Raw genomic sequence first — 115343 nt, forward strand, 5'->3', positions numbered from 1 at the left:
CCACGGCCTCGACCGCGTCGGTGAAGAAGTGCAAGCCCCTGATGTATACCTCGTCCGCATCGATCGCCATGCCGCCCAGGGTTCCACTGTGGTGCCCGGCGGGCAGGCGGAATCGGCAACACGGAACCGGGAAAACGGGCGTCTGCCCTCTTCCTCCGGCGCGCCGACGGTTCCCCTACACCTCGGCGAGCGTGCGCAGGATGGGCACCAGCTGCGCCAGCGCCCGCGCGCGGTGCGAGTCCGCGTCCTTCTCCTCCGCGCTCATCTGCGCGGCGGTCCGGTCCTCCCCCGCCGGGACGAACACCGGGTCGTAGCCGAAGCCGTTCTCTCCGCGCGGCGCACGGGCGATGGCGCCGTGCCATTCACCGTGCACCGCGGTCTCGTTGACCTCCGGCCCCTCCTCGCCGTCCACGTACTCGTCCGTGGGCACCACCAGCACACAGCATGAGACGAAGGCCGCCTGACGCCTCTCCTCCGGCACGTCGGACATCTGCGCCAGCAGCAGCGCCGTGTTGGCGGCGTCGTCACCGTGCACTCCGCTCCACCGGGCGGAGAGCACCCCGGGCATGCCGTTCAGCGCGGCCACGGTGAGCCCCGAATCGTCGGCGATGCACGGCAGCCCCGTGGCGCGGGCGCCGTCTTGCGCCTTGACGAGCGCGTTCTCCTCGAACGTCGCGCCGGTCTCGGGCGTCTCCGGATACTCGGCGACCTCGTCGAGGCCCACGACCTCCAGCCCGGTGACATGCGCGGCCGCCAGCACCCGACGCAGCTCCACCAGCTTCTTGGGGTTGCGGCTGGCGACCAGGATCCGGCGCATCAGTTGCCGAACGCCTTCTTCTTCGCCGGTGCGGCAGGCTGCGGGAGCGTCCCCGGATACGGCGCGGCGAGCGCCTCCCGCTGGATGGCGAACAGCTGCTCGCATCCGGCCGTGGCCGAGTCGAGCATCGCGTCGAGCGTGGAGCGGGCGAAGGTGGCGCCCTCGCCGGTGCCCTGCACCTCGACGAGCGTCCCGACGTCGGTGGCCACCACGTTCATGTCCACCTCGGCGCGCGAGTCCTCCTCGTAGGGCAGGTCCAGGCGCACCCGGCCGTCCACCACGCCCACCGAGACCGCGGCGATCCCACACGACAACGGCTGCGGGTCGGCGAGCCGGCCCGCAGCGTCGAGGTAGGTGATCGCGTCGGCCAACGCCACGTAGGCGCCGGTGATCGACGCGGTGCGTGTGCCGCCGTCGGCCTGCAGCACGTCGCAGTCGATGGCGATGGTGTTCTCGCCCAGCGCGGACAGGTCGATGCACGCGCGCAGCGCCCGGCCCACCAGGCGGCTGATCTCGTGCGTGCGGCCGCCCACCTTGCCGCGCACCGACTCGCGCCCGCTGCGCGTGTGCGTGGACGAGGGAAGCATCGCGTACTCGGCGGTGAGCCAGCCCAGCCCGGAGCCGCGGCGCCACCGCGGCACGCCCTCCTCCACGCTGGCGGTGCACATCACCCGCGTGCGGCCGAACTCCACCAGCACCGAGCCCGCGGGGTGGTCGGTGAAGCCCCGGGTGATGCTGATGGGGCGCAGCTCGTCGTCGGCCCTGCCGTCCGTTCGCGTAGTCACAGTCACCCCCCGAGCCTAACTCCCGCACAGCGGACTTCCCCGACGACGGGGCGCTCTCCCTCGGCGCCGTACCGCGTGTCACGCATGGCGGCGACCGTGCGCGGCGGGGCTATCCAGGCGCAGCGGGGCTATCCGTGCGAGGCGAGCCGGTCCGACGACGTCGTCGGGACGACGTCCGCCACGAAATCGGGCGCGACCACGTCCACCAGGCCGTCGTACTCGGCGCGGGCCTCCGCGAGGACCTCGCCGCGCGGCGTCCACGGCGGGATGTGCGTGAGCAGCAGGCGCCCCACGCCCGCGCGCTGCGCGATCCGGCCGGCCTCCGTGCCGGAAAGGTGCAGACCCGGGGGCCGCAGCTCCGGCGCGTGCGTCCACGAGGCTTCGCACAGGAAGACGTCGGCGCCGCGGGCGAGCTCGACGACCTCGTCGCACATCGCGGTGTCCCCGCTGTAGGCGAAGACGGCTCCGTCGGGCGCGGTGATCCGCAGCCCGAAGGACTCCGGAGGGTGGCACACGCGGCGCGGCTCCACGGTGAGGCGGCCGACGGTGATCGCGACACCGTGCTCCCACGAGTGCAGGTCGATGGTGTCGGACATGTCGTCCACCTCGCCCGCGATCTCCGCGGACGCGACCCCGATCCGATGGGCGGTGTCCGCGGGGCCGTACATCCGCGCACGGCCCGCCGCGCTCCCCGGGCCGTACCGCCGCCACACCAGCAGCCCCGGGACGTCGAGGCAGTGATCGGCATGCAGGTGGGTGAGCAGCACGACGGCCTCACGCGGGTCCGCGTGCCGCTGCAGCGCGCCCAGTACGCCGCCGCCGAAGTCGAGGACCACTGGCGGCGTGCCCTCGGCCGTGAGGAGGTACCCGGACGCCGGGGAATCCGGTCCGGTCACGCTGCCGGAGCAGCCCAAGACGGTCAACCGCATGGCGGTCATAGTGCCATGACCTCCTGCCGCACACTCATCGACCTCGTGACGATGACATCTTCGTCACCGTCGCCGCCGCATCTGCGCACGACGTTACACGTGTGCCACGGGGGTGAGAGCCGGTCCGAGGAAGCGTCCCGCGAGCCGCGCGAACTGCACCGGATCGCCGGTGGCCAGGAACTCGCGGCGCGGCGGTTCGCCGCCGTGCGGTCGCAGCAGATCGTTCTCGGTCAGGACGCGCAGGACGTCCTTGGCGGTCTCCTCCGCGCTGGAGACCAGGGCGACCTCGTCGCCCATCGTCAGCTGGACGATCCCCGAGAGCAGCGGGTAGTGCGTGCACCCGAGCACCAGCGTGTCCACGTCGGCCTCCTGCAGCGGCGCCAGGTAGGACTGCGCCAGCCCCAGCACCTGGCGCCCGCTGGTGATGCCGCGTTCGACGAAGTCCACGAAGCGGGGGCAGGCCACCGAGGTGATGACCGCGTCGCGCGCGGCGGCGAAGCTGTCCTCGTAGGCGCGCGAGGAGATGGTGGCCGCCGTGCCGATCACGCCGATCCGGCCGGTGCGCGTGGTGGCCACCGCGCGACGGACCGCGGGCAGTACCACCTCCACCACCGGCACCGGATAACGTTCGCGGGCATCGCGAAGGCAGGCCGCCGAGGCGGTGTTGCACGCGATCACGAGCGCCTTGACGCCGCGGTCCACGAGGTCGTCGGCCACCGCCAGGGCATGCCTGCGCACCTCGGGGATCGTCAGCGGCCCGTACGGCCCGTTGGCGGTGTCGCCGACGTAGCGGATGTGCTCGTCGGGAAGCTGGTCGATGATCGCCCGCGCCACGGTGAGTCCACCGACGCCGGAGTCGAAGACCCCGATCGCCCCCTCGACCCCTCCTGTCGCGTCGCCTGCCCCGAGGTATCCGCCTGTGCTCACGCCCTGATCTTCCCCTGTCCCGCCGGCGCAGCGCCGCGCGGGTCGCGGCCCAGCAGCCACGCCGCGACGAACCCTCCGACGGCCCCCGACAGGTGGCCCAGCCACGACACGTGCGGCGACGACGGCAGCACGCCCCACAGAAGCGAACCGTAGGCCACGAGAATGAGGACGCCGACGACGATGTCGGCCCAGTGGCGGGTGAACGCCCCGCGCGCCAGCAGGTATACGAGCCAGCCGAACACGATCACCGAAGCGCCCGCGACCTCGGTGCCCGAGGCGCCGAACAGCCACACCCCGGCGCCGCCGATCACCCACACGATCGCGGTGGCGGCCGCCGCGCGCCCCACCCCGGACAGCGCCAGCACGTAGCCGAGGACCAGCAGCGGCAGCGTGTTGGCGAGCAGGTGCTGCCAGCCGAAGTGCAGCAGCGGGGCGAAGACGATCCCCCAGAGCCCGTCCACGGTGCGCGGTTCGATGCCCAGGCTGTCGAGGCGACCGCCCATGATCGTGTCGAGCAGCTCCACTATGTAGAGCACCGCGACGAAGCCTCCCGCGGCGACGCCCGCCGACTTCCACCGCGGCATCGGCGCCGGTGTCCGCCCGCCTGCGCCCGTCGCCGCGGGCGGCCTGGCGCTCACCCGATCACCGCACGGTAGGAGGGGATGTCCGCCACCGATTCGGCGGCGAGCACCGCGTGCACCACGGCGCGCTCCACGCAGTCCGCCGCCGGACCGCACAGGGCCGTCAACAACGCCAGGTCCCCGGGCATCTCGGCGGGGGCGGGCATCTCCGCGGGTGCGGGCGGACCGCCGCCACGCGGCTCGTGCAGGCCGGTGGCGAGCGCGAAGAGCGTGTCGCCGTCCAGCGGCGAGTGCGCCGGGCGGATCGCCCGCGCCAGCCCGTCGTGCGCCACGGTGGCGAGCCTGCGGCACCCGGCCGGCGTGAGCGCCGCGTCCGTGGCGACGACGCCGATGGTCGTGTTCAATACCGTCCCCTTGGCGGCCAGCCCGGCGATGCGGGCGCGGGCGTCCGCCCCGGGGTCGCGACGCAGCCCGGTGAACTCCCCGGCCAGCTCGGCGCCCGCGCCCCACGGCACGCCGCCGTCCGGGTCGACGACGCTGCCGACGGGGTTGGCCACCACGATCGCACCCACGCTCACGCCGTGGGCCGGGCCGCCGTCGATCACCGTGCTGGCCGACCCGATGCCGCCTTTGAGCCCGCCCGCCCGGGCTCCGACGCCCGCCCCCACGCAGCCTGCGGCGTCTCCCCCCGCGGTGGCGATCGCCGCGTCGGCGGGACCGCCCGCCGCACTCCCCCCGTCCGTCCCGGCCGCCGCCGCGGCCGCGTAGCCGAAGGCGGCGTCCGGGCGGTTGCGCCAGCCGCCCACGGGCAGGTCGAAGATCACCGCGCCGGGGACGATCGGCACGACCTTGCCGTCGCCGCCCATCGGGATGCCCACGCCCTCGTCCTCCAGCCGGCGCATCACGCCGTCTGCGGCGGCCAGACCGAAGGCGCTTCCGCCCGTCAGCAGGATCGCGTGCGCCCGCTGCACGGTGTGCGCCGGGTCCAGCAGGTCGGTCTCGCGGGTGCCGGGCCCCCCGCCGCGCACGTCCACCGCCGCCACCGCGCCCCCGCCGGGCGCGCGCACCACCGTGCACCCGGTGGCCCAGCCGCTGCCGTCGGACGACCCGTCCGCGGCGCCCACCGTGACGCCGGCGTCCAGCCGATGGGCGTGGCCCACGCGGATCCCCGGGACGTCGATGATCGAGTTGCGCGCGCCGGGCCGACCGCGCACCTCACCCACCGCCGCCCACCGTTCCGGACGCGGTGCTCATGATCCGGTTCCCGTCACTGCATCATCACCTGCACCAGGCTGTCCTGGACCCACGTGGCCCAGTGGTAGATATCCATCTCGCCGGCGCGCGGGTCGTCGTCGGGAAGCTGCTCCGGGGTGTCGGCGTCGATCCCCAGCGCCGCGCCCAGCGCCAGCCGCACGTCGTTGATCGCGGTCACCCAGGAATCGGCCTGCTCCGGGGTCAGAGTGACCCTTCCACCGCCCTCCGGCAGCGACGCGAGCATTTCGCGCGCCACCCGCCGCTTCTCCGCGATGATGTCCAGCTCGTGCAGGCTGCGCAGCGCGCCGTTGAGGTCGGCGCCCTCCGCCGGGTCGGCGCCCTTGTCGTGTTCGGGCCGGTGGAAGTCCGGCAGCAGTCGCGCCAGGATCGGGTCGCTCGGCGCCTCGTTGCTGCCCGAGCGCATGCCGGTGAGCGCGGCGAGATCGTCCTGCGGCGTCTCCTGCTCCCGCGCTTCGAGCATCCCCGCCACCGATGTCACCATCGAACGGAGCACCGCCGACTCGTGGTCGCTGATGTCCGAGCGGAACCGCACGCCCCCCAGCGAATGCTTCCTCGTCCACTCACGCACTTGGGTTCCCGACTCCGATCAGTTGTGTCCGGCAGGACCTCGCCGCCCGGCCCGCCGCAGCCCGGCCAGCTTATTCGCCCCGCTGCATCGTCGCCCACAATCCCGCGGCATGCAGGCGGCGGACATCGTTCTCCATCGTGTCCCGGCCGCCTGAGCTGACCACCGCCTTGCCCTCATTGTGCACCTTCATCATCAGCTCGTTCGCCTTCTCCTTGCTGTATCCGAACAGCTTCTGGAACACGAACGCCACGTAATGCATGAGGTTCACCGGATCGTCCCACACGATGGTCACCCAGGGTTGGTCGATCTCCTCGAGCTCGTCGAGTTCCTCGTCCACCTGCGGTTCCGCGACGGGTGCGCTCGGCATCGGTGCAGCCATGCCCCAAGGGTACGGCGAGGCACCGCGCCCGGCTACGGCCCCGCCGAACCCGCGGGACCGGCGCCGTCGGCCTTCCGGCGGCCCGATCTGGCGGACCGTGCGCCGGGGCATTTAGGTTGAAGGTGTGAACCGGCCTTCCGAACGCGCCGAGCAGGCGTACAGCACCGCACTGCTGACGGACATGTACGAGTTGACGATGCTGCGCGCCGCGCTCGCGGACGGGACGGCGCACCGGCGCTGCGGCTTCGAGGTGTTCGGCCGGCGGCTTCCCGACGGCCGGCGATACGGAATCGTCGGCGGCACCGGGCGCCTGCTCGACGCGCTGGCACGCTTCCGCTTCGGCGACGCCGAGCTGGAGCCGCTGCGCGGCGTCCTGGACGCCCGCACCCTGGCGTGGCTGGAGGACTTCCGGTTCTCCGGCGACATCGACGGGTACCGGGAGGGCGAGCTGTACTTTCCGGGTTCCCCGATCCTGTCGGTGCGCGGCACGTTCGCCGAGTGCGTCGTGCTGGAGACGCTGGTGCTGTCGATACTCAACCACGACTCCGCGATCGCCTCGGCGGCCGCCCGCATGGCCCACGCGGCGGGATCGCGCAGGCTGATAGAGATGGGATCGCGGCGCACGCACGAGGAGGCCGCGGTGGCCGCAGCGCGCGCCGCCTACGTGGGCGGCTTCGACGCCACCTCCAACCTCGAGGCCGTGCGGCGCCACGGCATTCCCGGAACCGGGACCAGCGCGCACGCGTTCACCCTGCTGCACACCACGCCGGACGGGCCGGACGAGTCTGCCGCGTTCCGGGCGCAGGTCGACGCACTGGGCACCGGGACCACGCTGCTGGTGGACACCTACGACATCGCGGAAGGCGTGCGGCGGGCGGTCGAGGTGGCGGGCACCGGGCTGGGGGCCGTGCGCATCGACTCGGGCGACCTCGGCGAGATGGCCCGGCAGGTGCGCGCCCAGCTCGACGGGCTCGGCGCCGCCGGGACGCGGATCGTGGTCTCCGGCGACCTCGACGAGTACGGGATCGCGGCGCTGCGCGCGGAACCCGTCGACGCGTACGGGGTGGGCACCTCGCTGGTCACCGGCTCGGGCGCCCCCACCGCCGGAATGGTCTACAAGCTCGTCGAGGTCGAGGGCGTTCCCGTGGCCAAGCGCAGCACCGACAAGTCCTCGCGCGGCGGCGTCAAGCGGGCGGTGCGCACCGTGCGCGCCACCGGCACGATCGTCGAGGAGATCGTCTACCGGGCCGCGGGCGGCTTCACCGATCCGGGCGGTGTCGATGCGCTCGCGGGGCCGGGCCTGCACACCGAGCAGCTGATGCGTCCGCTGGTGCGCGGCGGCGAGCCCGCGCCGGGGCTCGGCGGGATCGACGGCGCACGCGCGCTGGCGGCGGACGGGCTCACCGGCCTGCCGTGGGAGGGGCTGCGGCTCACGCACGGGCTCCCCGCGGTGACGCCGCGGTTCCTCCCCTGACCACGCGCGCGCCGGTACCCGGCCGGTGGACTGTCCGCCGCCACGGGAGCACAGTGGTGGCACACCCGCCGTCGATGGAGCCCGCGCCATGACCGTCAACGCCCCTTCCCCCGGCACCCCCGCACCGGACGGGACGGCCGTACGACCCCGGGCGCTCATCGTCGTCGACGTGCAGAACGACTTCTGCGAGGGCGGCGCGCTCGCGGTCACGGGCGGAGCGGCCGCCGCAGCATCGATCCGCCGGCTCCTCGACGAGCATCGCTCGAAATACCGGGTGGTCGTGGCCACCCGCGACCACCACATCGATCCGGGCGCGCACTTCGCCGCCCCCGGCACCGCACCGGACTTCGTCACCAGCTGGCCCGTCCACTGCCGCGCGCACACCCCCGGCGCGGACCTGCATCCGGCGCTGGGGTCGCCGCAGTTCGACGCCGTGTTCTACAAGGGCCAGTACGACGACGGATACTCCGGCTTCCTCGGCACCCCGGACGCCGACCTGGAAACACGGGACGACGTGCGTCTGGGCGGCTGGCTGCGGGACCACGGCGTCGGCGCCGTCGACGTCGTCGGAATAGCCACGGACCATTGCGTGCGCGCGACGGCCCTGGACGCCGCGGCCGCCGGCTTCCCCACGCGCGTGCTGCTGGAGCACACCGCGGGCGTCGCGCCGGACACCGTGGCGACTGCGCTCGACCGATTGCGTGCAGCCGGCGTGGAACTGGTGGGCACGGTTCCACGCCCGTGACGAGCGGACCCGCGCCCGTGCCGGGCTGCCGAATCCGCCGTGCGGGGCGTCCGGCGGGAGCGGATAGGCTCGTGTGATGCCGCAGCCCGCCGCCGACGTCCCCGCCACCGAGGCTCACGCCACCGCGAACTCCGGCACCCCGGAGGCGGACCCCGCGGAGTCCGCCTCGGCGACGGTCGCCGGGCTGCTCGACCTCGCGGTCGCGTCGGTCGGCGGCACGCAGCGGCCGGGACAGATCCGGATGGCCTCGGCCGTGGAGCACGCCATCGACACCGGTGAACACCTGGCCGTCCAGGCCGGGACCGGCACCGGCAAGTCGCTGGCCTACCTGGTTCCGGCCGTGGAGCACGCGGTGCGCACCGGCCGCACCGTGGTGGTCTCCACTGCCACGATCGCACTGCAGCGCCAGCTGGTGGAGCGCGACCTGCCCAGGCTCGCCGATGCGCTGGCGCCCGCCCTCCCCCGGCGGCCGGAGTTCGCGATCCTCAAGGGGCGCGGCAACTACCTGTGCCTCAACAAGCTGTCGTCGGGCGCGGCGGACGAGCAGCCGGACGAGGAGCTGTTCGACCCGTTCGCGGTCTCCCGCCTGGGCCGCGAGGTCAAGCGCCTGCGGGAATGGTCCGACGAGACCGACACGGGCGACCGCGACGACCTGGCCCCCGGCGTCACCGACATGGCGTGGCGGCAGGCCAGCGTCAGCGCCCGCGAGTGCCTGGGCGCGTCGCGCTGCCCGCACGGCACCGACTGCTTCGCCGAACGCGCGCGTGCCGCCGCGGGCGCGGCCGACGTCGTCGTCACCAACCACGCCCTGCTCGCGATCGACGCCATCACCGGCGTACCGGTGCTGCCCGAACACGATGTGGTCGTCATCGACGAGGCGCACGAGCTGGTGGACCGCGTCACGGGGGTCGCCACCGCAGAGCTCACCGCTCCCGCCGTGTCGGCGGCGGTCAAGAGGTGCGCGCGTCTGATCGAGGAACAGGACTCCGATCGTCTGCAGGAGGCCGGGGAGAACCTGGACGCAGCCCTGGCCGACTGCCCCGAAGGCGCGTGGCAACGCGTGCCGGACGCCGCGGGCGCCGCCCTCGCCGCGCTGCGGGACGCCGCATGGGCCGCGCGCACCGCCATCGGCCCCGTCAAGCAGGGGATGGCGGCGGCCGACCCCGAGGCGGCCGCGGCACGAGGCGCGGCCCTCAACCAACTGGACGAGCTGCACGACACCGCCGTGCGCGTACTCACCGCGTTCGACGAGCCGGACCCCGCCCGGCGACGGGACGTCGTGTGGATGGCCGACGAGGATCGCCGCGGGCACGTGGTGCGGGTGGCACCGCTGTCGGTGGCCGGGATGCTGCGCGCCCGGTTGTTCGGGGAGGCGACGACCATCCTCACCTCTGCCACGCTGACGGTGGGCGGATCGTTCGACGGCCTGGCCATCGACTGGGGTCTGCCGCCGGCCTCGCAGTCCCCCGCCGTCCGCACGATCGACCCCGATCTGGCCTCCGGCAAGGAGGTCCCGGCCGACCGGCCCGGTTCCGAGCGGCCCGCAGTCCGGTGGAGCTCTCTTGACGTCGGATCGCCGTTCGATCATGCGCGGGCCGGCATCCTCTACGTGGCCGCACACCTGCCGCCGCCGGGGCGCGACGGGCAGTCGCCGGCGTTGCTCGACGAGATCGCCGGCCTGGTCTCCTCGGCAGGAGGCCGCACACTCGGGCTGTTTTCGTCCATGCGCGCAGCCCGCGCCGCGGCGGACGCGATGCGGGAACGGCTCGACACGCCGGTGCTGTGCCAGGGCGAGGACTCCACCGGGCAGCTTGTGCGCAAGTTCGCCGACGACCCGGCCACGTCGCTGTTCGGCACGCTCTCGCTGTGGCAGGGGGTGGACGTGCCCGGGCCGTCCCTGTCACTGGTGCTCATCGACCGCATCCCGTTCCCCCGGCCCGACGACCCGCTGCTGGGCGCCCGGCAGCGCGCCGTCGAATCGCGCGGCGGCAACGGCTTCATGGCCGTCGCGGCCAACCATGCGGCCCTGCTGCTGGCCCAGGGCGTGGGCCGGCTGCTGCGCAGCACCACCGACCGCGGTGTGGTCGCGGTGCTCGACTCGCGACTGGCCACCGCGCGCTACGGCGGCTACCTGCGGGCGTCGCTACCGCCGTTCTGGGAGACGTCCGACGGTGCAGCGGCGCGCGGCGCACTCGCTCGTCTCGGCGCGGGCTGACCCCACGGATTCTGCCCGCCCGGCGCTACGGCAGGCCGTGCGGCTCGGCGATCACCGTCGTCGACCCCGGGGCCACTTCGGTGAAGCCCGCGTCGCGCACCGCCACCGCATCGCCCGAGCGCACGGCCTCCTGCAGGCGTGCCCACTGCTCCGGCGACGCGTCGCGCACGCTGCACGCGAAGTCGTGGCGCGCCCAGTTCCGCACCTGCTCGAAGGTCATCGCCCCCGCCAGGATCATGGCCGCATGTCCCACTTGTGCGGCCGCCTTGCCCGTGGACATCGCCAGTGCGGCATCGATCCAGATGACGGGCAGCTTGGGCGCGGGCTCCCCCGGCTCGTCGTCGGGCAGGTCGGTGCCGCTGATCTGCAGCTTCTTCACCCGGGGGTCCAGGTTCCCCACTGCCCCGGGGACCAGTGCGCGCGCCTCGGCGCCCCCGCTCGCGACAGTGACCCCCGGCAGCTCCTGCACGTCCTCCCACTGCTTGCCGCGGGCGCGCCGGGTGACCTTGCGGATCCGGGCATTCACCCAGGCGTGCAGGGCGGGACCCCACTCACCGCCCGGACCGCTCCGCTCGTCGAGGCACAGGGCCACCGCGGCGGTGGCGGCAGCCGCAAGCAGTGCGCTGCGTGCCGGCGGATCGCGCTTCTCGATGCGCAGCACCACCTGCATCGCCAGCACGTCCGCGGGATCCGCCGGGTCCGGCGCCGAGCCGTAGCCGCGCGCCAGCACCCCGTGCCGGGCCTCGAAAGTGTTGGTGAGGACGGCCTGGTGCGCCTCCTGCGGTGCGCGCACGTCGCCGCGCAGCCAATGCCACACCTTCTGCGCCGCCGAGCGCCCGTCGCCGGTGTCCGTGCCCGTCACTCGCCGTCCATCCCGTCAGCCCCTGCCCGTCCTGGTCATACCCTGCACGTCGGAAAAGCGCCTGCTCGTCCGGTCAGTCTTCGATGGGGACCCGGCGGACCAAACCGTCCACCGCGTCCGCCGCCTCGACCTCGTCCCTCGTGACGCCCAGGATGAACAGCACCGCGTCGAGGAACGGGTAGTTCAGCGAGGCGTCCGCGACCTCCTGCAGCGCCGGCTTCCCGTTGAAGGCGATGCCAAGCCCCGCCGTCGTGAGCATGTCGATGTCGTTCGCCCCGTCCCCGACGGCCACGGTCTGCTCCAGCGACACTCCCGCACCCTCCGCGAAGCGGCGGAGCGCCACGGCCTTCTCGGCACGATCCACCACCGTTCCCACCACGCGGCCGGTGAGCCTGCCGTCGACGATCTCCAGCTCGTTGGCCAGCGCGAAATCCAGCTCGAGCTCCCGTGCCAGGCCCGCGATCACCTGTGTGAATCCCCCCGAGACCACGCCGCAGCGGTAACCGATGCGTTTGAGAGTGCGGATGGTCGTACGCGCGCCCGGCGTGAGCTGGATGGCCGCGCCCACCTCTTCCACCACCGAGGCCGGCAGCCCCTCCAACACGGCGACCCGCCGGTGCAGCGACTCGGCGAAGTCGATCTCGCCGCGCATCGCGGACTCGGTGACCGCCCGCACTTCCGCTTCTTTGCCGGCATGGGCGGCGAGCATCTCGATCACCTCGCCCTGGATCAGCGTGGAATCGACGTCGAACACGATGAGCCGCTTGGAACGCCGGGCCAGCCCGCCCCGGTCCACGGCGACGTCGACATCCTGGGTGGCCGCCGCCTCCGCGACCGACGCGCGCAGTGCCGCGTCCTCGCGGACGCTCCTGCCCGGCGTCGAGACCTGCATCTCCAGCCCCGTCACGGGGTAGTCGGCGATGCCCCGGATGGCGTCGATGTTCGCGCCGCAGTCGGCGATGGCGTGGGCGATGGCCTGGAATGCGCTGGCCGAGACCGGGCGCCCCAGCACCACGATGGCGTGGGTGGAGACCTCGTGGCCGTGCGCAGGGTCCACCCCCAACGCGACGTGGACGGACATGCCGATATCGCGCACCGCCCGTTCCAGGTCATGACGCAGCGGACCGGGCTCGGGCGGCGAGGCCACGAGCACGCCCAGCGTGAGCCGGCCCCGGATGACGACCTGTTCTACGTCGAGAAGGCTCACATCATGGGCGGACAACACCGAGAACACCGAGGACGAGACCCCCGGCTTGTCCGGGCCGGTCACCGTGACCAGCAGAGTGGCATCTGTTTCGGTCACCGACCGGAACCTCCTTACGCGCTCACGTGCCGGGAAGAGGCACCGGTGGCAATCTCATCACGGCCCGCGCGGCCGCGGGGCGGCAACCCTCCCCGCTCGTGCCGCAGAATACATCCGGCGGCTCCGCCGCCGCTCCGGTCGCGGCACGGGACAGCGAAGGCGGCCTCTCCCCGTATTCCGGGGAGAGGCCGCCTTCGATGGTCAGGACCCGCGGTTCACTGCGCTCCGGCGAAGAACCATGGAACGGTCACTTGTCGCGTTCCAGCGTGGCGGTACCGCCGCCGTGGCTCGCGCCGACCAGCTCGTCGCCGTGGTCGCCGGAGCCCGGGCCCACATGCGCCTCTGCGCGCATGCGTTCGACCATGTGCGGGTAGTGCAGCTCGAACGCCGGGCGCTCCGAGCGGATCCGCGGCAGCTCGGTGAAGTTGTGCCGCGGCGGCGGGCAGGACGTGGCCCACTCGAGGGAGTTGCCGTAGCCCCACGGGTCGTCGACGGTGACGACCTCGCCGTACCGGTAACTCTTGAACACGTTCCACAGGAACGGCAGCGTCGAGGCGCCGAGCACGAACGCGAAGATCGTCGACACCGTGTTCAGCGTGGTGAACCCGTCGCTGGCCAGGTAGTCCACGTAGCGGCGCGGCATGCCCTCGTTGCCCAGGTAGTGCTGCACCAGGAACGTGCCGTGGAAGCCGACGAACGTCGCCCAGAAGTGCCACTTGCCCAGGCGTTCATCGAGCATGCGGCCGGTCATCTTGGGGAACCAGAAGTAGATGCCCGCGTAGGTGGCGAACACGATGGTGCCGAACAGCACGTAGTGGAAGTGCGCCACGACGAAGTAGGTGTCGGTCACGTGGAAGTCCAGCGGCGGGCTCGCCAGGATGACGCCGGTCAGGCCGCCGAACAGGAACGTGATGATGAAGCCCACCGAGAACAGCATGGGTGTCTCGAACGTCAACTGTCCTCGCCACATCGTGCCGATCCAGTTGAAGAACTTGATGCCCGTGGGCACGGCGATCATGAAGCTGAGCAGCGAGAAGAACGGCAGCAGCACCGAGCCGGTGGCGAACATGTGGTGCGCCCACACGGCCATCGACAGGCCGCCGATGGAGATCGTGGCGTAGATCAGGCCGACGTAGCCGAAGCAGGGCTTGCGGGAGAACACCGGGAAGATCTCCGAGACGATGCCGAAGAACGGTAGCGCCACGACGTAGACCTCCGGGTGACCGAAGAACCAGAACAAGTGCTGGTACAGGATCACGCCGCCGTTGGCCGGGTCGTAGATGTTGGCGTTGAAGTGCCGGTCGATGATCAGGCCCAGCAGCGCCGCCGCGAGCAGCGGGAAGATCAGCAGCACGAGGATGGAGGTGACCAGGATGTTCCACGTGAAGATGGGCATCCGGAACATCGTCATGCCCGGGGCGCGCAGCGTGACCACGGTGGTGATCATGTTGACGCCGCCGAGGATGGTGCCCAGGCCGGAGAGCACCAGGCCCATGATCCACAGGTCCGCGCCGGCACCCGGGGAGTACATCGAGTCCGACAGCGGCGTGTAGGCGAACCAGCCGAAGTCCGCGGCGCCGCCGGGGGTGATGAACCCGCCCAGGGTGATCAGGCCGCCGAACAGGTACATCCAGTACGCCATGGCGTTCAGGCGCGGGAAGGCGACGTCCGGCGCGCCGATCTGCAGCGGCAGGATGTAATTGGCGAAGCCGAACACGATCGGCGTCGCGTACAGCAGCAGCATGATCGTGCCGTGCATGGTGAACAGCTGGTTGAACTGCTCGTTGGACAGGAACTGCTGCTCCGGCCGTGCCAGTTCGCCACGCATCAGCAGGGCCATCAGGCCGCCGACCATGAAGAAGGAGAAAGACGTGACCATGTAGAGGATGCCGATCGTCTTGTGATCGGTGGTGGTCACCATCTTGTAGATGAAGGAGCCCTTCAGCCCCTTGCTCGGCGGATAAGGCCGAGAAAGGGTTGGCTTAGGCGCTACGGCTGTCAACTGCTCCTCCTGACTAGGCATCCCGGTCACGGCTAGGAGTGCCCCGGGAACGTCAAACGGCTTGCGCTTGCACTGATCCTAAACCCTAAACCACCCCACTCTCGACCGGGTCCTACAGATCGTCGTATTCACGCGTCCCCGTGCAGGTCACCGCTCGATGAAGGACAGTGGAAAACCGCTTCGCGAACCTCCCCGACCCCGGCCCACGGGCCGCACCGGGCGGGCACGCGGACGCGCGGCCGGCGCGCCGCCGCCGAGGGCACGCGGTGTTACTGTCGGTCGTCATGGTTCCAGCCCCGCGCCGCGCCGCGTCCCGTCACCGCACCCGTGGCGGAGCCGCCTCCCCTGCCCGCGCACAGTCCGCCCGCACGCTCCCCGGCCGCGCGTTCTCCGCCCGCACGCTGCGCGGGATGGTGGCCTTCGCCGCCGTCGGTCTCGTGTCCGCCGGCTGCGCCAGCATGCCGACGACGCCGGTGGACGGCGACGGCATCCCCCGGAGCACCACGCGCATAGTCGGCGCCCCGGTCCTCGGCGTGGAGCGCGAGCCCGGGCAGGCCTGCGGCCCGGAGGCGCCGCTGGATCCCGGGGCCTCCCCCGCACTCGACGCCCGGCGCATCGTCGCGGTCGGATACTCCGCGCTGGACACGCTGTGCGCACTGGGCCTGCAGGAGCGGGTGGTCGCCGTCGCGGCACCGGCGGACGTCGCACCGCTCCGTTACCTGGGCGGATGGGCATCGCACGCCCAGGCCGCCGGATCCGCGGAGAATCCGGACGGCTCCGCGATCCAGGCGGCCGGCGCCGATCTGATCCTGATCGACCAGCAGGACGCCGCCGACGCGGCCCTCGGTTCCGCGCGCACGGTCGTCGTTCCGACCGACGGCCCGTGGACGCGCACGGTCGAGGCGGTCGCCGAGTCGGTCGGCCGCGGGGCGGCCGCCCGCGCCATGATCGGCGGATTCACGGACTCGGCCGCCACCACCGGGCACGACATCGCAGCCGCGCAGGCGCAGGCGTCGATCGCCCGGTTCACAGCCGACTCGCTGGAGATCCTCGGCCCGGCGTCCTTCGCCGGGCAGGTGCTGCAGCAGATCGGCGTGCACCGCCCCCCCTCGCAGCGGTTCGGCTCACCGGCCGTGCGCACGTTGGACCCCGGCGACGTCGCGGCACTGGAGGGCGATGTGCTGTTCCTGTCGTTCGCCGGGAAGGACAGCGGCGAGGACGACGCCGGCGGCGACACTGCCGCGCTGCGCCACGGCGAAGAGGTGATGGACTCGGACGCATGGGCGTCGATCGCGGTGACCGAGAACAGGACGTTCACCGTCGACGACGGAGTGTGGTCCCGGGGCCGGGGCCTGGTCGCGGCCCGCGAGATCCTGGACGATGTCCGCGGGTCGCTCAACGCCTACGGCTGACCTCGCCGGCCCCCGCCGACCGACGACACCGAGGCGGACGTCACACCGGATTAATTAGGCCTGGCTAACCTTGGTCATGCGTTCAATGCAATGATGCTGCCATGGTGTTGTCAACGCACGCTTTGAACCCGGCCGCCGCGGACCCCGGTTCGCGCATGCGCTTCGCGCGCCGCTCCGTCGGCGCCCTCGCGGGGCTCGCGCTCGCTCTCTCGCCTGCACTCGTTCCCGCGACCGTCGGCGCGGCGCCCACGGGGTCCGTCGCGGCGGACGCGCGGCCGCCGTCCACGGAGATACCGCGGATCGAGGTGTTCGCGGCCGACGGGGCCACCCCGCTGGCCGATACTCCGGTCCGGTCCGGCGACACCATCGTCGTCAAGGGCCACGGCTTCGACCCGCTGGCGAACACCGACGGCCTCCCCCTGCCCGTGCTGCCCGGCACCCCGCACGGCGTGTTCGTCGCGTTCGGCGCCTTCGCGCCGCAGTGGCGCCCGTCGCAGGGCGCGCCGTCCGAATCGCGCGACGGGCAGGACCGTTCGGCCACCGCGTGGGTGATGACCGACGAGGCGCTCGGCGCCGTGCCCGACGTCCCGTTCGACCTTCGCCGCACCATCCGGCAGCAGTGGGTGCCGATGGACGACGACGGCACGTTCACCGCCCGCCTGACCGTCGCCCCGCCCGCCGCGGCCCCGGACGGCGCCCGGTACGGCGTCTACAGCTACGCCGCGGCCGGCGCCGTGAACGCCGAGGAGGAGCTCTTCGTGCCGGTCCGCTTCGACCCGGCGCCCGGCCCGAACACCCCCGTGCCGCCGGAGCCGGACCTCGTGTGGGGCTTCGCACCCGGATTCGACGGCCTCGTCACGGACACCCTGATGGGCGCGGCCGGCGGGGACGACGGCGCGGCCGTGCGCGACGACGGCCGCTGGACGTTCCGATCCGCGGGCGTCGACATCGACCCAGCCACCGGGCTCGGCACGGCACGCTATGAGGGCACCGTGGTGTTGTCGACCAAGTTCCACCTGCTCGAGATCGCCGTGTCCGACCCGTGGATCGAGTTCACGCCGGACGGCACCTGGCTGACCGCCGAGACCTCGACGGGTGCGATGGTGGGCACCGACTCCATGAGCAGGGTCCGGCTCGCTCGGCTGGACCTGCCCGCCGACGCCGACCGGCGTTCCGCTTCGGGCGTGACCGGCACCTTCATCGTGCCGATGGGACAGCCGGACGTCCTGCTCCCCTACTCGGGGCAGCCGATCGCGCCGCTGGATTTCACTTACTGAAGCCTGAGGCCCGCGCTCCGGCCCGCGCTCCGGCCCGCGGGCTCATGACTCGACGGGCCGGAGCGGGTGCAGCGCGGGCGCCCCGGCCAGATGTTCGCGCAGCGCCGACGCGGCGAACTTGAGGTTCAGACCGCGCATGTGCGCCTCCAGCGCGCCCTCGTCCGCCCACGTCTCGATGGTGACGAAGGTGCCCGGCGCGGCAGCCGAGGCGAACACCTCGTACGACACGCAGCCGTTCTCCGCCCGGCTCTTGCCGGCGAGATCGGTGAGCACGCGCTCCACCTCCGCCCCCGCGCCGTCCTTCGCCTCCATCGTGGCCACGACCTTCACCTGCGGCATGCGCCGTCCTCTTTCGTCGTCAGTGGATTCCGTGCATCTACGGTGGTTCCCGAAGTCCGGCGGGACATCGTCGGCCGTCCCCCCTCTTCAGCCGCCGTCCGCCATCAGGCCGAAGTCGCGGGCATGCTCGAGCAGTGACTTCGCGCGCGCCAGTCGCGGGCGGTCGCTGCCGTCGGAAATGCCGCTGCCGTCCTCCCCCAGCCGCGCGATGAGCTCCTGCGCCCGGGCGATCTCGTCGGAACCGGGGCTCAGGTGGGCGTTGATCGCCTCGGTCTGCTCGGGATGCAGCGCCAGCTTTCCAGTCATGCCCATCTCCGCGGTGACTGCGGATTCCCGCGCCAGCACGTCCGGGTCGCCGTCCATCGTGGGACCGTCGATGGGCGGCGCGCAGCCGGCGAGGTGACTGGCCAGCACCAGCTGCGATCGTACGTACGCCAACGCGAGCGCCCCGGCGCCGATCCCGGTGTCACGACGGAAGTCGTTGAGCCCGAAGGCGAGCCGGACCACGGCCGGGACTGCGGCGATCTGCCTGGCCGAGTCCAGCCCGGCGGCCGATTCGATGAGCGGAACGACGGGCACGTCGGCGCCCAGCTGTGCGGCAGTGCGGTCCACGTCGTGCGGCGTCGTGCTCTCCGCCAGCATCACGCCCGCCAGCCCGGGCTGCCCGCGCAATGCGTCGACGTCGTCGCGCCAATGCCTCGTGGTGACGGCATTGATCCGTACCCACGCGGAACGCGACTGCAGCCGGCGGACCACGTCCTCACGCGCGGAGCCCTTGTCACGCTCCGGCGTGCCGTCCTCGAGATCGAGGATCACCGCGTCCGCCGCCGACGCGTCCGCCGCCGCGATCCTGTCGGCCTCGTACGCCGGCACCAGCAGCCACGAGCGCGCGAGGGCCGACGGTATCGCGTCGCGCCCGCCCACCGCTCCGGTCATGCGTCGAACGCTATCCGACTCCGCCGGGCCGGGGGCCGATTCGCCCGGGACCATCACCGCATCTAGAAATCCCAGTCCTCGTCCTCGGTGTTGACCGCCTTGCCGATGACGTAGCTCGAGCCGGAGCCGGAGAAGAAGTCGTGGTTCTCGTCGGCGTTCGGCGACAGCGCCGAGAGGATCGCCGGGTTCACGTCGGTCTCGTCCTTGGGGAAGAGTCCCTCGTAGCCCAGGTTCATCAGCGCCTTGTTGGCGTTGTAGCGCAGGAACTTCTTGACGTCCTCGGTGAGCCCCACCTCGTCGTAGAGGTCCTGCGTGTACTCGACCTCGTTCTCGTAGAGCTCGAAGAGCAGCTCGAAGGTGTAGTTCTTCAGGTCCTCACGCTCCGCCCCGGAGAGCTTCTCGAGACCCTTCTGGTACTTGTAGCCGATGTAGTAGCCGTGCACCGCCTCGTCGCGGATGATCAGCCGGATCACGTCGGCGGTGTTGGTGAGCTTGGCGTGGCTCGACCAGTACATGGGCAGGTAGAAGCCCGAGTAGAACAGGAACGACTCGAGCAGCGTGGACGCGACCTTGCGCTTGAGCGGATCGTCACCCCGGTAGTAGTCGAGGACGATGCGCGCCTTGTTCTGCAGGTTCTCGTTCTCCTCCGACCAGCGGAACGCCTCGTCGATCTGCGGGGTGGAGCACAGCGTGGAGAAGATCGTCGAGTAGCTCTTCGCGTGCACCGACTCCATGAATGCGATGTTGGTGTACACCGCCTCCTCGTGCGGGGTGATCGCGTCGGGGATCAGGCTCACCGCGCCCACCGTGCCCTGGATTGTGTCCAGCAGCGTCAGCCCCGTGAACACCCGCGTGGTGAGCCGCTGCTCGTACTCGGTCAGCGTGGCCCACGACGGGATGTCGTTGGACACCGGCACCTTCTCCGGAAGCCAGAAATTGCCGGTGAGGCGGTCCCACACCTCTGCGTCCTTCTCGTCGGGCACGCGGTTCCAGTTGATCGCCGAGACGCGGTCGATCAGCTTGACGCGCTGCCCCTCCGCCGGGCTGTGCGCTGCGGGTGCGGACATGTCGGTTCCTCGATTCCTCTCGTATCCGGGCACCGGATGCCGATACTGTCGAATATCCTGCTTCTCACGCCGGCGGACAAGGATCGCCGCGTCTTCGTCGTCCGGGCCCGAGGTGTCCACCTCGGGCCCGGGTCGCCTTCATACCTGCAGCATCACAACATGCAGCTGACGCAACCTTCCACCTCGGTACCCTCGAGGGCCATCTGCCGCACGCGGATGTAGTAGAGCGTCTTGATGCCCTTGCGCCAGGCGTAGATCTGCGCCCGGTTGACGTCGCGCGTGGTGGCGGTGTCCTTGAAGAACAGGGTCAGCGACAGGCCCTGGTCCACGTGCTGCGACGCGGCCGCGTAGGTGTCGATGATCTTCTCGTAGCCGATCTCGTACGCGTCCTGGAAGTACTCCAGGTTGTCGTTGTCCATGTAGGGCGCCGGGTAGTAGACGCGCCCGATCTTGCCCTCCTTGCGGATCTCGATGCCCGAGGCCACCGGGTGGATCGAGCTGGTCGAGTTGTTGATGTAGGAGATCGACCCCGTGGGCGGCACGGCCTGCAGGTTCTGGTTGTAGATGCCGTGCGCCATCACCGACGCTTTGAGCTCGCGCCAGTCGTCCTGGGTGGGGATGGCGATGCCGGCGCCGTCGAAGAGTTCCCGCACCCGCTCGGTCGCGGGCTCCCACGCGCGCTCGGTGTACTTGTCGAAGAACTCGCCGCTGGCGTACTTGGACTCCGGGAATCCGGCGAAGTGGCTGCCCCGCTCGATCGCCAGCCGGTTCGACGCGCGCAGCGCGTGGTACAGCACCGTGTAGAAGTACATGTCGGTGAAGTCCACGCCCTCGTCGGACCCGTAGTGGATCCGCTCGCGGGCCAGGTACCCGTGCAGGTTCATCTGGCCGAGCCCGATGGCGTGCGACTCGCTGTTGCCGCGCTCGATCGACGGCACCGAGTCGATGTGCGTCTGGTCGGACACCGCGGTGAGCGCGCGGATGGACACTTCGATGGTGCTCGCGAAGTCCGGCGAGTCCATGGCCTTGGCGATGTTCAGCGAGCCGAGGTTGCAGGAGATGTCCTTGCCCACCTGCCCGTAGGTGAGGTCTTCGTTGAGCCGCGACGGCGTGGACACCTGCAGGATCTCCGAGCACAGGTTGGAGTGCGTGACCTTGCCGGCGATCGGGTTCGCCCGGTTCACCGTGTCCTCGAACATGATGTAGGGGTAGCCGGACTCGAACTGCAGCTCGGCGAGCGTCTGGAAGAACTCGCGCGCCTTGATCTTGGTCTTGCGGATGCGCTGGTCGTCCACCATCTCGTAGTACGTCTCGGTGATGTTGACGTCCGCGAACGGCTTGCCGTACACCCGCTCCACGTCGTACGGAGAGAACAGGTACATGTCATCGTTGCGCTTGGCCAGCTCGAAGGTGATGTCCGGGATGACCACACCCAGCGAGAGCGTCTTGATGCGGATCTTCTCGTCGGCGTTCTCGCGCTTGGTGTCGAGGAACCGGTAGATGTCCGGGTGGTGCGCCTGCAGGTAGACCGCGCCCGCACCCTGCCGCGCGCCCAGCTGGTTGGCGTAGGAGAAGGAGTCCTCCAGCAGCTTCATCACGGGGATGACGCCCGAGGACTGGTTCTCGATCTTCTTGATCGGCGCGCCGTGCTCGCGGATGTTGCTCAGCAGCAGCGCCACCCCGCCGCCGCGCTTGGACAGCTGCAGCGCCGAGTTGATCGAGCGCCCGATCGACTCCATGTTGTCCTCGATGCGCAGCAGGAAGCAGGACACGGGCTCGCCGCGCTGCATCTTGCCGGCGTTGAGGAACGTGGGGGTCGCCGGCTGGAAGCGGCCGTCGATGATCTCGTCCACGAGCTGCTCGGCCAGTACGGTGTCGCCGTCGGCCAGGCTCAGCGCCACCATGCACACGCGGTCTTCGAAGCGCTCCAGGTAGCGCTTGCCGTCGAACGTCTTGAGCGTGTACGAGGTGTAGTACTTGAACGCGCCGAGGAACGTGGGGAACCGGAACTTCTTGGCGTACGCGCGGTCGAACAGGCCTTTGACGAACTCACGCCCGTAGCGGTCGAGCACCTCGGGATCGTAGTAGTGCTTCTCCACCAGGTAGTCGAGCTTCTCGTCGATGTTGTGGAAGAAGACGGTGTTCTGGTTGACGTGCTGCAGGAAGTACTGCCGCGCGGCCGCCCTGTCCTTGTCGAACTGGATGCGGCCGTCCGCGTCGTACAGGTTGAGCATGGCGTTGAGGGCGTGGTAATCGAGCTCGGTCTCGTCGCCGGCGACGGTCACGTCGATGCGCTCGCGGCCGCCTGCAGGTGCCTCGTCTGTGATGGTCGGTGCCACTGGTCGCTCTCCTGGAAGTGTTGCAGGCCCGCGCGGACGCGCTCGATGTCTTCCGCGGTGCCCATGAGTTCGAAGCGGTACAGGTACGGAACCTGGCATTTGTAGGCGATCACGTCCCCTGCCGAGCAGAACGAGTCGCCGAAGTTGGAGTTGCCGGCGGCGATGACCCCGCGGATCAGCTGCCGGTTGTGGATGTCGTTGAGGAACTTGATGACCTGCTTGGGCACGTACCGCGTGTCGCGGCCCGTGACCGTGGTGCCGCCGCCGTAGGTGGGACAGACGAGCACGTACGGCTCATCCACCCGGAATCCGCCGGGCGGCAGGTGCAGTGGGATGCGCACGGCGGGAAGACCGAGTCGCTCGATGAATCTGTGCGTGTTCTCCGAAACGCTGGAGAAGTAGACCAATGACGGCATGGGGGACCTCCACGACGCGAATCGATGACCGGCCCCCGGTGACCACCGGGAGTCTTCCCCGGCCGCCGGCCGGGTGGGCGCCCGATCAGGCGGCCATCGCGGTGAGGTCCTTGATGCGGTCCGGGCGGTAGCCGGACCAGTGGGAGTCGCCGACGACCACGACGGGGGCCTGCAGATACCCGAGCGCCATGACGTAGTCACGCGCGTCGGCGTCCTCGGAGATATCGACGACGTCGTACGAGAGGCCCGCCTTGTCGAGGGCCTTGTAAGTGGCGTTGCACTGGACGCAGGCGGGCTTGGTGTAGACGGTGATGCTCATCTCGTATTGACCCTCTCTCGACGGTGACTGCACCCTGATTACGACGTGTCAGGCGAGCCGCGCGGGAGCGCCTTCCCTTCCCCGAGAGAGCGCCTGTCCCTCAGTGCCCTCGCACCCCGCTCCACTAACGTGGATCGGCCGGATTCGCAACCGGAATCCGGACTTTCCGGGGGCTCGGATCCACCGGAACCGCTGTTGCCCTGCTGACGTCTTAGACACTACACCTAGTGGTGCCTTTTGCAAGACTTCCCATAACTTGTGAGTGACACGCATGATATTCGCTGGTCGGAGGGTCGCGTGGCGCCGCACCGGCGGCCCCGTCCGGCGTGTCGCGGGGCGCCTCGGCGATTCGCCGCCGGAGCGTCACGGAAGCGACTAGATTGGCCTGCGGCGGCCCCCTCCGCGCACGCCGGATCGGGGTTGCGGCCGGCCGTCGACGGCCGGCCGCAGATCGCTGCATCCGAACGCGAGAAGGGGTCCCCGTGGCAACACCGGTCCGTGAAGACGAGGGCACCATCACCGGCGTCGGCGGGGTGGAGCTGTACTGGCGCAGCTGGACGCCCACCGCGGCGCCGCCGAAGGGGCTCGTCGTCCTCGTGCACGGCATGGGCGAGCACTGCGGCCGGTACGACCACGTGGCCGACGCCCTCCTCGCCCGCGGCTACGCGGTGGCCGCGCACGACCATCGCGGGCACGGCCGCTCCGGCGGGAAGCGCAGCTTCATCGACCGCATGGACAACCTCGTCGCGGACATCGGCACCGCGTTCGACCGTGCGCGGGCGGCGGTACCCGACGTGCCGGTGGTGATGGTGGGGCACAGCATGGGCGGCCTGTCCTCGGCGCTCTGGGCCGTCGACAACCAGGACAGGCTGGCCGGGCTGGTGCTCAGCGGCCCGCTCGCCGCCATGGACCAGGCCAACGCCGTCACCAAGGCGGTCGCCCGCGCCCTCTCCGCGGCGGTGCCCACCATGGGGATGGTCGCCGTCGAGTCGGACGCGCTCAGCCATGACCCCACCGTGGGCGAGGACTACCGTCAGGACCCGCTGGTGTTCTCCGGCAAGCTCCCCGCCCGCACCGCGGCCGAACTGATGACGGCCGTGGACGCCGTGCAGCGCCGCGCGCCCGAGTTGCGGCTGCCGCTGCTGATCCTGCACGGCGAGCTCGACACCCTCGCCCCGCCCCGGGGCTCGCAGGAGCTGTTCGAGAAGGCCGTTTCCACGGACAAGCACCGCACCGTCTACGACGGCATGTATCACGAGATCTTCAACGAGGTCGACCGCGAGAAGGTGCTCGCCGAGCTGACCGCCTGGATCGACGCGCACATGGTGTGACGCCGGACCCTCCGCGTTTGGTGGACTTTCGGCTGGTTTTCCGCCGGATTCCGGCCAGATGTCCACCAAACGCCGGAGCGACCGCGGCGTCGGACTGCGCTACCTCGTGCGGACGAATCCAGGACTTCCCGCGTGGGTGACGATCGACGCGCCCCTCATCGGCAGCGCCCACACCGAGGCAGCCGGCATGCCGGTCAGACGGAACTCCGCGGTCGTCACCGTGCCCTCCACGTCCGCCGACACCAACGCGAGCCGGCCGGCCAGCTGCGGGTCCCCGGCCAGCACGTCGGCCACCGCATCGGCATTGCGCTGCGCATCCGCCGCGCTCGCCTGGTGGTAGGCGACGATCAGGCGCGGCGCGCCGCCGGAGTGCGCCAGGCCCACCCCCATCGCGTCGAAGGCCGCGGGCATCGCACGCGCATCGCCGGAGGTGCGGCCCGGCAGCATCGCCGAGTAGACGCGCCGGGCGTCGAGGGCCGAGGCCACCGCGGCGCGACCCGTGTCGTCGGCGGCGGTCGCGGCGTCGCCTCCGGCAAGCGCGGTCAGCTCCCCGGCCGAGGTGGAGATCGCCAGGTCCTCCCCGAGCATCGCCAGGTGCAGCGGCGCACCGTTCCATCGCGCTGCCGTGGACCTGCTCGGGTCCACGGCTTCGTCCTCGCCGGAGCCGAACGTCCACATCCCGTTCTTCTGCTCCCCCGCCGCGGCGCCGACGGCCGCCGCAAGGTCGATCGGCCTTTCGGCGCTCGCCGAGACCACCGCGAACCGGGATCGTTCCGCCGTGTCGGCGGCGAAGCAGCCCACGTCGGCGATGCCCACGCCGATCTCGTCCGCCACCGCGGCCTGCTGCCCGGCGGGCACGGAGAACACGGCGGGGGCGAGCGCGGAGACGCCATGGCCCTCGCCTGCGCCGCCCCCGCCGCCCGTCGCCCCGATCGCCTCCAGCCAGGCCGACACCGCCGCCGGATCGCCCCGCTCCGGACGCTGCACCCCGGCCGCCGCCGTGGCCGCGTCCAGATCGCCGGTGGTGAGATACCCGCTGTCTCCGGGATCCGGCGCGGGCAGTCGGGCGAGCGCCCCCGCCACCGTGCACAGAGGGTCCGTCGCGGGCGCCCCGCTCGCATCCACGGACTCGCCGGCGGCAGCCGAGGACGAGGTCTCCGTCGCCGCGGAGCCGCAGCCCGCGAGAGCCACCGCCGCCGTCATCGTGACCGACGCGGCGACCAGGACGTTCCTCCCACGACTCATGGGCGTTGACTTTATCGGAACGTCCGAGATCGCTCAGACGGCGCCGAGCCGCCCCGCCACCCACGTGCCCAGTTCCCGCGCGCAGTGGTCGACCCGGTCGAGCCAGTCCATCGCCGACTCGTCCGCGTCGTCGCTGACGTACTTGACCAGCCGCACCGGCGTGCCCAACAGCGTGCACGCGCGGGCGACGGCGAAGCCCTCCATGTCCACCAGGTCCGCGTCCTGCGCGAGCCGGGCGCGGACGGCCGGGTCCGAGACGAACGTGTCGCCCGTCGCCAGCACGCTGCCGTCGCCGTCGGGCAGCGCGATGCGGTCGACCAGCGGATACCCCAGCGCGCGCAGCGCCTCGGAGCTGATGTCGTGGTTGGTCACCGCCGACGGGATGTACAGCCCCGAATGCCCGTCGTGCAGCGCGCCGGCGGTACCGACGTTCACGACGGTGATGTCCCCCGGTCCGTCGGCGCCGGTGCGCTCGACGGCGCGCAGCACCGCCGCCGTCGTCGCCGCCGCCGCGTCGACCTTGCCGATCCCGCAGATCAGTGTCTCGACCCCGTCCGGCAGGTGGGCGGCCTCGGACGCCGTCGCCGAGACCACCAGCATCCGCCGCCGGTCCGGGACCCCCACGACCGCACCGTTTCCAGTCGCCCCGCTCACCATCGCCGCCTCACCGTCCGCCATCGCCGCTTCACCGTCCGCCATCGTCGTGCCCCATCGCCGCATGCGTCCGGCCTGGGCCCGGCGCCGCCGACCGCACACTGTCCACCGCCCGCATTACAGTCCACCACATGGACCGCGCGAACGAACTTCAGCAGACGATCGCACGCGAACTGGGTGTGCGCCCCGAGATCGATCCGGCCGCGGAGATCGAGGCGCGCGTCGGTTTCCTCGCCGAGTACCTGCGGTCGACACCCGCGCACGGCTTCGTCCTGGGCATCAGCGGCGGACAGGACAGCACTCTCGCGGGACGCCTTTGCCAGCTGGCGGCGGAGCGCCTGCGCGGCGAGGGCTTGGCGGGCGGCACGCGGGGTGGAGCCGTGCGCGACGCCCGCTTCGTCGCCGTGCGCCTCCCCTACGGCACGCAGGCGGACGAGAACGACGCGCAGACGGCGCTGCGGTTCATCGCGCCGGACGAGGCGGTGACGGTCAACATCAAGGCCGGCGCGGACGCCGTGTCGGATGCGACGGCGGAGGCGCTGCACACGACGGCGGACGGTTCCGCGGCACGGCCGGCTGGGCTGCGGGACTTCGTGCGCGGCAACGTCAAGGCCCGGATACGCATGGTCGCCCAGTACGCGCTCGCCGGGCAGCGCGGCCTGCTGGTGGTGGGCACCGACCACGCCGCCGAGGCAGTCACCGGCTTCTACACGAAGTTCGGCGACGGGGCCGTGGACCTGACGCCGCTGACCGGCCTGACCAAGCGCCAGGGCGCGGCGCTGCTGCGTGAGCTGAGCGCGCCCCCGCAGACGTGGGAGAAGGTGCCCACGGCCGACCTCGAGGACGACCGCCCCGCCCTGCCCGACGAAGAGGCGCTGGGCGTCACCTACCGCGCGATCGACGACTATCTGGAAGGCCGCGCGGTCGACGACGCCGCGGCCGCGCGCATCGAGCATCTGTACACGATCAGCCGGCACAAGCGCGCCATGCCGGCGAGCCCCCTCGACACATGGTGGCGGTGATCACCGTATTGCGCACCTCCGGACGGCCGCCGCGGATGTAGCGTCATCGCGTGACTCGCAGAGCGCTCGGCGCGCAGCACCCGGCGCGTTTCGTCGTACTGGGATTCGCCGGCGCGGTCGTCGTCGGCACCCTGCTTCTGATGTTGCCGGTCGCAACCGCGGACGGAACCGCCGCCGCGCCGTTGACCGCACTGTTCACCGCCACGTCGGCGGTATGCGTCACAGGCCTGGTGGTGGTGGACACGGCCGGATATTGGTCGACCTTCGGCGAGGTCGTGATCGTCACCCTCATCCAAATCGGCGGACTCGGCATCATGGCGCTCGCGTCGCTGCTGGGGCTGCTCGTCGCCCGCCGCATAGGTCTGAGGATGCGGCTCGCTGCACAGACGGAGACGAAGGCGACATGGCTCGGAGACAGTCGCCGGGTGGTCCTGGGCGTGATCCGGCTCAGCATCACCGTCGAGGTCGTCGTCGCGGCGCTGCTCACGCTGCGATTCGCGCTGCACTACGACGAGCCGATCGGCCGGGCCGCGTACCTCGGGGTCTTCCATGCGGTGTCGGCCTACAACAACGCCGGATTCGCGCTGTGGTCGGACAGCCTCACGCGCTTCGCGGCGGATCCGTGGATCATCGCGCCGATCAGCGCGGCGATCATCGTCGGCGGTCTCGGATTCCCCGTCGTCATCGAGGTGATCCGCGCCGCCCGCCGGCGGCTGCGCCGCGAACCCCACCGTCCGCACTGGTCGCTGCACACCAAGATCACGCTGATCACCTATGGTCTGATCGCGTTGATCGGGATCATCGCGATCACCGGGATCGAATGGAGCAACCCGCGCACCCTGGGACCGCTCGACTCCCCCGGGTCCCTGCTCGCCGGCGCCTTCAGCGCGATCTCGCCCCGCACGGCCGGTTTCAACGCCGTCGACGTCGGCGCGATGCACCCGGCCACCCTCCTCATCACCGACGTGATGATGTTCATCGGCGGCGGCAGCGCGGGCACGGCCGGCGGCATCAAGGTGACGACCTTCGCCCTGCTGGCGTTCGTCATCATCACGGAGGCCCGCGGCGAGCCCACCGTGCACGTGATGGGCCGCCGCCTCGCGGGCAGCGTGCAGCGCCAGGCCGTCTCGGTGGCATTGCTCGGCGTCGGCGCCGTGTTCGCGTCCGCCGTGGCGCTGATGCTGATCACGCCGTACAACCTCAACGAAGTGCTCTTCGAGGCGACCTCCGCCTTCGCCACCGTCGGACTGACCACCGGCATCACCGCAGACCTGCCCGACGGCGCACAATTGATATTGATCGGACTCATGTTCGTCGGCCGGCTCGGCCCGATCACCTTCGCGTCGGCACTGGCGCTCCGCGAACGCGGACGCCGCTACGAACTACCCGAGGAGCGACCGATCGTTGGCTGATTCACACCGCACGACACGCATGACCGCACCGGTGACCGTGGTCGGCCTCGGCCGGTTCGGCAGGTCGCTGGCGGAGGAGCTCGAGAAGCGCGGCACCGAGGTGCTCGGCATCGACGCCGACGCGGCGCTGGTGCAGCAGGTGAGCGAGACCCTGACGCACGCCGCCGTCGCCGACACCACCGACCCCCAGGCGCTCGAACAGCTCGGCGTGCCCGAGTTCCGCAGGGCGGTGGTGGGGATCGGCACCGACCTCGAGGCCAGCATCCTCACCACCTCGGCGCTCGCCGATTTCGGCATACCCCATATCTGGGCGAAGGCCACCAGCCGGCAGCACGGGCGGATCCTCGAGCGCGTCGGCGCGCACCACGTGGTTCTGCCCGAACACGACATGGGCGAGCGCGTGGCGCACCTGGTCACCGGAAGGATGCTCGATTTCGTCGCCTTCGAAGAGGACTACGCGATGGTGAAGACGACGGCGCCCGCGGTCCTCGCCGGCCGGACGCTGCTCGAGAGCGACTCGCGCCGCCGGTTCGGGATCACCGTGGTGGCCGTCAAGCACCGGGGCGAGGAGTTCACGCACGCGTCCGTGGACACCGTGATCCGGCCGGAGGACCTGCTCATCGTCGCGGGTCGCACCAGGAAGGTCGAGGAGTTCGCGGAACTGAGCTGAGCCGTGCGACTCCACCCGAACCAAGCCCTCAGACCCGGCCTGCGCCGTCAGCCCCGGCCCGCGCCGCCGTCGCCCGCCGCGTCGTTGCTTCTGCGCAGCGCGGCGATCAGATCGTGGAACTCGACCGACCGCCGCAGCGCGGGGCTGAGCACCGCGCGCACCGGAACCCGGAGGCGGTGCTCGGTCTCATGCAGCAGGCGCAGCCCCGCGACAGCGTGGCCCCCCGCCGCGTCCGCGTACAGCACCGTCCACGCGCGAGGCCGGGTGATGACCTCCAACGACGCGGTGTGATCGGCGGGGATCGGCGGGCCCAGCTGCACCTTCCGGCCGATCTCCCGGAAGGCCCGCTCCACCACCTGGTGGATCAGCACCTGGCTGTGCCGGGCCGGCAGCAGGAGCGGATAGTCGCCCAGCGCGCTCAGGTCGACCGTGCCGGACCGCGCCAAGGGGTGCCGCCGCGACATCGCCACCAGCAGGTCCTGCGTCCCCAGGCTCACCGACTGCAGGCCCGGGCGGTCCACCTCGCCCCGGATCAACGCGACGTCCGCGTCACCGCTGGTGACGGCCGCCATCCTGTCCGCGAAATCCCGGAGGACGAACTCGATGTCGAGATTCGGGTGCGTCTCGCGCACAGCGGCGATGGCCTCGAGGCTCTGCGCGGCGAAGCTCATGTTCGCGGTCATGCGGATCCTGTTGCGCGGCTCGCGGACCACCTCCCGCGACTTCGCCTCGACGGCCAGCGCCTCCGCGGCCACCGGCATGAGGCGCTCCCCCGCCGCCGTCAGTTCCACGTTGCGGGTGGAGCGGTCGAACAGCTTCACACCGAGGTCCTGCTCCAGCTTGGCGATCTGATGGCTGATGGCCGATTGGGAGATGAAGCAGCGCTCCGCCGCCTGCGAGAAGCTCCTGAGCTCCCCGACCGCGGTGAAGTAGCGCAGCTGCCGGAAGTCCATGCACCCAGAATAGGGAGGCACGGTCTGCCCCCGTGTCGCCGGGACCCGAGGCGCGTACGCGGCCCGGACCCGGCTCCTCCACGCGCTGTTGTTCAGGCGACTTATGACCGATCGAGATAGGAGTCTGCCGATATCTCCGGATCGGTGGTGCACCGCCGGTCACGCCAATACGGTCGGTGTCAACGGGTGGAGGTCACTCCCCCGTCGGCGTAGTTCAGGTCACCGGAACCAAAACCCGGTACGGGCCACGCCGCCGGTACTCCGCCCGCGTCGAGATCCGACAACGCACAGAGGAGATGGAGGTCGCCGTGACGACACAGGTTGCGCCGGGCGCGAAGAGCCCCGCACACGAGGACGCGGGTGTCGAGCGCACAGAGGTGGTCATCGTCGGTTCCGGTTTCGGCGCTCTGGCCGCCGCGAAGAAGCTCGCCAAGGCCAAGACCCCCTTCGTGCTCATCTCGGAGACCACCGAGCATCTCTTCCAGCCGCTGCTCTACCAAGTCGCGACCGGCGTCCTCTCGCCCGGCGAGATCGCCCCGCCCATCCGTGCGGTCCTGGCCAAGTACCCGACGGCCGACGTCCGCCTGGGCCGGGTGGTGGATGTGGACGCCGATCGGCGCGAGGTGACCTACGAGGCCGGCGGCGAACAGCTGCGCCTCAGCTACACCACGCTCATCGCGGCGACCGGTGCCCGCCAGGCCTACTTCGGCAACGATCATTTCGCCGACGTGACCTTCGCGCTCAAGACCATCGACGATGCCGAGCGCCTGCGCCATCAGATCCTCCGCTGCTTCGAGGAGGCCCACACCACCACGGATCCCGAGCGGCGCCGCAACCTGCTCACATTCCTCGTGATCGGCGCGGGCGCCACCGGCGTGGAGCTGGGCGGCCAGATCAAGGAGCTCGCGCAGCGCTACTTCGCCACCTCGCTGCACGACCTCGAGCCCGAGGACGTCACGGTCAAGATCGTCGAAGGCGCGGACAAGGCCCTGCCCCCGTTCGGCGGCAAACTGAGCGAGTACGTGGCCGAGTCGCTCGAGAAGGACGGCGTGGACGTGGTGCTCGGCACCTTCGTCACCGACATCGACGCGCACGGCGCGACCCTCAAGGACGCGAAGACCGGCGAGGAGCGGCGCGTCACCGCCGAGACCATCATCTGGTCGGCGGGCGTGCGGGCCAACGACTTCGCCCACGTGCTGGCCGAGCGCACCGGATGCGAGGCGGACCGCGCCGGCCGCCTGCTGGTCAACGACGACCTCACCGTGGGCGGGCGCGCCGACATCTTCGCCGTCGGCGACATGATCTCGCTGAACGGCCTGCCCGGGCAGTCGCCCGCGGCGATGCAGGGCGGGCGGCATGCCGCGGCCATCGCTTCGGGCAAGCGCGACGCCGGCACCCCGTTCAAGTACCGCGACAAGGGGTCGATGGCCATCATCAACCGGTTCCGGGCGATCACCAGGATCGGCCGGATCGAATTGACCGGCTTCGTCGCCTGGGTGCTGTGGCTCGCCGTGCACCTGATGTACATGGTGGGCTTCCGCAACCGCTACGTGGCCGTGATGTCCTGGATGGGCTCGTTCCTGGGCCGCCACCGCCCGCACTTCCACTACTCGCAGCAGCGCACTCCGGCGCCCGGTGCCGCCGCGGCGGAGCCTGCGGGCCAGGTGGGGGCCGTCGAGAGTGCCAACGACGCCGGGCCGGCCGAGCAGACGCGGGCCGCCGTCGCGGCACCGGCGACGATCACGGCGGAGCATGCCGAAGAGTCCGAGGCCTGGCGGCGCGAGCGGGCCGAGCGGCGGACGCCGGCGCCCTCGACTCCGTAACCGCGGAGACCGCCTTCACCGCCCTCGGGGCCGACACGCGAAGTGTCGGCCCCGAGGCGCGTCCGACGCAGGTCACAGCAAGGCGGCTAACCCGCTCACCTCCAAGCGCGATGTAGTGGGCAGACGATTCCCGTCCCGACCCGAGAGGCCTTCATGCACACCATCACCAGGACCGTCATCGGCACCGCAGGCGCGGCGGCATTGAGCGTCGGCGCGTTCGCGGGAGTCGCCGCGGCCGCGCCCGGCGGTTCCGTCGCGGATTCGCCCGGCGGGTTCGGGGCGTTCCTGCTCACCAGCGGCACCGACGTGGCCGGGCTGACGTGCTCGCCTGATGCCGGCACGCACCCGGACGCGGCGAAGGCCTGCGATTCGATCCGCGCCGCCGGCGGCGACTTCAACGCGCTGTCCGCCCAAGCGAACGTGGCCTGCCCGCTGAACTACATGCCGACTCCCGCGAGCGCGTTGGGCATGTGGTTCGACGGGAACGGAGCCCACGTGGTGAACTTCTCGAACACCTACGGCAACGCCTGCGTCGCCTCGGCCGGGTCGGGCGGCGTGTTCGGCTTCTGAGCGCCGGGTCTCCTCCCGGCCACGTGGTCGGGAGGGACGGGCCGACGGGTCAATCGAACGCGGATTGCCCGAACCGGCCCCACGCCACGACGATCATCCCCGCGAGGAAGAGCAGGTCGCCCAGGATCTCCTTGTACTCGGCCCGCCGGATCCGCTCAGTGACGGCACCGGCCATGTACAGGGCCATCCCCGAGGCGGCCACCGGCACGAGGACCGGCGCGATGCTCAGCGCCCCCGGGAGGATCAGGCCGAGCCCGCCGAGGAGCTCGATGCCCCCCATGAACTTCACGTTGCCGGGGGTGAAGTCCTGGGGCCAGTGCAGCTTGGCGGCGTACTTCTCGTACGGCGAGACGAGCTTGATGATGCCGCCGGCGATGAATCCGGCCGCGAAGACACCGGCGACGATCCAGAGTGCGATATTCATGGTTCCGCTCCCGCTCACGAAGATGCTGTCCAATGATGCTGTCCAAGGTGAGACGAGGCGGCCTTCGCCGGCGTGACATCGCGCAGTGCCCAGCCCGCGATGTCACAACTCGCGGCGCCGCTTCGTCTGGATAAGCGCAGTACCGTTGTCGAAGGACGGGAGCGCAGAGGTGGCACGACAGAACGCACGGGCGGACGAACGATCGGCCGGGTTCGAGGAGCTGCGCCCGACCCTCTTCGCGGTGGCGTACCAGATCCTCGGCAGCGTCGCCGAGGCCGAGGACGCGGTGCAGGAGACCTGGCTGCGCTACGCGGCCACGGACATCGAGCCCGATTCGCTGCAGGCGTACCTGTGCACCATCGTCACGCGCCTGTCCATCGACGTGCTCCGCTCGGCACGAGTGCGCAGGGAGACCTACGCGGGACCGTGGTTCCCCGAACCGCTGCCGACCGGGACCGATGCCGGACGGCTGTGGGGTCCGGCTCCGATCGCGGATCCGGCGCGCACCGCGGAGCTCGCCGACTCGGTGTCCATGGCGGCGCTCCTGCTGCTCGAAAGGCTCAGCCCGTTGGAGCGGGCATCGTTCGTCCTGCACGACGTCTTCGGCTTCGACTACGCGCGTATCGCCACGATCGTGGGCCGGTCGGAGGCCGCGTGCCGCCAGCTCCGCTCGCGTGCCCGCCGGCACGTCGATGCCGGGCGCCCCCGCTTCGAGGCCGACCGCCGTCAGCGATCCGTGTTCGCCGACCGATTCTTCGACGCCCTCCAGAACGGCGACGTCGAGGAGCTCGAGGCTTTCCTCGCCGCCGACGTCGCGACGATCAACGATGGCGGCGGCATCGCCGGCGGCGCCGGGGCCGCCTATGGCGCCCAGCGCACCGCACGGCTGCTCGCCAACGCGGTCGTGCCTCTGCTCGGCCTGGGCGCGACGCTCGGGCGGTGCGAACTCAACGGGCAGCCCGGTGCGATCATCCGAGACCGCGATGGCGGTGTCCTCGCCGCCTGGGTGCTCGACATCCTCGACGACCGGATCCAGACGATCCGCTCCGTGACGAACCCGCAGAAGCTGGCGCACCTCGGGCCGGTGGGCGACCTCCGCGCGACTGCACTCGAACGCAACCGCGCCCGGCGATCCGGCCGGCGCGGCGGTGTCTGAGCGATGTGCCTTTGAGTTCCGGCCGACTGCCGACTGCGCGGAAACGCATCCGCGCCTCCGCGACCTCGGAGGGCAGGATCGATACCGAAAGGACAAAAAAATCTTGCCCCACGCTCAGGTGAGGCAAGATTCTGCTATCAGATTCTCTGTGGAGCTAAGGGGACTCGAACCCCTGACCCCCACACTGCCAGTGTGGTGCGCTACCAGCTGCGCCATAGCCCCGTACTGCAACCAGTGTAGCCGTTCGCGAATCCATCGACTCACCCGACCCTGTGGTCACACACTGCCTCGCGGTTGCATCCCGCGGTGCTTCAGCAAAGTTACACGATCACTTCTCCCGCCACCAAATCGCCTGGGCAGCGCGGAGGCCGACACGCGCACGCCCCCGCCCTGCGGCGTCGGGGGTCACCTTCCGGCGGTGGTAGGCGCGCTCGCCGGCGGGGTGGTCGTCGTCTCGGCGGCGAGCGCGTCCTGCAACCACTCCGAGCGGGAGATCTTCACCTCGTCCGTTCCGCGGTAGACGGACGGCGTGATGGCACCGCCTCCGGACAGCGTCGCCAGCGACGAGCGCGCCACGGACGCCGCAGCCTTCTCCGCGTCCAACTGGGCCCCGCTCCCGATGCAGGACACCGCCGGACCGTCGGCGCCGAGCCGCTGCGCCAACTGCGCCAACTGCGCGTTGTCGAAGTCCGATCCGCCTCCCTCACGGGGCTGGACGCCCTTGGTGAACAGGGCGTCACGGAACTTCGAATACGCGACCGCGTCCCCCGACTGTGCGATGCACCGTGCCGCTGCGGCCGCACGCGTCGAGTAATCGCCGGAGGGCGACTTGCCGTCGAGGATGGTGATCGAGTGATACCGCACCGCCAGCCGGCGTCCCGTGATCGCTCCGTACACCGAATCCCCGTACAGGTCGGTGAACTGGCCGCACGCCTCGCAGAGGTAGTCCTCGTAGACGTCGAGCACCACCGGGGCATTCGGGACGCCCAGCCGAATGGCGCCGTCACCGTCCAAGGCCACGGGCACACCGACCACCGAGGCGATGTCCAAGCGGGCCGGGTCCGGAATCGCGCCGTCCGCCGTCGGTGCCGCCGATGTGGTGGCGACCGGGGTACCGTCCGCCTCGGGGGTGTCGTCCGCGCCCGATCCGCATCCGGCGAGCGCGCCGACGGCCAACACCGCCGCGGCCACCGCGGCGGCCGCGCGCCCGCGGCCGATTTCCGGGGCTGCGCGCCGCCGCCGTGCATCATCCGTGCCGCCGCCCGTGTCCATCCTCAGCCCGCGCACTCCGTCTCCTCCCGGTCGGCCGCAGTTTTCACCTTTCCACGTCCCGGCTCCGTGCGTGCGGGCAGCGCCCTGGAAAGACGGTTCCGCCCCGCGCGTCCAGTGCGGACGGGCGGGGCGGAACTCCGGTCGACGGCCGCCGACGGCGGTCAGTAGCTCACTGTCCGGTGAGCTGCTTGATCCAATCGGCGGTCTGGATGTTGACCTTCTTGCCGTCGTGCAGGACGGTCGGGGTGCTCACCTGACCGCCGGTCTTGTCGGACAGCTGCTGCATGGACGACTGCGCGCCAGCCTTCGCCACGTCGACCTTGGCGCCGTCTGCGATGCAGGAGACCACGGCATCGTCCGCGCCGACCTGCTTCGCCACGTCGGAGAGCTGCGCGTTGCTCAGGTCGGTCGAGCCCTGCTCCTCCGGCTTGACACCGTCCTGGAAGAGGGCGCTGTGGAACTTGGAGTACAACGCGCCATCACCCGTGTCCGCGACGCAGAGCGCCGCACCGGCCGCTCGCGTGGAGTAGTCGCCGCTGGCCGAGTACTTGTTGAGGAAGTCGAGCGTGTGGTACTGGACCGCCATCTGGCCGTTGTCGATCGCCTGGTTGATCGCCCCGCCGAACTGGTGCTCGAACTGGGCGCAGGCCGGGCAGAGGAAGTCCTCGTAGGCGTCGATCTTCACCGGGGCGTCCGGGTCGCCCAGCAGCACACCTCCGGAATCGATGACCTTCACCGGCGTGCCGTCCTGGACGGATCCGTAGCCTTCGGCCTGCACCTCGGTGTCCTCGGTGTTCGGCAAGACCACGAAGATCACGATCAACACGATGATCGCGACGATCGCGACGCCGCCGAGAACGTAGGTGAGCAGCGCGTCGTTGCGCTTGTTGTTGCCCAGCTTGGCGGCGTTGTACTTCTTCGGTGGTTTCTTGGAGCTCACCTTGCGTCATCCATCCTTTTCTCCGGGCGGCCCCGCCGCGGTTGCGGCGGGTGCAGCTCGTCACTGGGTGTCGTTTTCCGGGTTCACGCAGGTCGGAACGGCGGCCGAACCGCCGTAGCAGGGGTCATTGCGACACGGTCCCGGCCTCGTCGGACGCGCCCTCCGGGACGTCATCCATGTGGTCGCCGTCCTCGTGCACGTCGTCTTCACGCGCACGCAGTCCGGCTCGCGATCCGAATCCGAGGGCAAGCGGGCTGCGAGGCCACAGTGTCAACCACGCCGCAAGTATAAGGAAACCGACATCGCGCGCGATCTCCTCGGCGTAGTCCGCCCAGGTGACGGACGCGTCCTCGCCGCCGCCGCCGAAGCAGCCGCAATCGATCTGCAGCCCGCGGGCCCACGCCGAGGCGACGCCGGCGATCAGCACCAGAAGGAGCAGACCCGACACGATCGCCGTCCATCGGACCGCCAATCCGAGGATCAGCATGAACCCCAGGACCAATTCCACTGCGGGCAGGCCGATCGCCACCGCCCGCACCATCGAGTCGGGCAGAAGCCGGTACGCGTCGACGGCCTCCATCGACTGATGCACGTCGGACGCCTTTGCCCAGCCGGAGACCAGCCATACGGCGGCCAGCCCCAGGCGGACGAGCAGACTCACGATCGGTTTCCACACGCGGCCGAGGATACCGGCACTTTGCGCCTTCGCGCCCGTCCGTTGCACCCGATTGAACAACAACCGCCGGGATACCGGCCGCAAGGGAACGCCGCGACGGCGGTTACGTGCACTCACCAGAAGGTGTTACGGTGTCTCGCATCGGAAGTTTCGTATATCCGAACATATTGATGAGCAGCCCCGATACGCGAGATCGACCGCGCAGACGGCGCCTCCCACGGCCCACAAGCAGGAGTCTCCACGATGGCGACGTCGACCGACCCCGCCGAAGCCCCACCACCGGCCACCGGCCACCGGCCACCGCACGCACGCCGGCACGATGCACGCCGCGTCGCGATGCTGTTCGGTCCGGCCTTCGTGGCCGCAGTCGCCTACGTCGACCCGGGCAATGTGGCAGCCAACGTCACCGCCGGCTCCCGATTCGGCTACCTGCTGCTGTGGGTTCTGATCATGGCGAACGCGATGGCGGTACTGATCCAGTACCTGTCCGCGAAACTGGGGCTGGTCACCGGGATGTCGCTGTCGGAGGTCCTGGGCGCACGGCTCGGCACCGTCGCCCGGCGGGCGTTCTGGCTGCAGGCCGAGGTGGCCGCGGCGGCAACCGACGTCGCCGAGGTGATCGGGGGGGCCATCGCGCTCCACCTGCTGTTCGGCCTGCCGCTCCCCGTGGGCGGACTCATCACCGGAGTCGTGTCCATGGCCGTGCTGGCCGTGGGCGACCGCCGCGGACAGCGCCGGTTCGAGCTGCTCGTGGTCGGCCTTCTGCTGATCATCGCCATCGGCTTCACGTGCGGTCTTCTTTTCGTCGATGTCTCCCCCGGCGCGCTCCTCGCCGGGATCGTGCCCCGGTTCGAGGGGGCGCAAACCCTGCTCCTGGCCGCGGGGATGCTGGGCGCGACCGTGATGCCGCACGCCATCTACGTCCATTCCGCACTCGCACGCGACCGGCACCGCACCGACCTCGCACAACCGGGTCCGTCGAGCCGGGCCCCCCGCGGCCCCGCCATGCGGCGACTGCTGCGGGCGACGAAGTGGGACGTGGCGATCGCGCTGGTGATCGCCGGCGGCGTCAACATCGCACTGCTCGTCCTCGCCGCAGCCGCGCTGCACGACGTCCCCGGCACGGACACGATCGAGGGTGCACACCACGCGATCGAGACCGCACTGGGGCCCGCCGTCGGAACCGTGTTCGCCGTGGGGCTGCTGGCCTCCGGGCTGGCCTCCACCTCCGTGGGCTCGGCTGCCGGGGCCGAGATCATGCAGGGCCTGCTCCGCGTGCGGATCCCCCTTCTGGCCCGCCGCATCATCACGCTCGCACCCGCCGTAGCACTGCTCGCGACGGGAGCGGATCCCACCTATGCCCTGATCCTCAGCCAGGTGGTGCTGAGTTTCTGCATCCCGTTCGCGCTGATCCCCCTGGTGCGGTACACCTCGCGGCAATCGATGATGGGCGCGTATCGCAGTGGTCCCGCAGTACGCGCCGCCGCCTGGGCGACGGTGACCGTGATCGCGGCACTGAACATCGCCCTGCTGGCCTTGACGGCGCTGGGCGTCGAATAGCAGGCGGCCGGCGTGCGCACAAGGCGGCACGACGGCGACGGGCCCCGGCGGGAACTTCTCGCCCGCCGGGGCCCGTGGTCGGTGGAGCTGCCGGGAATCGAACCCGGGTCCTCCGCAGTGTCACCGAGGCTTCTCCGTGCGCAGTCCGCTATGCCTCTGCTCGGGTCTCCGGATCTCGCGAACCCGTCCGGATGACGACCCCAGTCGCTGTGTGATGTCCCGTCAATCTCCGCGACCGATCATGACGGTGAGCCCTCTAGCTGATGCCAGTACCCGGGCCGAGGGCGAACCCGGACTGACAGACTCACGCCTGCTGCTTAGGCAGCGAGGGCGAAGGAGTCAGCGCTCTGCTTGGAGTTGGCGCTTAATTGGTTGCAGCGACGCTTACGGTGGTCTCCTGCCTGCACCGGCACGCTTCCCTTGGATCTACTCACGCAGTCGAAACCGTTCAGCCCCTTTCCGCGACCTCGACAGCGATGCGTCCGCACGCTGCCGTGTCCGCGTGATCCTGCTTCTCGCGATCTGCCTTCTCACGATCTGCCGTTTCGTGATCTGCCGTTTCGTGATCTGACTTTCGCGATCTAGCCGCCCGCACGCTTCCGCGCGGACAACACAGTCTAACGCGCACGCCCCCCGAAATCATCCCGCCGGCCGTCGCGACCGCGGTGCAACACGTATTCCCAGGTCGACGGTGTTCACTCTCACGCGTCAACGGCGTTGACAGCACGTTGTCAACAGCGTTGACTGTGCTGCATAACCACGAAACCTCAGCAGGGGATTGAGCCATGAGCACCGAACACCAGAGCAACCCGCACGGGGACGCCGCGCGCGGCCCCGACTACACCGAGATCCTCGCCGACGACATCGAGGCGGTCGCGCCGACGCTCGGCGAACACCACCCCAAGCACGAGGCGCCACCGGGCGTGGACGCGCCGGTGAGCCTCTCGACCATCGCGAAGGCGATGATCTTCCCCGTCTTCTTCGTAGTGATGTTCGCGCTGTGCTACATCAGCGCATTCCACAACCCCACGCCGCACGACATGCACCTGAGCATCGTCGGCCCCCAGCAGCAGGCCTCCGCGGTGGCCGCGGGCATCGAACAGGGCTCCCCCGGCTCGTTCGACATCACCGCCACCAGCGACCTCGGCGGCGCCCTCGACGGCCTCGCCTCCCGCGACATCCAGGGCGTCATCGAGCTAGGCAGCCCGATGACCGTGCACATCGCCTCCGGCGCCAGCGCCACCGTGGCACAGGTGGTGCAGGGGGTCGCGAGTCCGCTGGCAGAGTCCATGGGCACCACCGTGCAGACGGACGACATCGCTCCGCTCACTGATGGCGACGCCACCGGCATGGGCCTGTTCTACTTCATGATCGTCTGCTCGATCGCCGGCTATCTGACGGTGACGGTGCTCGCGCAGCTCGCTCCCCGCATGAAGATGCGGCGCATGCTCGGCATCCTCGGCGTCATGTCCGTCGCACTGACGCTGATCGCCTTCGGGGTCGCCTCGATCTTCACCGGCACCTTCGGCGCGACGGCCGCCGGCCTCACCGTGATGCTGCTCGTCGGCGTCCTTTACACGTTCACGATCGGCCTCGTCGCGGTGGTACTCAACAAGATCCTGGGCCAGGCGGCCATCATGGCGGTGATGACGATCGCGATCTTCATGAACTTCCCGAGCGCAGGAGGCGCCATCGCACCGTCGATGCTGCCGGCGGCATGGGAAGCCGTGCACTCGTTCTGGATCGGATCGGGCGCGGTCCAGGCGATGCAGTCGGTGATCTACTTCGGCGGCAACGGCCTCGGACAGGGCCTGCTCATCCTCTTCGGCTGGCTGGCGGTCTCCGCCGCGGCGCTCGCGCTCGTCGTGTGGCGCGCACGGGCGAAGGGCTCCGACGCGGCGGGCGGCACCGGCGCGGTCGTCTCCGGTGCGCACGCTCCGGAACGGGAGCCGGTGGCCGTGCACTGACCCGGCCTCCCTGCCCGCACCCGCGGACTCAGCCCCGCATGCCCTTCACGCGGCGGCCGAGTTCGCGGGTGACCTCGCGCTCCATGGTCCGGCGCCGGATGTCCTGCCGCTTGTCGTAGACCTGCTTGCCCCGCGCCAGCGCCAGTTCCAGCTTGACCTTGCCGCCGGAGAAGTACATCGACAACGGCACCAGGGTCAGGCTTCCCTCCTGGGTCTTGCCGATGAGCATCTCGATCTGGCGCCGGTGCAGGAGCAGCTTGCGGACCCGTCGCGGCGAATGGTTGGTCCAGCTGCCGTGCGAGTACTCGGGGATGTGCAGGCCGCGCAGCCACACCTCCCCGTCGTCGACCGTCGCGAACGCGTCCACCAGTGACGCCTTCCCCTCGCGCAGGCTCTTCACCTCGGTGCCCACCAGCGCCACCCCGGCCTCGTAGGTGTCGAGGATCACGTAGTTGTGGCGCGCCTTGCGGTTGGTGGCGATCACCCGCCTGCCCTCGGAATCCGCGGGCTTCTTCTTCGCGCCCTTGCCCTTCTTGGCCATGCTCTGTTCCCTGTCCCGTCCCGACGCGGTCTCAGCGTCGCAACGCGCGCGTCCAGCCCTTGTCCTTGGCGCGCAGGCCGACACTCCGGCGCGCGCATGCCGTCATTCCCTCACGTACAGGCGCAGCGTGATCCATCCGGTCACCGCCGCGAGCACCGCACTCACCGCGATGAGGATCGGCGCGACGAGCCCGATGTCCGCGTCCGTGATCCTGGCGATGATGTTGGAACTGTACAGATCCGACAATACGTCCTTGATGAACAGGTTGTTCGCCGCGAACAACCCGCCCACGGCAAGCACCGATCCGACCACGGCGGCCACCACCACCTCCAGCAGGAACGGCAGCTGCGTGTACCAACGGGACGCGCCCACCAGGCGCATGATGCCGACCTCCGTGCGCCGTGAGAGCGCCGCGATCTGGATCATGTTCGCGATCAACAGCACCGCGCCCACGCCCTGCACCAGCGCCACCGCGAACGCCGCGTTGCGGATGCCGTCGAGCACCGAGAACAGCCGGTCCACCAGATCCGCCTGGGTGCGCACGCGCTGCACGCCGGTGCGATCGCTGAACTCGCGGTCCAGTTCCCCGAACAGCTTCTGGTCGTCCACCTTGACCTTGAACGACGCCGGCAACGCCTCCGGCCGGACCAGCGACAGCATCTCCGGATCCGAGGCGAACTGCTGCTGATAGATCTTGTAGGCCTCGTCGCGGCTCACGAAGGTCACCGACGACTGCCCCGCCGCCTCGGCCAGGTCCTGCCGCAGCTCCGTGCACGTGGCCTGCGTGCAGTCCGGGTCGTTGGTGGACACGTCGTCGGTGAGGAACAGCTCGACCTCCACGCGATCCAGATAAATCTGCTCGGTGGCGTTGCTCATCTGGACCACCAGCAGGCCGCTGCCGAGCAGGCCGATCGAGATCGCGGTGGTGATGATCATCGCCACGGTCATCGTGATGTTGCGGCGAAGCCCCTGCAGGACCTCGGTGAAGACGAATTTCGCGCGCATGGGTGTGTGCTCTCCGGTCGGTGGGGACGGCGGCGATCAGGCGGGGGCGGCGGCGAGCGGTACGACGGAATCCCGTCCCCGCCGCGCCGCGCGGGCGCTACCTGCCCACGCCGTAGACGCCTCGCTCCTCGTCGCGTACCAGCCTGCCCAGCTGCAGCTCGATGACGCGCCGGCGCATCGAGTCGACGATCTCGTGGTCGTGCGTGGCCATCAGCACGGTGGTGCCGGTGCGGTTGATCTTGTCGAGCAGCAGCATGATCCCGCCGGACGTGTCCGGGTCGAGGTTGCCGGTGGGCTCGTCGGCCAGCAGGAGCAGCGGCCTGTTGACGAAGGCGCGCGCTATCGCGACGCGCTGCTGCTCGCCGCCGGAGAGCTCGTGCGGAAGGCGGTGCGACTTGCCCGCCAGCCCCACCATGTCGAGCACCTCGGGGACGACCTTCTTGATGTTCGCCTCACGCTTGCCGATCACCTCGAGCGCGAAGGCGACGTTCTCGTAGACGTTCTTCTGCTGCAGCAGCCGGAAGTCCTGGAACACGCAGCCGATGGTCTGACGCAGCTGCGGCACCTTGCGCCCCGCCAGCTTGTTCACGCGGGTGTCCCCGACGAACACGTCACCGGAGGTGGGGGCTTCGTCTTTGAGCAGCAGCTTGAGGAACGTCGACTTCCCGGAGCCGGAAGGCCCGATGAGAAAGGCGAACTCCCCCTTGCCGACCTCGACGTTCACCTTGTCCAGTGCGGGCCGGGTAGACGTCTTGTACGACTTGGAGACATTCACGAGACGGATCACGGAGAGCCAGTGTAGCCATGCCCGCGGGCAGCGCCGATCCTCCGAGCCCGGCGCGGCGCTCAGTCCTCGTCGGAGCGCATGCGCCAGCGGATGCCGGCCTCGATGAATCCGTCCAGCTCGCCGTCCAGCACCGTCTGCGGGTTGTTGACCTCGTACTCGGTGCGCAGATCCTTGACCATCTGGTACGGGTGCAGGACGTAGGAGCGCATCTGGTTGCCCCACGAGGCGTTGCCGCCGGCGCCCAGCTCGTCCATGGCGGCCTTCTCCTCCTGGCGCTTGCGTTCGAGGAGCTTGGCCTGCAGCACCTTCATCGCCGCCACCTTGTTCTGCAGCTGCGACTTCTCGTTCTGGCAGGTGACGACGATGCCCGTGGGGATGTGGGTCAGCCGCACCGCCGAGTCGGTGGTGTTCACCGACTGGCCGCCGGGACCGGACGAGCGGTAGACGTCGACGCGCACGTCGTTCTCGGGGATCTCGATGCTGTCGGTGGTCTCCACCACCGGCAGCACCTCGACCTCGGCGAAGGACGTCTGGCGACGGCCCTGGTTGTCGAACGGGCTGATGCGCACCAGGCGGTGCGTGCCCTGCTCCACCGACAGCGTCCCGTACATGTAGGGGTCCTTGACCGCGAAGGTGGCGCTCTTGATGCCGGCCTCCTCCGCGTAGGAGGTGTCGTACACCTCCACCTTGTGGCCGTGCTTCTCCGCCCAGCGCACGTACATGCGCATGAGCATCTCCGCGAAGTCGGCCGCGTCCACGCCGCCGGCGCCCGAGCGGATGTTGACCAGCGCCTCACGCGGGTCGTACTCGCCGGACAGGAGGGTGCGCACCTCCATCGCCTCGATGTCGGAACGCAGGCTCGCCCGCTCGGAGTCCGCGTCCTCACGGGCCGCGGCGGCCGCGTCGCCCTCCTCCTCGTCGGCCAACTCGTAGAGGACGGGCACGTCGTCGAGCCGCGAGCGCAGGTCCCTCGCACGGCGCAGCGTGGCCTGCGCGTAGGAGAGTTCGCTGGTCACCTTCTGCGCGTTGTCCTGGTCGTTCCACAGCTCCGGGTCGGCGGCCTGGTGCTCGAGCTCATCGATGCGGCGCGCCAGCTCGTCGATGTCGAGCACGCGCTCGACCGTCGACAAAGTGGTCTCGAGTTCTGCGAGGTCTGCGGAAACGTCAGGTTGCACGGTAGACAAGGCTACCCGCCGCCCACCACGCCGACCCGGACGGAGTCTCCTGGCAGCAGCCGCGTCACGGTACGGTCATGGCCATGTACGCCGCCGACCTGGACCTCGCCCTGCGCCTGGCGAATCGCGCCGATTCGATCACCGGCAAGCGGTTCCGCTCCGCCGATCTGCGGGTGCAGGACAAGCCGGACATGACGCCGGTCACCGACGCGGACGTCGCCGTCGAGCGCATCATCCGCGACATCCTCGAGATCGAACGCCCGGACGATTCCGTCCTCGGCGAGGAGTTCGGCGGCGAGCCCGCACCGACGGGCCGGCAATGGGTGGTGGATCCCATCGACGGGACGAAGAACTTCGTCCGCGGCGTCCCGGTGTGGGCCACCCTGATCGCGTTGTTCGAGGACGGCGTGCCGGTGCTCGGCATGGTCAGCGCCCCGGCCCTGTCGCGCCGCTGGTGGGCGACAGCGGGCGACGGCACGTTCGGAACGTTCGAGGGAGGTCTTCCCCGCGCGCTGCGCGTGTCCGGCGTCGGGGACCTGAGCGCCGCCAGCCTGTCGCTGTCGAGCCTGTCCGGTTGGCGGGCGCGCGGCGACCGGGACCGCGTCATCGACCTCACCGACGAGGTGTGGCGCTTGCGCGGCTACGGCGACTTCCTCTCCTATTGCCTCGTCGCGGAGGGCGCCGTCGACATCGCCGCGGAGCCCGAGGTGTCGCTGTGGGACCTCGCCGCCCTCGACATCATCGTCCGCGAGGCCGGCGGCCGATTCACCGCGCTCGACGGCAGCGCGGGCCCGGCGGGCGGCAGCGCCGTGGCCACCAACGGCCTGCTGCACGACGCGGTGCTGGCCCGGATCGGCACGTAGGCCGCGCCGGCATGCGCCGGATGAGAAAGCTCTCATCGGCGGCCCGACGATGTCGGTCGCCGGCGCAGAGTGGAGTCATGCGTGAACGACGTCCGTCACCGGCGACCGCGGCGGCGGGAACGGCCGCCGCCGTCGCCGTCGCTGCAACCGTGGCGTGGGCGGTGCTCGGCCACGGGTCCTGGTCGGTGGATCCGGACCTCGGACCGGCTGTGGACGCGCGGCTCGTCACCGCCACCACCGACCCGGCACCCCCGCCTCCCCCAGTGAATCCCGCACCCGGCGACCTTCCGGGAACCGGCTCCGAGGGCGGAGGAACCACAGGCGAATCCGGCGCCGCCGGAGCGGAAGTGGTCCCGCCGCACGCCCCAGCACCCGCCGCGGAGGACTCGGAGGCCGACCCCGACGAGGACGCGGACGACGGAGCCGCGGGCGACGCGGACGGGTCTGCCGACCCCGACGCGGACGACGATTCCGACGACGCCGGGCACGGCGGCTGACGATGCGCCGCCGGATCCGGCCGCCGAGCACGCGTGCCCGCGTCCTCGGGTGGTTCATGCTGATAGTCGCCATCGCGCTGGGTCTCAACCTCGTCGTGGTCGACCAGCTGATGCATTCGCGCGTCGCCGAAATGACCACGGCCGAGCTCGAACACGAGACGGATCGGTTCCGCCTATTCGCCGAACGCGGCGTGGACCCGCATACCGGCCGCCCGTTCGCGGACATCCCCCAGTTGCTCGAGAGTTACCTCGCCGAGGCGGTCCCGGAGAAGGACGAGGCGATGTTCAGCGTCGTCGACGGCCGACCGGCGCACCGCACCCGCAACGACGTTCCGGTCCGACTCGACCGCCGTGACGACGTCGTCGCCGCGGCATCCGCCGCCACGGCGCCGTCGGTCGGGCGGATCGAGGCCGGCGGCGGTGCCGTGTACGCCGCGATCCCGGTGACGGACGGCACCGGAGGCGCCTCGGGCGCACTGGTCGTCGTCGAATACTCGGGGGCCGCACATGCCAACGCATCCCAGGTGGTGCGGTCGACGGCGCTGGCGAGTACCGCGGCGCTGCTCGTGGCGGGAATCATCGCGTGGTTCGTCGCCGGGCGGATCCTCGCCCCGCTGCGTCAGGTGCGCCGGACCGCGGAGGCGATCACCTCGTCCGACCTGTCGCGCCGCATCGGGATCGCCCCCGAGGCCCGCGACGACGTGGCGCGCCTGGCCCGGACGTTCAACACCATGCTCGACCGGCTGGAGCAGGCCTTCGAGGGGCAGCGCGAGTTCCTCGACGACGCCGCGCACGAGCTGCGCACCCCCTTGACGATCGTGCGCGGACACCTGGAGCTCATGGGCGACGCACCGCAGGAACGGGCCGAGACGACCGCGATGCTCCTCGAGGAGGTGGACCGCATGCAGCGGTTCATCGACGACCTGGCGGTGCTGGCCGCAGCCGACCGGCCCGATTTCCTCACGCCCGGGCGCGTCGATCTGACCGACCTCGTGGTGGGCGCTGTCGCGCGCGCCAGTGCCCTGGCGAGCCGGCACTGGACGGTGAGCGACGCGGCGGACACCGTGATCATCGGCGACGGCCAACGGCTGACGCAGGCGCTGATGCAGTTGTGCGCCAACGCGGTCCGGTTCACGGTGGACGGAGACGCCCTGAGCATCGGCGCGGTGGTCCGCGACGGCCGCGTGGTGCTCACCGTCCGCGACAGCGGCCCCGGCGTGCCGGACGGCCTCAAGGACCGCGTGTTCGACAGGTTCACCCGAGCCGACGGGCACCGCCGCGACGGTTCCGGCCTGGGACTCGCCATCGTCAGCTCCATCGCGGCGGCGCACGGGGGTACCGCGGCCGTGCACGATGCCCAGGGCGGCAGCGCGGTCTTCTCCATCCGGTTCCCCGCGCGGTTCCCGGACGCCTCCGGCGCGGCCGGTCCTGCGCGAGGGGCACCGCCCCCCGACCCGCAAAGCCCCCCGGACGACCGATCGAAGGAGAAGGCATGAGGCACATCCTCATCGCCGAGGACGAAGCACGGATCTCGTCGTTCCTCGCGAAAGGGCTGCGAGCCGCCGGATACACCACCGAATGCGTAGCAGACGGCCGCCAGGCATGGGAGCACGCCTCGTCCGGCCAGTACGACCTCATGATTCTGGATCTGGGACTGCCCGTGCAGGACGGCATGTGGGTGCTGCGCCGGCTGAGGGCCGGCGGAAACAGGCTCCCCGTCGTCATCCTCACCGCACACGGCACGGTCGCCGACACCGTATCCGGACTGCAGAGCGGGGCCGACGACTACCTGCGCAAGCCGTTCGCCTTCGACGAGCTTCTCGCCCGGGTGGAACTGCGGTTGCGGGGGGCCGGGGCGTCCCCGGAACCGACGGTCCTGCACGCCGGTCCGGTGGCTTTGGACCTGCAGACACGCCGGGCCAGGGTCGAGGGCCGGGCGGTGGAACTGACCTCGCGCGAGTTCGCGCTGGCCGAGGCGTTCATGCGGCACCCGGACCAGGTGCTCTCCCGGCAGCAGCTCCTCTCGCAGGTATGGGGCCTGGACTTCGATCCGGGCTCCAACGTCATCGACGTCTACGTGCGGTACCTGCGTCGCAAGATCGGCGACGACCGCATCGAGACCGTCCGCGGCGCCGGCTATCGGATGGCCGCCCGCTGACCCGCGGCGCATCGGCCCGCGGACACGAGCACGGCTGCAGACGCCGTCACGGCGACGGCGGGGCGTCGATCCACCACTCGATGACGGCGCCCGCGCCGGTCACTGCGGGCCGCGGACCGTCTGCGCAGAACAGGACCACCCCCGGGTACCGGGATACCGTGCGGGTCAGCAGGTCCGCCCCCTCCGCATCCAGGTCGGACCGCAGACCGTCGATGACGAGCAGAGGGGGCGCGCCGAGCGTGGCCCGCGCCAGAGCGAGACGCGCCCTTTCCGAAGCGCTCAACGGCCGCCCGCCCTGCTTGAGGATCGTCCGCTCGCCGCGGGCGAGGCCGGCCACCGTGCCGGTCAGTCCTGCTGCGTCGAGAGCGTCGGTGCCCGCGGCAGGGGGCAGATCGGGTCTGCGGTAGCGCACGGCGCGCGCCACCGTGCCCCTCTCGAAGACGGTTCCCGACGCCGCGTACCCCACCAGCGCGCGCAGCGCGCGCTGCCCGGCGTCGGCGACCGCCGTGCCGTCCACCGTCACCTCCACGCCGGAGTCGCCGCCGATGAGCATCGACTGCACGAGCCGCGTGCGTGCGGCGGGGTCCGCACAGCGGACCAGCACCCGGTCGCCGGGGTGCGCGGTGATCGACCCGCGGGATTCCGGCAGCCCGATCACGACGGACCCGGAACCGGCCGCCGGCACCGCTTCCGGGCGCGCGTCCCCTCCCCCGGAGCCCGTGGAGTCCGTGGTGTCCAGGACCGGGGCGAGGATCCGCCGGGCCGCGCGGAAGTTCTGCCGGTACTCCACGGCCCGGCCCATGTCCGTCAGCGGGCCGGAGAGGATGCCGACGATCATCAGGGCCGACGCGATGGTCGCCGTCGACACCCCCTGCCACACGCCCACCGCGGCGACGGCCGCGGCACCCCCTGCCGCCGCCGCGGCCGCCGCCCCGCGGATCAGTCCCGCCGTCGCCGAGCGCCGCACCGCAGCCCCGACCACGCTGCGTCCCGCCCTGTCGATCGCCGCCACCTCGCGGTGCACGCCGCCCGCCATGCGGATGCCCGGCGCCGCCAGGATCGTGTCCGCCAATGCCGCCGCGAGGCGGCCCCGGCGCCGACGAAGCTCCCGCGCCCTCCGGTACGCGGGCCCGGCGAGCAGCGCCATCGCGGCACCCGACACGAGGAGCGGCACTGCGACGGCGATCGCCAGCACGGGCTGCACCAGCCACAGCGCCGTCGCCGTGCCCGCCACCAAGGGCGCGCCGACCGCCAAAGGGGCGATTCCCATCGAGATCCAATTGCGCACGCTGGAGAGGTCGTTCGTGGCACGCGCGATCGTCACGCCCGGCGACGGCCCCCGGTCCATCGTCAGCGCGGCGCGGACGAGGCCGACGCGGAGGCTGTGGATGTAGTCCTGCCCCAGCATCTCCGCCAGCACCCGGTCGGCGGCGCGCAGTGCGCCGAGCGCCACCACCGTGCCGAGCAGTCCGGCCAGCAGTGCCGCGCCCCCGTACCGACTCTGCGGACGGCCCGCCCCGGTGCCGATTTCGAGCAACCGCTGGAGCAGCAATGCGCTCGCCACGGTGGTGGCCGCCATCAGCAGCCCCGTGCCGACGAGCATCGCCATCGTGGCCCGCCGGCGCCCCGCGAGCAGTCGCGGCAGACGGTTCACGCCGCCGCCCGGCATCAATCCGGGCAGCCGGAGACAAGGCTTGCCGCCGTCGCCGGCAGGCACAGATCGGCCGTCGCGACGACCCGGGCCGGCAGCACCGCTGACGCCTCCGCGGCCGCCAGCGGCGACGAGGTGAGCACTCCCGTGACCGTGCCGACCTCCACGCCCGCCGCGCGCAGCACGTCGACCCCCGCGGCCGCACCCAGCGAGTCCGTCGCCGCGAACACCACGTGGTCCACCTGTTCGCGAAAGCCCGGGTCGGCCAGCAACCGGGCGGTCTCGCGCTGGTAGACGCCGTCCGCGACCTCGATGACGATCGCATCCGGTCCGACCTCCGCCAGTGCGGCGATCAGCCCCGTGAACACCGCCCGGACGGAGTCGTGGTCCAGCCGGAAGGTCGTCGGATACCCGAAGTCGGTGAAATCGAGGACCTTCGCCGCGCCGGCGTCGCTGTAGAGCCCCGGATCGTTCGCGGCTCCGGTGCCGGTCGCCTTGCCCGCTGCGACGGCGAGGCCCGCATCCGCCAACCCGCGCACCAGGTTCGCGACGGCCGTCGTCTTCCCGGAGTTCATCGCGGTGCCCAGCACCGCGACCACCGGCGGCCGTCCGACGGCGTGGCGGTCGACGGGGTGGTGGTCGACGGCGTGGCGGTCGACGGGGTGACGGGGATCAGGCCGGCGGGGGGCGATGTCGCGCAGATTGACAGTGCGGCCGCCACGGCTGAGCAACCCCAGGGGCTCGATCCTGGTGGCCTGGACGATCGAATCGTGCTGTGCGATCACCTGGGCCGCCACGCCGCCTCCGGCGACCAGGCTGCAATCGCCGAGCCGGTCCGGAACCACGGCGTGGAACTGATCGGACGCGTACCGGTTTCCGTAGGCGACCAGGATCTCGTCGCCTGCGAACAGCGCCTGACGCCGTCCGCCGGGGCTCTGCAGCCGGGTGTGCTTCCCGATCTCCGCGACGCGCGCGAGCACCACGTCGCCGGCCGACGGGCGCGATGCCGTCAGCCGGTAGCCGGTCGCGTCGCCGGCGAGCCGCTCGGCGAGGTGGCGGGTGATGTACGCCTTTTTGGCAGCCCGCAGCCGGACCGGGTCGACCACCGCACCACGCCACCCGTACGGGCGCTCGTCGATGGTCCGCCCCGCGCCGGCGGACTGTTCCACAGCGATTGTCATGTCGTTCTCCTGCTCTCCGTACCGGCGAATGCGCACGGGCTCCTGCACTCGCCTCCCATCAGTCCCATCCACGAGCAAACGCCGGGTTGATGAGCGCACGATGACATCCGGATGAGAGTCCTCTCATCCGTTCCGGACGCAGGTCGACGCACCGGACCGGGATTCCGGTACACAATTACCTTACCGTGGAGTAAGATCAACGGGGAGAACAAGCGGGTCCGCCCTGCGACCCGGCACGTGTGGGCGACATCGATCGCGGCACACCCGGCCCTTACGGACAGATGGTGACTATGAGCAAGAACGGCAACTCCCCCACGCGGCCCCGCCGCACCGACTCCACCGTCGGACTCAACCCCATCAAACGCGACGTCATCGGCACGGCCATGCGCGTGCTCACCTCCATCACGGGATCGACCCTCGCGGACAAGTACGGCATCCGCGAGACGGTGGACCGTGTCGCCTACGAGGGGACCAAGACGGGGTTCCGCACCCTCGGCGCCGCCAACCGCGTCTTCGACAAGGTCCCGGGCGGCGGCAAGCCCGCCCGTCTGAAGTCCGCCAAGCCCGGCGGGTTCGACGTCACCCCCACCGACGAGCAGCAGATGATCGTCGACACGGTCAAGGACTTCGCCGCGGAGATCCTGCGCCCCGCCGCGGCCGACGCCGACGCCTCCGCCGCCGCCCCCGCCGACCTGCTCGGCCGGGCCGCGGAACTGGGCGTGACCATGATCAACATCCCCGACTCCCTCGAGGGGGCCGCCGAGGAGCGCGGGGCCGTCACCAATGCGCTCGTCGCCGAGGCCCTCGCCCACGGCGACATGGGCCTGGCGCTGCCGGTGCTGGCGCCCAGCGGCGTCGCCGTCGCACTCACCCAGTGGGGCACCGACGAGCAGCAGCAGACCTACCTGCCGGCCTTCGCCGGCGAGCAGGTCCCCGCCGCGGCGGTCGTCGTCGCGGAGCCGCGCCCGCTGTTCAACCCTTTCGCCCTGCAGACGAAGGCCGTGCGCACCGCCGACGGCTACACCCTCGACGGCGTCAAGTCGATGGTGCCGGCGGCGGGCGCTGCCGAGCTGTTCGTCATCGCCGCCGAGCTGGACGGCAAGCCCGCGTTCTTCCTCGTCGAGTCGGATTCGAGCGGCCTCGTCGTGGAGGCCGACCCGAGCATGGGCCTGCGCGCGGCCGGCCTGGGGCGGCTCATCCTCGAGAACGTCACCCTGCCCCGCGAATCCCTCCTGGGGGGACCGGACACGGACCCCGCCGCGCGCGCCCAGGAGTACTCCGACGCCATCGCGCTCGCCCGCCTCGGATGGTCGTCGCTGACGGTCGGCGCCGGGCAGGCAGTCCTGGACTACGTCACCCCCTACGTCAACGAGCGTGAAGCCTTCGGCGAACCCGTCAGCCACCGGCAGGCCGTCGCTTTCATGGTGGCGGACATCGCCATCGAGCTCGAAGGCCTGCGCCTGGTCACCTACCGCGGCGCCTCCCGCGCCGACCAGGGACTGGCGTTCAACCGCGAGGCCGCGCTGGCGCGCAAGCTCGCCGCCGACAAGGGCATGCGGATCGGGCTGGACGGCGTGCAGCTCCTCGGCGGCCACGGCTACACCAAGGAGCATCCCGTGGAGCGCTGGTACCGCGACCTGCGCGCCGTCGGGATCGGCGAGGGCGTCGTCCTCATCTAGCCGGTCCTCATCTAGCCGGTCCGCATCCAGACCGCCCGCTACCGCTTCTTCCACGCCCCACCATGGAGACACGATGATCAACCTCGAACTACCGAAGAAGATGAAGGCCGCGTCCAACCAGGCACACCAGGCCGCCGCCCAGATCTTCCGCCCCATCTCGCGCAAGTACGACCTCGCCGAGCACGAGCGCCCCGTGGAACTCGACACGATGGCCAGCCTGGTCGAGGGCCTCGCGGACGCCGGTCAGGCCGCATCCGGCGCCACCCTCGGCCGCGGCTCCGACACCAAGGCACCCGAGGGCAACGTCAACGGCGGAAACATGTCGTCGCTGATGAACGTCATCGAAACCTGCTGGGGCGACGTGGGCCTCACCCTCGCCATCCCTTATCAGGGGCTGGGCAACTCGGCGATCGCCTCGGTGGCCACCGACGAACAGCTCGAACGCTTCGGCAAGGTGTGGGCGTCGATGGCGATCACCGAGCCGGGCTTCGGCTCCGACTCGGCAGCGGTGACCACCACCGCAGTCCTGGACGGCGACGAGTGGGTGCTCAACGGCGAGAAGATCTTCGTCACCGCCGGCGAACGCTCCACCCACATCGTCGTGTGGGCCAGCGTCGACCGCTCGAAGGGCCGCGCCGCCATCAAGTCGTTCGTCGTCCCCCGCGACGCCCCCGGGCTGTCGGTGGCGCGCCTCGAGCACAAGCTCGGCATCAAGGCCTCCGACACGGCCGTGCTGCTGGTGGAGGACTGCCGGATCCCGCGCGACAACATCCTGGGCAGCCCCGAGGTCGACACGGCCAAGGGCTTCGGCGGCGTGATGGCCACCTTCGACAACACCCGTCCGTTGGTCGCCGGCATGGCCGTCGGCGTCGGCCGCGCCGCACTCGAAGAGCTCCGGCGGATCCTCACCGACGCGGGCATCGAGATCTCCTACGACATCCCCGCCGTCAACCAGCCCGCCGCGGCCGCCGCGTACCTGGAGCTGGAGTCCGACTGGGAGGCGGCCCAGCTGCTCACCATCCGCGCAGCCTGGATGGCCGACAACAAGAAGCCCAACTCGCTGGAGGCCTCCATGGCCAAGGCCAAGGCCGGGCGCATGGGCACCGCCGTCACCCTCAAGGCGGTCGAGCTGGCCGGCAGCTTCGGCTACTCGGAGCGCTCGCTTCTGGAGAAGTGGGCGCGCGACGCCAAGATCCTCGACATCTTCGAGGGCACCCAGCAGATCCAGCAGCTCATCGTCGCCCGCCGGGTGCTGGGACTCTCGTCCGCCGAACTGAAATAGCAGGTCAGGCGTCACCCCGCTTCCGCCGTCGAGTTGGTGGTTTTTCGGTGCTTTCCGCGCGGAAAGCACCGAAAAACACCCCACTCGAGCCGCGTCGGCGTCGCGTCACAGCTCGATCCGGCGATCCACTCCCGCCTCCTCGAGGAACCGCATGTCGTGACTGACCACGATGAGCGCCCCCGGCCAGCCGCGCAACGCATCGGCGAGCTGTTCGACGGACTCGATGTCGAGGTTGTTCGTCGGTTCGTCGAGCATGAGCAGTTGCGGAGCGGGACGCCGGAACAACACCACGCCCAGTGCGGCGCGCAGCCGTTCGCCTCCCGACAACGCGCCGATGCGCTTGTCCGACGAGCGTCCTCGGAACAGCAGACGCGCCAGGTGCGCGTGCACCTCTTCGGAGTCCGCGCCGGGACGCGCATCCGCCACCGCCTCGGCGATCGTCGCGCCGTCGTCGAGGAAGTCGAGCCGCTGCGGCAGGTACGCCGCAGGCACCCGCAGGTCGCCCGACGCGATGATCGCGCGCAGCAACGTCGTCTTGCCCGAGCCGTTGCGTCCCACCACGCCGATCCGCTCCGGCCCCACCACCGCGAGCATCGCCTCGGCCCCTCCGGGCGCGCCGGAGGGCATCGCCGTGGGCGCCGCGGCAGGCCACGGCGTCGTCAGCACCTCCCGCCTCGCGGGCAGCTCGCACTCGGGCAGGTCGATCCGGATGCGCTTGTCGTCGCGCACCTGATTGCGCGCCTCCTCGAGCGCATCCGCGGCCCGCTCCACCTCCCCCTCGTGGGCGCCGCGCAGCTTGCCCGCGGAGACCTGCGCCTCCCGCTTGCGCAGGCCCATGATCATCTTCGGCTCGCGCTTGCTCTCCTGCATCTTCTTGCCGTAGCGCTGACGCCGGTCCAGCTTGACGCGCGCCTCCACCATCTCCGCACGCTGCTTGCGCAGGTCGCCGCGGGCATCGCTGACCCGTTGCGTCGCCGCCGACTGTTCGGCGTCGATGACCTCGCGGTAGTGGCTGTACGGCCCGCCGAACAACCGGATCCGGCCGTCGCGAAGCTCGGCCGTCGCGTCGACGGACTCAAGCAGGTCCAGGTCGTGGCTGACGAGGAGTACCGGCACCGTCAGCGCACCGATGACCTCCAGTAGGCGACGGCGGGCCGCGACGTCGAGGTTGTTGGTGGGCTCATCGAGCAGCAGCACCTCCGGCTCGGCGAGCAGAATGCCGGCGAGCGCGATCAGCGTGGCCTCGCCGCCGGACACGGTTCCCACCGTGCGGTCGAGGTCATCGAGCTGGAGGCCGAGCCGCCCGAGCATCGCCCGGCACCGGGCGTCGACGTCCCAATCCTCGCCCACCGCGTCGAAATCGGCCGGGTCGACGGAGCCGTCCTCGATGCGGCGCAGCGCGTCGCGCGCGTGTGACACTCCCAGCGTCTCCGCGACGGTCCGGTCCGCGTCGAGCGTGACGTCCTGCGGCAGCACCGCCACCGGCTGCGGCGTGGAGACCGAACCGCGCCCCGGGGCCGGATCACCCGTCAGCAGCCGGAACAGCGTCGTCTTGCCAGCCCCGTTGCGGCCGACGAGCGCGGTGATGCCGTCCGGGAACGCGGCGGTGAGACCGTCGAAGACGACGGTGCCGTCCGGCCAGTGGAAGGCCAGATCGGAAACGACTATGCCGCCGCCCCCGCCGGAGTGGGCCGGACCGGCGGCAGGCAAGGGCGGGATGGACGACGATGCGGGCATGAGTGCTCCCAGGAGGTGTGCGGCTGCGTGGCTGCGTACTACCTCTGGAGGAGCACCGGCATCACTCGTCTCTGGCTCGGCGGCAGGAACGGCCTGAACGGTATCGCGTCGAACCGCGTTCGGCAACGGTCCTGTTATCCGGCCCACCCCCGCACGCGCCGATAGAGTCTCGGGTCATAGGGTGAAGCACGGCACATGCACCGGCCGTCACAGACACATGCTGCGGCGCCGGCGCATCGCGCGACGTGGGGGCGCAGGACGCGTCACCGTCCGTCGCCGCGGTTGTGCCGCCGGCGATCAGGAAGTTCCCGCGGGGAAGGTACACGCATGATCCAGAAGTCCGCGACGACCGATCTGCTCGCGCGCTACGGGGGCAGGGCCAGGGAGGTGGCCCGCAGCGTGCTGGTGATGCAACGCGCAGGTCTCGTGCCCTTTCCCCGCCTGGACCACGGTGTGCACTCGCTGATCGCGCTGAGCAGGTTCGGCCCCTTCGTCGGCGCCGCCAAGCACGCCGCGGCGCTCACCCCGGACCGCGCCGCCATCATCGACGAGCTCGGCCCGCTGACCTTCCGCGAACTCGACGTGCAGTCCAATGCGCTCGCCCGGGCCTGGCAGGCGGACGGCCTGGGGCAGGGCTCGGTGATCGCCGCGCTGTGCCGCGATCACCGCGGGCTGGTCCTCACCATGCTCGCCAGCGGCAAGATCGGCGCCCGGCTGGTCATGTTCAACACCGGCTTCGCGGGACCGCAGCTGGCCGACGTCGCGAAGCGGGAGAACGTCCGCGCGCTGGTGTACGACGACGAGTTCACCGATCTGCTCAGCGCCCTCCCCGACGGTCTGGCGCGCTACTCGGCCTGGACCGAAGCGGGCTCCGGCGCCGGCGCCCAGGCCGCAACCCCCGTGCCCTCGGTGTTCACCCTCATCGCCGAGCACTCGAGCGACGCGCTGCCCGCCCCCGCCAAGCCGGGCGGCTTCGTTCTGCTCACCAGCGGCACCACGGGCACTCCCAAGGGCGCCCCCCGCGACCGGCTCACCGTGTTCGCCTCCGCCCAGTTCCTGGACCGCATCCCGCTGCGCAGAGGCGGCATCACTTTCATGGCCGCGCCGATCTTCCACGGCACCGGCGTCTCCCAGTTCATCCTTTCGATCGCCCTGGGCTGCACTGTGATCTTCAGCCGCCGGTTCGACCCCGAGCGCACGCTCGCCGGCATCGCGGAGCACAAGGCCGACGCGCTGATCGTCGTGCCCACGATGCTGCAACGGATCATCGATCTGGGCCCCGAGGTGCTCGGCCGGTACGACACGACGACGCTGCGGATCATCTTCGCCGCAGGCTCTGCCATCTCCCCCGACCTGAGCCGGCGCACCGAGGAGATCTTCGGGCCGGTTCTCTACAACCTCTACGGGTCGACGGAGGTGGCCGTCGCCACCGTCGCCACCCCGGACGATCTGCGTCTGGCCCCCGGCACCGCGGGCCGCCCGCCCGTCACCTGCGAGGTGCGGCTCTACGATGCCGACGACCGGCAGATCACCGCGCCGGATGTGACAGGCCGGATCTTCGTGCGCAGCGGACTCAGCTTCGGCGGCTACACCGACGGGCGCAACAAGGTGATGATCGACGGCCTGCTGTCCTCCGGCGACGTCGGCCACTTCGACCGCAACGGGCTGCTGTTCATCGAGGGCCGCGACGACGACATGATCGTCTCCGGCGGCGAGAACGTCTTCCCCCTCGAGGTGGAGAACCTCCTGGTGGAACGCGACGACGTCCACGAGGCCGCCGTGGTGGGCGTGGAGGACGAGACGTTCGGGCACCGCCTCCGCGCGGTGGTCGCCCTCGCGGACGGGGTGCCCGCGGGCGACGCCGCCGATGCGAAGGCCGACGAGCTCAAGGCCTACGTCAAGGCCAACCTGGCCCGCTACAAGGTCCCGCGCGAAATCATCTTCGTCGAGCGGCTCCCCCGCAACGCCACCGGCAAGCTGCTCAAGAACAAGGTCGCCGAGCTGTAGCAGGTCCGGGGCGTACCGGGCGGGAGTGCGGGCCGGGGTTTCCTGTCGGACCCGTGCGGCATGCTCTACACCATGAATGAGCCGCGCATCGCCTGCGCCACAGCCGCCCTCGCACCGATCCCCGAGGACTACTGCGCGGTCACCGCATCCGAGGTGGCCGCGCAGGAGAACGGCCACTCCTTCCACCGAGCCCTGCACATCGGCTGGGCCTGGGGAGTGGACGAGAGCGGCCGCGAGTACCTCGATCTCCTCTGGGAGCACCGGCACCCCGGCACACACGCCGACCGGTACTTCGCCGACGGTACGACCGAGGGCATCGCGGTTCCGTTCCGCGGCTACCCGATGGCGGAGGATCCGGCGGAGAACGCGGAGCGCGAGCGGTGGTACCTCGCAGAGAACAGGCGGATCTACGCCGACCTCCGGGGGCGAGGACTCCTCCCCGACGCCGGCGCGAACGTGCCCTCGCAGGACATCAACGAGTTCCTGCAGACCGGGGGCCAGGTAGACGGCGACTAGCGGGCCCGCCCGCAATACACCCCGCAATACACACAGCGCGACCCGGCCGGAACGGGCCGGGAAGCGCTCTGAGCAGGAAAGCACTCAGGCCCGGGAAACCATGGTTTCCCGGGCCTGGCCAGTAGCGGGGGCAGGATTTGAACCTACGACCTCTGGGTTATGAGCCCAGCGAGCTACCGAGCTGCTCCACCCCGCGTTGCGTTTCCTACAGTACACGGTCGGCCCCGCCTACACGAATCGGGTCACCGTGGCCGGCCGCGGAGCCGGCGGCCGGCCTGCGGCAAGCATCGTCGGTCGCGCATTCGTTGCCGCCGAGGATGTTTCGCCTCGGTCCGGGCCAGGCGCTCGCGCCTCGGCAACCGCACAGAACCCCGACCCCACCTGCACAACGAAAAGTCCGGGCCGGTCATCATGACCGGCCCGGACTTTTCAGTGGTAGCGGGGGCAGGATTTGAACCTACGACCTCTGGGTTATGAGCCCAGCGAGCTACCGAGCTGCTCCACCCCGCGTTGCGAGAACCACGTTACACGGTAGTGCGACGCCCGGGCAAATCCGCCCCGAAATCCTGAAATCACCCTTCCCATCAGGAGTTTCGGGGCGAATCCGCGCCGCAGCACCCGGTCATCCGCCAGTGTTCCCGGTCACCTTCTCGTAGTTCTCGATGGCCTTCTGGAGGTTGTCGAGAGCCTTGCCGTAGTCGCCGAAGTTGCCGCTCGACTGAGCCGACTGCATGTTCTTCAGCGCCGAGTCGATCCCCTGGACCGCGGCCTGCTCGTCTCCGCGCGCGGGGGGCGGCGGCGTCGGGGTCGGCGTGGGCGACGGGCTCGGAGAGCCACCGCCGGACTGGTCGCCGCCGGGCGCCGGTTCCACCGGCGCACCGCCCTCGTCGACTTCGCGGGTGGCCAGGTTCGCCACGCCGGGGCCGAAGATCTGGCTGAGCGCCTCGGACGCGCTGGGCGCATAGCCCACCTTCACCACGCCGTTGGGATCCGTGTAGCTCATCAGCACCCGCGACAGGCGCGGGAACGAGTTGCCGGAGGTCGACTTCTGCTCGGTGTACAACGGCTCGACGTACAGGATCCCGCCGTCGGCGATCGGCAGAGTCAGCAGATTGCCGAACTTGAGCGTGTTCGTCTGGCCCAGCAGCGCGACGTCCTGCGAGACCTTGGAGTCCGAGGTCATCGAGTTCTGCATCTGGCCCGGGCCCTGCGTCTGCGTGTCGGTGGGCAGCGTCAGAACGGTGAACTGCCCGTAGTCCTTCGGGTCCGATGAGACCGAGATGTACGCGGACAGGAACTCACGCTGGTAACCGCGCATCGGGCTGGTCAGGTCGAACTGCGGCTCGGCCGTCTCCGGGTTGCCGCGCAGCACGTAGTACGGAGGCTGGTTGGCGTCGGTGTCGACCGTCGGGTCGCTGGGCACCGACCAGAACGCGTTGTTCGTGAAGAACTCGTTGGGGTCGTCCACGTGGTACTTCGCCAGCATCTCGCGCTGCACCTTGAACAGGTCCTCCGGGTACCGGAAGTGTGCGCGCAGGTCGGGGCTGATCGCGCTTTCCGGCTTCACGACGCCGGGGAACACGTCCATCCAGGTGTTGAGGACCGGGTCGTTCTCATCCACCTGATACAGCGTGACCGTGCCGTCGAAGGCGTCCACGGTGGCCTTCACCGAGTTGCGGATGTAGGACACCTCCTTCTGCGGCAACGGCCGGCCCGTGGCGGCGTCGATGCTGTCTGACATCAACCCCGCGAGGGAGCTGCGCTGCGCGTACGGGTAGTTCTCCAGCGTGGTGTAGGCGTCGACGATCCACTTCATCTTGCCGTCGATCACCGCAGGGTAGGCCGAGGTGTCGGTGGTCAGCCACGGCGCCACCTTCTTGACACGGTCGCGCGGGTCGCGGTTGAACAGGATCTTCGAATCGTCGCCGATCGCGTCGGAGAACAGGAAATTGCGTTCGGTGTACTTGACGGCGAACGCCAGACGATTGAACCAGTTGCCGACGGACACGCCGCCCGCACCGTCGTACGTGTAGCGCTCGCCCGTCTCCGAGTCGTACTCGCGGGGTTCGTCGCCGGCCGCGCCGACGATGGCGTAGTCGTCGGACGCGTTGGAGATCAGTTCGCCGAAGTAGACCCGCGGGTTGTCGACCTCGAGCGCCGGGATGGTCGGCTTCGTGCTCAGGTCGCTCACCTGGTAGACGGGGTAGCCGCCCGCATCGCCGTCGCCGTCTCCGCCGGTGCGGATCGTGTTGGCCTGTGCCGCCACGAACCCGTTGCCGTGCGTGTAGACGGTGTGCTTATTGATCCAGTCCGTCTGGTTGCCGGTGAGGCTCTGCGGATTCAGCTCGCGCGCCGCGACTATGAAGTCGCGCAGCTCCCCGTCCACCTTGTAGCGGTCGATATTCAGCGTCTTCGGGAAGCCGTAGAAGTTCTTCAGCTGCATCTGCTGGGTGAACGTGGGCGAGATGATATTGGGATCCAGCAGGCGCAGGTTCTCCACCGTCGTCCTGTCCGCGGGGACGTCCTTCGGGCTCTGTGTGCCCACGCCCGCGTAGTCGACGTAGTCCACGTTGGCGTCGGTGATCCCGTAGGCGTCGCGGGTGGCGGTGATGTTCCGCTTGATGTACTCGGATTCCTTCTGCGCCGCGTTGGGCTTGACCGAGAACTGCTCGACCACCAGCGGGTACACCGCGCCGATGATCACCGAGGAGAACACCATCAGCGCGGTGGCCAACGCCGGGATGCGCAGGTCGCGCAGCACGATGGCGGCGAAGAACACCGCGGCGCAGATCACCGCGATGGCCAGCAGGATCATCTTGCTGGGCAGTACCGCGTTGATGTCCGTATAGCCGGCGCCGGTGAACATCGGGTACTTGTCCGTGCTCGAGAGCAGCGAGTACCGGTCGAACCAGTAGGCCACCGCCTTGAGCAGCAGGAACACCCCTGCGATGATGGCCAGCTGCGCGCGCGCTGCACGGGTGAGGTTGCCCGAACGGCCCGCGAGCCGGATGCCGCCGAACAGGTAGTGGGTGACCAGCGACGCGAAGAACGACACGATCAGCGCGACGAAGAGCCAGGTCAGCACGAATTTGATGAACGGCAGCTCGAACGCGTAGAAGCCGATGTTCTTGTCGAACTGGGGGTCGTTCATCGACTCGTCGAACGGCTTCGCGTGCAGGAACAGCTGGATCATCTGCCAGTCGCTCTGCGCGACCAGGCCACTGATCAGGCCGACGAGGACCGGCACCGCCAGGCCGAAGGTCTTGCGCCGCGACATCACCAGGGCCCGGTACCGGGCGAGCACGTCGTGCTCGCCCGCCATCGGCACGAACACCGGCCGCATCCGGTAGGCGAGCACGATCGCGGCGAAGATGATGCCGCCGACGACGAGGCCGACCACCAGGAAGGTGATGATGCGCGTCCACAGCACCGTGCTGTAGACGGAGCTGAACCCGAGGTTCTTGAACCATTCCCAGCTGATGTAGGTGTCGATGAGCCGGGGGCCCACGAGGAGCAGCACGATCAGTGCCACTCCGATCCCGATGAGGATCTTGGACCTACGGGACAGCCTGGGGACACTTCCTGGCGGCCGCACGCTCACGACGTTCTCTCCATCTTCGTAGGACGCCCGTCGCCCTCATGCGGAGCCGCGTTCGGCGCCGCACCGGAAGACTCCGGACCGTTGTCCGCAGGCGCATTCCGTGCGCCGGCGGGGACCTCGAAACTCTGCGCACTGCCGCTCTGGCCTTGCGCCGCTGTGTCCGCGCGCCCCGGCCGGCGCCGCCCGTCGCACGGACCGGCGCGCCGGGCAGGGCACACCCCGCCGGACGTACTGTGGTCGGACACGACTCTACGGAACCGGCCCGACGCCGGCGGACTCACGGGTCACCCGATCAACGACCGGGGAGGCGGGGAGGTTCCCCGGCGCGAGTGCGAGGATGGGCACATGAGTGCCGACGGTGCCGATGCCCGCGTGGACGACCTCGGACGGAGCATCCGCGAGGTGGCCGAGTTCATCACAGCCGAGGGCGACCCCTGGGGCGTGCCGCCGCGGCTCTACGCCCTGGTCCCCACGGCCGTCCTGGCCGAGACCGACCCGGCGCTGCTCGACCACCTGGACGATGCCGGCCTGACGCCGGTCGAGCAGGAACCGCTCTACGACGACGCCGACCTGCATCCGGCGGCGCTCGGCGAGATCCTCTCCGGAGTGTCGTGGCCCGCTCCGGTGTCCGGCTGCCTCCTGGTGCGCGAGATCGTCGTGCTGCCCCCGGGCGCCGATGCCGATCCGGACTCCGCCGCGCGCGACCCGCGCCGGCGCTCCGCCCGCCAGTACGTCGCAGCGCTGCGCGACGGCGGAGGGCTGTGCCTGCTGCAGATGCGCGCCGATGCGGACGAGGACGGGGGCGCGCCGGACTCCCCCGTCGCCGCCGAGGAAGTCGAGCTGCTTCGTTACGAAGGCCTGGGTGACGACCTGATCTCCGCATTGCACGCGACCTTCGACGCGGACGCCCCCGACGAAGACTGGTGATCCCGGCGGTGCGCCGCGTGGCACCCGCGATGGAACGCTCTGACCCGGCCGGGCGAGGCCGCGGTGCGGCGACGTCCGAGGGAAGCGCATAGCCCGTCAGCAGTGCGGCGCAGGCCGCCCCTCCTCGAGCGCCTGCAGCCCGGAGATCGCGTCATCGAGTGTGTCGACCTTGACCAGGGTGAGGCCGTCCGGGGCGTGCCGCGCGGCCTCGGAGCAGTTGCCCGCTGGAACGAGGAACACCGTGGCCCCGGCGTCGCGCGCCGCGCGCATCTTGTACGGGATGCCGCCGATGGGCCCCACTTTGCCCGACGGGTCGATGGTTCCGGTGCCGGCGACGAACTCCCCGCCGCTGAGCTCGCCGGGGCTGAGCTTGTCCACCAGAGCAAGCGAGAACATCAGGCCGGCGGACGGGCCGCCGATGTCGTTGAGATTGAAGGTGACGTCGACGTCGGAGGGGACGGTGTCCGCGACGGTGATCCCCAGGACGCCTCCGGTCCCCGACGGGTCCGACGGCGCGGAGAGCGTCATCGTCGCCGTCTTGTCCGTGTCCCCGCGCCGGAAGTTCACGTCCACCTCGTCGCCCGGCGCGTGCGCCGAGATCACGTCGGTGAGCTGGGACGCCGTGGAGACTTCGGTCCCATCGACGGCGGTGATCACGTCCCCCGGCTCCAGCACGCCCTCGGCCCCGCTGTGCTGCACCACCTGTTTGACCTCGACCTCCGACAGCCCGAGGTGCCGCATCGCCGCCACGGCGGCGCTGTGCTCGGATTCGCTGAACGCGGCCTGATTGTGCTGGCGGATCTGATCCTCCGACTTGCCCGGCGAGTACACCTCGTCGCGCGGCACCACGCCGTTGGCGCCGCCCGCCCACAGGCCGAGCGCGTCGAACAGGGTGATCTGATCGCGGACGGCGACCGTGGTCATGTTGAGGTGGCCGCTGACAGGGTCCACGGGCATGCCCTCGACGTCCACCACCGGCACCTCTCCAGTGGTGCCGTCCTCCTGCTCCACCGTGACCTCGCCGAGTGTGTTGAACGTGGGCCCCGGTCCCATCGCCACGAAGGGCACCGTGACGGTGAAACCGAGCACCACCAGCAGGACCAGCGGAACGAACAGCGCGATCAGCGTCAGGATGCGTCGACTCACCCGGCCCACGATATAGAGGCGCCCGCGGCGACGCCGATCCCAGGGGGCTCCGCCGGCCCCGGTGCCGACGTGTTCGCCGTGAGCGTGACCGGCCGCTGAGTCGGTACTTCGGCGCGGCAAGCTTGTACCGTTGAGGCATGAGTGACGTGCCGTTCGGCTTCTCGAGTTCCGACGACTCCGGCGACGACCCGGAGCGTCGCGGTCGCGACGACTCCTCAGGCGGTGGCGGATCCGGCAATGGCGGATCCGGCGAGGGCGGTTCCACGCCCGGCGGTTCCGACAAGGGCGGTTCCACCCCCGGCGGTCCCCAACCCGGCCAGGGCGGTTCGCCGTTCGGATTCGGAATGTTCGGCCTGCCCGGCGGCCAGCAGGGCTCGGGCGGTCCCGGCGGGCAGGAGTTCGATCCGGCCATGCTCGGCCAGATGCTGTCGCAGTTCGGCCAGATGCTCAGTGGAATGGGCGGGGCGATGAGCTCGGGCGAGGCGGGCGCGCAGGGGCCGGTCAACTACGAGCTCGCCGCCCGTACCGCCCACCAGCAGATCCCCCACGAGGGTCCTGTCTCCGCCGAGCAGCGCAAAGCCGCGGAGGACGCGGTGCGGCTGGGCGAACTGTGGTTGGACGCCGCCACCACCCTGCCGTCCGGCGTGGCGAAGACGGACGTGTGGACTCCCGCCGAATGGGTGGACAACACCTTCGAGAGCTGGAAGAAACTCTGTGACCCGGTGGCGCGGCAGATGTCGTCCATGTGGTCGGGGGCGCTGCCCGAAGAGGCCGCCCAGATGGCCGGCCCCATGATGGGCATGATCACGCAGATGAGCGGCATGGCTTTCGGCGCGCAGCTCGGCCAGGGCCTGGCCCAACTGTCCGTCGAGGTCCTCACGTCCACCGAGATCGGACTGCCGCTCGGCCCGGTGGGCACGGCCGCGCTGATGCCGGATGCGATCGCCTCCTTCGGCGAAGGGCTCGACAGGCCGCGCTCGGAGGTCCTGATCTTCCTCGCCGCCCGCGAGGCCGCCCATCAGCGTCTCTTCAGCCATGTTCCCTGGCTGGCGCAGCGCCTGTTCGACGCCGTCGACGCGTACGCCCGCGGTATCACAGTGGACTTCTCCGCCATCGAGGAGGCCGCACGCGGGCTGGACCCGTCCGCGCTGATGGACCCGAGCGCGCTCGAGGGCCTGATGCAGGAGGGCACGTTCACCCCCAAGGACACCCCCGAGCAGAAGGCCGCCCTGGAGCGGCTGGAGGTGCTGTTGGCGCTGGTGGAGGGCTGGGTCGCCACCGTCGTCCACGAAGCGCTGGACGACCGTATCCCCGGCGCCGACGCGCTCGGCGAGACGCTGCGCCGCAGAAGGGCGTCGGGCGGCCCCGCGGAACAGACGTTCGCCAACCTGGTGGGGCTGGAACTGCGTCCCCGCAAACTCCGCGAGGCGTCCGCATTGTGGTCGCGACTGACCCGGGATGCCGGCATCGAGAAGCGCGACTCGGTATGGGGGCACCCCGACCTGCTCCCCGAGGCCGCCGACCTGGACGACCCCGCCGGATTCATCGACCGTGTGATCGGCGGCGACACCTCCGGCATGGACGACCCGATCGCGGAGCTGCTGCGCATCGAGGAGGAGCGGTCCCGCGGCGAGGACGGCAGCGGCGACTCCGGCGACGGCGAAGACGGCACGGACCACCGGGAGTAACCAGGACGGAGCAGGCCCGGCCCGGGACGACGGGCCGGGTCAGGCCGACCCGTCGCACGCTGCCGCGTCGTCGCAGTCGTCCGCTCCGTGCGGGCCCCATGCGCCTGCCGCGGGATCGCGCAGCGCCACCGAACTGGCCTCGAGGAACCCGATCGCCCGCTCGGTACGCGGGTAGCGGCGCACCAGTTCCCAGAAGCGCGGGGTGTGTCCGCCCGGAGCCACCAGGTGTGCCAGCTCGTGCACCAGCAGGTAGTCGAGCACGTACGCCGGGAAGCGGCGGGCCGCCTCGCTGACGCGGATGGTCCCGTCCGTCTGCGTGCACGACGCCCACCGCGACCGCATCACCGGCACCCACCGGACGGACGCCGGTTGCGCCGCTCCGCCCAGCCAACGGTCCGACATCTCCCTCGCCCGCGCCTCGAGCGCCTCGTCGCCCGCACCCGCCCGGCCGCGCCGGCGCCGCTCCGACCGTTCCAGCCTGCCGAGCATGTCGTCGACCAGCTCCGCCTCCCGCGCCGCCGACAGTCCGGCCGGCATCAGGATCACCGTCACGTCCCCTTCGCGGCGCGCGCTGACGGTGCGCTTGCGGCGCGCGCTTCTGCGGATCTCGACCTTCCCCTGCACACTCACGCCCCTGACGCTAGCGCGCCCTCCGGCCCGGCGGCCGCACCAGATGCCCGGCCGACTCGTATCCGCAGGTGGACGACCACGCCGCCCTGTGGATAACCGCTCACCGCGCGGCCGTGCACGGGCCGCCGGATGGCACGGTCGGGTCATGTCCGCATCGAATGCCGCCCCGACCGGCCCCGCCGCGTCCCCGCCGCGGGGCAGACCCACCTCCGACGAACGCCGCATGTACCGCTCCATGCCGCGCCTCGATGCCCGCTTTCCGGTGCTGTTGCGCGGCGACGGCACGGTCCAGATCGGGATGTCGCCCGCTCGGGCCGTCGTCGTGCGGCCGCCCGCGGGCTACGGCCCCCGGAACCTCGCGGCGCTGCTGCGCCGGCTGGACGGAACCAGCCGACTCGACCGCGCCTTGCGCCGTACCGGCATCCCCCTCGCCCACGCCGGTCCGATCCTCGACGAGCTGAGCCGCGCCGGGCTGCTCGCGCCGGGCCCGGAGGACCGCGTTCCCCGCTGCACGATCACCGTCCACGGGACGGGTCCGCTCGCCGAGAGGCTTCGCGAGCATCTTCCCGCGATCGGAGTGCAGGTCCGCGCCTCGGGCGCACACCCGGACGACGCCGACGTCCTCGCGGCGGCATCGTCGTCCGCGATCGTCCTGGCCGGCCAGGCCGTCGTCGAGCCGAGAATTCGGCGGTTGCTGCACGAGGCCGCGATGCCGCACATGCACGTGCACCTGCGCGACGGCGCCGGTGTCGTGGGCCCGGTGGTGCTGCCGGGCCGCACGGCGTGCCTGGGCTGCGGCGACCTGCACCGCCGCGACCGCGACCCGGCCTGGCCCCGGCTCATGCTCCAGCAGATGGGCCTGCGCGGGCGAGGAGATGCGCCCACGATCATGGTCACGACGGGCGTCGCAGCGGACCGGTTGCGCACGTACCTGCTCGGCATCCGCCGCGCGCGGTCGGCGGAGCCGGGCGATCCACCCGAGTCCGGTCACCAGATCGAGGTGGGCCCCGGCGGATCGTCGGTGACCACGCAGCCCTGGCCGCCGCACCCCGAGTGCCCGTGCCGATCCGCACGCCCAGCGACGGCCGACGGAGCGCTGGGGGACGCCCTCACCGGGGGTTACGGCCCCGCCGCGGTGGGATCGTGAACAATGGTCCCGTGTCTGACATTCCTCGCCACGGTGCCGCACGCACCGCAAAGCTCGCGTCGTTGCCCCTGGGGATCGCGGGACGCGCCGCGGCCGGACTCGGGCGGAGGCTGAGCGGCCAGGCCGCCGAGGAGATCAACGCCGACCTCGCTGCGAAGGCGGCCGAGCAGCTCTTCGCCGTACTCGGCGAGTTGAAGGGCGGCGCGATGAAGCTCGGGCAGGCCATGAGCGTGTTCGAAGCCGCCATGCCCGACGAGCTCGCCGAGCCCTACCGTGAGGCCCTCACCAAGCTGCAACGCGACGCCCCACCCATGCAGGCGTCGGCAGTGCACCACGTGCTCGACCACCAGTTGGGCACGGCGTGGCGTTCGCGGTTCGCCGAGTTCGACGATGCCCCGGCCGCCGCCGCCAGCATCGGTCAGGTGCACCGTGCCGTCTGGGCGGACGGACGCCAGGTCGCCGTCAAGGTCCAGTACCCGGGCGCGGACGAGGCGCTGCGCTCCGATCTGCGGCAGCTGCGGCGGCTCACCCCGGTCTTCCGGCCCTTCGCCCCCGGGACGGACGTCCGCGCCCTGGTGGACGAGCTGACCACCCGTGCCGAGGAGGAGCTCGACTACCGCATCGAGGCCGGCTACCAGCGCCGGTTCGCGGCCGAGTTCGCCGGCGACCCGCTGATCTCGATCCCCCGTGTCGTCGCCAGTGCGCCCAAGGTGCTCGTGACCGAGTGGCTCGACGGCACCCCCTTGTCGCAGACCATCGCCCATGGCACCCCCGACGAGCGCAACGACGCGGCGTTCCGGCTGTGCGAGTTCCATTTCTCCTCGCCCGCCCGGGTCGGACTGATGCACACGGATCCGCACCCGGGGAACTTCATGATCACCGAGGGCGGCCGGCTGGGCGTGATCGACTTCGGCGCGGCGGTCGAACTGCCGGACGGGCTGCCGAAGGTGCTCACCGACATGGTGCGCCTGGCGGTCCAGGACCGCCCGGGCGACCTGGTTTCGCTGATGACGATGGCGGGGTACGTCGGCCGGGGCGACAAGCTGCCTGCAGAGGACGCGATGCAGTTCCTGCGGCCGTTCGTCGAGCCGCTGCGGCAGGACACCTTCCGTTTCGACCGCGCCTGGATGCAGGGCATCGCCGAGACCTACACCAACCTGCGCGGCAAGGAGTTCCAGACCAGCCGCTCGTTCACACTGCCCGCCGACTACCTGATGATCCATCGCGTGCTGAGCGGGTCGGTGGCCATCCTGTGCCAGCTCGACGCGGAGGCGCCGTTCCTGTCGGTGATCCGCCGCTGGGCCCCGGGGATGGTGGACGACCCCGCGCAGTGAACGGCCGGGCGTCAGGCGGGTTCGATCGGCGGTCCGCCGACGCTCGGCGGCCGGTCGCCCGCCACGATGGCGAGCACGTCCCGGCCGAAGCGCTCGAGCTTGGCCGCCCCGATGCCGGGGATGGCCGTGAGCGCGCGGTCGCCCGCCGGCAGCTGCTCCGCGATGGCCGTGAGGGTGGCGTCGGTGAAGATCACGAAGGCGGGCACGTCGAGCTCGCGCGATTTCTCCCGCCGCCAGTCTTTGAGCGCGGCGAACACGTCGTCGTCGATGTCGGATGGGCATCCGGCGCACCGCCCCAGCTTGGTGTCCGTCGCGCCCACCAGGGCCTTGCCGCAGATACGGCAGCGGGCCCGCTTGCGCTCACGCGGCGCGGGCGGCGCGATCTTCGACGCCGGTGACGAATCCGGGATGAGCCCGTGCAGGAAGCGCGAACGCCGCCGGGTCTTGCGTCCGCCCTCGTTGCGCGCCAGCGCCCACGAAATGGACAGGTGCACGCGCGCCCGCGTCACGCCGACGTACAGCAGTCGTCGCTCCTCCTCCACCGCGGCTTCGTCGTCCGGCCGGCCGCCCGAGCCGAGCGCGTGCGTGATCGGCAGCATCCCGTCCGTGACGCCCGCCAGGAACACCGCATCCCACTCGAGGCCTTTGGCGGCGTGCAGCGAGGCGAGCGTGACCCCCTCCACCACCGGGGGGTGGCGAGAATCGGCGCGCCGGCCGAGCTCGCGCAAGAGCCCGTCGAGGTTCAGGTCGGGTTCGTGGATCCGGAGTTCCTCGGCGAGCTGCACGAGCGAGCGCAGCGATGTCCACCGCTCGCGGGCCTGCGCGCCCGGCGGCTCGCTGTCGGACAGGCCCAGAGGGGCGAGCGTTGCGCGCACCAGCGCGACGAGGTTCTCGCCGCTGTCGGCGCCATCGGGGAGGTCGTCGCGCGCGGCCGTCCGGCGCAGCGCCTCGGCCGCCTGCCGGATCTCCTGCCGCTGGAAGAACCCGTCGCCGCCGCGGATCTGGTACGGGACCCCGGCCTCGGTGAGCGCGTTCTCGAACAGTTCCGACTGCGCGTTGATGCGGTAGAGCACCGCGATCGCGGAGGCGGGGGTGCCCTCCTTGATCAACGCACCGATGCGCTGGGCGATCGCCGCGGCCTCGGCCGGTTCGTCGTCGTACTCGTTGAACCGCGGCTCGGGGCCCGGCGGGCGCTGCCCGACAAGCTTGAGACGGGTGCCCGCGATGCGCCCCCGCGCCGCGCCGATCGCCTTGTTGGCCAGGTCGACGACCTGCGGCGTCGACCGGTAGTCACGCTCGAGGCGCACGACGGTGGCATCGGGGAACCTGCGCGAGAAATCAAGCAGGTGCTGCGGCGACGCGCCGGCGAACGAGTAGATCGTCTGGTTGGCGTCGCCGACGACGGTCAGGTCGTCGCGCGGACCCAACCATGCGTCCAGCACGCGCTGTTGCAGCGGGGTGACGTCCTGGTACTCGTCCACCACGAAGCACCGGTAGCGGTCGCGGAATTCGTCCGCCACCGACGAGTTCTCCTCCAGCGCGGCGGCAGTATGCAGGAGGAGGTCATCGAAGTCGAGCATCGTCGAGGCGGCCTTGAGCTCCTCGTATCCCGAGTAGACGGCGGCCACCTGCTCGGGCGGCGCGGGGGTGTCGCGGTGGAGCCGCGCGGCCGCCGCCGCATACTGCTCGGGGACGATCAGCGACGATTTGGCCCATTCGATCTCGCTGGCGAGGTCGCGCACCGACTCTTTCGTCGTCGGCGCCCCGGCGCGCGACGCCGCCTGCCCCACCGCGGCGAACTTGCGGTCCAGCAGTTGCCAATCCACCTCGCCGACCACCCGCGGCCAGAAGTACTTGAGCTGTCGCAGCGCGGCGGCGTGGAAGGTGCGTGCCTGCACGGCCCCGCCGCCGCCGTCCACGCCGAGCGCGCGCAGGCGCATCCGCATCTCCCCCGCGGCGCGCGCCGTGAAGGTCACCGCCAGCACCTGGCCCGCCGCCACGTGGCCGTGGGCGACCAGGTGCGCGATGCGACGGGTGATGGTGCGGGTCTTGCCGGTGCCCGCGCCCGCCAGCACGCACACCGGCCCGCGTGGCGCCAGCACTGCAGCGGTCTGCTCCGGGTCCAGCCCCTGCAGCGCCGCGTCGGTGCGCCCGGACCCTGCACGGTCGGCTACCGAACCGGCCATCCCCGCCCCCGCTACGCCTGAACCCACGAGCCCCGACCCCCCGAATCCCGACCTCGGCCCACCTGGCCCCGACACACCTGACTGCGACTCACTTCACCGCGACACACTTCACTGCGACACACCTGACCGCGACACATCTGATCCTGGCAGCGAGCGCCTCCTGTCCGTCCCATTCCGCCATCATCGCAGCCACCCCTGACAGCGGCCGTCCGGGTGGCCCGGCCTCGGCTCGATCGCCGCAGCCGGGCCGCCGGATCCGTCACATTCCGCCCGCGGGGCGGAACACACCGCACGCGCGCAGCGTTGGGCAGGACGTGAGCACCGAGACATCCGCGCCCGCGGCACCCGAGACCCTTACCGTCTACACCACCGACTGGTGTCCCTTCTGCCTCAAGCTGAAGGCCGACCTGCGCGCGGACGGCATCGAGTTCGTCGAGATCGACATCGAGCAGCAGCCCGCGGCCGCCGAGTTCGTGGCCTCTGTGAACAACGGCAACCATGTGGTGCCCACGGTGCACTTCCCCAACGGCGATGTGGTGACCAATCCGCCGTTCAAGGGCGTGCGCCGCCGCTTGGGGCTCTCCCGCGACTGACGCCTCGCACAGGCGGCCCGGGGTCCCGCTCGCGCACCGCACGTTCAGCGCGGATCCACCCAGGATTCGATCATCCCCCGTGCGATGGAGATGCTGCCCGGCAGCAGCAGCGGGGCGTCGGCATCGGCCGCCCAGTCGCCCAGCGCCAACGCGTCGCGCACTTCGCCGCGGGTGAACCAGCGCGCCTCGGCGATCTCGCCGTCGTGGAACCGCAGGGGCGCTTCCGGGTCCGCCATCGCGCTGAATCCCAGCATGATCGAGCGCGGGAACGGCCACGGCTGGCTGCCCAGGTAGCGGACGTCGCGGACGGGCACGCCCACCTCCTCGCCGATCTCGCGCGCCACGCACGCCTCGAGCGATTCGCCTGCTTCGACGAAGCCGGCGAGCACCGAGAAGCGGCGCTGCGGCCAGCTCGGCTGGCGGGCGAGGAGGACCTTGTCGGCGTCGTCGTGCACCAGGCAGATGATCGCCGGATCCGTGCGCGGATACTCCTCGCGGCCGCATGTCCCGCACACCCGCACCCATCCCGCGTTGCCGGGCGCCGTGGCGGCACCGTCACGCGCGCAGAATCCTGCGCCGCGGTGCCAGTTGAGCAGCGCCAGCGCGGTGACGAGCCAACGGTTTTCGGCGGCCCCGAACACGGTGCCGTGGGTGCGCAGGTCTCCGAGCGAGACGTCGACGTCGAACTCGCCGGGCACCGGCGCCGAGCCCAGCCCGGGGTCGGCCACCGCCCACACCTGCCGGCCGGCGTCGCTGCCGACAAGCACCGCGGCGTCCGGCCGCTTGGCCGCGACGTCGACCGCCGGGTCGAGGAGGACGTGTGCGCCGTCGGTGCGCACTTTGCCGCGCCCGCCGACCTTGAGCACCCGCGCGGCCGGCCAGGCCGCGTCGAGGGCCGCCGCGTCCGTGCGATCGATCCGCGCCAGCGGGTCGGCGGGGTCGCGGGACAGCAGTGGGGGCTCGTGCAGTGCGAATCGGGTCACGCACCCACTGTGCCACCCGTGCGCGCCGATCAGGCCTTCCGGATGTACAGGAGCCGGTCGTTCTCTTCGATGGAGTCGACGTCCGCGGTGCCCGCGCGCAGCATCTCGCCGTTGCGGACCACGGCGAGGACGATGTCGCGCAAGTGGCGCGGCGAGCCGCCCACCTCGTCGGGTTCCACCTCGCGTTCGGCGATGGCGAAACCTTCGTCGGGGGTGAGGAGGTCCTCGATCATGTCGACGACGTTCGGCGTGGAGGTGGCCACGCCCAGCAGCCGTCCCGCCGTGGCCGAGGAGACGACGACGGAGTCCGCGCCCGACTGCTCGAGCAGGTGGGTGTACTCGGATTCGCGCACGGCCGCGACGATCTTGGCCTTGGGCGCCACCTCGCGGGCGGTGAGGGTGACGAGCACCGCGGTGTCGTCGCGATTGGCGGCGACGATGACGGCCGCCGCCCGCTGCGCGCCGGCGAGCCGGAGCACGTCCGCCTTGCTGCCCGACCCCTGCACGGTCACCAGGCCCGCGTGCGATGCCTTCTCCAGGACCGCCGCGTCGGTGTCGACGACGACGATCTCGCCGGGCGGCACGCCGTCACCGGTGAGGGCGTCGACCGCTGCGCGTCCCTTCGTTCCATACCCGATGACGACTGTGTGATCGCGCAACCTCTGCCTCCAACGTTGGATCTTGAACGCCTGGCGGGACCGCTCCGTGAGCACCTCGATGGTCGTGCCGACCAGGACCACCAGGAAAGCCATCCGCAGCGGCGTGATCACCAGGATGTTCACGAGCCTGGCCGATTCGCTGACCGGTGAGATGTCGCCGAAGCCGGTGGTGGTCACCGACACCGTGGCGTGGTACATCGAGTCGAGCAGCGTCATCGGCTTGCCCGCGACGTCCTGGTAGCCGTCACGCTGCAGATAGACGATGAATCCCGACAAGACGATCATCCCGACGCCGAGCACCAGCCGGACGATGATGCTGCGTGAGGGGCTGACCGGCCGCATCGGGACGCGGACGATGTTGACCAGGTCGTAATCCGGGCGGTCCGTCAGCTCGTCGTCGAGGAAGAGCCGCCGGCGGATTCGCCCCGGGCCGGGCCTACCGGCCATCGCCCTTGTTCCCGCCGTGCACGCGTTTGCTCATAACGGGGCAGCGTAGCCCGCCCGGCGCGCGGTGTCCCGGCTGCGGGGTATCCACGGTCGTGCTCACCTCCCTCCCGAGGACTCGGGGGCCGCTTCCAGCAGCGCGGCCAGCTCGTCGGCGTCCGGCAGATCCGGGGGCGCGGCGGTGCGACCGCTGCGCACGTAGTGGAACGCCGCCCGGACCCGTTCAAGCGGAGGCGCGGCGGCCACTGCACCGTCGCCGGTGCCGGTTCCGCCCGACGCCATCAGCTCGGCCCAGGCCACGCGGTACACGGCGAGTTGGATGGCGACGGCCGGCTCCTCCGCGGGGGTGGGCGGAGCGCCGGTCTTCCAGTCGATAACCGTCCACCCGCCGTCGTCGTCCCGGAAGACCGCGTCGATGCGCCCGCGCAGCAGGACACCGCCGATGACGGTCTCGAACGGCACCTCCACCTCGACAGGGCTGCGCGACGCCCAGGGCGACGCGAGGAACGACTCCTGCAGGGCCTGCAGGTCCGCCCCGGGCTCGGCGCCCGTGTCCGCCGCGCCGGGCAGTTCGTCGAGGTCGAGCAGCCGAGTGGCCCCGAACCGCCGCTCGACCCACGCGTGGAACGCGGTGCCGCGGCGCGCGAGCGGATTCGGCTTGTAGGGGACGGGCCGACGGAGGCGTTCCGCCAGCACGTCGGGGTCCGCGCGCAGCTGCACCATCTGGCTGACGGAAAGCCGCGCGGGCAAGGGCACCTCGAGCGCCCGGTCGGCTGCGGCCGCGCGCTCGGCCAGCAGCAGCTCGACGTCGGCCGCCCAGCCCTCCGGATCCTCCGGCGCGCTCTCCCCGCCCGCGACAGCGCCGCTCCCGTCATCGGGATCGTCCCGCGGCGCGTCCGCACGGTCCTCCTCCGCCGCGTACTCCGCGGCGTCCAGCTCGTCGAGCACCATCCGCGCGCCCTCTTCGACGTCGTCGCGCCGCCCTGCGAGGGGGTCGACCGGCCACTGCGACGTCCGGGGGTGTGCGGCGAGGGGATTCTCGGTGTCGTCCGGTTCGGGCGCCCACTGCTCGACGCGCCCGGCGCCGGATTCGAGGATGTCCCGCGCCTCGGTGAGGAAGACCGACGGCCCTTTCGCCTTGCCGGAGGCCGGCCAATGGTGGCCGGAGAGCAGCAGCGTGTGCTCCGTCCGCGTGACCGCGACGTAGAACAGCCGGCGCTCCTCCTCCAACCGGCGCCGCGCCAGCGCCTTCTTGTGCGCATCGAGCGCATTCTCGAGGTCCTTGCGGGTGGTGCACCCGTCGAGGTCGGGCACCGGCACACCCTCACCCCCGTCCTCGGCCGCCCGGTCGCCGCGCAGCTGCGGCGGCAGTTCCGTGACGTCCCCCATCCATGTGGACGTGCCCCTGTCCGCAGGAAAGACCCCGCCGACCAGGTGCGGAACCGCCACGACCTGCCATTCGAGGCCCTTCGAGGCGTGCACGGTGAGGATCTGCACGCGGTGCGGGTCCAGTTCGACCTCGCCCGGCGTGAGCCCCTTCTCCACGGATTCCGCGGCGGAGAGGTACCCAAGCAGCCCGGTGAGCGTGGCGTGCGGGTCGGCCGCGTACTCGGCCACGACCATCGCGAACGCGTCGAGCTGCTCGCGCCCGCCGCCGGTGTTTCCGCTGCGCGCCGCCACCTCGATGCCGATGTCCAGGGACCGCTCGACCTCCGCGGTCAGCTCCGTGAGCGGCTGTCCGATGCGCCGGCGCAGGGACGCCAGGCGCCGCGCCAGTGCCGTGATCCGGCGGTGCCCTTCCCGCGAATACCGCTCGGCGGGGCCCGGGTCCGCGATGGCATCGCCGAGGCCGGCCTCATCGCCCTCGTCGCCGGGAAGGGCCGCGGCCAGCGCGTCATGCAGCTCGTCCTCGTCGCTGAGCAGCCCCTGGGTGCCGGGCCGGCCGTGCCTGCCCAGCTCGCGCACCCGCCGCGCCAGCGCGCCCAGGTCGGCCGCGCCGAGCCTGACGCGCGGCCCGGTCAGCACGCGCATGGCAGCGGTGCCGGCGAGCGGGTCTGCCACGAGGCGGAGCGTGTCGACCACGTCGCGGACCTCCGGCTGCTGCAGCAGCCCCCCGACGCCCACCACCTCCACGGGCACGCCGCGCTCGCGCAGGGCCTCGGCGATCGGAACGGAGTCCGCGTTGCGGCGCACGAGCACCGCCGTGGTCGGCGGTGGATCGCCGGCGGCGCGCGCGACATCGAAGCGCGTTGCGATGTGTCCGGCCAGCCACTCGCGCTCGGCGTCCACGTCCGGCAGCAGTGCCGCCCGCAGATCGCCCGGCGGGACGTCCGGGCGTGGACGCAGCTCGCTCACCGGCACTCCCCGCTCCCGAAGCGGCGCGGCGACCGCGTTGGCCAGGGTGAGCGCCTCGGCCGGGTTGCGCCAACTGGTGAGCAGTTCGAGGATCCGTGCCGGGCGCCGGCCCGTCGGGAAATCGGTGGTGAAGTACGGCAGATTGGCTGCCGAGGCGCCCCGCCACCCGTAGATCGACTGCATCGGGTCACCGACGGAGGTCAGCGCTACGGCCGCCGCACCGCGGGCGTCGCCGTCATCGCGATCCGGGTCCGCGTGTCCGCCGCCGAACAACGAAGACAACAGCACGCGCTGCGAGTGCCCGGTGTCCTGATACTCGTCGAGCATCGCCGCCCGGAACCGCGCGCGTTCCGCCTCGCCCACCTCCGCGTGCGCGGAGGCGAGCCTGGCCGCCAGGGACATCTGCGAGCCCGGGTCCAGGGCGCCCTGAGCACGGAGCTCCTCGGCCAGCCTGCGCACCAGCGGCAGCAACGCGACTCGGCGCTCCTGCACGGCGAGCGGCCCGGTGAGCTTCTGAGACGGCTCCGCGCGCTGCCGCGGGCCGGGCGGGAGCGTGAACACGAGATGCTCGAGTTCCACGTGCGACCGGTCGAGGTCCGCCGGATCCACGAGGTGTTCGCCCAGCTGATTGGCCAGTTTGAGGACCTGCTCGGTGATCGTGGCCGGGCTGGAGTCGGTGTCGATGTCGCCGTCCCAGGTGCTGACGACCCGATGGGCGATCTGCCAGAGTTCGGTCTCCCCGAGCATCCGCACCGACGGTTCCATCGGCAGCAGCAGGCCGTACTCGCCCAGCAGGCGCCCGGCGTAGGAGTGGTAGGTGCTCACCTCGGGTTCCGCGGAACGGAGCCTGTCCCGGATGCCGCCGCCGGGGTCGACGTCCCGCAGAAGCGACGATCCGGCCAGCCGCGCCAGTCTGCGGCGGATGCGGTCCGTCAACTGGCCGGCGGCCTTGCGTGTGAAGGTGAGGCCGAGGACCTGCGACGGCTCGACGAGGCCGTTGGCCACCAACCACACCACCCGCGCCGCCATCGTCTCGGTCTTGCCCGCGCCCGCGCCGGCGACGACGAGGACGGGCTCGAGGGGCGCCTCGATCACCGCCGTCTGCTCAGCGGTGGGCGGGAACTGGCCGAGTGCATCGGCGATCTCGGCCGCGCCGACCCGCGCGGCGTGCGAGGCGGTCATTCGGTCACATGCCTTCCATCGGCTTGCACGGGACAGCTCGTCTTCACCGAGCAGTGCCGGCAGGTGTCGTTCACCTGGGCGGTGAAGCCGGGGCCGCGGGTGGCCGCCGCCGCCTCGTGGATGACGTCCCGCCATTGTTCAACGCCCGCGCCATCGAGGGGCGCCTGCACGCGTTCCGTCGCGACACCGTCCTTGTTCGACTTCGCCACGAACACCAGCCGGCCGCCGCCGGGGTCGCCGCGCTCTCCGTCGACGGCGCCGGCCGCCAGTGCCACCTGATACGCGGCGAGCTGCGCGTGATCGGCGGCCTCGCCGGCGGTGACCGGATTGCGTGCGGTCTTGACGTCGACGACGACGAAGCGGCCGTCCGGGTCGCGTTCGAGCCGGTCGATCCGCCCACGCAATCGCACACCGGGCAAACCCGACCCCTCCGGCGCCTCCAACACCACGTCCACGGCGACCTCCACCCCCGACTCGGTGAGTTCGGTGCGGGTGGCCCGCAGCCAGCCGCGGAACCCGGCGAGCATGCTGCGATGCCGCTCGAGCTCGTGGCGCGAGTACCACTGCGAACCCAGGTCGACCTGCTGCCAGGCGTCGTCCATCTGGCGGGCGACCTCGTCCTCCGGCAGGTCGGCGGCCACCGCCTGGACCAGGGTGTGCACCAGCGTGCCGGCCACAGCGGAGATCTGCGCGCCGTCGTTCCCGCCGTTGCGCTCCAGGAACCAGCGCAGACCGCAGTTGCGCAAGGTCTCCACGTTGGACGGGGAGAGCGCCACCGGGCCGTCGTCCGCCCCCCACAGCGGTTCCGAGGTGCTGACGGCGGCCAGCCCGTACCACTGGCGTGGATGCGCCCCCGGGACGCCCGCCCGGGCGAGCCGCGCCAGTTGACCTGCGGCACGGCGGCGACGCTCCCGCGCGGCGGGGTCGGTTCCGACCGGTGCGGACACTGCTGCACGCAGCTCACCGACCAGCGGCCCCGGGGCGAGGACCCTGCGTCCGCCCGATTCGGCCGCCGGGATCGAATCCGCCGCGGACCCCTCTCCCGGGCCGTCCGCGGCGCCGTCGGCGCGATCGGCGCCATCGGCGCTCGTCCCGCCCTCCACGGCGGCGAGCCCCTCGAGGAAGCGCGAGGGGACGAGCTCCTCCCCGCCGTCCGAGTCCACCGCCGTCACCAGCAGCCGCCGCCGCGCACGCGTGCACGCCACCAGAAACAGCCGCCGTTCGTCTGCGAGGAGCTCGGCGGTGCGGGAGATGCGGAGGCGCGGCTCGTCGGAGTCCGGTTGCGCGGTCCGGCCGTCCATGACGTCGACGAGGTCCTCGGCGCCCAGCAACGTGCCGCGCGCGCGCAGGTTGGGCCAGAGGCCCTCCTGCACGGCCGCCACGGCGACGGTGTCCCACTCGCGTCCCGCTGCGGAATGCGCGCTGAGCAACGACACCGCGTCGGCCGACGCCCCGGCAATGGTGCCGGCCTGTCCTGGCAACTCCTGATCCTCGATGTACGCGACGAAGCCCGACGGGTGCGCGGCGGGCAGCCCGTCGACGAAATCCGAGGCGGCGTCGAAGAGCGCGACCACCGCGTCCAAGTCGCGGTCGGCCTGCGCTCCGGCCGGCCCGCCGCGGGCGGAATCCGCCACCCAGCGCCCCTCGAGCCCGCTGGTCTGCCACAGCGCCCAGAGCACCTCCTCGACGCCGCTCCCGGCACGCAGCGCCGCGCGCCCCGCATCGAGCACGTCGCGGACCCGCTGCAGGGGTGCGGATTCCACCTCGCTGAGCCCCCGGGGCAGGTCCGCTGCGCCGCCGGCCCCGGCCCCTCCCCCCGCCAGCACCACGCGGATGACCTCGACCGAATCGCGATCGCGGCCCGCCGCCAGTTCTTCCCTTCGGATGCCCCTGCGCAGCCGCCGCAGGGCCACCGGATCGGCGCCGCCGACCGGACCGGACACGAGGGCCAGCGCGTCGTCCGCACTGAATCCGCCGGCGCTCTCTGCCGTGCCGCTGTGCGCGGTGATCGCACGCAAGGCGATCAGCAGCGCGGAGGCGCCGCGCTGCCGCGCCAGCGGAAGCTCGTTCGACGCGGTGGCCACGGGCACCCCCGCCGCGGTGAGCGCCCGCCGCAGCACCGCCGACGAGGCGGGCACCGACCGCACGATCACCGCCATCTCCGACCACGGCACGCCGTCCCCCAGGTGCGCACGCCGCAGCGCATCGGCGATGAGGGTCGCCTCGTGGGCCGGGGTGGTCAGCACCCGGACCTCCGCGGCCCCCTGCCCGGAGCCGGGGGCCGCGGAGGGCCCGCGCTGCGGCGCCGCGCCGGGGAGCCGCCCCGCCACGCGCGCGCCGAGGTCCACCAGCGCACTCCCGGACCGTCGGCACGCGGTCAAGACGATCCGCTGCGGGCTGCCCGCATCCGCTACCGATTCGAGGTAGGCCGCGTCCGCGCCGCGGAAGCGGAAGGCCTGCTGGTCGCCGTCGCCCGCCACGACCGTCATCCCCGCTCCCGCGGAGACCAGCCGCACCAGCGCCGCGGCCTGCGGGTCCAGGTGGTGCGCGTCGTCGACCAGCAGGCATCGCACCCGCTCGCGCTCCGCCGCCAGCAGGTCCGGGTCCAGAGCGAATGCCTCCAGGGCCGCGCTGACGAGTTCGGCGGCGTCGAGCGCGGGCGCGCTCGCCTGCGGAGCCTCCATCCCCACCGACGAACGCAACAGCATCGACTGCTCGTAGCGGGCCGCGAACCTGCCGATCGCCTGCCAGTCCGCACGGCCATGCGACGCCCCGAGCCGCACGAGGTCCTCGGGGCCGTACCCGCGTTCTGCGGCGCGCAGCATGACGTCGCGGAGCTCGCGGGCGAAACCGACCAGGCCGAGCGCCGGTTGCAGGCGACGCGGCCAGGCACGGCGCGCGGCCGTCCCGCCCTCGGCGATGTCCTCGGCGTCCCCGCGCAACAGTTCCCGGATCACCGCGTCCTTCTCCGCGCCGGTGATGAGCTGCGGGGGCGGATTGCCGTGGGCCGAAGCGTGCAAACGCAGCACGCCGAACGCGTAGGAGTGGACGGTGCGCACCATCGGTTCCCGCGTGGCACGGGACGCGGCGTCCGGCCGTCCGGCGAACAGCCGCCTGGTGATCTGCGCGCGCATCGCCGCCGCCGCACGTGTGGACTGCGTCAGCACCAGCACGCTTTCCGGGTCCGCGCCGGCAGCAAGCCGTGCCACCGCGGCGTCCACCAGCAGCGCCGTCTTCCCCGTCCCGGGCCCGCCGAGCACCTGCACGGCCGGCCGGGCGGCCGACCCTGCGCCGCCTCCTGCCGTCGCCGCGGCCTGCGTCAGCAACGACGCCGCGCCCTCATCCCACACCCGCGGGGGCGATGCGTCCTGCGCGGCGCGCACCAGCCTCGCCCGGGGGCGCGACGTGCCGACGTCCGATCCGCTCACCGCCATGCCGCAAGCCACCTCCGCTCACTCGCCATCGCCTGCACTCTTTCCCGCTGCACTCTTTCCCGCTGCACTCTCACCCGCTGCGCACCATCACAGCACAGCCCACCGACAGCATCGCCGGGCCGCGCGCCTTCCACCGCATCGCCGGGTTCCGCGCTCCGCCCTCCCCTGCCGGGTGACAGAATCGGCGCTGTGAGCACCATGCACCTGCACCGGTTCGGCCCGACGCGACGCACCCCCGATGTGCTGGCGCTGCACGGACTCACCGGCCACGGCAGGCGCTGGGCCTCCCTCGCGCGGACGTGGCTCCCCGACCTCGCGGTTCTCGCCCCGGACCTGCGTGGGCACGGCCGTTCCCCGTGGGGCCCGCCTTGGACCGTCGACGCCCAGGTCCGGGATCTGGCCGCAACACTGCGAGAGGAGGGCGCGGAGCCGCTCGTCGTCGTCGGGCATTCCTACGGGGCCAACATCGCCGTGCGGCTGGCCCGCGCGCATCCGGCGGCCGTGCGCGCCCTGGTGCTGCTCGACCCGGCGATGGGGCTCGAACCGGACAGGGCGCGCGAGATCGCCGACGCCTACCTGCACTCGCCCGACTATCCGGACGCCGCCACGGCGCGCGCCGACAAGCTCCACGGCGGCTGGGCCGACGTCGACCCCGCCGTCCTCGACGCGGACATCGCCGAGCACCTGGTCGCCTCCCCCTTCGGCGGCGTCACCTGGCGCGTCTGCGCGCCGGCGATGGTGGCCGCGTGGGCGGAGATGGCGCTGCCGGCCGTGCCGCCGCCGGCCGTGCCCACGGATCTCGTACGTGCCACCCGGGTGCAACCGCCGTTCCTGGCGGATCAGGTGGTGGACCAATGGCACGCCCAGCTCGGCGGGCTGCTGACCGTGCACGCGGTCGACTGCGAGCACATGGTCTCCCAGTCGCATCCCGAGTTGGTGGCGAAGCTGGTGCGCCGCGCGCTGGAACCGGAGGACTGAGCCATGGCGGCGACCACCGAGATGCAGGTGGAGCGGGTCCGCGAGCTGATCGCCGCGATTCCGCACGGGAGGGTCTCCACCTATGGTGCGATCGCCGGGGCGGCCGGACTGTCCACGCCGCGGACCGTGGCCTGGATACTGCGCGTGGACGGTGGCGGACTGCCCTGGCAGCGGGTGATCCGCGCGGACGGGCGCCCCGCCCCCGCCGTGCGCACGCGGCAGCTGGCACTCCTGGCGGAGGAGGGCGTCCCCATCACCGACGGCCGTGTGGACATGCGGCACGCGTTTCACGAGCCGTGACGCGCCCACTTCACCGCCTGACGCTGCACCGCGGCGCCGGATTCCGACGGGATCGCCCGTCTACCAGAGATCCTCGAGATAGCGCGGCTTGCACGCGAAGAACGCACCGGCCACCATCACGCACATCGCCGCGAGCATGAACGCGAACGGCCACGCCCATCCGCCCGTCGCGTCCCGCAGCACGCCGAACAGCAGCGGGCCCAGGCACGCCGCCGTGTAACCGATCCCCTGGCTGAACCCCGACATCCGCGAGGCGCCGGACTGCGTACGGGTGCGCAGGTTGATCAGCGTCAGCGACATCGGGAACGTGCTCGGCCCGAGGCCCAGCAGGACCACCCACAGGATCGGCGCCCCCATCGGCGCGAAGTACAGCCCGCCGAAGCCGACGATGTACACGACCGCGCAGCCGAGGACGATCGGGAAGGGGTTGTACATGCGCGCGCAGACTGTGGGCCCTGCCAGCGCGGCGATCAGCCCCATCGCGGAGAACAGCGCCACCATCGCGCCGCCGAACGCCTCGTCGGCTCCCGCGTCGGAGAAGATCCGGGGCAGCCAGGTGAACAGCGAGTAGGTGATCAGCGAGGTCATGCCGAACATCCCCGCCAGGCCCCACGCCAGGCTTGTACGCACCAACGAACCTCGACGGCCCGCGGATTCGTCGACAGGGCTCTCGACGACGCCGGGCCGGGCGGCGGCGGGCCGGTCCTCCGAGGACGCTCCGGGCACGGCCACGCGCGCGGCGGCCTCCGCGGAGCGCCGCGACCGCAGCAGCGCGAGCGTCGGCAGCAGGGCGGCCGCCGCGACCAGGGCCCACATGCCCAGCGACCATCGCCACCCGTATGCGTCCGCCACGGGGACCGCCAGCAGGGGCGGCACCGCGGTCCCCAGTTGCACGCAGGTGATGTAGACGGCGCTCATGATCGCGACGCGATCCGAGAAGTAGCGTTTGACCAGCGGCGGAATCACCACATTGCCGATGCCCATCCCCGCGAGGGCGACACCGGAGAACACGAGAAGCAGGGCGGTGTCGTTGACGAGTGCCCTGGCCAGCAGCCCGGCACCGGACAAGACCATCGACAGCACCGCCACCCGCTCGAGACCCGTCCGGCCGATGAGCAGCGGAGTGAGCAGGCCGAACAGCGCGAACATCGCGGTGGGCACCATGCCGAACACGCCGGCCACCGCCGAGCCGAAACCGACCTCGTCGCCGATCCTGTCCAGCAACGGGGTGATGGAGGTGACCGCGGTGCGCAGCACCAGGGCGGACAAGGTCAGGGCCAGGAAGGCGATGACCCGCCCCGAGAAGAATCCGCGCAATCCGCCTGCGGGCCCCCGCGGACTGCTGCGCACGTCGCCGCCGATACCTGTCACACCCACCGTCGCCCTCTCCCCGCCGTCATCATGACCGTCCACCGATTGCTCCGACAAATCATAGGATGATGGGATGTATTGATCGCGGCGGGTGCGACAATGCCGGTGTGACGACGCCGCGGCGCTGGCGAGGGCACTGCGGCGGCGCGGTGGCGCCAAGGTGGTGGCATGACGGTGACATGGTGATGACAACGTCTTTCGGTACGGAGGGAACGGGTCGTGCAGTCGATCACGAGGAGTCCGGGTCTGATCGACCAGGTGACGGAGGTGCTGCGCCGCGAGATCCGTCAGGGCCGGTGGCCGGTGGGTTCACGGATCCCCACGGAGCCCGAGCTCGCACGGATCACCGGAGCGGGGCGCAACACGGTCCGCGAAGCGGTGCAGTCGCTGGTGCACGCAGGGCTCCTCGACCGCAGGCAGGGCTCCGGCACGTTCGTGCTGGCGGATTCGTCGGTCGCCGCCGTGCTGCGGCGCGAGATCGACCCCGCACGGCGGAGGGAACTTCTGGAACTGCGACAGGCCCTGGAGGTCACCGCCGCGACGCTGGCCGCGCAGCGCCGCAGCGCGGCCGACATCGACGACATGCGCCGGCTGCTCGGCGAGATCGACCGCCACCATCGGGCCGGAGACCTGGACGCCGCGGCGCGCGCGGACGCGGCCCTGCACCGCGCGGTGGTCGTCGCCGCCCACAACATGACCTACCTGGAAGTCTACGAGGGCGTGGTCCCGACGATGACGGAGGAGATGCTCGCCGAAGTCGCCGACTCGGGAACCGTCTACCTCGACGAGCACCGGGCGCTGGTCGACGCCATCGACGACAGGGACGCCGCGCGAGCCGCCACGACGCTGTACGGCTTCCTGTCCGATCTTCTCTCGCGCGATGTAGGTCCCGGATAGGCCGGCCAGATCCGGAAAGGACGCCGGACAGAATGAGGCGGCGGCCGTTCCCTTCCGCCGCGGCAGGGTGTTAGCGTGGTCGCTGATTTCACGGGGGGCCGCCGCTGACGCGGCCAGGGGTTTGCACACGGGGGGATTTCCATGCCAGACGTCGGGTATCCAGGCGCGCAGAACTTCGGCTCCGCACCGGCGGACCCGCCCTGGCTCGCAGGCAGGGCACGGGCGGAACCGCCGGTCGCCGCACAGGCCCCCGACGCACAGACCCCCGCCAGGCACGCCCCGTCCGTCACGGAAGCCGCGGCGCCGCTGAAGTCACCGGCACCGTCGGCTCTCGGGAAGACGCAGGCTCCTACGGAACCCGCATCCCCCGCCGCTGCGCGGCCCGGTACACGTGCGCCCGCACGGCCTTCCCCCGAGCCCCGCACGCCGGCACACCAGCAACTGTCCGACCTGGACCTGCTCCAGCGGTCCAAGCGCCCGCCCTCCGGCGGCTGGCGCCGCGCCGTGCACGTGGCCTCGGGCAGGTTGATCAACCCGGGGGAATCGCGCGCGGACGCCGCTCATCGCGAGCTCGTGGCGCGCATCGACCAGCCGATCCGCGGCGACTACCGCATCGCGGTGCTGTCGCTCAAAGGCGGGGTCGGCAAGACGACCACCACCATCGGCCTGGGCTCCACGTTCGCGTCCGTGCGCGGCGACAGGGTCATCGCCGTCGACGCGAATCCCGACCTCGGCACCCTCGGCCAGCGGGTACGTTCGCAGACCACGTCCACTGCGCGGGGCCTGCTGGAGGATCCGCGCATCCGCCGCTATTCCGATGTGCGCGCCCACACCTCCCAGGCGCGCAGCAGGCTCGAGGTGATCGCGTCCGAGAAGGATCCCGCGGTCTCGGAGGCGTTCAGCGAGCAGAACTACCGGTCGGTGCTGCGAATCCTTCAGTCTTACTACAACATCGTGCTGACGGACTGCGGCACGGGCCTCATGCACTCCGCGATGGCGGGCGTCCTCGACACCGCGGACTCGCTGGTGCTCGTCACCTCTCCCGCCATCGACGGGGCGCGCAGCGCGCTGGCGACGCTCGACTGGCTCGAACACCACGACCGGGGCGACCTGGTGGAGGGCTGCGTGGTCGTCATCAACTCCGCCGGGCGCGGCTCGAACGCCGTCAAGATGCCCCGTTTGCAGGAACTGTTCGCCGGCCGATGCCGCGTCGTCCACACGATCCCGTTCGACCCGCACCTGGCAGAGGGGTCGGAGGTGGACCTGGACCTGCTCGGCCGGGGCACGCGCAGGGCGTTCCTCGAGCTCGCCGCGGTGGTGGCGGAGGGATTCTCACTCCCGCGCCGATAGCGGCGCCCACGCCTCCCCGTGAGCGCCCTAGACCACCAGCCGCACCAGGTCGGCGGTGCGTTCCAGCCCCGGCAGCACGCCCGTGGTGGCCCGGTCGTGCAGGGCGTGGACGGCCAGCCGGAAGATCATGGCCCGCAACAGCATCTGCGGCCACTCCGGCAGCACGCCCCAGCGTTCGATCAGGCCCTCGTCCGCACCGCCCCACGAGATCGCGTCCACGACGATCACCGCCGCGGCCCACGGGGCGGGGCGCCAATACGGCACGATGTCCCGGATGCCCGGGGCGGCCGCGCCGGCGAACAGGACAGTGCTGAAGAGGTCGCCGTGCACCACCTGCGCAGGAGTTTCCACGGGCTTGCGCAGCGACGCCAACTGGCGCACCAGCTCGCTGCTGCGGTCGCCGTCCGGCCCCGCCGCGACGATCGCGTCGAGGCCGCGGACGCCGGCGAACGGCGTGGCCTCCCATGCGGCCCGGTCCGCCAGGGCGAAGATGTCGGAGTCGGCGTACGGCGGAGCGGGCGGCTGCACCAGGAACCGCGGGCGCGCCAGGGAGGACGTCGCGGCGTGCAGCCGCACCGACAGCGACACCACCTCGTCGTAGCGGGGCTCGGGTTCGCCGGTGATGAAGGTGTCCGCCCGCCAACCGGACACCACGTATCGACCGTCGCTCGAGCGCACGGGCCGGGCCAACCGCACGCCGTCCACGTCCAGGGTTTCGCGCACACTCGCCGACCAGGCCGCCCGCGCATGGTCGGCCACCGGCGACACCACCGCCTCGCCCACGCGCCACGCGCCCGAACCGTCACCCAACGGCATCATCTCCTGGCCACGCAGGCCGAACGTGGACCGGACGTGCTCGGGAGGAAGATCTGGAGTGCTCACATTCCGTAACCTACCGTCGAGCAGGCCCGGCCGCGCCGGTAGCCGCCCGGCCGTGTCGGTAGCCGCCCGGCCGTGTCGGCAGTCCCGTCCGGCCGACCGCCCACGCCGGCCTTCGGCGTCGACGGCCGGATCAGTATCGCGGCATCGCGGTGTCGACGGTGCGCGCCCAGTCGTCGATTCCTCCGGCCAGGTTGCACACGTCACGGTGACCGTGCTCCAAGAGCCACGCTGTCGCCTGCGCCGATCGCGCGCCGGACTTGCAATACACGACCACCCGGCGCTCCGGCGGCAGTTCCGCCAGCGGGTCCTCCGCGCCGGCGGCGAAACCGCCCAACGGCACCAGCCTGGCCCCCGGGATGCGCGCTATGGCCCATTCGTCCGGTTCGCGCACGTCGATCAACTCCACGCGCCCGCTCCCCTCCCCGGCGGCGGCATCCAGTTCCGCCGCGAGCTCGCGGGCGGAAGTCTCCGGCACGAGCGGCGCGTCCGGAGCGCCGCACAGCCGCTCGTAGTCGACGAGCCCCGTGATCGGCGGCGCGGCCGGGTCCTTGCGGATGCCGATGGTCCGGTGGCTCATCTCGAGCGCGTCGTAGATCAGCAGCCGGCCGAGCAGCGGGCGGCCGATGCCCGCGATGAGCTTGACCGCCTCGGTGGCCATGACCGAGCCGACCGCCGCGCACAACACGCCCAGCACTCCGCCTTCGGCGCACGACGGGACCGTGCCCGGGGCGGGCGGCTCCGGGTAGAGGTCCCGGTAGTTGACCCCCCGGCCGTCCGGCGCGCCGTCCCAGAACACCGACACCTGGCCGGAGAAGCGGAAGATCGAACCCCACACGTAGGGGCGTCCGGCCAGCACGGCGGCATCGTTGACCAGGTAGCGGGTGGCGAAGTTGTCGGTGCCGTCCAGGATCAGGTCGTACTGGCCGAAGATCTCCACCGCGTTGCCGTTGTCCAGCGGCTCGGCGTGCAGCCGCACGCGGACCTGCGAGTCGATGGCCCGCATCGAGTCCAGTGCGCTGTCCACCTTGCGGCGGCCCACGTCGGCCTCTCCGTGGATGACCTGCCGGTGCAGATTCGACTCCTCCACCACGTCGAAGTCGACGATCCCGATGGTGCCGACACCCGCCGCGGTCAGGTACATCAGCGTGGGGGCGCCCAGGCCGCCCGCCCCGATGACCAGGACGCGGGCGTTGCGCAACCGCCGCTGACCGTCTTCGCCGAGCTGCGGGAGGATCGTGTGCCGATGGAATCTCGCCCGGTCGCGATCGCTGAGCCCCGGCCCGACCCCGACGAGGGGCGGCAGCGGGCCCGCGGCATTCCCCGACGCGCTCATGATCTCGGGAACGGCCACGGGTTGGGGTTGCACGTCATGCCGTTCTTCGGGACCACGCCTTCCGGATCGAGCTTGGCGATGTCGTCGTTGGCGACGCCGAAGGTCTGCTGCATCATGATCGGCGCGAGCCCGCCGTCGCTCTGGCACGGCTGGTGCTGCGCGTAACCGATGGCATGGCCGATCTCGTGGTTGACCATGTACTGCCGGTACGAGCCGATGTCGCCCTGAAAGGCCACCGCCCCGCGCACCCAGCGCGGCTCGTTGAGCACGACCCGCTTGAGGTCGGCGTTGTAGCAGGAGGTCTCCACGGGGATGTCGTATCCGCAGCTCTGCCGCACCGTCATCTGCGAGGTGAGGGCGACGTGGAAGTCGGCGTCCGGGGTGTCGACGCGCCGGAATGCGACCGTCGGATCGTTGATCCAGCTCTTCGGGTTGGCCAGCGTGTGGTCGACCAGGCTGGCGAACGCCTCGTCCCCGCCGTACCCGGTGGTGTCGACGCCGTCCTCGACGTCGACCGTGTACGTGTACACGTGCTGCGTGCCCTGCCCCACCTGCCCCGTGGTGCCGGGGACGATGTGGAACGTGCCGGCGCCCTGCACGGTGAACGCGCCGCCGTCCGGAAGCGCCGCCGAGGGCACCGACGCGTCGAAGCGGCCGTCCGCGACGGGGGCGCCGACGATGCCGTTGACGTCCGAGAGCCGGGTGCCCAGGCTGGGCGACTCGGCGCTGGAGGACCCGCCGCCGCGGAACGCCTCGATGATCACGAACACCGTCACCAGCACGAGCACGGGGATCGCGTAGGCGCGCCAGCCGTACTGCGAGACGAACCGCCCCAACCGGGTCTGGCGCCGGATGCCCTCACGCTCGCTGCGCCGGGCACGCGGGCGCTGCGGACCGAAGGTGGGGTCCCACCGTGCGCGCAGCGGCTGGTTCCACGACGGAAACGAGAATCCGCCCTGCTCATCGGCAGAATCTCGCACGCGTTGACCGTCGGCGTACTGCGGCTCGGGACCGCGGTCGCGCACGGCCCCGGCGATGCGTCCGTCGCCGTCCGCCGCCGGACGGCGGGACCGGTGCGCGTCATCGTCCCGATATGTCACAGCACCAGAATCTCATACTCCCCGACCAGCGCACGAGGTACACCGCCGATGGGAGCCGCCGGGTGCACGCGCCGACCGAGTAGTCTGAGTCTCCGGTTCACGCCCGACGGCCTGCGGACCGTGCACGACCGGAGATCACGGAGACCCTGGAGAGCAATGACTGATACCGCCCGCGATGAGTCGGAGGGTTCCGCGGACTCCGCCCACCGGCCCACGAAGAAGCCCGCCCGCATGCCGCGCAACGAGCGCCGGCTGCAGCTGATGGAGGCGGCCAGCACGGTCTTCGTGGTCCGCGGCTACCACTCCGCCGGAATGGACGAGATCGCCGAGACCGCGGGTGTCAGCAAGCCGGTCCTCTACCAGCATTTCCCCAGCAAGCTCGACCTCTACATGACTGTGCTGACCAGGCATATCGATCAGATGGTGCACGGCGTGCTCCAGGCGCTGCGCTCCACCACGGACAATCGCAAGCGCGTGCACGCCGCGGTAGGCGCGTTCTTCGACTTCGTCGACAACGACACGCAGGGCTACCGGCTGGTCTTCGAATCCGACCTCATGGGCGATCCACAGGTGCAGAGCCGCGTCGAGAACGGCGTCGACGCCTGCGTGGACGCCGTATTCGACACTGTCAGCCAGGATTCCGGCCTGGACCCGTACCGTGCGCGCATGCTCGCGGTGGGATTGGTCGGCGCAAGCCAGGTCAGCGCGCGGTACTGGATGGAGGCGGACCGCCCCATCACCAAGGAGGACGCGGTGTCCACCACGGCGGCTCTCGCGTGGGGCGGGCTTGCCCATGTGCCCATGCAGGGACGCCGCGAGGACTGACCGCCGGGGCAACAGCGCCGGAGCCGGGCGCCGTCGTCGACGCCGCCCGGCCGCCTGCTACTTGAGGAAACCGACGGGGCGCGAGTCCTTGATGCCGATCTCGACGTATGCGATCCGGGCGGCGGGCACGACGTACCGGCGGCCCTTCTCGTCCTCCAGGCTCAGCACCCCTTCGCCGCCGGACAGCGCCGCGGAGACCAGCTTCTCCACCTCTTCCGGGGCCTGCGCGCTGGCGATCACCAGTTCGCGCGGGTTGTCGGACACACCGATCTTGACCTCCACGGTCTTCCTCCCAGTCTCGATCCCAGTCGTCGTGAACCGCGGATCACTCCGTCGTGCAGCGGATCACCCTGCCGTGCCGCGGGGCCCGGCCCCACAACACCCGGAACACTATCCGAGGCCCAGAGATTCCATCCGCCGCGCGTGCTTGTCCTGGATCCGGTCGAGCAACTCGGCCAGGTGATTGATGTCGCCGGCGGCGGCGATCACCAATTCGCTCAGCGCCTCGCTCTGCAGGGCCACGTACTGCGCCTGCGTGACGGCCTCGCCGAGAAGCCTGCGCGCCCACAGCGCCAGCCGCGAACGCACCTGCGGGGTCTTCTCGATGGCGGCGCGCACCTCGGCCACCACGAACTCGGAGCGCGCGGTCTCCTCGAGCGCTTCCGAGACGACGCTGCGGATCTCCTCGGGCAGCGCCGCCACGATCTCCCGGTGGAAGTCCGAGGCGAGCCCGTCGCCGATGTACGCCTTGACGAGCGATTCGAGCCACGAGCTGGGCGTGGTCGACGCATGGAACTGCTCGATGGTCTGCTCGTAGGGCGCCATCGCGTCGAACACGTCGCGTCCACGGTCGGCCAGAGCGCCGCGCAGCAGCTCGAAATGCTCGTGGTCCGTGGCCGCCAGCCGCGCCATCGCCACCTTGCCCCGCACGGTGGGCGCCATCGCGGCGGCATCCGCCGTGAGCCGGTAGAAGGCGGACAGCTGCCCGTATGCGAGGAGTCCGTAGAGCTCGTCGACGCCCGGATGGTCCGCATCCACCCGACTCTCCGCGTCTGCGGGGTCGTGGGCGACGGCATCCGGGGAGACGGGTTCGGGGTTCGTCATGCAGTGCACAATAGCCCCGGCGCGGTCCGGTGCCCGCGTACGCCGCCGCCGACCGGTAGGATGAGGGCGCGTCGGCATGGATGCCGGCGCGGCTCGGATCTCCGGCAGCCGACGGGCGGCGGGTGTTCCGCAGGCCCAGCGTGGGCATCGCCCGCGCGCACGGCCGGCGCGGACACGGCGCGCCGCGGCTGTGCAGGCAGTGTCCACCGCGGGTGAAAGCCCCGACATGGAAGCGTCCGTCACGGACCGCCGGGCCGGAAATGTGCGCGCACCGATCGGCAGGCCTGTCACCAGTTCGACGGCGACTGCCCCGCATTGGGATCCGGCGCCCCGCCGATGCCGCCCACCCGGGCTGCGTCCGGGGCACGGCGGTCGCAGGCCCCCACCGCAGGTGGGCGGGGCCGCGGCCCAGCAGCCCACCGTCTGCGTGCGCGCGACGACCGCACGGAAGGCAATACCCTGAGCAAGCAGACCATCGACACCGGCGTGACCCCGAGTCCCGATGTCAGCCCGGTGTCCCTCAACCACACTCCCGACTCCCCCGCCCCCACGTTCGCCGAGCTCGGCGTCCGCGACGAGATCGTCCGCGGACTCGCCGACGTCGGCATCGACCGCACCTTCGCCATCCAGGAGCTGACGCTGCCGCTGGCGCTGGCCGGCGACGACCTGATCGGCCAGGCGCGCACGGGCATGGGCAAGACCTTCGGCTTCGGCGTTCCGCTGCTGCACCGCATCACGGCCGCCGACGCCGAGCGGCCCTTGGACGGCACCCCACGCGCGCTGGTGATCGTGCCGACGCGCGAGCTGTGCGTCCAGGTCACCACGGATCTTCAGGAGGCCTCCGTGCACCTGGGCGCCCGCGTGATGTCCATCTACGGCGGCCGCCCCTACGAGGACCAGATCGCGACGCTGCAGTCCGGCGTCGACGTCGTCGTGGGCACCCCCGGCCGGCTCCTCGACCTGGCCAACCAGGGGCACCTCGTCCTGGGCAAGGTCTCCGTCCTCGTGCTCGACGAGGCCGACGAGATGCTGGACCTGGGCTTCCTGCCGGACATCGAGCGGGTCCTCGGCATGGTGCCGGACAAGCGCCAGACCATGCTGTTCTCCGCGACGATGCCGGGGCCCATCATCACCCTGGCGCGCACGTTCCTGACCAAGCCGACGCACATCCGCGCCGAGGAGCCCGACTCGTCGGCGGTGCACGAGCGCACCGTCCAGCACGTGTTCCGCGCGCACGCGCTGGACAAGGTGGAGATGCTCACGCGCATCCTGCAGGCACGGGGCCGCGGCGCCACCATGATCTTCACGCGCACCAAGCGGACCGCGCAGAAGGTCGCCGACGAGCTCGCCGAGCGCGGGTTCAAGGTGGGCGCCGTGCACGGCGACCTGGGCCAGGCGGCCCGAGAGAAGTCCCTCGACGGCTTCCGTTCCGGCACGGTGGACGTGCTCGTGGCCACCGACGTCGCCGCCCGCGGCATCGACATCGACGACGTCACGCACGTCATCAACTACCAGTGCCCCGACGACGAGAAGACCTACGTGCACCGCATCGGCCGCACCGGCCGCGCGGGCCGCACCGGTATCGCCGTGACCCTGGTCGACTGGGACGACGTCCCCCGCTGGCAGCTGATCGACAAGGCGCTGGGCCTCGGCATCGCCGATCCGGTGGAGACGTACTCGAGTTCCGAGCACCTCTTCGTCGACCTCGACATCCCCACCGACGTCACCGGCAAGGTGGGGGCCGCCACCCGCGCCACCGGCAGTCCGCGCAGCTCGCGCAACGGTGACAAGCGCTCCGTGTCGGGCTCCGGAGACACGCGTCGCCGCGCCGACGGCAAGGCCGCGGCGCAGCGCAACCGTTCTTCGCGCCGACGCACACGGGGCGCGCAGTCCGCCGGAGAGGGCGCTGCGGCCTCGCAGCGCCCGGCGGGCGACGGCGGCACCGCCGACGCGTCTTCCGAGGCCAAGGCAGGCACCGGACCGTCCTCCGCGGGCCCGACGCAGCGCCGTCGCCGGCGCCGCCGCTCGGGCGGCAGCGCATCGGGCGGCAGCGCCCCGCAGGGCAGCGCCGCGGCCACGGACTGACTCCGCTCCGTGCCCCGGCCTGAGCCTGAGCGCCGCACGCGCGTCGACCTTGCCGTCACCGCACTGATCAGCGCCGCGATCATCGTCGCGGCGCTGATCGTGTGGTGGACGAGCCCGTCGCGCGCCACCGACGCCGAGCCCGCCGTCGGCGCGGCCCCCGTCCCCACTGCCGTCACCGGCACGCCGTCGGCCCTCGCCGAGGCCTGGCGCGCCCCCGATGCCGCGGCCGGCCACCCGCTCGTCGTGGGCGGCACCGTGATCACGGCCGACGGGTCCACGGTCCTCGGCCACGACTTCCGCACCGGCGAGGTCCGCTGGTCGTACGAACGCGGGGTGCCGCTGTGCGCCGCGACCGCCGCCTTCGGCCACGCCGTGGCCGTCTACCGCACCGGCGACGGCTGCAGCGAGGTGACCGCGGTCGACGCGGACTCGGGCCGCCGCGGGCCGCAACGCAGCAGCAACTCGGACGACACGATGCGGCTGCTCACCGGCGAGGACAGGGTGACCGCGGTGGGGACCACCCGCATCGAGTCGTGGCGCTCGGATCTGGTGCGCACCGTCGAGTACGGCCGCGTCGACGCGCCGGTGCACGCGGACAGCGACCCGCGCCCGGGGTGCTCCATCGACTCCGCCGCCGCGTCCGGCACCCGCATCGCGGTACTCGAGCGCTGCCCCGGCGACGCCGGCGTCCGGTTGACGGTCATGACCGCCACGCCCGACGACGCCTCCCAGCCCGACGTGCTGGGCTCCCAGGTGCTCGGCATCGACGGCGCCCCGCTGCAGGCGGCGCGCGTGGTCGCGGTGTCCGGGGAGCACACCGCCGTCGTCGCGCCCGACGGCCAGGGCACCGCGCTGCTCGTCTACGACGCGAGTGTCGCCCGCGAAAGCCTCACACCGCTCGCCGACGGCACCGCCATCGACCGCGTCGTGGTGGGCGCCCGATCGGGACCGGTGATCACCTTCTGGAACGGCGCGAGCACGGTCGCGCTGGACGCGCGGACACTCGCCGTCCGGTGGCGGATGCCGGGCACGCTGGGGCCGGGCACCTCGATGGCCTCCGCGCTGTTGGTCCCCACCGCCGAGGGGCTTGCCGTGGCGGGCCCCTGGGACGGCAGCGTGCGGCGCACGATCCCCGTCGACCGCACCGCCGACGGCGCCGTCGGCACCGCGGGGCCGGTGGTTCCGGGCACGGCCGGCAACGTGGTGCTGGAGCAGCGCGGCGGGACCCTCGTGGCGCTCACGCCCGTGCCGCCCCCGGAGTGACGGAACCGGTCACGAGTAGATCTCCGCGGCGGACAGGGTCACCGGCTCGGCGCCGTCCTCCCAGTGGGCCAGCAGGTTCCCCGCCAGTTCCCGGTACGCCGCGGCGCCCTTGTTCTTGCGGCCGGCGAGCACCGTCGCCCCCGACGCCGAGGCCTCCGCGAACCGCACCGTGCGCGGGATGGGCGGCGCCAGCACCGGCATGCCGTAACGGTCGGACACGTCGGCGAGGACGTCACGGCTGTGCGTGGTGCGCGCATCGTAGAGCGTGGGCAGCACACCGAGCATCCGCAGCGACGGGTTCGTGATCGATTGGACCTCCTCGACAGTGCGCAGCAGCTGCCCCACCCCGCGATGCGCCAGCGTCTCGCATTGCAGGGGCACCATCACCGCGTCCGCCGCGGTGAGGCCGTTCAGGGTGAGCACGCCCAGCGACGGCGGGCAGTCGATGAAGATGTAGTCGAACCGCTCGGCGACGGCGGTCAGCGCGCGGCGCAGAGCGTGCTCGCGTCCCGGGCGCATCAGCAGCAGGGCCTCGGCACCCGCAAGGTCGATCGTCGCGGGCAGCAGGGTCATCCCGTCCGCGGTGTCGACCAGGACGTCGTCCACGTCCGCCTCGCCGATCAGCACGTCGTGCACCGACGACGCGAGCTTGTCGGGGTCGTGCCCCAGCGAGAACGTCAGGCACGCCTGTGGATCCAGGTCGACGATCAGCACCGACCTGCCACGGGCCACCAGCGCCGCACCCAGCGAGGCGACGGTGGTCGTCTTGGCGACCCCGCCCTTCTGATTTGCCACTGCCAGAACTCTTGCCACGTCCGCCATCTTCGCCGATCGTTGTCGTCCAGGCCACATCCGCCCCGTCGTCGGCGCGCCGACACCGCCGGATCGCCCCCGGCCCCCGCGCCCGGGCCGCTGGGGCACGGGGGTGCGAAGATGGCCGGGTGACGGAGAATTTCCGCGTCGTGCTCGTCCGGCACGGCGAAACCGCATGGTCCGCGTCGGGCAGGCACACCGGCCGCACCGAGGTCGCTCTCACGGAGGAGGGCATCGAACAGGCCCGACGGCTGCCGCAGCTGCTGGCCCCCTTGCGGCTGGACGATCCTCTGGTGATCGCGAGCCCGCGTGCGCGCGCACTGGACACCGCGCGCCTGGCGGGCCTCGCGGTCGACGCCGTCGACGACAGACTGGCCGAGTGGGACTACGGCGACTACGAGGGCGTGACGACGACCGAGATCCGGAAGGCGGTCCCCGGCTGGACGGTGTGGACGCATCCGTGTCCCGGCGGCGAGACGGCCGCGCAGGTCGCTGCGCGGGCGGACGCGCTCCTGCGTTCCGTGGCCGGCCCGGGGGCGGAACGCGACGTGGTGCTCGTGGGCCACGGTCACTTCTCCCGGGCGCTGATGGCCCGCTGGATCGACGCGGATGTGACGCTGGGCGCGCGCGTGGCCATGCCCACCGCGGCGGTGGCCGAGCTGGGCCACGAGCACGAGTACCGGGTCGTCTGCTCCGTGGCAGGCCCGGGGCGACTGCCAGCACCGCACGAGGAGCCGATCCGATGACCGTCGACGTCCGCCGCGTCCGCCGCGGCGACGCCCCCGTGCTCGTGGAGCTCATCGAGGGGCTCGCGGAGTTCGAGCGCATGCGCGACCAGTGCACGGTGACCTCCGACCTGCTGGCCGACGCGCTGTTCACCCCGGACGCGGCGGTGTTCGGCCATGTCGTCGTGGAAGACGGGCGGATCGCCGGGATGGCGCTGTGGTACCTCACATTCAGCACGTGGGACGGAGTGCACGGCATCCACCTGGAGGACCTCTACGTGCGGCCCGGATCCCGCGGACGGGGGCACGGCCGCCGGCTGCTCGCCGCCCTGGCCTCGGTGTGCGCGGAGCGCGGCTACACCCGCCTCGAGTGGGAGGTGCTGAATTGGAATGCGGGCGCCATCCGGTTCTACGAATCGATCGGCGCGGTCGGGCGGGGCGAATGGACGCAGAACAGGCTCACCGGGGAGGCCCTCGCCGCCCTGGCGGCGGAAGGAGACGGACGGTGAACGGACACGGCGGAGAACCGACGGCATCCGACGCCGCGATCCCGGCGGATTCGGCAGCCCTGGCGGATTCGGCAGCCCTGGCGGATTCGGCAGCCCTGGCGGATTCGGCAGCCCTGGCGGAGATCACGGCGAAACAGCACATCCACGACGCCGTGATGCGCTACTGCCGGGGCATCGACCGGCTCGACATGACGGCGGTGCGCTCCGCGTACCACGCGGACGGCGTCGATCATCACACCGGATTCGACGGCCCCGTCGAGGGGTTCATCGAGTGGGTCGGGCCGCTGCTGCGCACCCTCGACGGAACCCGCCACGAGATCTCCAACCATCTTGCGCAGGTCAGCGGCGACCGGGCGGTGGCGGAGAGCTACGGCGTCGCCCGCCACTGGGGCGCACATCGTGCGATGAACTTCACGACCGGGCTGCGCTACGTCGACTACTTCGAACGTCGCGACGGCACGTGGGCCATCGTCGAGCGGTTCGCCGTGCGCGAATGGAACCGGTATGAGGGCCCGCCCGCCGACGATCCGTCCGCAGCGCGGGTCATCCGCATCGAACACGGCGCCGGCGACGGCCCGGCGGGCGCCCGGGACGCGACCGACCCCGTCTACCGGCTCCTGCAGCGGCTGGAATGACGGCCGGGGTCACGGCGCAGCGCTCGGAACGCGTCCCGTCGACCCCGCACCCGGACGGCCGAAGTCGCAGGCCGGGCGCCCGCGAAGACGTCAGTCGTCGGGATCGTCGGAGTCGTCCGACCGGCCTGCGTCGGGATCGGCGCGGTGCGCGTAGGGCCGGTTCATCCACTCCGATGTCCGCGGGTGCACGAGCAGGACGAACGCGGGCACGATGGCCAGGACGATAAGGATTCCCCAGGCCAGCTGGTGCGACTGGCCGAGCAGCGAGAACGCGAACGGCGCCAGCAGCACCTGGGTGATGATGGCGACACCGCGCCCGCCGCGCTTGCCCATCAGCAGCGTGACCCCGGCCGCCAGGACGCCGCCGAAAAGAACGCCGAACCAGGCGGCGGTGCCGTAGTAGCTGATGCCCTTGTCGTGATTGCCCACCAGCGCGGAGATCACGTAGAAGATCGCGATGCCGACGCCCACGACGCCCTCGCCGGTGACGATGCCGCCCGCGAGGCGCACCGTGTTGGGCGGGATTCCGGGTTCGGTCGGATGGGGGGCGGTCGAGGGGTCCCGCGGGTCGCGCGGCCTCGAACCGTCGTTGTCGTCGGGCACGCGGACAGCCTAGGACAGCATGTCCGGGGCGTGCCGCTAGGGTGTCTGAGCGTGCGCGCCCTCCTGATCGTCAACCCACACGCCACGTCCACCACCCCGGCGGGCCGTGACCTGCTGGCGCACGCCCTGGCCAGCAGGCTCGATCTGGAGGTGGTGCACACGACGCATCGCGGCCACGCCGCCGAGCTGTCGCACCGTGCCGCACTCGAAGGCGTCTCCGTGGTGGTCGTGCATGGCGGCGACGGCACCGTCAACGAGACCGTCAACGGCCTGTTGGGCCCGCCCCACCCCGATTCCGTGCGTGAGATCGCGCAGGGCCGCACTCCGTCCGTCTGCGTGGTCCCGGGCGGCTCGGCGAACGTCTTCGCGCGGTCGCTGGGAATCCGCCCGGACCCCGTCGAGGCCACCAACCAGGTGCTCGACCTGCTGGCGTCGCGGCAGCGGCGGCGCATCGGGCTGGGCCACTGCGACAACCGCTGGTTCACCTTCACCGCCGGCATGGGCGTCGACGCCCTGGTGGTGGAGGCGATGGAGGCCGCGCGACGCGCCGGTCACGCCGCCACGCCGTCCCGTTATCTGCGGACGACGGTGCGCGTGTTCCTGCGCAATGCGCGCCGCCCGGCGACGCTGTCGGTCGAGCTGCCCGGCCGGGATCCCGTGGACGGCGTCCACTACGCATTCGTGTCCAACACCTCACCGTGGACGTATCTGGGTGCGCGGGAAGTCCGGACCAATCCGGGCACGCGCTTCGACAGCGGCCTGGGGGTGTTCGGCATGCGGAGTATGGGCACCGCGACGAGCCTGCGGCTGTCGCGACAGCTGCTGTCCGCGACCGCGCGCCCGAAGAACAGGAACCTGGTGCACACCGATGACACGCCGTGCGTGCGGATCCGGAGCACCGAACCCGCCGCGTTCCAGATCGACGGCGATCACCTGGGGGTGCGCACGGACGTCACTTTCCACTCGGTGCCGGGGATCCTCGACGTCGTCGCCCCCACCGAACCCGACTGAGCCGCGGTTCCGGGCGAGGCCGTGCACTGAGCGGACGGAAAATTTCGCTAGCGTACACCACGTGTTGCGCGTAGCATCGGCGGGGTATGAATCCGACCGTCGAACCCCCGCCTGGCCCGCCCGGCGGCCGCACCGCGTGCATACGACGACCGGCCCGTCGCTTCGTGGGTCGCCGTGCACCGCGAACCGACTGCAGGCCGCCTTGCGCAGGTTGCACTCTGTTCACGTGACGTTGCCCACGACTTCACAAAACTCTATTGACATTACCCAAGTACGTGACAGCATTCATTGGCGGGGTTCACGAAGGCCTTTCCAGGAGATGGTCCGCAGCAACCGAACCGGTGGCGCGGAAGCCTTCCCGACCGCAAACGCAACACATATTTTTCTCATCAGATATCCGACGGTGCATGCACGCACCCAGTAAGGAGTGAGGGATGGACTGGCGCCATCGTGCCATCTGCCGCGACGAGGACCCGGAACTGTTCTTCCCGGTCGGCACGAGCGGTCCGGCGATTGCGCAGATCCAGACCGCCAAAGCGGTCTGCGCCCGCTGCCCCGTCGCATCCGAATGCCTCACCTGGGCGCTCGAGTCCGGACAGGACGCAGGCGTGTGGGGTGGCCTCAGCGAAGACGAGCGCCGTGCCCTGAAGCGGCGCAAGGCGCGCGCACGCACCCGCAGCGCAGTCTGAAGTCTCCGTCCGCCCCATCGGCGGCAGCAGGCGGGCCGGGCCTCCCACCGGGGGCCCGGCCCGCCTGCCTTTCTGGAATGCGGTCTGCGGTCTGAGGCCTTCGGTCGCCGGACTGCGCGTACCGGGCCGTCTCCCCCTGCCCTCTATGCCCCTGCCCTCTATGTGCCCCCTACGCCCTCATTCCCGACTCCGCACCGCGGGCATTCGCACGATCGCATCCGTGCCGCCTCCTTCGGCGGAACCCAGGCTGAATTCTCCCCCCAGGTCGGCGCCCACCAGTGTCCGTACGATCTGCAACCCCAGGCGCGGCGAATCCTCCACCGTGAACCCGTCGGGCACGCCGCGGCCGTCGTCGTGCACGGTGACCTCCAGAGTCCGGGCCGATCGCACGGCGTCGATGGTCACGTCCCCGGCCTCGGCCACACCCTCGTAGCCGTGTTCGATCGCGTTCTGCACCAGCTCCACCATCACCATCACCAGCGGCGTGGCCCTGTCCGCCCCCAAACTGCCCAATCCGCCCCGCCGCCGGATCCGGACACGGCCGCCGCCCGCGACCTCGGCCATGATCGGCACCAGCCGGTCCACCACCGCATCCAGGTCGACGTCCTCGCCCACCGATATCGACAAGGTCTCGTGCACCAGGGCTATGGACGACACGCGGCGCACCGCCTCGGCGAGCGCGGCGGTGACCTCCGGGTCGCCGCTCCGTCGGCCCTGCAGCCGCAGCAGCGCGGCGACGGTCTGCAGATTGTTCTTCACCCGGTGGTGGATCTCCCGGATGGTGGCGTCCTTGCTCAGCAGCGCACGGTCGCGCCGCTTGACCTCGGTGACGTCCCGCACCAGCACCAGAGCCCCGGCCGCCGCCGCGGATGTGCGCAACGGCAGCGCACGCATCAGGATCGTCGCCCCGCGTGTGTCCAGCTCGATCCGCAGGACGGTGCCGTGCACCAGCGTGTCCCGCAGCCTCTCGCCTGCTTCACGACCGTCGAGCGGATCCCACACCAGCTCCTCGGTCACCTGCACGAGGTCACGGCCCACCAGCTCCACGGTCAGACCCATCCGGTGGAACGCCGACTGCGCGTTGGGGCTGGCGTAGGCGACGTGCCCGGACGAGTCGAGCCGGATGAGCCCGTCACCGGCGCGGGGGCTCGAGTGCGAGGCCGAGTCCGCCTCGTCGGGCGGATACGCGCCCTCGGCCATCATCTGCTGCAACAGCGCGGCGCTGTCGTCGTACACCGCCTCCAGCGGACTGGGCACGCGTGGTCGCACACCCGCGGTGACCGCGGCGACGACCCCCACCGTCCGGCCGGCGTAACGCACCGGGACGGCGGCCATCCGTGCCGCGTCGGTCACCCCGGGCACCGCCACGATCCCCCGGACGACGGCGCCCTCGTCCCACGCGCGCTGCAGAAGCGGCGCCTGCGCGGCCGACGGGCGGGCGCCCACCTCGTCACGCTGGAACACCGTTGCCGCCGTGGTGGGGCGGCTCTGGGACGCGCAGATCATCGTCGACGCCGGACCGGCCACCTCCCCGGCACCGGACCTGCGCACCCACAACAGCTGGTCGCCGAAGGACAGATCCGCCAGCAGCTGCCACTCGCCCACCACCCGTTGCAGGTGGTCGACCGCCCCGCCGTCCAGGTCCGTGTACTGCGCGAGCAGCTCGCTGAGCGTCGACATCACGTCCGGGCCGCCGGGGCCGGGCGGGCGGGAGCCGGTTCACCCGGCGCATCCGACAGCATGCACCAATCGAACCACAGTCCGGCGCACGTGCGACAATGTTCCGGTCGGTGTTCCGTGGACGGGCGGGCGGCCACCTCCGTGGGCACGCCCTGCCGGGCGGGACATGCACCGTTGGACGAGAGGTGAACATCATGAGCAAGCGTGGACGCAAGCGTCGCGACCGCAAGAAGAGGCCCGCCAACCACGGCAAGCGCCCCAACAGCTGACCGTAGACACGCTGAGGGCCCGGGAGCATGCAGCTCCCGGGCCCTCAGCGTGTTCGCGGGGCGCGCCGGCTCAGGGGTTCGCGCCCGCCTCAGCCGGCGTACGGGTTCAGGCGTCGCCGCGTTCGATCCGCGTCGTGGTCACCACGGTGCGCCTAATCTCCAGGCTCAGCCGCTGTCGCAACCCCTCCGGCGCGTGTTCGCCGCCGCACTTGCGTTCCAGCAGGTACTTGAGTTTCTCCTCGATGCCGTAGGTGGCGAGGCACGACGGGCAGGTTTCCATGTGCCGCTTCACCCGCGCGCGCGTCGCCTGGTCGCACTCGTTGTCGAGGAGCAACCAGACGTCCGCGATCACCGCGGAACAATCCAGATCATCGGGTGCTGCGCCGGTCATCGGTCGCTCTCCTGCCCTGCGGGCGCGGCCTGTGCCGTCGCCTTGCCGCCTGCCGCCTTCGTCTTCTTCGAGGTGTCGATGCCATGCTCCCGGGCCACCTCGGCCAGCAGTCCGCGCAGCTGCTTGCGTCCGCGGTGCAGGCGCGACATCACGGTGCCGATGGGCGTGTCCATGATCTCGGCGATCTCCTTGTACGGGAAGCCCTCGACGTCCGCGTAGTACACGGCCATCCGGAACTCCTCCGGCAGCTGCTGCAGCGCGTTCTTGATGTTCTCGTCGGGCATGGCCTCGAGCGCTTCGAGCTCGGCGGACTTGAGCCCCTCCGCGGTGTGCTCGGCGGTCGCGGCGATCTGCCAGTCGGTGATCTCGTCCGTCGGGTACTGCGCGGGTTGACGCTGCTTCTTGCGGTAGCCGTTGATGTAGGTGTTGGTGAGGATCCGGTAGAGCCACGCCTTGAGGTTGGTGCCCTTGCGGAACGACCGGAACGCGGAGAACGCCTTGAGGTAGGTCTCCTGCACCAGGTCCTCGGCGTCGGCGGGCTTGCGCGTCATCCGCAGCGCGGCGCCGTACAGCTGATCCAGCAGAGGCATCGCGTCGCGCTCGAACCGCGCGGCCAGCTGGGCCTCGTTCTCCGCGGCCTCGTTCTCCGCTGACCCGTTCTCCGCGGTATCACCGGCGCCGGCCCGCGTCGCTACGCCGCGGCCCTCCCCGCCCCGGGCGGCTGCGGCGCCCCCGGCTGCGGCGCCCCCGGACTCGGGCTCCGCCGTTGCGGAGGCGCTGCGGTCCGGCTCCTCGGGTTTCGGCACTTGAGTCCCTTCCGTCGTCCCTGATGCCGAGGCTACCGTTATCGGCTCGCCGATCAGTACGGGACGGCGCATGCACGTCACACCCAATGCTCCAGACCTCCTCCGCTACGGACGACCGTCGCCGGTGCCGCCTTCTCCGGCGACTCCACGACCTCGTCCCGTGCAACGCCGCACCGGCGTGTCGTGTTCCCGGGCCACGCGGGGTGCGGGCCTACTGTGGAGGCATGTCGGGCACTTCCACTCCGGCCACCCTCGCCGCGGCACGGGCCGGAATCGAGCACCGTGTGCACGAGTACTCGCACGATCGCCGCGTACGCACCTTCGGCGCCGAGGCGGTGGAGGCGCTCACCGCCGAACTCGACGTGGCACCCGAACAGATCTTCAAGACCCTGCTGATCAAGGTCGACGACGTGCTGGCGGTGGCCGTCCTGCCCGTGCCGTCGGCACTGTCGCTCAAGGCGGCGGCGAAGGCGCTGGGCGGCCGCCGCGCGGCGATGGCCGACCATGCCGAGGCCGAGCGGGCCACCGGATACGTCGTCGGCGGAATCTCGCCGCTGGGCCAGCGCAAACGCCTGCCCACCGTGGTCGACGAGTCCGCGCTGGCCTACGGCCTGGTCCTGTGCAGCGCGGGCCGCCGGGGCCTGGACCTGGAGCTTCGGCCGCAGGACCTCGTCACGCTCACCGGCGCAGTGACCGCCCGGATCGCCACCAATTGACCGGCTCCGTCACGGCCCGCGCCGCCGGCCGACCGGCCGTGCCGACCGCGCACGCGGCGATGGGCCAAGATGGAGTGATGAGCCTGTGGAGTGCACCCGCCGCCGGCGGGCCTGTCGATGCTGTCGTGGAGCTGCCGGGGTCCAAGTCGATCACCAACCGCGCCCTCGTCCTCGCCGCGCTCGCCGAGGGGCGGTCGACCATCACCGGCGCGCTCCGCAGCCGCGACACGGACCTGATGATCGGCGCGCTGCAGGCGCTGGGCACGCGGATCGAGCCGTACGGCGACGGCTCCGACCCGACGGCGCTGTCCGTCGTGCCCGGCCCCCTGCACGGCGGCGCGGTCGACTGCGGCCTGGCCGGCACCGTGATGCGCTTCGTGCCGCCGATCGCCGCGCTCGCGGAGGGCAACGTCTCCTTCGACGGCGATCCGCAGGCACGGGTGCGCCCGCTGGGCGTGGTCCTCGACGCCCTGCGCGATCTGGGGGCGCAGGTCGTCGGAGGGGCGCTGCCGTTCACGGTGTTCGGTTCCGGGTCTCTCGAGGGCGGGATCGTGGAGATCGACGCCTCGGGGTCGTCGCAGTTCGTATCGGGACTGCTGCTCTCCGGCTGCCGCTTCCGGCACGGCGTGTCCGTCCGGCACCGGGGCACGCCGGTGCCGTCCATGCCGCATATCGACATGACGATCGCCATGCTCGCCGCAGCGGGGGTCGCCGTCTCCACCGAGCATTCCGGCAACGGCGTCGACACCTGGAGGGTCGAGCCGGGGCCCGTCCGCGCCGTCGACTGGATGGTGGAACCGGACCTGTCCAACGCCACGCCGTTCCTCGCCGCCGCGGCGGTCACCGCGGGCCGGGTGACCGTGCCACGCTGGCCGCGCACCACCACACAGGCGGGCAACGCGATCCGCGAGATCCTGGCGGCGATGGACTGCCGGGTCACCTGGGCTGACGATGCCCTCACCGTGGAGGGGCCGGAGCGGCTGCGCGGCATCGACGTGGACCTGCGCGCCACCGGCGAGCTGACGCCCACGGTCGCCGCGCTGGCCGCGCTGGCGCACGGGCCGTCGACGCTGACGGGGATCGGCCACCTGCGCGGCCACGAGACGGACAGGCTCGCCGCGCTGGCCGCGGAGATCACGGCCCTCGGCGGCCGCGCGGAGGAGCTCGACGACGGCCTCGCCATCACGCCGGCGCCGCTGCACGGCGGCACCTGGCACTCCTACGCCGACCACCGCATGGCAACCGCGGGCGCCATCCTGGGCCTGCGCGTGGACGGTCTGCAGGTCGAGGACGTCGAGACGACCGGCAAGACGATGCCCGATTTCCCGGGGATGTGGGCCGGGATGCTCGCCGGGTCCGGAGCGGTCTCCTGAGCGCGGCGCGTCGGCCGCGGCGGACTCACGATTTCGACGAGTCCGATGTGCGGGTGCGCCCGTCGCGCGGCTCCCGGCCGCGCACCAAGACGCGGCCGGACCACCGCGACGCTGTGGCCGCGATGGTGGTCTCCAAGGACCGCGGCCGGTGGGGATGCGCGCTGAAGGGCGACCCGCAGCGCCGCGTGGTCGCGATGCGCGCCCGCGAGCTGGGCCGCACGCCGGTGGTCGTCGGCGACACCGTCGACGTCGTCGGCGACCTCTCCGGCCGCCCGGACACCCTGGCGCGCATCGTCCGCGTCGCCGAGCGCCGCACCGTGCTGCGCCGGACCGCCGACGACACCGATCCGTACGAGCGCACCGTCGTCGCCAACGCCGAGCAGCTGCTCATCGTCACCGCGCTCGCCGATCCGCCGCCGCGCACCGGGTTCGTCGAGCGCGCCCTCGTCGCCGCCTATGTGGGCGGCGTCGCCCCCGTGCTGTGCCTGACCAAATCGGATCTGGCCGACCCGGCCGAGTTCGCCGCCGCGTTCGCCGACCTCGACGTGCCCGTGTTGCTCGCCGGGCGCGAGGATCCGCTCGACCCCGTCCGCGCGCTGCTCACCGGCACCGTCACGGCGCTGATCGGCCACTCCGGCGTGGGAAAGTCCACCCTGGTCAACCGGCTCGTCCCCGACGCCGACCGCGCCACCGGCGTCGTCTCCGGTGTCGGCAAGGGGCGGCACACCTCCACGCAGTCGGTGGCGATCCCGCTGCCCGGCGGCGGGTGGGTGATCGACACCCCCGGCGTGCGGTCGTTCGGCCTGGCGCACATTTCGCCCGAGGACGTCCTGGGCGCGTTCGCCGACCTCGACGCTGCGGCGGAGGACTGCCCCCGCGGCTGCACCCACCTGGGGCCGCCGGCCGACCCGGAGTGCGCCTTCGACACCCTGGAAGGGCACACCCGCCGGCGCGCATCCGCAGTGCGATCGCTGCTCGCGGCCCTCGGCACCAACGACGCCTGGGCGCGGGACCCGGGCCAGTAGACGGCGTCGCCCGACGGGGCGGCCGGGCGGACCGGACTCGACGGACGACGAGAGGCCCGGCGATCCGCAGACCGCCGGGCCTCTCGTCACCCCTCGTCGGGCGGGCGCGTCAGTGCGCCACCGGGCACTTTCCGGTGAAGTCCACCTCGAGCTCCTTGATGCCGTTGAGCCAGGCCGACGGCAGGCGCTGCGCCTCCCCCAGCTTGGTGATGTCCGGCATCACGTCTGCGATGGCGTTGAAGATCAGTTCGATCTCGAGCCGCGCCAGGTGCGTGCCGATGCAGAAGTGCGCCCCGGTGCCGCCGAACCCCAGGTGCGGATTGGGATCACGCGTGATGTCGAAGGTGTAGGGGTCGTCGAACACCGTCTCGTCGCGGTTGCCGGACATGTAGAAGATGGCGACGCGGTCGCCCTTCTTGATCTGCTGGCCGCCGAGTTCGGCGTCGCAGGTGGCGGTGCGCTGGAACACGGTGACGGGGCTGGCCCAGCGGACGACCTCGTCCGCCATCGTCTTCGGCCGCTCCTCCCGCCACAGCTTCCACTGTTCGGGGTTGTCCATGAACGCGAGGATGCCGTGGGTGATGGCGTTGCGGGTGGTCTCGTTGCCGGCGACCGCCAGCAGCAGCACGAAGAAGCCGAACTCCTCGCTGCTCAGCGCCTCGCCGTCGATGCTGGCGTCGAGCAGCTTGCTGATGATGTCGTCCGCCGGCTCCTCGCGGCGCTTCTCCGCGAGGTTGTAGGCGTAGCCGAGCATCTCCATCGACGACATGGCCGGGTCGACGTCCGCGTTCTCCGGGTCGTCGTAGCCCATCATCTCGTTGGTCCACTTGAACAGCTGGCCGCGGTCCTCCTGCGGCACGCCCAGCAGCTCGGCGATGGCCTGCAGCGGCAGCTCGGCGGCGACCTTCGAGACGAAGTCGCCGGTCTGTTCGCCGTTGGCCTCGTTGACGATCTTCTCGGCACGCTCGGTGAGCGCGCCGCGCAGCGTCGCGATGGCGCGCGGGGTGAAGCCGCGGGAGATGATGCCGCGCAGCTTGGTGTGCACGGGCGCGTCCTGGTTGAGCAGGATCGTGCGCTGCATCTCGATCTGCTCACGGGTGATGTAGTCCGCGAAGCGGACGATGGCGGTGTTCTCCCACGACGAGTACGTCTTGTCGTCGCGGGAGACCTCGCGGATGAGCTCGTGGCTGGTGACGGCCCAGTAGCCGTCGTCGTCGAAGCCGCCGACCTCGCGCGGCTGCGAGATCCAGTACACCGGGGCGTTTCGGCGCAGCTCGGCGAGCTGCTCGTGCGGGACGCGCTCGGCCATGAGCTCCGGCTCGGTGGGATCGAATCCCTCGGGAAGATTGGGCTTGGTCACGTCTACACTCCTGCCCTCGGCGGTCACGGGTGCCCCAGCCACTACTGGAACACGTTCTAACTCGATTAGAACACATTCCAGTCCGACTGGAAAGGTTTGGCCCGGGACCAGCGGGACTCCGGCTTGATCACCGGCGCATACCTGTTCTAGCTTGCAGCTGAGGGCGTGTGCACCCGGACGGTGCCCCATCCCCATCGGTCCCATCCCCATCGGCCACAGCCTCATCAACTCCAGCCCGATCAAGCCAAGCCCGATCGGCCCCAACCTGATCGGCCCCAACTCCGCCGGCCCCGGCACCACCGGTCCGGCTCGACCGCCGCCATCGAATCGAAAGGACCTCGTCGTGGGCAATCCCGTGATCGTGGAAGCAGTGCGCACCCCCATCGGCAAGCGGAACGGGTGGCTTTCCGGCCTGCACGCCGCCGAACTGCTCGGCAAGGCGCAGGCGGGCGTGGTCAAGCGGGCCGGCATCGACCCCGAGCTGGTCGAGCAGGTCGTCGGCGGATGCGTCACGCAGGTGGGCGCCCAGTCCAACGACGTCGCCCGGGTCGCCTGGCTCAACGCGGGGCTGCCCTGGCAGACGGGCGCGACCACCATCGACTGCCAGTGCGGATCGTCCGAGCAGGCCACCCACATGGTGGCCAACCTGGTCGCCGCCGGCGCCATCGACGTCGGCGTCTCCTGCGGCATCGAGATGATGAGCCAGGTCCCCCTGGGCGCCAACGTGGCCGGCGATCACGCGGGCCCCCGCCGCCCGGAGTCCTGGGACATCGACATGCCCGCGCAGTTCCTGGCCGCCGAGCGCATCGCGGACCGGCGCGGATTCTCCCGCACCGACCTCGAGGAGTTCGGCCTGCGCTCGCAGCAGAATGCGGCGCGCGCCTGGAGCGAGGGCCGCTTCGACCGCGAGATCATCCCCGTCGAGGCACCGGTGATCGACGCGGACAAGAAGCCCACCGACGAGTGGAACACCGTCAGCCGCGACCAGGGCCTGCGCGAGACCACCATGGAGGGCCTGGCGACGCTCAAGCCGGTCTACGACGGCGCGCGCCACACCGCGGGCACCTCGTCGCAGATCTCCGACGGCGCGTGCGCGATCCTGATCATGGACGAGGACAAGGCCAAGGCGCTCGGCCTCAAGCCCCGCGCGCGCATCACCCACCAGGCGCTCGTCGGCGCCGAGCCCTACTACCACCTCGACGGCCCCGTGCAGGCCACCCAGCGCCTGCTCGACCGCTCCGGCCTGGCGATGAGCGACTTCGACCTATTCGAGGTCAACGAGGCCTTCGCCTCGGTCGCGCTGTCGTGGGCGTCGCAGCACAAGCCGGACATGGACCGCGTCAACGTCAACGGCGGCGCGATCGCCATCGGCCACCCCGTGGGCTGCACCGGTTCCCGGCTGATCACCACGGCGCTGCACGAGCTCGAGCGCACCGACGGCGAGCGCGCGCTGGTCACGATGTGCGCCGGAGGGGCGCTGGCCGCGGGGACGATCATCGAACGCATCTGACCTCCGCACGTCCCTCGCGCGCCGTGTCCCGCCCCGGGGCACGGCGCGCGATCGCGTTCACCGCCTCGCCGGCCGCCCTACACTGGCGGCATCGGCAGCACAGCACGTCACACCAACCATGTCAGGAGCGCATCCGATGTCGTCGTCCCCCGAACCCACCCTCGACCGCCGGGCCCTGCTCGACAGCCTCGTGGCCGCGCTGGAACGGCGCCACGAGGTCCTCGACGCCATCATCGAGTCGACCGACCGCGACGACGCCGCCCGCAATGTCCGCCGCCTCCTGGACGTCCCGGCCGAGCACGCGGACGCCGTCCTGAACATGCAGCTGTGGCGCCTCAACCGCCAGGACCTGCGGCGGATGCAGAAGGAGCTCGAGGACGTCAACAGCGCGCTGAACTGGATCACCCCCAGCGACCGCGACGTGCGGCTGCGCCCGTTCGTCAAGCAGGAACCGGACACGTCGCTGTACCGGGCCCGCGCCACAGAGCCGCGCGAGGACGGGACCACGCTGCACGCCCCCGGCCAGATCGACACCGCCATCGACGAGGGCCTCGCGCGGATCGACGAGGAATCGGCCGCGTGGTTCGTGGTCGAGGACCCGGACGACGACGGCAAGGCGGTGGGCCTGGCCGTGGGCGAGCTGGGCGATCACGGCGAGGTGGAACTGCGGCTGTGGATCACCCCGGAGTGCCGCGGGCAGGGATTCGGCACGTCGACGCTCAAGGAGAGCCGCGGCGAGCTGGCCGCCTGCTTCCCCGGCGTCAACCTGGTGGTGCGCACCAAGCTGGGGCGGTAGCGGCCGCGCGTCTCCACGGAAGGCGCATCGACCAAGCGGAAATTGCTCGATCAGGGCGCTGATCCGGCATTTTCTGCTTGGTCGCCCCCGAACACGGCGGTGGCCGGCGGTTCCGCGGAACCGCCGGCCACCGCCGTTCGCGCTCTTGCTGTCAGCGCGCCCCGTACACCGGGGTGGGCGTCTCCGCCTTGCCCAGCAGGTCCTTCACCACCGGCCCGAGCTCCTTCGGGTCGATGCGGGCGCCCTTGTCCCAGGCCGGGCCGTGCCGCCAGCCCTCGGCCACCGTGACGCTGCCGCCCTCGACCTCGAACACGCGCCCGGTCACGTCGCCGGACTCGGTGCTGCCCAGCCACACCACCATCGGCGAGATGTTCGCGGGGTCCATCACGTCGAACCCGCCCTCCGGCGCCGCCATCGCCTCGGCCATCGCGCCGCCGGCGCCGACGGTCATCCGGGTGCGGGCCGCGGGGGCGATCGCGTTGGCGGTGATGCCGTAGCCGCCCATCTCCGCGGCGGCCTGGATCGTCATCTCGGCGATGCCGGCCTTGGCGGCGGCGTAGTTGCCCTGGCCGACGCTGCCCTGCAGCCCCGCTCCGGAGGTGGTGTTGATGATGCGCGCCTGGCGGGTGCGGCCCGCCTTCGATTCGGCACGCCAGTAGGCGGCGGCGTGATGGAGCGGCGCGAAGTGCCCCTTGAGGTGCACGCGGGTCACGGCGTCCCACTCGTCCTCGCCCATCGAGACCAGCATCCGGTCACGCAGGAAGCCGGCGTTGTTCACCAGCACGTCCAGTCCGCCGAAGGTGTCGATCGCGGTCTTGATCAGGTTCTGCGCGCCCTCCCAGGAGGCCACGTCGTCCCCGTTGACGACGGCGTCGCCGCCGGCCGCCTTGATCTCGGCCACGACCTGCTCGGCGGGGTGCTCGCCGGTGTCCTTCCCGTCCGCGCCCGCGCCGAGGTCGTTGACCACGACCTTCGCGCCCTCTGCCGCGAAGGCCAGCGCGTGCTCGCGCCCGATCCCTCGTCCGGCACCGGTCACGATGACGATGCGGCCGTCAACCAATCCGCTCACTGCATTCACTCCTTATCCGGGGGCACTCATCTGGTAACATACCAAGCAATCGCTTGGTTGTTAAGCCCGGCGGCGGTGATCGCGCCGAGCCGGTCACCCGGCCGAGCCGGTAAGCGATCACGGACCCGGACGCGGAGGTCCGGCCCACCAGCAAGGTTCGACCCGAAGGTAAGGAAGCAGACATGGGCATCACGTCCACCTCGAACGGGAGCGGGATCACCACCGTCACCGTCGACTACCCGCCTGTGAACGCACTGCCGTCCGCGGCGTGGTTCGAGCTGGCCGAGGCGATCCTGGCCGCCGGCCGTGACCCCGGCACGCACGTCGTGATCCTGCGCGCGGAGGGCCGCGGCTTCAACGCGGGCGTCGACATCAAGGAGATGCAGGCCACGGAGGGCTTCGACGCACTGGTCGCGGCCAACCGCGGATGCGCCGCGGCGTTCTCCGCCGTCTACGACTGCGAGGTCCCCGTGGTCGTCGCGGTGAACGGCTTCTGCGTGGGCGGCGGCGTCGGACTGGTGGGCAACGCGGACGTCATCGTCGCCACCGACGATGCCGTCTTCGGCCTGCCCGAGGTGGACCGGGGCGCCCTGGGCGCCGCCACCCACCTGTCGCGGCTCGTGCCCCAGCACATGATGCGCACCCTGTACTACACCGCGCAGAACGTCACCGCGCAGCAGCTGCACCACTTCGGGTCGGTCTACAAGGTGGTGCCCCGCGAGGAGCTGGACGCCGCCGCCGTCGACGTCGCGCAGAAGATCGCCGACAAGGACCCGAACGTGATCCGCGCCGCCAAGGCCGCGATCAACGGCATCGACCCGATGGACGTCAAGGGCAGCTACCTGCTCGAGCAGCGCTACACCTACGAACTCAACCTGGCCGGGGTGGCCGACGAGCACCGCGATGCGTTCGTGGCCACCGGCAAGCCCAAATCGAACACACCCAACGAAGGGGCCGAGTAAATGGCACAGATGCGCGACAAGCGCCGCTCACTTGATGAGGCCGTCGCCGGTATCGAGAGCGGCATGACGATCGGGCTCGGCGGCTGGGGTTCCCGGCGCAAGCCGATGGCCCTGGTCCGCGCGCTGCTGCGGACCGATGTCACCGACCTCACCGTCGTCGGCTTCCTCGGGCCGGATCTGGGCCTGCTGATCTCAGCAGGAAAGGTCAAGCGCGCCTACTACGGGTTCGTCTCCCTGGACTCCAAGCCGTTCTACGATCCGTGGTTCGCGAAGGCCCGCACCGAGGGCACCATCGAGGCACGCGAGATGGACGAGGGCATGGTCAAGGCCGGCCTGCAGGCCGCAGCGGCGCGCCTGCCGTTCCAGCCGATCCGTGCCGGCCTCGGCTCGAGCGTCCCGCAGTTCTGGGGCGAGGAGCTCAAGACCGTCGACTCCCCGTACCCCGCCGCGGACGGCCGCACCGAGACGCTGCTGGCGATGCCGGCGCTGAACCTCGATGCGGCCCTGGTGCACCTGGACATCGCCGACGAGCACGGCAACGCCGCCTACACCGGCGTGGATCCGTACTTCGACGACCTGCACCTGATGTCGGCTACGCAGCGCATCCTGAGCGTGGAGAAGATCGTCTCCACCGACGAGCTGGTGAAGTCCGTTCCGCAGCAGTCGCTTCTGGTCAACCGCATGATGGTCGACACCGTCAGCGAGGCGCGCAACGGCGCGCACTTCACCCTCGCCGACGACTACGGTCGCGACGAGGCGTTCCAGCGCCACTACGCCGAGTCCGCGAAGGACCCCGAGGCCTGGCAGAAGTTCGCCGCCACCTACCTGGCCGGCAGCGAGGCCGACTACCAGGCGGCCGTCGCACAGTTCGCGCAGGACCAGAAGGACAAGAAGGAGCAGGCATGACCGACACCGAAGTCACGAGGGCCGAGTACTGCGCCGTCGCGTGCGCGGAGATGTTCTCCGGTGCCGGCGAGATCATGGCCTCCCCGATGGCCACGCTGCCGTCCATCGGCGCCCGGCTGGCCCGCCTGACCACCGAGCCGGACCTCCTCATCACCGACGGCAACGCGCTGATCCTCGCGGATACGCCCGCGCTCGGCCAGCCCGGCCGGGTGGAAGGCTGGCTGCCGTTCTCCAAGGTGTTCGACGTGGTCGCCTCGGGCCGCCGGCACGTGGTGATGGGCGCCAACCAGCTCGACAAGTACGGCAACCAGAACATCTCCGCGTTCGGGCCGCTGGACAAGCCGACGCGCCAGATGTTCGGCGTGCGCGGCGGGCCGGGCAACGCCATCAACCACGCCACCAGCTACTGGGTGGGCAAGCACTCGGCGCGCGTGTTCTGCGAGCAGGTCGACGTGGTGTGCGGCGTGGGCTACGACAAGGCCGACCCGGACAACCCCGCCTACCGATTCCTGAACAACTACCAGGTGGTGTCCAACCTGGGCGTGTTCGACTACAGCGGCCCCGGCCGCACCATGCACGCGCTGAGCCTGCACCCGGGCGTCACCGCGGAACAGGTCCGCGAGAACACCACGTTCGAGATCGACGGCCTCGACGCCGCCGGCCCCACACGGGAGCCCTCGGCCGAGGAACTGCGCCTCATCCGCGAGGTCATCGACCCCAAGTCGATGCGCGACCGCGAGGTGGCGCTGTGACCACCCCGCAGATCTCGACCCGCTTCACCGAGCTGGTCGGCGTGCAGTATCCGATCGTCCAGACCGGCATGGGCTGGGTGTCGGGCCCCGGACTCACCGCCGCCACCGCGAACGCCGGCGGCCTCGGCATCATCGCGTCGGCGACGATGACCTTCAACGAGCTCGAGGCCGCGGTCAAGAAGACGAAGTCGCTGACCGACAAGCCCTTCGGCGTGAACATCCGCGCCGACGCCACCGACGCGAAGGAACGGATCGATCTGCTGATCCGCGAGAACGTCAAGGTGGCCTCGTTCGCGCTGGCGCCCAAGAAGGACCTGATCGCCAAGCTCAAGGACAACGGGGTCGTCGTGATCCCGTCGATCGGCGCGGCCAAGCACGCCGTCAAGGTGGCCTCCTGGGGCGCCGACGCGGTGATCGTGCAGGGCGGCGAAGGCGGCGGACACACCGGCGGGGTCGCCACCACGCTGCTGCTGCCCAGCGTCATCGACGCCCTCGGCGACGGCGGCATCCCCGTGGTGGCCGCCGGCGGTTTCTTCGACGGACGAGGCCTGGCCGCCGCGCTGTCCTACGGTGCCGAAGGCATCGCGATGGGCACCCGCTTCCTGCTCACCTCCGATTCGGCGGTGCCCGATTCGGTCAAGCAGGAGTACCTGGCGCGCGGGCTGCAGGACACCACAGTCTCGCGCAAGGTCGACGGCATGCCGCATCGCGTGCTCAACACCGAGCTGGTGGACGCGCTCGAGAAGAGCAGCTACGCCAAGGGCCTCGCGGCGGCGGCGAAGAACGCCACCGAGTTCAAGGCGATGACCGGGATGAAGTGGTCGACGCTCGTGCGCGACGGGCTCGCCATGAAGAAGGCGTCCGACCGCACCTGGCAGCAGATCATCATGGCGGGCAATACGCCGATGCTGCTCAAGGCCGGCCTGGTGGAGGGCAACACCAAGGCGGGCGTGCTCGCCTCGGGTCAGGTCGTCGGCATGATCGACGACCTGCCCAGCTGCTCCGAGCTCATCGAGCGCATCATGACCCAGGCGGCGGAGCGGATCGACGCGATGTCGCGGCTGCGCGGCTGATCGTCGGCTTCACCCGCCCACGACGGAAAGCGGGGCCGGCCGGGATTCCTCCCGGCCGGCCCCGCTTTCGTTGCCGTTGCAGCGATCTCAGGCGGCTATCGCCCGCCCGCGATCACTGCACGCCCAGCGCCGCGCCGATCCGATCGACCGCTTCGTCCACGGCCTGCGCGACCGGGCCGGTCCGGCCCGCGTCCGCAGCCGCGTCCGGCGCGTCCGTACTCGTATCCGTAGCGGCGGCTGTGCCCTCGGCCTGAGCACCCTCGGCCTGAGCAACATCGGCCTGAGCATCCTGGGCCTGAGCACCCTGGGCGGCATCACCCTGAGCCACGGGCGCCCCCGTGGCCTCCGCGACGGCCTGGTCGACTTCCTCCGCAGCCGCGGTGACCGCATCCGACGCCGCCGAGAAACCGCGCGCCATTGCGGCGTCGAGGTTCTCCGCAGCCGGCAGCGGGGCGGGCTTCGGAGGCGTGAGCGGCATCCGGATCTGTGCCTCCGGCAGCACCTGCGGCTGCGGCGTGACACCGTCGACGAGGTAATCGGTGACGACCTCGTCCACCGCGTCGTTGCCGCGGCCGAACACGCCATGGTCACCGCCCTGGACCGTGACCAGAACGCCGTCCATCTGATCTGCCAGTTCGACGCCGCCCGGGTACGGGGTCAACGCGTCGCGCTGACTCTGCAGCACCAGCGGCTTGGTCTCCAGGCCGCTGCCGTCCAGCGGCACCGGCGCGCTGCTGGCCGGCCAGCCCGCGCAGTCCGCACCGCCACGTGCCTGCTGCGCCATGACGTCGTAGGCGTTGCCTCCGGTGTTGGCATTGAACTGCGCCAGCGCCGCCTGCACCGGGTCCCCCGACTGCGGGTTCTCGTTGCAGGTGACCGCAGTGAACAGGACGTCGTCCGTGGTGAGCTGCGGCGGATCGACCATGCGCGTCCCCGGGGCCAGCGTGCCGGCCCCGTACTGGCGGATGTCCTGCATCCTGCGCGCGACCACCGGCCACATCTCCCGTGAACCGGCCGCGTTGAGCGTGGTCCCCGTGAGCCCGCTCGTGGCCCGTCCGTTGTCCGCGCCCGTCAGCACCCGCACGGCCCCGTCGGCCCGCGCACGCGGCTCCGCGGTGGCGTTGATGACGTCCAGCACCGGCGCTCCGACGGGACGCACGAGCTCGGGCAGGTCGCCCATCTGCGCGTCCGGCGGCGTGAGGTTCATCCCGCCGCTGAGCTCCTCGTCGGTGATGCCCTTCCACGCGTGGAACACCTTCAGCGGCGTGTCCCCCAGGTGGTAGGTGTCGTCGTGGGCCGCGATCCAGGCGAACATGTCGTCGGTCCGCTGCTTGCGGGCCTCCGCCTGCTGCGCCGCCTGCTCGTTCCACACCCAGTCCGGGTCGACGGCCGAGTCGAGGACGAACCGCCCCGTCTCCTCCGGGTACAGCGTGGCGTAGGTGGCACCCAGGTAGGTCCCGTAGGAATACCCGAGATAGTCCATGGTGCCGCCGTCTGCGGCCGCGCCGCCGGCTCCCGCACCGGCACCGCCGTTCTCGGCCGCGAGCGACTCCCGGACGACCTCCATGTCACGCGCCGTGTTGGCGGTGGTCAGCGACTGGACCAGCTGCGGATCGGTCTCCATGCACGCCTTGTAGGCGGCGGCCGGATCCATCATGGCGGTGACCGGGGCGTCGCACGCCACGCCGCCGCTGTAGCTGAGTCCGCGGGGCTCCACCGCCACCAGGTCGTAGTCCTCGTGCAGGCGGGCGCCGGGTCCGTCCGACTCTTCGATCGGCAGCCAGAAGTCCAGCGCCTGCTCTCCGGGGCCGCCCGGGTTGCCGAACAGCGCGCCCTTGCTGCGAGCCTGATCCTCCGCCGGGATCCGGCTGACGGAGACGGGGATCGTCCGCCCGTCCGGGTCGGCGTAGTCCACCGGGACCTCGACCTCTCCGCATTGCCAGTCGAGGTCCGCCGGCAGCCCGCCGCGGTCCATGTAGCCGAGGTATTCCGGGCAGGCGACCCAGTCGATCTCCTGCGGCTGCGCCTGCGCGAGCGCAGGATTGACGATGGCTACGGATGCGGCCGCGGCGGCCGCCACCCCCCATCGGTATCTGTTCATCTCTCCCCTTCCGCCGTGTCGGCCCCGGCAACCATACCCCCCTTTCGTGTG

At 71.3% G+C, this 115343-nt stretch carries 103 protein-coding genes, 3 tRNA genes and 1 other RNA gene (1 of these 107 running past the window's edge); 49 read left to right on the forward strand and 58 right to left on the reverse strand.

Annotated elements, in window-relative coordinates; translation table 11 throughout:
* The 9 genes from FO059_RS13345 to clpS all read right to left on the reverse strand — a co-directional run.
* A protein-coding gene (locus FO059_RS13345; RefSeq protein WP_143909479.1) for a TIGR03086 family metal-binding protein crosses the window boundary here: on the reverse strand, positions 1-70 show its start. The gene continues 518 nt to the left of window position 1, outside the view; 70 of the gene's 588 nt are visible here — the first part of the coding sequence; the start codon lies at positions 68-70; its stop codon lies off the left edge, out of view.
* A 105-nt stretch (positions 71-175) separates the two neighbouring features.
* Positions 176-817: an RdgB/HAM1 family non-canonical purine NTP pyrophosphatase gene (gene rdgB / locus FO059_RS13350; RefSeq protein ID WP_143909480.1), complete on the reverse strand. Its 642-nt coding sequence runs from the start codon at positions 815-817 to the stop codon at positions 176-178.
* Positions 817-1602, reverse strand: coding sequence for a ribonuclease PH (rph, locus tag FO059_RS13355; protein WP_143910754.1), 786 nt, complete (start codon positions 1600-1602; stop codon positions 817-819). Before rph ends, rdgB begins: the two co-directional genes overlap by 1 nt.
* A gap of 128 nt (positions 1603-1730) precedes the next feature.
* Entirely contained in the window at positions 1731-2531 is an 801-nt protein-coding gene (locus FO059_RS13360) for a cyclic nucleotide-degrading phosphodiesterase (RefSeq protein ID WP_143909482.1), read from the reverse strand.
* 93 nt (positions 2532-2624) lie between these two features.
* On the reverse strand, positions 2625-3458 hold the full coding sequence (gene murI, locus FO059_RS13365) for a glutamate racemase (RefSeq protein WP_233266727.1): 834 nt from the start codon (positions 3456-3458) through the stop codon (positions 2625-2627).
* Complete coding sequence (locus FO059_RS13370; RefSeq protein WP_143910756.1) at positions 3455-4042, reverse strand: rhomboid family protein; 588 nt, start codon at positions 4040-4042, stop codon at positions 3455-3457. The genes murI and FO059_RS13370 overlap by 4 nt, the downstream gene beginning before the upstream one ends.
* A 50-nt stretch (positions 4043-4092) precedes the next feature.
* Positions 4093-5253, reverse strand: a complete 1161-nt coding sequence (locus FO059_RS13375; protein ID WP_143910757.1) for a P1 family peptidase — start codon at positions 5251-5253, stop codon at positions 4093-4095.
* Positions 5254-5306: 53 nt separating this feature from the next.
* Complete coding sequence (gene aosR / locus FO059_RS13380; RefSeq protein ID WP_143909484.1) at positions 5307-5882, reverse strand: oxidative stress transcriptional regulator AosR; 576 nt, start codon at positions 5880-5882, stop codon at positions 5307-5309.
* A 70-nt stretch (positions 5883-5952) separates the two neighbouring features.
* Positions 5953-6249, reverse strand: a complete 297-nt coding sequence (clpS, locus tag FO059_RS13385; RefSeq protein WP_199257008.1) for an ATP-dependent Clp protease adapter ClpS — start codon at positions 6247-6249, stop codon at positions 5953-5955.
* 193 nt (positions 6250-6442) lie between these two features.
* Here clpS and FO059_RS13390 point away from each other — a divergent pair, with 193 nt between their 5' ends.
* The 3 genes from FO059_RS13390 (at position 6443) to FO059_RS13400 (ending at position 10695) form a co-directional block, all read left to right on the forward strand.
* Complete coding sequence (locus tag FO059_RS13390) at positions 6443-7735, forward strand: nicotinate phosphoribosyltransferase (RefSeq protein ID WP_143910758.1); 1293 nt, start codon at positions 6443-6445, stop codon at positions 7733-7735.
* An 88-nt stretch (positions 7736-7823) separates the two neighbouring features.
* Positions 7824-8480: an isochorismatase family protein gene (locus FO059_RS13395; protein WP_143909488.1), complete on the forward strand. Its 657-nt coding sequence runs from the start codon at positions 7824-7826 to the stop codon at positions 8478-8480.
* Between the two features lie 76 nt (positions 8481-8556).
* Positions 8557-10695 (forward strand): ATP-dependent DNA helicase, encoded by a 2139-nt coding sequence (locus tag FO059_RS13400; RefSeq protein WP_143909490.1) that lies wholly within the window; start codon positions 8557-8559, stop codon positions 10693-10695.
* 25 nt (positions 10696-10720) lie between these two features.
* On the opposite strand, the gene FO059_RS13405 is transcribed toward FO059_RS13400, so the two are convergent.
* The 3 genes from FO059_RS13405 to ctaD form a co-directional block, all read right to left on the reverse strand.
* Positions 10721-11488: an aminoacyl-tRNA hydrolase gene (locus tag FO059_RS13405; RefSeq protein ID WP_233266751.1), complete on the reverse strand. Its 768-nt coding sequence runs from the start codon at positions 11486-11488 to the stop codon at positions 10721-10723.
* A 142-nt stretch (positions 11489-11630) separates the two neighbouring features.
* Positions 11631-12860, reverse strand: coding sequence for a phosphoserine phosphatase SerB (gene serB / locus FO059_RS13410; protein WP_143909492.1), 1230 nt, complete (start codon positions 12858-12860; stop codon positions 11631-11633).
* 247 nt (positions 12861-13107) lie between these two features.
* Positions 13108-14862: an aa3-type cytochrome oxidase subunit I gene (ctaD, locus tag FO059_RS13415; RefSeq protein ID WP_199256996.1), complete on the reverse strand. Its 1755-nt coding sequence runs from the start codon at positions 14860-14862 to the stop codon at positions 13108-13110.
* Between the two features lie 284 nt (positions 14863-15146).
* Between ctaD and FO059_RS13420 the strand changes: the two genes are divergently transcribed.
* Both FO059_RS13420 and FO059_RS13425 read left to right on the forward strand, forming a co-directional pair.
* Complete coding sequence (locus FO059_RS13420; RefSeq protein WP_143909494.1) at positions 15147-16274, forward strand: TroA family protein; 1128 nt, start codon at positions 15147-15149, stop codon at positions 16272-16274.
* A 101-nt stretch (positions 16275-16375) separates the two neighbouring features.
* The gene (locus FO059_RS13425) at positions 16376-17551 is read left to right on the forward strand and encodes an HtaA domain-containing protein (protein ID WP_233266728.1); all 1176 of its coding nucleotides are present in this window, start codon (positions 16376-16378) and stop codon (positions 17549-17551) included.
* A 42-nt stretch (positions 17552-17593) separates the two neighbouring features.
* Here the strand turns inward: FO059_RS13425 and FO059_RS13430 are convergent, their stop codons facing one another.
* The 6 genes from FO059_RS13430 to nrdH form a co-directional block, all read right to left on the reverse strand.
* Entirely contained in the window at positions 17594-17890 is a 297-nt protein-coding gene (locus FO059_RS13430) for a putative quinol monooxygenase (protein ID WP_143909496.1), read from the reverse strand.
* An 87-nt stretch (positions 17891-17977) separates the two neighbouring features.
* Positions 17978-18826, reverse strand: a complete 849-nt coding sequence (locus FO059_RS13435; RefSeq protein ID WP_143909498.1) for an HpcH/HpaI aldolase/citrate lyase family protein — start codon at positions 18824-18826, stop codon at positions 17978-17980.
* 62 nt (positions 18827-18888) lie between these two features.
* Positions 18889-19893, reverse strand: a complete 1005-nt coding sequence (gene nrdF, locus FO059_RS13440) for a class 1b ribonucleoside-diphosphate reductase subunit beta (RefSeq protein WP_143909500.1) — start codon at positions 19891-19893, stop codon at positions 18889-18891.
* A gap of 152 nt (positions 19894-20045) precedes the next feature.
* Complete coding sequence (nrdE, locus tag FO059_RS13445) at positions 20046-22232, reverse strand: class 1b ribonucleoside-diphosphate reductase subunit alpha (RefSeq protein ID WP_143909502.1); 2187 nt, start codon at positions 22230-22232, stop codon at positions 20046-20048.
* Positions 22175-22648 carry a class Ib ribonucleoside-diphosphate reductase assembly flavoprotein NrdI gene (nrdI, locus tag FO059_RS13450; protein WP_143909504.1) on the reverse strand — a complete coding sequence of 158 codons (474 nt, stop codon included), beginning with the start codon at positions 22646-22648 and terminating at the stop codon, positions 22175-22177. The genes nrdE and nrdI overlap by 58 nt, the downstream gene beginning before the upstream one ends.
* Before the next feature lie 85 nt (positions 22649-22733).
* Positions 22734-22967, reverse strand: coding sequence for a glutaredoxin-like protein NrdH (gene nrdH, locus FO059_RS13455; protein WP_143909506.1), 234 nt, complete (start codon positions 22965-22967; stop codon positions 22734-22736).
* Between the two features lie 482 nt (positions 22968-23449).
* On the opposite strand from nrdH, the gene FO059_RS13460 reads away from it, so the two are divergent.
* Positions 23450-24298, forward strand: coding sequence for an alpha/beta hydrolase (locus FO059_RS13460; protein ID WP_143909508.1), 849 nt, complete (start codon positions 23450-23452; stop codon positions 24296-24298).
* 99 nt (positions 24299-24397) lie between these two features.
* Here the strand turns inward: FO059_RS13460 and FO059_RS13465 are convergent, their stop codons facing one another.
* Positions 24398-25543 carry a hypothetical protein gene (locus FO059_RS13465; RefSeq protein WP_143909510.1) on the reverse strand — a complete coding sequence of 382 codons (1146 nt, stop codon included), beginning with the start codon at positions 25541-25543 and terminating at the stop codon, positions 24398-24400.
* A 33-nt stretch (positions 25544-25576) separates the two neighbouring features.
* Complete coding sequence (locus FO059_RS13470) at positions 25577-26143, reverse strand: nucleosidase (protein ID WP_143910762.1); 567 nt, start codon at positions 26141-26143, stop codon at positions 25577-25579.
* Between the two features lie 185 nt (positions 26144-26328).
* Here FO059_RS13470 and nadE point away from each other — a divergent pair, with 185 nt between their 5' ends.
* Genes nadE through FO059_RS13485 form a run of 3 tightly spaced genes read left to right on the forward strand, consistent with a single transcriptional unit; the run spans position 26329 to position 29301 of the window.
* Positions 26329-27219: an ammonia-dependent NAD(+) synthetase gene (gene nadE / locus FO059_RS13475; protein WP_143909512.1), complete on the forward strand. Its 891-nt coding sequence runs from the start codon at positions 26329-26331 to the stop codon at positions 27217-27219.
* Positions 27220-27269: 50 nt separating this feature from the next.
* On the forward strand, positions 27270-28631 hold the full coding sequence (locus FO059_RS13480) for a TrkH family potassium uptake protein (protein WP_233266729.1): 1362 nt from the start codon (positions 27270-27272) through the stop codon (positions 28629-28631).
* 19 nt (positions 28632-28650) lie between these two features.
* Positions 28651-29301, forward strand: coding sequence for a potassium channel family protein (locus FO059_RS13485; protein WP_199256997.1), 651 nt, complete (start codon positions 28651-28653; stop codon positions 29299-29301).
* A 47-nt stretch (positions 29302-29348) separates the two neighbouring features.
* On the opposite strand, the gene FO059_RS13490 is transcribed toward FO059_RS13485, so the two are convergent.
* A complete protein-coding gene (locus FO059_RS13490) occupies positions 29349-30254 on the reverse strand; it encodes a LysR family transcriptional regulator (protein ID WP_143909514.1) in 906 nt (301 codons plus the stop codon).
* 308 nt (positions 30255-30562) lie between these two features.
* Here FO059_RS13490 and FO059_RS13495 point away from each other — a divergent pair, with 308 nt between their 5' ends.
* Positions 30563-32077, forward strand: a complete 1515-nt coding sequence (locus FO059_RS13495; protein ID WP_233266730.1) for an NAD(P)/FAD-dependent oxidoreductase — start codon at positions 30563-30565, stop codon at positions 32075-32077.
* Between the two features lie 153 nt (positions 32078-32230).
* Complete coding sequence (locus FO059_RS13500) at positions 32231-32647, forward strand: SSI family serine proteinase inhibitor (RefSeq protein WP_143909518.1); 417 nt, start codon at positions 32231-32233, stop codon at positions 32645-32647.
* A 49-nt stretch (positions 32648-32696) separates the two neighbouring features.
* Here the strand turns inward: FO059_RS13500 and FO059_RS13505 are convergent, their stop codons facing one another.
* Positions 32697-33071 carry a DoxX family protein gene (locus FO059_RS13505; RefSeq protein ID WP_143909520.1) on the reverse strand — a complete coding sequence of 125 codons (375 nt, stop codon included), beginning with the start codon at positions 33069-33071 and terminating at the stop codon, positions 32697-32699.
* Positions 33072-33240: 169 nt separating this feature from the next.
* Here FO059_RS13505 and sigJ point away from each other — a divergent pair, with 169 nt between their 5' ends.
* A complete protein-coding gene (gene sigJ / locus FO059_RS13510; protein ID WP_143909522.1) occupies positions 33241-34227 on the forward strand; it encodes an RNA polymerase sigma factor SigJ in 987 nt (328 codons plus the stop codon).
* A 149-nt stretch (positions 34228-34376) separates the two neighbouring features.
* Here the strand turns inward: sigJ and FO059_RS13515 are convergent.
* From FO059_RS13515 to FO059_RS13530, 4 genes are all read right to left on the reverse strand, one after another.
* Positions 34377-34449: transfer RNA gene (locus FO059_RS13515), tRNA-Ala, on the reverse strand.
* Positions 34450-34632: 183 nt separating this feature from the next.
* Complete coding sequence (locus FO059_RS13520; RefSeq protein WP_143909524.1) at positions 34633-35514, reverse strand: DsbA family protein; 882 nt, start codon at positions 35512-35514, stop codon at positions 34633-34635.
* 154 nt (positions 35515-35668) lie between these two features.
* Entirely contained in the window at positions 35669-36439 is a 771-nt protein-coding gene (locus FO059_RS13525) for a DsbA family protein (RefSeq protein ID WP_143909527.1), read from the reverse strand.
* 124 nt (positions 36440-36563) lie between these two features.
* Positions 36564-37115 carry a MauE/DoxX family redox-associated membrane protein gene (locus FO059_RS13530; RefSeq protein ID WP_143909529.1) on the reverse strand — a complete coding sequence of 184 codons (552 nt, stop codon included), beginning with the start codon at positions 37113-37115 and terminating at the stop codon, positions 36564-36566.
* Between the two features lie 243 nt (positions 37116-37358).
* Between FO059_RS13530 and FO059_RS13535 the strand changes: the two genes are divergently transcribed.
* Positions 37359-38675: an Nramp family divalent metal transporter gene (locus tag FO059_RS13535; protein ID WP_143909531.1), complete on the forward strand. Its 1317-nt coding sequence runs from the start codon at positions 37359-37361 to the stop codon at positions 38673-38675.
* Between the two features lie 79 nt (positions 38676-38754).
* On the opposite strand, the gene ssrA is transcribed toward FO059_RS13535, so the two are convergent.
* Positions 38755-39131: a transfer-messenger RNA gene (gene ssrA / locus FO059_RS13540) on the reverse strand.
* Positions 39132-39460: 329 nt separating this feature from the next.
* Here ssrA and FO059_RS13545 point away from each other — a divergent pair.
* Positions 39461-40642: an ABC transporter permease gene (locus tag FO059_RS13545; protein WP_143909533.1), complete on the forward strand. Its 1182-nt coding sequence runs from the start codon at positions 39461-39463 to the stop codon at positions 40640-40642.
* A 28-nt stretch (positions 40643-40670) separates the two neighbouring features.
* Here FO059_RS13545 and smpB read toward each other — a convergent pair whose 3' ends face one another.
* The 4 genes from smpB to prfB form a co-directional block, all read right to left on the reverse strand.
* Positions 40671-41183, reverse strand: coding sequence for an SsrA-binding protein SmpB (gene smpB, locus FO059_RS13550; RefSeq protein ID WP_143909535.1), 513 nt, complete (start codon positions 41181-41183; stop codon positions 40671-40673).
* Positions 41184-41285: 102 nt separating this feature from the next.
* Positions 41286-42188 (reverse strand): permease-like cell division protein FtsX, encoded by a 903-nt coding sequence (gene ftsX, locus FO059_RS13555; RefSeq protein ID WP_143909537.1) that lies wholly within the window; start codon positions 42186-42188, stop codon positions 41286-41288.
* Between the two features lie 97 nt (positions 42189-42285).
* Positions 42286-42975, reverse strand: coding sequence for a cell division ATP-binding protein FtsE (gene ftsE / locus FO059_RS13560; protein ID WP_143909539.1), 690 nt, complete (start codon positions 42973-42975; stop codon positions 42286-42288).
* Positions 42976-43034: 59 nt separating this feature from the next.
* Positions 43035-44150, reverse strand: coding sequence for a peptide chain release factor 2 (gene prfB, locus FO059_RS13565; protein WP_143909541.1), 1116 nt, complete (start codon positions 44148-44150; stop codon positions 43035-43037).
* A 77-nt stretch (positions 44151-44227) separates the two neighbouring features.
* Here prfB and hisN point away from each other — a divergent pair, with 77 nt between their 5' ends.
* The 4 genes from hisN to FO059_RS13585 all read left to right on the forward strand — a co-directional run bounded on the left by hisN (position 44228) and on the right by FO059_RS13585 (position 47668).
* The gene (gene hisN, locus FO059_RS13570) at positions 44228-45013 is read left to right on the forward strand and encodes a histidinol-phosphatase (RefSeq protein WP_143909543.1); all 786 of its coding nucleotides are present in this window, start codon (positions 44228-44230) and stop codon (positions 45011-45013) included.
* Positions 45014-45090: 77 nt separating this feature from the next.
* Complete coding sequence (locus FO059_RS18410; protein ID WP_158726398.1) at positions 45091-45510, forward strand: hypothetical protein; 420 nt, start codon at positions 45091-45093, stop codon at positions 45508-45510.
* A 2-nt stretch (positions 45511-45512) separates the two neighbouring features.
* Complete coding sequence (locus tag FO059_RS13580) at positions 45513-47006, forward strand: sensor histidine kinase (RefSeq protein ID WP_143909544.1); 1494 nt, start codon at positions 45513-45515, stop codon at positions 47004-47006.
* A complete protein-coding gene (locus FO059_RS13585) occupies positions 47003-47668 on the forward strand; it encodes a response regulator transcription factor (protein WP_143909546.1) in 666 nt (221 codons plus the stop codon). The genes FO059_RS13580 and FO059_RS13585 overlap by 4 nt, the downstream gene beginning before the upstream one ends.
* 46 nt (positions 47669-47714) lie before the next feature.
* On the opposite strand, the gene FO059_RS13590 is transcribed toward FO059_RS13585, so the two are convergent.
* Both FO059_RS13590 and FO059_RS13595 read right to left on the reverse strand, forming a co-directional pair.
* On the reverse strand, positions 47715-49322 hold the full coding sequence (locus tag FO059_RS13590) for an ABC transporter transmembrane domain-containing protein (RefSeq protein WP_158726400.1): 1608 nt from the start codon (positions 49320-49322) through the stop codon (positions 47715-47717).
* 14 nt (positions 49323-49336) lie between these two features.
* The gene (locus FO059_RS13595; protein ID WP_233266731.1) at positions 49337-50500 is read right to left on the reverse strand and encodes a DUF1611 domain-containing protein; all 1164 of its coding nucleotides are present in this window, start codon (positions 50498-50500) and stop codon (positions 49337-49339) included.
* Between the two features lie 281 nt (positions 50501-50781).
* Between FO059_RS13595 and FO059_RS13600 the strand changes: the two genes are divergently transcribed.
* Positions 50782-52179, forward strand: coding sequence for an acyl-CoA dehydrogenase family protein (locus FO059_RS13600; RefSeq protein ID WP_143909550.1), 1398 nt, complete (start codon positions 50782-50784; stop codon positions 52177-52179).
* A gap of 73 nt (positions 52180-52252) precedes the next feature.
* A complete protein-coding gene (locus FO059_RS13605; RefSeq protein WP_143909552.1) occupies positions 52253-53461 on the forward strand; it encodes an acyl-CoA dehydrogenase family protein in 1209 nt (402 codons plus the stop codon).
* A gap of 105 nt (positions 53462-53566) precedes the next feature.
* On the opposite strand, the gene FO059_RS13610 is transcribed toward FO059_RS13605, so the two are convergent.
* Positions 53567-55198, reverse strand: a complete 1632-nt coding sequence (locus tag FO059_RS13610; protein WP_143909553.1) for an ABC-F family ATP-binding cassette domain-containing protein — start codon at positions 55196-55198, stop codon at positions 53567-53569.
* A 408-nt stretch (positions 55199-55606) separates the two neighbouring features.
* On the opposite strand from FO059_RS13610, the gene FO059_RS13615 reads away from it, so the two are divergent.
* Together FO059_RS13615 and FO059_RS13620 are read left to right on the forward strand one after the other, a co-directional pair.
* Positions 55607-57205 (forward strand): acyl-CoA synthetase, encoded by a 1599-nt coding sequence (locus FO059_RS13615; RefSeq protein ID WP_233266753.1) that lies wholly within the window; start codon positions 55607-55609, stop codon positions 57203-57205.
* Positions 57206-57277: 72 nt separating this feature from the next.
* The gene (locus FO059_RS13620) at positions 57278-57721 is read left to right on the forward strand and encodes a hypothetical protein (RefSeq protein WP_143909557.1); all 444 of its coding nucleotides are present in this window, start codon (positions 57278-57280) and stop codon (positions 57719-57721) included.
* Between the two features lie 122 nt (positions 57722-57843).
* On the opposite strand, the gene FO059_RS13625 is transcribed toward FO059_RS13620, so the two are convergent.
* The 3 genes from FO059_RS13625 to FO059_RS13635 all read right to left on the reverse strand — a co-directional run bounded on the left by FO059_RS13625 (position 57844) and on the right by FO059_RS13635 (position 61322).
* Positions 57844-57917, reverse strand: a tRNA-Met gene (locus FO059_RS13625).
* 237 nt (positions 57918-58154) lie between these two features.
* Positions 58155-58231: transfer RNA gene (locus FO059_RS13630), tRNA-Met, on the reverse strand.
* A gap of 112 nt (positions 58232-58343) precedes the next feature.
* Complete coding sequence (locus tag FO059_RS13635) at positions 58344-61322, reverse strand: UPF0182 family protein (protein ID WP_143909559.1); 2979 nt, start codon at positions 61320-61322, stop codon at positions 58344-58346.
* Between the two features lie 345 nt (positions 61323-61667).
* On the opposite strand from FO059_RS13635, the gene FO059_RS13640 reads away from it, so the two are divergent.
* Positions 61668-62249, forward strand: coding sequence for a PPA1309 family protein (locus tag FO059_RS13640; protein WP_143909561.1), 582 nt, complete (start codon positions 61668-61670; stop codon positions 62247-62249).
* A gap of 96 nt (positions 62250-62345) precedes the next feature.
* Here the strand turns inward: FO059_RS13640 and FO059_RS13645 are convergent, their stop codons facing one another.
* On the reverse strand, positions 62346-63395 hold the full coding sequence (locus tag FO059_RS13645) for a YlbL family protein (RefSeq protein WP_199256998.1): 1050 nt from the start codon (positions 63393-63395) through the stop codon (positions 62346-62348).
* Positions 63396-63532: 137 nt separating this feature from the next.
* Here FO059_RS13645 and FO059_RS13650 point away from each other — a divergent pair, with 137 nt between their 5' ends.
* Positions 63533-65083 (forward strand): zinc-dependent metalloprotease, encoded by a 1551-nt coding sequence (locus FO059_RS13650; protein WP_143909564.1) that lies wholly within the window; start codon positions 63533-63535, stop codon positions 65081-65083.
* 39 nt (positions 65084-65122) lie between these two features.
* Here the strand turns inward: FO059_RS13650 and FO059_RS13655 are convergent, their stop codons facing one another.
* Positions 65123-65713, reverse strand: a complete 591-nt coding sequence (locus FO059_RS13655) for a M48 metallopeptidase family protein (RefSeq protein ID WP_233266733.1) — start codon at positions 65711-65713, stop codon at positions 65123-65125.
* A 145-nt stretch (positions 65714-65858) separates the two neighbouring features.
* Here FO059_RS13655 and FO059_RS18800 point away from each other — a divergent pair, with 145 nt between their 5' ends.
* Both FO059_RS18800 and FO059_RS18805 read left to right on the forward strand, forming a co-directional pair.
* On the forward strand, positions 65859-66860 hold the full coding sequence (locus FO059_RS18800) for a cyclodehydratase (RefSeq protein ID WP_143909568.1): 1002 nt from the start codon (positions 65859-65861) through the stop codon (positions 66858-66860).
* An 11-nt stretch (positions 66861-66871) separates the two neighbouring features.
* Entirely contained in the window at positions 66872-68194 is a 1323-nt protein-coding gene (locus FO059_RS18805; RefSeq protein WP_143909571.1) for an ABC1 kinase family protein, read from the forward strand.
* A gap of 11 nt (positions 68195-68205) precedes the next feature.
* Here FO059_RS18805 and FO059_RS13670 read toward each other — a convergent pair whose 3' ends face one another.
* Complete coding sequence (locus FO059_RS13670; RefSeq protein WP_143909572.1) at positions 68206-70380, reverse strand: ATP-dependent DNA helicase UvrD2; 2175 nt, start codon at positions 70378-70380, stop codon at positions 68206-68208.
* A gap of 314 nt (positions 70381-70694) precedes the next feature.
* On the opposite strand from FO059_RS13670, the gene FO059_RS13675 reads away from it, so the two are divergent.
* Complete coding sequence (locus FO059_RS13675; RefSeq protein WP_143909573.1) at positions 70695-70973, forward strand: mycoredoxin; 279 nt, start codon at positions 70695-70697, stop codon at positions 70971-70973.
* A 44-nt stretch (positions 70974-71017) separates the two neighbouring features.
* On the opposite strand, the gene nudC is transcribed toward FO059_RS13675, so the two are convergent.
* From nudC to FO059_RS13695, 4 genes are all read right to left on the reverse strand, one after another.
* Positions 71018-71956, reverse strand: a complete 939-nt coding sequence (nudC, locus tag FO059_RS13680; RefSeq protein WP_143909574.1) for an NAD(+) diphosphatase — start codon at positions 71954-71956, stop codon at positions 71018-71020.
* A gap of 29 nt (positions 71957-71985) precedes the next feature.
* Positions 71986-73062, reverse strand: a complete 1077-nt coding sequence (locus FO059_RS13685; RefSeq protein ID WP_143909575.1) for a potassium channel family protein — start codon at positions 73060-73062, stop codon at positions 71986-71988.
* A 96-nt stretch (positions 73063-73158) separates the two neighbouring features.
* On the reverse strand, positions 73159-76596 hold the full coding sequence (locus tag FO059_RS13690; RefSeq protein ID WP_143909576.1) for an ATP-dependent helicase: 3438 nt from the start codon (positions 76594-76596) through the stop codon (positions 73159-73161).
* A complete protein-coding gene (locus FO059_RS13695) occupies positions 76593-80030 on the reverse strand; it encodes an ATP-dependent helicase (RefSeq protein ID WP_143909577.1) in 3438 nt (1145 codons plus the stop codon). Before FO059_RS13695 ends, FO059_RS13690 begins: the two co-directional genes overlap by 4 nt.
* A gap of 198 nt (positions 80031-80228) precedes the next feature.
* On the opposite strand from FO059_RS13695, the gene FO059_RS13700 reads away from it, so the two are divergent.
* Both FO059_RS13700 and FO059_RS13705 read left to right on the forward strand, forming a co-directional pair.
* Positions 80229-81008, forward strand: coding sequence for an alpha/beta fold hydrolase (locus tag FO059_RS13700; protein WP_143910767.1), 780 nt, complete (start codon positions 80229-80231; stop codon positions 81006-81008).
* Between the two features lie 3 nt (positions 81009-81011).
* The gene (locus FO059_RS13705; protein ID WP_143909578.1) at positions 81012-81308 is read left to right on the forward strand and encodes an MGMT family protein; all 297 of its coding nucleotides are present in this window, start codon (positions 81012-81014) and stop codon (positions 81306-81308) included.
* 60 nt (positions 81309-81368) lie between these two features.
* On the opposite strand, the gene FO059_RS13710 is transcribed toward FO059_RS13705, so the two are convergent.
* On the reverse strand, positions 81369-82658 hold the full coding sequence (locus tag FO059_RS13710) for an MFS transporter (protein WP_372497853.1): 1290 nt from the start codon (positions 82656-82658) through the stop codon (positions 81369-81371).
* Between the two features lie 240 nt (positions 82659-82898).
* Between FO059_RS13710 and FO059_RS13715 the strand changes: the two genes are divergently transcribed.
* Entirely contained in the window at positions 82899-83576 is a 678-nt protein-coding gene (locus FO059_RS13715; protein ID WP_143909579.1) for a FadR/GntR family transcriptional regulator, read from the forward strand.
* A gap of 141 nt (positions 83577-83717) precedes the next feature.
* Positions 83718-84926 (forward strand): MinD/ParA family ATP-binding protein, encoded by a 1209-nt coding sequence (locus FO059_RS13720; protein ID WP_143909580.1) that lies wholly within the window; start codon positions 83718-83720, stop codon positions 84924-84926.
* 27 nt (positions 84927-84953) lie between these two features.
* On the opposite strand, the gene FO059_RS13725 is transcribed toward FO059_RS13720, so the two are convergent.
* From FO059_RS13725 to FO059_RS13735, 3 genes are all read right to left on the reverse strand, one after another.
* Positions 84954-85745, reverse strand: a complete 792-nt coding sequence (locus FO059_RS13725) for a TIGR02569 family protein (protein WP_233266754.1) — start codon at positions 85743-85745, stop codon at positions 84954-84956.
* A 193-nt stretch (positions 85746-85938) separates the two neighbouring features.
* Positions 85939-87141, reverse strand: coding sequence for a ThiF family adenylyltransferase (locus FO059_RS13730; protein WP_143910770.1), 1203 nt, complete (start codon positions 87139-87141; stop codon positions 85939-85941).
* The gene (locus tag FO059_RS13735; RefSeq protein WP_143910769.1) at positions 87138-88178 is read right to left on the reverse strand and encodes a DUF3152 domain-containing protein; all 1041 of its coding nucleotides are present in this window, start codon (positions 88176-88178) and stop codon (positions 87138-87140) included. The genes FO059_RS13730 and FO059_RS13735 overlap by 4 nt, the downstream gene beginning before the upstream one ends.
* Before the next feature lie 219 nt (positions 88179-88397).
* Between FO059_RS13735 and FO059_RS13740 the strand changes: the two genes are divergently transcribed.
* On the forward strand, positions 88398-89066 hold the full coding sequence (locus FO059_RS13740; RefSeq protein WP_143909582.1) for a TetR/AcrR family transcriptional regulator: 669 nt from the start codon (positions 88398-88400) through the stop codon (positions 89064-89066).
* A 57-nt stretch (positions 89067-89123) separates the two neighbouring features.
* Here FO059_RS13740 and FO059_RS13745 read toward each other — a convergent pair whose 3' ends face one another.
* Positions 89124-89348 carry a DUF3107 domain-containing protein gene (locus FO059_RS13745; RefSeq protein ID WP_143909583.1) on the reverse strand — a complete coding sequence of 75 codons (225 nt, stop codon included), beginning with the start codon at positions 89346-89348 and terminating at the stop codon, positions 89124-89126.
* Between the two features lie 108 nt (positions 89349-89456).
* Positions 89457-90170 carry a ferritin-like fold-containing protein gene (locus tag FO059_RS13750; protein WP_143909584.1) on the reverse strand — a complete coding sequence of 238 codons (714 nt, stop codon included), beginning with the start codon at positions 90168-90170 and terminating at the stop codon, positions 89457-89459.
* A gap of 486 nt (positions 90171-90656) precedes the next feature.
* On the opposite strand from FO059_RS13750, the gene FO059_RS13755 reads away from it, so the two are divergent.
* Positions 90657-92255 (forward strand): DEAD/DEAH box helicase, encoded by a 1599-nt coding sequence (locus FO059_RS13755; RefSeq protein WP_233266734.1) that lies wholly within the window; start codon positions 90657-90659, stop codon positions 92253-92255.
* Positions 92256-92264: 9 nt separating this feature from the next.
* A complete protein-coding gene (locus FO059_RS13760; RefSeq protein ID WP_143909586.1) occupies positions 92265-93518 on the forward strand; it encodes an Rv3212 family protein in 1254 nt (417 codons plus the stop codon).
* Positions 93519-93527: 9 nt separating this feature from the next.
* Here FO059_RS13760 and FO059_RS13765 read toward each other — a convergent pair whose 3' ends face one another.
* A complete protein-coding gene (locus FO059_RS13765; protein ID WP_199257000.1) occupies positions 93528-94340 on the reverse strand; it encodes a ParA family protein in 813 nt (270 codons plus the stop codon).
* 119 nt (positions 94341-94459) lie between these two features.
* On the opposite strand from FO059_RS13765, the gene FO059_RS13770 reads away from it, so the two are divergent.
* From FO059_RS13770 to FO059_RS13780, 3 genes are read left to right on the forward strand one after another with little or no spacing between them, the layout of a single operon-like run.
* A complete protein-coding gene (locus tag FO059_RS13770) occupies positions 94460-95077 on the forward strand; it encodes an acid phosphatase (protein ID WP_143909588.1) in 618 nt (205 codons plus the stop codon).
* Positions 95074-95565: a GNAT family N-acetyltransferase gene (locus FO059_RS13775; RefSeq protein WP_143909589.1), complete on the forward strand. Its 492-nt coding sequence runs from the start codon at positions 95074-95076 to the stop codon at positions 95563-95565. The genes FO059_RS13770 and FO059_RS13775 overlap by 4 nt, the downstream gene beginning before the upstream one ends.
* Positions 95562-96200, forward strand: coding sequence for a nuclear transport factor 2 family protein (locus FO059_RS13780; protein WP_233266735.1), 639 nt, complete (start codon positions 95562-95564; stop codon positions 96198-96200). Before FO059_RS13775 ends, FO059_RS13780 begins: the two co-directional genes overlap by 4 nt.
* Positions 96201-96290: 90 nt before the next feature.
* Here FO059_RS13780 and FO059_RS13785 read toward each other — a convergent pair whose 3' ends face one another.
* A complete protein-coding gene (locus tag FO059_RS13785; RefSeq protein WP_233266736.1) occupies positions 96291-96803 on the reverse strand; it encodes a hypothetical protein in 513 nt (170 codons plus the stop codon).
* 51 nt (positions 96804-96854) lie between these two features.
* Between FO059_RS13785 and FO059_RS13790 the strand changes: the two genes are divergently transcribed.
* Entirely contained in the window at positions 96855-97814 is a 960-nt protein-coding gene (locus FO059_RS13790; RefSeq protein WP_143909591.1) for a diacylglycerol/lipid kinase family protein, read from the forward strand.
* Between the two features lie 434 nt (positions 97815-98248).
* Positions 98249-98503: a WhiB family transcriptional regulator gene (locus FO059_RS13795; protein WP_143909592.1), complete on the forward strand. Its 255-nt coding sequence runs from the start codon at positions 98249-98251 to the stop codon at positions 98501-98503.
* 177 nt (positions 98504-98680) lie between these two features.
* Here FO059_RS13795 and FO059_RS13800 read toward each other — a convergent pair whose 3' ends face one another.
* Entirely contained in the window at positions 98681-100183 is a 1503-nt protein-coding gene (locus FO059_RS13800; protein ID WP_143909593.1) for a sensor histidine kinase, read from the reverse strand.
* Between the two features lie 194 nt (positions 100184-100377).
* Between FO059_RS13800 and FO059_RS19020 the strand changes: the two genes are divergently transcribed.
* Positions 100378-100452, forward strand: a complete 75-nt coding sequence (locus tag FO059_RS19020) for a 50S ribosomal protein bL37 (RefSeq protein ID WP_143910772.1) — start codon at positions 100378-100380, stop codon at positions 100450-100452.
* Between the two features lie 106 nt (positions 100453-100558).
* On the opposite strand, the gene rsrA is transcribed toward FO059_RS19020, so the two are convergent.
* Together rsrA and FO059_RS13815 are read right to left on the reverse strand one after the other, a co-directional pair.
* Positions 100559-100843 (reverse strand): mycothiol system anti-sigma-R factor, encoded by a 285-nt coding sequence (rsrA, locus tag FO059_RS13810; RefSeq protein WP_143909594.1) that lies wholly within the window; start codon positions 100841-100843, stop codon positions 100559-100561.
* On the reverse strand, positions 100840-101649 hold the full coding sequence (locus FO059_RS13815) for a sigma-70 family RNA polymerase sigma factor (protein ID WP_233266737.1): 810 nt from the start codon (positions 101647-101649) through the stop codon (positions 100840-100842). The genes rsrA and FO059_RS13815 overlap by 4 nt, the downstream gene beginning before the upstream one ends.
* A gap of 224 nt (positions 101650-101873) precedes the next feature.
* On the opposite strand from FO059_RS13815, the gene FO059_RS13820 reads away from it, so the two are divergent.
* The 3 genes from FO059_RS13820 to rsgA all read left to right on the forward strand — a co-directional run bounded on the left by FO059_RS13820 (position 101874) and on the right by rsgA (position 104763).
* Positions 101874-102365 carry an aminoacyl-tRNA deacylase gene (locus FO059_RS13820; RefSeq protein ID WP_143909596.1) on the forward strand — a complete coding sequence of 164 codons (492 nt, stop codon included), beginning with the start codon at positions 101874-101876 and terminating at the stop codon, positions 102363-102365.
* A gap of 77 nt (positions 102366-102442) precedes the next feature.
* Positions 102443-103738: a 3-phosphoshikimate 1-carboxyvinyltransferase gene (aroA, locus tag FO059_RS13825; RefSeq protein WP_143909597.1), complete on the forward strand. Its 1296-nt coding sequence runs from the start codon at positions 102443-102445 to the stop codon at positions 103736-103738.
* On the forward strand, positions 103699-104763 hold the full coding sequence (gene rsgA, locus FO059_RS13830) for a ribosome small subunit-dependent GTPase A (protein WP_372497854.1): 1065 nt from the start codon (positions 103699-103701) through the stop codon (positions 104761-104763). Before aroA ends, rsgA begins: the two co-directional genes overlap by 40 nt.
* 109 nt (positions 104764-104872) lie before the next feature.
* Here the strand turns inward: rsgA and FO059_RS13835 are convergent, their stop codons facing one another.
* Positions 104873-106123: a cytochrome P450 gene (locus FO059_RS13835; RefSeq protein WP_143909598.1), complete on the reverse strand. Its 1251-nt coding sequence runs from the start codon at positions 106121-106123 to the stop codon at positions 104873-104875.
* A 343-nt stretch (positions 106124-106466) separates the two neighbouring features.
* Here FO059_RS13835 and FO059_RS13840 point away from each other — a divergent pair, with 343 nt between their 5' ends.
* Entirely contained in the window at positions 106467-107633 is a 1167-nt protein-coding gene (locus FO059_RS13840; RefSeq protein ID WP_143909599.1) for a steroid 3-ketoacyl-CoA thiolase, read from the forward strand.
* Between the two features lie 136 nt (positions 107634-107769).
* Complete coding sequence (locus FO059_RS13845; protein ID WP_158726402.1) at positions 107770-108429, forward strand: GNAT family N-acetyltransferase; 660 nt, start codon at positions 107770-107772, stop codon at positions 108427-108429.
* Between the two features lie 151 nt (positions 108430-108580).
* On the opposite strand, the gene FO059_RS13850 is transcribed toward FO059_RS13845, so the two are convergent.
* Entirely contained in the window at positions 108581-109498 is a 918-nt protein-coding gene (locus tag FO059_RS13850; RefSeq protein WP_143909601.1) for an SDR family oxidoreductase, read from the reverse strand.
* 182 nt (positions 109499-109680) lie between these two features.
* On the opposite strand from FO059_RS13850, the gene echA20 reads away from it, so the two are divergent.
* Genes echA20 through FO059_RS13870 form a run of 4 tightly spaced genes read left to right on the forward strand, consistent with a single transcriptional unit; the run spans position 109681 to position 113191 of the window.
* The gene (echA20, locus tag FO059_RS13855; RefSeq protein ID WP_143909602.1) at positions 109681-110460 is read left to right on the forward strand and encodes a (7aS)-7a-methyl-1,5-dioxo-2,3,5,6,7,7a-hexahydro-1H-indene-carboxyl-CoA hydrolase; all 780 of its coding nucleotides are present in this window, start codon (positions 109681-109683) and stop codon (positions 110458-110460) included.
* Positions 110461-111366: a CoA transferase subunit A gene (locus FO059_RS13860; protein ID WP_168226628.1), complete on the forward strand. Its 906-nt coding sequence runs from the start codon at positions 110461-110463 to the stop codon at positions 111364-111366.
* Positions 111363-112118 carry a CoA-transferase subunit beta gene (locus FO059_RS13865; RefSeq protein ID WP_143909603.1) on the forward strand — a complete coding sequence of 252 codons (756 nt, stop codon included), beginning with the start codon at positions 111363-111365 and terminating at the stop codon, positions 112116-112118. The genes FO059_RS13860 and FO059_RS13865 overlap by 4 nt, the downstream gene beginning before the upstream one ends.
* Positions 112115-113191 (forward strand): NAD(P)H-dependent flavin oxidoreductase, encoded by a 1077-nt coding sequence (locus tag FO059_RS13870; protein WP_143909604.1) that lies wholly within the window; start codon positions 112115-112117, stop codon positions 113189-113191. The genes FO059_RS13865 and FO059_RS13870 overlap by 4 nt, the downstream gene beginning before the upstream one ends.
* Positions 113192-113303: 112 nt before the next feature.
* On the opposite strand, the gene FO059_RS13875 is transcribed toward FO059_RS13870, so the two are convergent.
* Positions 113304-115292: an alpha/beta hydrolase gene (locus FO059_RS13875; RefSeq protein ID WP_143909605.1), complete on the reverse strand. Its 1989-nt coding sequence runs from the start codon at positions 115290-115292 to the stop codon at positions 113304-113306.
* Between the last annotated feature and the right edge of the window lie 51 nt (positions 115293-115343).

The sequence above is a fragment of the Tomitella fengzijianii genome (genome assembly GCF_007559025.1).
GTDB lineage: Bacteria > Actinomycetota > Actinomycetes > Mycobacteriales > Mycobacteriaceae > Tomitella > Tomitella fengzijianii.

Bases quoted from the DNA above. Each gene is read 5' to 3' on its own strand.
- rdgB (WP_143909480.1), bottom strand. From the start codon at position 817: ATGCGCCGGATCCTGGTCGCCAGCCGCAACCCCAAGAAGCTGGTGGAG.
- FO059_RS13360 (WP_143909482.1), bottom strand. From the start codon at position 2,531: ATGCGGTTGACCGTCTTGGGCTGCTCCGGCAGCGTGACCGGACCGGAT.
- FO059_RS13370 (WP_143910756.1), bottom strand. From the start codon at position 4,042: ATGCCGCGGTGGAAGTCGGCGGGCGTCGCCGCGGGAGGCTTCGTCGCG.
- clpS (WP_199257008.1), bottom strand. From the start codon at position 6,249: ATGCCGAGCGCACCCGTCGCGGAACCGCAGGTGGACGAGGAACTCGAC.
- FO059_RS13390 (WP_143910758.1), top strand. From the start codon at position 6,443: ATGTACGAGTTGACGATGCTGCGCGCCGCGCTCGCGGACGGGACGGCG.
- FO059_RS13395 (WP_143909488.1), top strand. From the start codon at position 7,824: ATGACCGTCAACGCCCCTTCCCCCGGCACCCCCGCACCGGACGGGACG.
- FO059_RS13400 (WP_143909490.1), top strand. From the start codon at position 8,557: ATGCCGCAGCCCGCCGCCGACGTCCCCGCCACCGAGGCTCACGCCACC.
- FO059_RS13420 (WP_143909494.1), top strand. From the start codon at position 15,147: ATGGTTCCAGCCCCGCGCCGCGCCGCGTCCCGTCACCGCACCCGTGGC.
- FO059_RS13425 (WP_233266728.1), top strand. From the start codon at position 16,376: ATGGTGTTGTCAACGCACGCTTTGAACCCGGCCGCCGCGGACCCCGGT.
- FO059_RS13430 (WP_143909496.1), bottom strand. From the start codon at position 17,890: ATGCCGCAGGTGAAGGTCGTGGCCACGATGGAGGCGAAGGACGGCGCG.
- FO059_RS13435 (WP_143909498.1), bottom strand. From the start codon at position 18,826: ATGACCGGAGCGGTGGGCGGGCGCGACGCGATACCGTCGGCCCTCGCG.
- nrdF (WP_143909500.1), bottom strand. From the start codon at position 19,893: ATGTCCGCACCCGCAGCGCACAGCCCGGCGGAGGGGCAGCGCGTCAAG.
- nrdI (WP_143909504.1), bottom strand. From the start codon at position 22,648: ATGCCGTCATTGGTCTACTTCTCCAGCGTTTCGGAGAACACGCACAGA.
- nrdH (WP_143909506.1), bottom strand. From the start codon at position 22,967: ATGAGCATCACCGTCTACACCAAGCCCGCCTGCGTCCAGTGCAACGCC.
- FO059_RS13465 (WP_143909510.1), bottom strand. From the start codon at position 25,543: ATGAGTCGTGGGAGGAACGTCCTGGTCGCCGCGTCGGTCACGATGACG.
- FO059_RS13470 (WP_143910762.1), bottom strand. From the start codon at position 26,143: ATGCTGGTGGTCTCGGCGACGGCGTCCGAGGCCGCCCACCTGCCGGAC.
- nadE (WP_143909512.1), top strand. From the start codon at position 26,329: ATGGACCGCGCGAACGAACTTCAGCAGACGATCGCACGCGAACTGGGT.
- FO059_RS13485 (WP_199256997.1), top strand. From the start codon at position 28,651: ATGACCGCACCGGTGACCGTGGTCGGCCTCGGCCGGTTCGGCAGGTCG.
- FO059_RS13490 (WP_143909514.1), bottom strand. From the start codon at position 30,254: ATGGACTTCCGGCAGCTGCGCTACTTCACCGCGGTCGGGGAGCTCAGG.
- FO059_RS13500 (WP_143909518.1), top strand. From the start codon at position 32,231: ATGCACACCATCACCAGGACCGTCATCGGCACCGCAGGCGCGGCGGCA.
- FO059_RS13505 (WP_143909520.1), bottom strand. From the start codon at position 33,071: ATGAATATCGCACTCTGGATCGTCGCCGGTGTCTTCGCGGCCGGATTC.
- FO059_RS13535 (WP_143909531.1), top strand. From the start codon at position 37,359: ATGGCGACGTCGACCGACCCCGCCGAAGCCCCACCACCGGCCACCGGC.
- FO059_RS13545 (WP_143909533.1), top strand. From the start codon at position 39,461: ATGAGCACCGAACACCAGAGCAACCCGCACGGGGACGCCGCGCGCGGC.
- smpB (WP_143909535.1), bottom strand. From the start codon at position 41,183: ATGGCCAAGAAGGGCAAGGGCGCGAAGAAGAAGCCCGCGGATTCCGAG.
- ftsX (WP_143909537.1), bottom strand. From the start codon at position 42,188: ATGCGCGCGAAATTCGTCTTCACCGAGGTCCTGCAGGGGCTTCGCCGC.
- hisN (WP_143909543.1), top strand. From the start codon at position 44,228: ATGGCCATGTACGCCGCCGACCTGGACCTCGCCCTGCGCCTGGCGAAT.
- FO059_RS18410 (WP_158726398.1), top strand. From the start codon at position 45,091: ATGCGTGAACGACGTCCGTCACCGGCGACCGCGGCGGCGGGAACGGCC.
- FO059_RS13580 (WP_143909544.1), top strand. From the start codon at position 45,513: ATGCGCCGCCGGATCCGGCCGCCGAGCACGCGTGCCCGCGTCCTCGGG.
- FO059_RS13585 (WP_143909546.1), top strand. From the start codon at position 47,003: ATGAGGCACATCCTCATCGCCGAGGACGAAGCACGGATCTCGTCGTTC.
- FO059_RS13595 (WP_233266731.1), bottom strand. From the start codon at position 50,500: ATGACAATCGCTGTGGAACAGTCCGCCGGCGCGGGGCGGACCATCGAC.
- FO059_RS13600 (WP_143909550.1), top strand. From the start codon at position 50,782: ATGGTGACTATGAGCAAGAACGGCAACTCCCCCACGCGGCCCCGCCGC.
- FO059_RS13605 (WP_143909552.1), top strand. From the start codon at position 52,253: ATGATCAACCTCGAACTACCGAAGAAGATGAAGGCCGCGTCCAACCAG.
- FO059_RS13610 (WP_143909553.1), bottom strand. From the start codon at position 55,198: ATGCCCGCATCGTCGTCCATCCCGCCCTTGCCTGCCGCCGGTCCGGCC.
- FO059_RS13615 (WP_233266753.1), top strand. From the start codon at position 55,607: ATGCAACGCGCAGGTCTCGTGCCCTTTCCCCGCCTGGACCACGGTGTG.
- FO059_RS13620 (WP_143909557.1), top strand. From the start codon at position 57,278: ATGAATGAGCCGCGCATCGCCTGCGCCACAGCCGCCCTCGCACCGATC.
- FO059_RS13640 (WP_143909561.1), top strand. From the start codon at position 61,668: ATGAGTGCCGACGGTGCCGATGCCCGCGTGGACGACCTCGGACGGAGC.
- FO059_RS13650 (WP_143909564.1), top strand. From the start codon at position 63,533: ATGAGTGACGTGCCGTTCGGCTTCTCGAGTTCCGACGACTCCGGCGAC.
- FO059_RS18800 (WP_143909568.1), top strand. From the start codon at position 65,859: ATGTCCGCATCGAATGCCGCCCCGACCGGCCCCGCCGCGTCCCCGCCG.
- FO059_RS13670 (WP_143909572.1), bottom strand. From the start codon at position 70,380: ATGGCCGGTTCGGTAGCCGACCGTGCAGGGTCCGGGCGCACCGACGCG.
- FO059_RS13685 (WP_143909575.1), bottom strand. From the start codon at position 73,062: ATGGCCGGTAGGCCCGGCCCGGGGCGAATCCGCCGGCGGCTCTTCCTC.
- FO059_RS13690 (WP_143909576.1), bottom strand. From the start codon at position 76,596: ATGACCGCCTCGCACGCCGCGCGGGTCGGCGCGGCCGAGATCGCCGAT.
- FO059_RS13695 (WP_143909577.1), bottom strand. From the start codon at position 80,030: ATGGCGGTGAGCGGATCGGACGTCGGCACGTCGCGCCCCCGGGCGAGG.
- FO059_RS13700 (WP_143910767.1), top strand. From the start codon at position 80,229: ATGCACCTGCACCGGTTCGGCCCGACGCGACGCACCCCCGATGTGCTG.
- FO059_RS13705 (WP_143909578.1), top strand. From the start codon at position 81,012: ATGGCGGCGACCACCGAGATGCAGGTGGAGCGGGTCCGCGAGCTGATC.
- FO059_RS13720 (WP_143909580.1), top strand. From the start codon at position 83,718: ATGCCAGACGTCGGGTATCCAGGCGCGCAGAACTTCGGCTCCGCACCG.
- FO059_RS13725 (WP_233266754.1), bottom strand. From the start codon at position 85,745: ATGATGCCGTTGGGTGACGGTTCGGGCGCGTGGCGCGTGGGCGAGGCG.
- FO059_RS13730 (WP_143910770.1), bottom strand. From the start codon at position 87,141: ATGAGCGCGTCGGGGAATGCCGCGGGCCCGCTGCCGCCCCTCGTCGGG.
- FO059_RS13740 (WP_143909582.1), top strand. From the start codon at position 88,398: ATGACTGATACCGCCCGCGATGAGTCGGAGGGTTCCGCGGACTCCGCC.
- FO059_RS13750 (WP_143909584.1), bottom strand. From the start codon at position 90,170: ATGACGAACCCCGAACCCGTCTCCCCGGATGCCGTCGCCCACGACCCC.
- FO059_RS13765 (WP_199257000.1), bottom strand. From the start codon at position 94,340: ATGGCGGACGTGGCAAGAGTTCTGGCAGTGGCAAATCAGAAGGGCGGG.
- FO059_RS13775 (WP_143909589.1), top strand. From the start codon at position 95,074: ATGACCGTCGACGTCCGCCGCGTCCGCCGCGGCGACGCCCCCGTGCTC.
- FO059_RS13795 (WP_143909592.1), top strand. From the start codon at position 98,249: ATGGACTGGCGCCATCGTGCCATCTGCCGCGACGAGGACCCGGAACTG.
- FO059_RS13800 (WP_143909593.1), bottom strand. From the start codon at position 100,183: ATGTCGACGCTCAGCGAGCTGCTCGCGCAGTACACGGACCTGGACGGC.
- rsrA (WP_143909594.1), bottom strand. From the start codon at position 100,843: ATGACCGGCGCAGCACCCGATGATCTGGATTGTTCCGCGGTGATCGCG.
- FO059_RS13820 (WP_143909596.1), top strand. From the start codon at position 101,874: ATGTCGGGCACTTCCACTCCGGCCACCCTCGCCGCGGCACGGGCCGGA.
- aroA (WP_143909597.1), top strand. From the start codon at position 102,443: ATGAGCCTGTGGAGTGCACCCGCCGCCGGCGGGCCTGTCGATGCTGTC.
- FO059_RS13845 (WP_158726402.1), top strand. From the start codon at position 107,770: ATGTCGTCGTCCCCCGAACCCACCCTCGACCGCCGGGCCCTGCTCGAC.
- echA20 (WP_143909602.1), top strand. From the start codon at position 109,681: ATGGGCATCACGTCCACCTCGAACGGGAGCGGGATCACCACCGTCACC.
- FO059_RS13860 (WP_168226628.1), top strand. From the start codon at position 110,461: ATGGCACAGATGCGCGACAAGCGCCGCTCACTTGATGAGGCCGTCGCC.
- FO059_RS13865 (WP_143909603.1), top strand. From the start codon at position 111,363: ATGACCGACACCGAAGTCACGAGGGCCGAGTACTGCGCCGTCGCGTGC.
- FO059_RS13875 (WP_143909605.1), bottom strand. From the start codon at position 115,292: ATGAACAGATACCGATGGGGGGTGGCGGCCGCCGCGGCCGCATCCGTA.